We start from the raw sequence: 115,343 nt of genomic DNA, 5'->3' as shown, positions 1-115,343 counted from the left end.
GGAACACGGCAGCGAACAGCGGCTTGGCGAACAGCGTGCGCAGCGGGTGCTCCAGCACCAGGCCGAGGAGCCCCGCCGGGATGGTGCTGACCACGATCAGCCAGGCCAGCCGCTCGTGCGTGGTCTCGATGCGACGGTGCACCAGCGAGGTGAAGAACCCGCGGACGATGCCGACCCAGTCCCGCCAGAACAGGGCGACGAGCGCGAGGGCGGTCGCCACGTGCAGCGCCACGATGAACGCCAGGTAGGGCGACTCGGCCTTCGACTGGTCCGTCACCAGCGCCGTCCAGCTTCCCCCGATCCACGCCGGCACCAGGATCGAGTGACCCAGGCTCGAGATGGGGAACAGCTCGGTCACGCCCTGCAGCAGCCCGATGACGACGGCCTGGAAGTAGCTGATGTGGTCCACGCGCGGAGTCTAGGTGCCGGGTCTGAGGCTCCTGTCGGGGCGCGAGGAGCCGGCTGGGCACGTCCGGCGCAGGTGTTGCGCCGACCATGTGCAGGCGCACGACGGCCTCCACGTGCGGCGCCTGGCCCCGGGCCGTCCGTTCGGGGCAGTATCGGCACCGGTCGTCCGTGCTCCGTCAGGCCGCCGCACCGTCGCCGCGGGAGCCGGCCGGTCGACCGACGCGCTCGCCGGCACCGTCCGGTGACCTACCCGCACAGGAGCGGACATGAAGATGGGTTTCCGCTGGTACGGCGAGGGGAACGACACCGTCTCCCTCGACGACATCCGCCAGATCCCCGGCGTGCAGACCGTCGTCTGGTCGCTGCACCACAAGCAGGCCGGCGAGGTCTGGGAGGAGGCGGAGATCGCGGCGGAGATCGCGACGATCACCGGGCTGACCGACGAGCACCGTTCCCGCGGGGTCACCAAGACGCTCGACGCGGAGGTCGTCGAGTCGGTCAACGTGCACGAGTCGATCAAGCTCGGCACCACCGTCCTGGGCATGAGCCGCGACGAGGCGATCGCGAACTACGTCACGACGATCGAGCGCCTGGGCCGGGCCGGCGTGAAGGTCGTCTGCTACAACTTCATGCCCGTCTTCGACTGGCTGCGCACCGACCTGTTCCACCCGCTGCCGGACGGGTCCACCGCCCTGTTCTACGACCAGAAGGTCGTCGACGGGCTGACCCCGGAGAAGCTGATCGCCGACATGGCGGCCGGCACGGGCGCCCTGACGATGCCCGGCTGGGAGCCCGAGCGCCTCGCGCACTTCGCGGAGCTGAACGAGGCCTACCAGGGCGTGACCCACGGGGACATGTACGCGCACTACAAGTACTTCCTCGACGCGGTGATCCCCACCTGCGAGGAGTACGACGTCAAGCTCGGCGTCCACCCGGACGACCCGGCCTTCGACCTGTTCGGCTGGCCGCGCGTGGTCTCCACCAAGGACGACCTGGCAACCGTGCTCTCCCTGAACGACAGCGTCTACAACGGCCTGACGCTGTGCCTCGGCAGCTTCTCGTCGAATCCCGAGGCCGACGCCGTGGACGCGGTGCGCACGTTCATGGACCGGATCCACTTCACGCACGTCCGCAACATCAAGCACCTGCCCGGCGGCAGCTTCACCGAGGTCGGCCACCGCGCGTCCGAGGGCTCCGTCGACACGATCGGGATCATGAAGGCCTACGCCGAGGCGGGCTTCACCGGCTACGTGCGGCCCGACCACGGTCGGCACCTGTGGGACGAGAACACGACCCGTCGGCCGCGGCCGGGCTACGGCCTGTACGACAGGGCGCTGGGCACCCAGTACCTGCTCGGCCTCTGGGACGCCTTCCGCTCCTGACTGCCGGCGGCGCTACCGGGAGGCGACACCGGTCGGACCGGCCGGGCGGTTCTCCAGCTCCGCGGTGAAGGCCGTGGCGGCCCACGAGGCGAGCAGCCGCAGGCCGTCGTCGGACGCCGAGCCCGGCGCGGCGGTGTAGACGTTCAGCTGCAGACCCGGGTCGGCGGGTAGGACCAGCACCTCGTAGTCCAGCTCGAGGCGGCCGACGGCCGGGTGCTGGAACACCTTGCTGCCGGACCGGTTGTGCCGCACGTCGTGCGACGCCCACAGGCGCCGGAAGTCCTCGCTGCGGGTGGACAGCTCCCCGACCAGGTCGGTCAGTCGTCGGTCGTAGGGGTTGCGGCCGGCCTCGGCGCGCAGGCTGGCGACGGCGTCGTGCGCCAGCTGCTCGAGCCTGTCCCCGGAGAACGCCGCGGCGGCGGCCGGGTCGAGGAACTGGAAGCGGGCGACGTTCACCGGGTGTCCCGGACCGTGGGTCGGCGAGTCGTAGAGCGGCGCGTACAGCGCGCGGCCGAGCAGGTTGGCGCCCAGCACGTCGAGCACGCCGTTGCGGACGAACGCCGGTGAGTCGATCACCTCGAGGATGCGAGCCACCTCGGGGCGCACTGCGGGCGCCGGTGCCCGGCGGGCGCGGGAGCGAGCGGCACCGGAGGCGTTGGCCGCCCGCGCCAGGTCGAGCAGGTGGCCGCGCTCGGCGTCGTCGAGCTGCAGGGCCTGCGCGAGGGACTCCAGCACCTCGTCCGACACGCCGGCCAGGTATCCCCGGTCCATCCGCGTGTAGTAGTCGATGCTCACGCCGGCGAGCATCGCGACCTCCTCGCGCCGGAGCCCGGGCACGCGCCGGGTGCGCCCGTACGCCGGCAGGTTCGCCTGCTGCGGCGAGATCCGGGCCCGGCGGCTTCTGAGGAACTCCCGGGTCTCGGCTCTCAGGTCCATGGGCCGACGGTACGGTCCGCCCGGACCGGCTGGGAGGTACGGGCGTTACCCGGAACGGCCCGCCCTCCCCCGCCGTGCGGGGCCGTCGTTGCCTTGGCGCCATGACGACGACGCAGGACCAGCTCAGCTCGGCACCCCTGGCACCTCGGGTGGGGGACGCCCCACCGCACCCCCGTGCGGTGCTCGGGATCGTCCTCGTGGGCTACTTCATGGTGGTGCTCGACAACTCGATCGTGATCACCGGCCTGCCGCACATCGCCGCGGACCTCGCGATGACCCGCGGGTCGCTCGCGTGGGTGGTGAACGCGTACCTGCTGGCCTTCGGTGGGCTCCTGCTGCTCGGCGCGAGGGCCGGCGATCTGCTGGGCCGGCGCCGCACGTTCGTCGTCGGCCTGGTGGTGTTCACGCTCGCCTCCGCCGGCGTGGGCCTCGCCCCGACCGGAGCCCTGCTGGTCGCGGCACGAGCTGCGCAGGGGCTGGGCTCCGCCGTCCTGGCGCCCTCGACGCTCGCGCTGCTCACGGCCTCCTTCCCCGACGGGCCGCGGCGGACCAGGGCGACGACGGCGTACGGCGCGGTGGCCGGCATCGGGGCGAGTGTCGGCCTGGTCGCCGGCGGGCTGCTGGCCGACCTGGTGACGTGGCGGGCCGGCTTCCTGATCAACGTGCCGATCGGGATCGCGATGCTCGTCGCCGGCCTGCGCGTGCTGCCCGAGACGCCGCGGTCGCGCGGACGGCTGGATCTGCCCGGGGCTGTGCTCGCGACGGCCGGACCCGCGGCGGTCGTGTACGCGCTGGTGCGTGTCGGGGAGCGCGGCTGGACCGACCCCGCGGTGCTGCTCGCGATGCTGGTGGGCGTGCTGCTCGTCGCCGGCCTGGTGCTCGTCGAGCGGTCGGCCGCCCAGCCCGTGCTGGTGCTCGGGCTCTTCCGCGACCGCGAGCACGCCGGCGCCTACGTCGCCCGTGCGCTGTTCATGGGCTCGATGATGGGGTTCTTCGTGTTCACCAGCCAGTTCATGCAGGCCCGGTGGGGCTGGTCGGCGCTCGCCGCGGGGCTCGGCTTCTTCCCGATGACCACGGTGAACTTCGCCGTCGCGGTCTCCGTCACGCGGCTGCAGCGCCGGGTGCCCGCCGCGGTGCTCCTGGTCACCGGCCTGGCGCTGGCGGCCGTCGGCACCGCGGCACTCGGTCTGGTCGGCCCGAGCAGCACCTACCTGCCGGGTGTCGCCCTGCCCATGGTGCTGGTCGGCGCCGGCCAGGGGCTGGCGTTCGGACCGCTCACCTCCTCCGGCATCGCCCGCGTCGACCCGACGCAGGCCGGCGCCGCCTCCGGCGTGGTCAGCTCGGTCCACCAGCTCGGGGGCGCGCTCGGCATGAGCCTGGTCCTGGCCGTCTCCGGCACCTATGCCGCGGCGATGCGCGATGGTGCCGTCCTGGTCGCCCTGGCCGTGCTGACCGCCGCCGCGCTCGTCGTACCGGCTGCGGCCCGGCGCGGGAGGCCCTGACCGACGGCGGTGGCCCCGCCTACCGATCCGAGGTCGGGGCCGGGGGTCCGGCGGGCTGCGATCCCGAGACGACTGCCGCGGGCAGAGCGGCGTAGATGCTCCGGTCCGCGGCGCGCCGGTCCCGACCGCGGGGCCGCGAGACCCGGCCGGGCGCGCGCGAGCCCGTCGGCCGGTGCGGCGCCCCGGCGCCCACCCGGTCTCGTTGCCGCGACGTCCACCGGCGCAGCGCATGGCCCTTCGGCAGCACCTTGAGCACCGCGAGCGTGGCGTACATCAGCGTGTTGAGGGCCACGAACGTCGCCAGGATCTCGAAGCCGGACGAGTGCAGCAGGCGCTCGGGCAGCAGCACCCCCACGGGGAGCATCGCCGCGTGGACGGCCGTCACCACGCCGCCCCCACCGGGACGTCGGCCGCGGGCACCGGGGCCGGGGCGGTGTGCACCACGTGGTTCCAGCCGGCCCGCCGCCCCAGCAGGATGTCGACGACGCCACGCACGTACACCACGTCGAGGAAGGCGGCGAACACCAGCTCGGGCAGCAGCAGGGCCGCGAGCCCGCGAGCCCGCCAGCCACCGGCCCACACCGTCACCACCCGCTCCACGGCGAACAGCACGCCCATGCCCATCCAGAACGGGAACCACACCCACCTGTCGACGGACAGCACGGTCACCGCGCACAGCAGCCCGTACGCCGCGAGCGCCATCACCCCGTACCCGATGCCGAGCTGCTGGGACCAGTACCGGAGCGTGGTGGGGGTCAACCCGTAGGCCGCGAGGTTCTCCAGCGCGCCGCGCTGCCACCGCAGCCGCTGCCGCCACAGGGCCCGCCACGTCGGCATCACCTCGGTGACCACGGTGCACGCCGCCGGCGAGATCATCAGCGCGCCCAGGGACTTCAGCGCGATGGTCAGCTCGTTGTCCTCGGTCAGCGCGGCCGTGTCGTACACGTCCCCCGGCGTGCCGGGCAACGAGGTGCCGCGCTGCTCCGCCACCGTCCGCAGGGCCGCAGGCCGGAACATCGACGCGGTCCCCGTCAGCACGAACACCCGTCCGCGGCGCCGACGGATGTCCCGGCTGTACCGGCTGTACTCGTTGCGCTGGAACTGGCCCAGCACGCCGGCACCCTCCTCGCCGTAGAACAGGCCCCCGACGGCCATCAGCGCCCGGTCGGCCGTGAACTGCGCGACCGCCTCCTCGAGGAACCCCGGGTCCAGGCGGGTGTCTGCGTCCACCACCATGACCACGTCGTTGTCGCCCTGCCCGGGGAGCACCTCGCGCAGCACCTGGTTGAGCGCGCCGGCCTTCTTCTGGGTGTTCGCGACCGTCTCGACCACCTCGACCCCGGCACGGCGCGCGACCTGCACGGTGGCGTCGGTGCAGTTGTCCGCGATCACCACGATCCGCTCGGGCGGGCGAGGCTGGTCCACCAGCGAGGCGAGGGTCTGCGGCAGGGACGCCTCCTCGTCGTGCGCCGGGATGAGCACGGTGACGGTCACCGGCCCGGCGAAGACACCCGCGGTCCGGGCCATCACCGGCTTCGGGGCGAGCGGATGTCCCAGACCGTCGGCGGAGCGACGCGCTCGGTTGGCGATGCGCAGCTCGACGACCGCGACCCCCACCGCCAGCAGCACCGCGAGCGCCACGGCCGCGAGCGCCACCGGCACCGACGGCGCCTCGGTCGCGTAGAGCACCCGCCACAGGCCGAGCAGGTGACCCTCCATGGGCGCCATCTGCACCGGGTTGCCGATCGCGCTCGCCGTGATCAGGAGGAGCGTCCCCGCGACGGCCGCGAGGCCGAAGACCGTCAGCCCGGCCAGCCGCGCGAACGCCCCGGTCTCCGCCGGTCCACCGGCTCGCGCGGCGTCCGCCCGCTCGACGTCCTGCTGCGGACGTGGGGCCGGGACGACGGTGTCCGGCGGCTCGGGCGGCGACGTCTGCCCACGCCGGGCCAGCACCGCCCGTCCCCGCGACACGACGTCACGCGGAACACCTGTCCCGGGCGCTGGCCGATCCACGGCTTCCCCCCGTCCGAGGGCCGCCGGACGCAGACCCCTCGAACGTCCCGATCGGCCGACGCAGGACCGGAAGAAGAAGTTCTGGACAGGTGACCAAGAATCACCCGCCCACGCGGCGCGCCTAGCTGCGCGTCAGCTCCTGGGCCAGCATCACCAGGATGCCGCTGGGGCCGCGCAGGTAGGTGAGCTTGTAGACCTCGCCATACGTGGCGATGCCCCGCAGCGGGTGGTACCCGAGCGTCGCCGCGACCTCGACCGCGCGGTCCAGGTCCTCCACCGAGAACGCGACGCGATGCATCCCGATCTCGTTGGGAAGCGTCGGTTCGGTCTGGATGGCGTCGGGGTGGAGGTACTCGAACAGCTCGACGCACGGATTGCCGTCGGGCGTCTGGAGCACGGCGATCTTCACGTGGTTGCCGTCCAGCCCGACCGCGGTGTCGGCCCATTCCCCACTGATGGTGTCCCGGCCCACGACGCCCAGGCCGAGCGCGGTGAAGAAGGTGATGGCCTCGTCGAGGTCGCGCACCGCGATGCCGACGTTCTCGAACCTGACGCTCATGAGTACCCCGCTCCCCTGGGTGGTGCGGCCGCCGCACGCGACCTCTCGGTCCTGACGATGGACGCCGCCAAGCATCACGCGGCGCGGACGACCCGGTCCAGGTTGGCCAGCTCGTTGGTGCGCCCCTCGAGGAGGCGCTGCGTCCAGACCTCGTCGTGCAGCGCCTCGACCGTCATCACCACGTGCGTACCACCGTCGGTCGGTGTCAGCACCACCTCGGTGCCGAACTCGTACGGGTCGTGGCCAGGCACGAAGTCGACCAGGGACTGGTACGCCAGCCGCGTCGGCTCCTCCACCGCGGTGAACCGCTTGCGGGACACGGTGGACAACGGCATGCCGGCCGCCTGCATGAAGGCGACCGCCTCCGGCGCGGTGGCGGTCATCGTGTAGACGAGCTCGCCGGCCTCTCTCAGGTCGAGCGTGTCGACGCTCGTGGTGAACCCGTCGGGCGCCCACCAGCGGGCGATGCCGCTCGGGGTGGTCCACAGCCTCCAGATGGTGGCGGGGTCGGTCGGATAGGTGTCCTCGAGGCGATGGGTCGTCATGGTGGCGAACATATTCTTGTTCGAGAATGTAAGTCAGGGCACACTGAGCACGTGGACGTGACCGTGCTCGTGGCGCTCGGCGAACCCAACCGGCTGCGGATCGTCGAGCTGCTGGGCCGCCAGCCCCGCACGGTCGGCGAGATCGCCGCGTCCCTGGGCCTGCGTCAACCGCAGGTGACCAAGCACCTGCAGACGCTGGAGCGTGCCGGCCTGGTGCAGGTGCACCGCCTGGGTCGGCGCAAGGTGTGCGCGCTGGACCGGTCGGGCCTCGCCGACGTCGCGCGCTGGGCCGACGACCTCGCCGTCCCGGGTCCGGACGACGCCGCGCTCGCACGGTACGGCGCTGCGATCCGCGCAGCGTCGGTGCCGGCGCCCGTCACCGTCCGGCGCGCGGTGCCCGCCGGTCCGGCCACCGTGTGGCGTGCCTTCACCGACCCTGCCCTGGCGGCCCACTGGTGGCACCCACGGCACTTCACCGTCGAGCGGTTCCGCCTCGAGGCCCACGCCGGAGGGGTCGTCGAGCTGGTGCTGCAAGAGGGCGACGGCGCCCTGCACCGCGCCGCCGGTCACGTCGTGACCGCGGACGCACCACGGCAGCTCACCTTCACCCTCGACCCTGCCGGCCCGGACGGCGAACCGCTGTTCGTCGCCCGCCACGACGTCCGCCTGTCCGCGGCCGCCGGCGGCACCGACGTGCAGCTCACCGTCAGCCCGACCGACGTGCGCCCCGGCGCCGAGGCGGCGATCGGCGGCCTCGGCATCGGCTGGGAGCAGCTGCTCGACAACCTGGTCACCCTGGTTCGGCAGGACGAGTACCTCGACGGACCCGTGACGTGACGCGGGCAGACTCGCCGCTCACTCCGCCTCGTGCGCCTCGGCGCGCGCGAGGAGCTCTCGGACTGACGCCGCGATGACCTGCGGCCGTTCGGCCTGCATGAGGTGGGCCGAGTCCACCGCCTCGAACCTCGCGTCGGGCAACGACTGGACGTACAGCCGGTCGTGCTCCTGCGCGGACGCGACGAACGCGATCTCGTGCGGCTTGCGTCGCACGGGGCGAGCCGCCGCGAGCACGATGACCGGACACGCCGGCGGGGCCGGCGGCCGCCGGCGGACGTCGCGGATCCCGTCGGCCACCGCCTGCAGCTCCTTGCGGGTCTGCGCCGTCCCGGCCGGGGTGAAGTCCTCGTCGACGATCGCCTGGCAGGTGTCAGGCGAGTAGCCGGCGCGCAGGTTCCCGGTGAACAGTCGCCGCAGCGCCCGGACGTGGGTGAGCACCTGCATCACGGCCATCATGCGGTCGGCCTTCGCCACTCTCGCGTCCCAGTCGTCGTACATCGGCGAAGTCTCGGGTGTGGGATCGACCAGGAGCAGTCCGCGCAGCCGCGAGCCGAGGCGCTCGGCCGCGCGGCGCGCGACCAGGCCCCCCATGCTGTGCGCGACGAGCACGAAGGGGCGCGGGACGACCAGCTCGGTCATGGCGACGAGGTCGTCCGCCATCTGATCGATGCTCAGGGCCCCGGCGACCGGTTCCGTTCGTGGACGTCCCGCGCGGTCGTAGGCGACCAGGCGGGCGGTGTCCGGGAGCAGCGGCAGGACGGGATCCCAGCAGGTCCGCCCGGCGCCCGCTCCGGACTCGAAGACGACCCAGTCCTCGCCGTTCCCCGACTCCTCGACGTAGACGCTGCGGCCGTTCACCGCCTCCAGCCGACCCGGGACATCGCGCACGGCCGCCTCCTCGATCAGTTTCATCTTCGATACCGGTCGCAACTATGACACCATTGACAGGTGAACGCCACGGAGGTCCTGCTCCACCCGGTGCGACTGCGGATCGTCGCGGCCCTGTCGGGCGTGTCGGAGCTGACCACCAGGCAGCTGTGCGAGCGCATCAGCGACGTGTCCCGCGTGACCGTCTACCGGCAGCTCGCGCTGCTGCTGGACGCCGGCTACATCGAGGTTTCCGGCGAGGAGCGCGTCCGAGGCGCCGTCGAACGCCGCTACCGACTGCTCCCGGAGCGTCCACGCATCGGCGCCGACCTGGCAGCGGAGATGACGGTCGAGGACCACCGCCGCGGGTTCGCCGCTGCGATGGCGGTCCTGATCGCCGAGTTCAACGCCTACCTGGACGGTGCTGACGCCGATCCCGTCGCCGACCAGGTCGGCTACCGCCAGGCGGTGCTGTGGCTGAGTCCCACCGAGCTCGCCGAGCTGCTGGGCGAGATGGTCGACGTGCTGCGCGGCTCCATGGCCAACGAGCCCGCACCCGACCGACGGCCCTACGTGCTCAGCCCTGTCCTGTTCCCCCACGAACGGCAGACGCGGCCACCCGCCGACGCCTGATCCCGTCCCGGCAGGTGTCCGACGAGCCGCGGTGGCCCTCGCAGGCCTGCGCTGCCGCGCCGCAGACGTCGGCCGGGGCCCGACCGCCGCGCGCCGTCGTGCCCCCACGCCCCGTGCCGGTCCCGTCCGGTGGTCAGCTCACCGCGGCCTTCGCCGGGTCGAGCTGGGTCTGCAGGCGGTTGAGGTCGTCGATGAGGCCCTGGATCCGGACGCGCTCCGTAGCCGCTGCCGCTTCAGCGGCAGCGGTCGCGGTCGCCCGCTGGGACAGGGCAGCGTGGTCGCGCGTCAGCAGAGCTGCAGCGGCGGACAACGTCTGCTGCGCCGGCGCCAACGGCAGCCTGGTGCCGTCCCACCACGTCCACGACAGCTGGAGTCCGTTACGAGTCGTGGGGGCCATCGCGGCGACCTCGGCGACCTTCGCGTCGTACGCCCGTTGGTAGAACGCCACCGACGCGGCGTCGGCCGCCTGCTGGGCGCGGTCCTGCGCGTTCTTCGTCTCACTCACCGCGAGGGCCGTCGATGCTTGCTGGATCGCGGCGTTCATGCCGTCGAGCAGAGCCAGGTCGGCGGTGTTCACGGCGACGAGCGCGGTCCGGTCCGCGATGAACCGGGTGTAGACGGCCTCCAGCACGGGGTCGACCCCGCCGCCAGGCGCAACGAGGGTGCCGACGTAGGCGAACATCTCCGTCGGACGGTTCTGCGGGTGGGAGCCCACGGAGCCGGCGAGCTCCTTCTGCACGGTGCTGTCCGCCGGGAACGGCGCCACGGCCGCCTCGAGAAGAGGAACCAGCCGGTCCCGTTCCCCCGCCGTGAGCGTCTCCCACGCCGCGTGCAACGTCTCGTGGGCGACGGTCAGCACCGCGAACCCGTGCAGCCGCGGATCGGCGGGCTCGTAGACGACGATCTTGTTCAGACCCGTCAGGTAGCAGCCGACCGCCCCGTCAGCGAGCACGGCCATCGTGGGGGCGTTCACGCACTGGCCGGCAAAGCTCTTGGCGTCCAGCACGCGCGGGGCTGTGCCATAGAAGATCGCACGGCCCTGGGACGACAGGTGCGCCGCGTCAGCCAGCTGCACCGCGGTCGCCGAAGGCGCAGGAACCCGGCCTACCGCTCCGTGCGGGCGCGAGGCGGCGGCGGTCAGCACAGCCGCCGGGTGGTCGCCCGTCACCAGCCACCAGCCGCCACCTAGGACGGCGAACACCACGAGGACCGTGGCCGCTGCCCGCGCCCCGCGGCGTGCGGTCTTGCGGGACGGCACCACCGGGAGCGGTTCGGCCATCCGCCACCCGGTTGGCTGGGTGGCGTTCCCTGCGGCCTCGTCGATCACCCACTGCGGGAGACGACCGCTGGGTGAGCGGGGCAAGTCGTCCGGGATCGGCGCCACAGCGTCACCATCGGCTCGTGGCGACCAGCCGTTGAGCCCGCCGGCGTGGTCGCACCCGAGCCGGGCCGATCAGCGCTCCGGGGCTGGAGGTCGCCTGCCTGACGAACGCCTTGAACGCGCCGTTCAGCGTCGGACGCGCAGTGTCACCACCTGGAAGGGCTTCAGGGTCAGGGACACGCCCTGCTCGGACGTGGTCGCGCTGGTCAGACCCGCCACTTCGGCCGAGTGCCGCTCAAGGAGATCGACGACGGACACCTGACCGGGTCGGTCGAACGCCACGCGCACGGTCGTCCTGCCGCCGCACGACTCGTACAGCCGCACCACCAGGTCGCCCGACCGGTCGTCGGCGAGCTTGACCGCCTCGACGACCACCTGGGGCGTGTCCACGCTCACCACGGCCGGCACCGGGCCGGCGCCGCGCACCCGGCGTGGTGCCAGGTTGGCCCGGTAGCCCTCGCGCACGGCGTCCGGGATCCCGGCGCCGCACAACAGTCGGTAGCCGAAGCTGTGCCGACCGCGGTCCGTCTCCGGGTCGGGGTAGCGGGGGCCGCGCAGCAGCGACAACCGCACGGTGGTGGCCCCGGCGCCGTGCGCGTCACCGGGGGCGCGCCGCGTCACGTCGTGGCCGTACGTGCGCTCGTTGACCAGGGCGACGCCGTACCCCGGCTCCGCCACGTGCAGCCAGCGGTGCGCCGGGATCTCGAACCGCGCAGCGTCCCAGGACGTGTTCGTGTGCGTGGCCCGGTGCACGTGCCCGAACTGCACCTCCGAGGTGGACCGGTCGGCGTGCACGTCCACCGGGAACGCCACCTTGAGCAGCGACTCGCGCTCCTGCCAGTCGACGTCCGTCCGCAGCTCCACGGCGCGCTCCCCGGGTGCGAGCCGGGTGACCTGCTCGAACCGGGAAGCCCCGATGGTCCGCACCACGGTGACGCTCGCCGAGCCGTCGTCGTGCTGCCGGGTCTCGAGGCTGTCCACGGCGTCGAGGTCCCGGGACCTGTTCCGGTAGAACGCGTCGATGTCCCAGGCGTCGAAGCGGTTGGGCAGGTCGGGGTGCAGCTGCAGGACGTTGGCGCGGGATCCGGCCGGGAGCACCTGGCGCCCGGCGCGCAGGTCGGTGACGGTGTCCAACGTCCCGTCAGCGGCGACGTGCACGCGCAGCTCGCCGTTGTCCAGCCACGTCCCGCCGTCGTCGGCCGTCAGCGCGACCGGTGCGGCGTCCGCGGCGACGGCCTTGCCCGCGGCGAGCGCCGGGACGCCGTCACGCGCGTGGGGCGCCGCGTTGAAGACGAGCTCGGTGTCGCCGGTGCCGGCGAGCGCCAGCACGGCGGCGTCGACGAGCGCCTGGGTGCGCGACAGGAGGCCGGCGTACGTCTCGCGCGCCTGCTGGTGCACCCAGGCGATGGAGCTGCCCGGGAGGATGTCGTGGAACTGCAGCAGCAGCGCCTCACGCCAGATCCCGTCGAGCTCGTCGTACGGGTAGTCCAGCCGACCCCGGGACGCCGCCGTCGCCGACCACAGCTCCGCCTCGCGCAGCAGGTGCTCCAGGCGCCGGTTGCCCTCCTTCATCGCCGCCTGGCTGGTGTACGTGCCGCGGTGGAACTCCAGGTACATCTCGCCGGACCACACCGGCGCGTCCGGGAGCTCCTGCTCGGCTCCCTCGAAGAAGGCGCGGGGGCTCTCGACGACGACCCGCGGCGAGCCCTCCAGGTCGGCGACCCGGTGCGCCACCTCGAGCATCTCCCGGGTCGGGCCGCCGCCCCCGTCGCCATAACCGAACGGCAGCAGCGACCGGGTGGCCCTGTCGTGCTCGGCGAGCCTCGCCACGCCCCGGGCGAGCTCGCCGCCGGTCAGCTCCGCGCTGTACGTGTCCGCCGGGGGGAAGTGCGTGAAGACGCGGGTCCCGTCGATGCCCTCCCACCAGAAGGTGTGGTGCGGGAACACGTTGGTGTCGTTCCAGGACATCTTCTGGCTGAGGAACCAGCGGAAGCCGGCGAGCCGGGCGAGCTGCGGCAGCGCCCCGGTGTAGCCGAAGGAGTCAGGCAGCCAGACCTCCTGCGGCTCGACGCCGAACCGCTCCGCGAAGTAGCGCTTGCCGTAGGTGAACTGGCGGACCAGGGACTCCCCGCCGGGCAGGTTGGTGTCCGACTCGACCCACATGCCGCCCACCGGGACGAACTGACCGGCGGCCACCTTGGCCCGGATGCCCTCGAAGACGGCGGGGTGGTGCTGCTCCATCCAGGCGTACTGCTGCGCGGAGGAGCAGGCGAAGACCAGGTCGGGGTACTCGTCGGCGAGCGCGACCACGTTGGAGAAGGTCCGGCTGCACTTGCGGACCGTCTCCCGCGTGGGCCAGAGCCACGCCGAGTCGATGTGCGCGTGGCCGGTGGCGGAGACGCGGTGCGCGCTCGCGGTGGCCTTGGCAGCCAGCACGCCGCGGAGGCGGTCGCGGGCGGCCGGTGCCGTGGCGACGACGTCCCCGAGGGCGAGCTCGTCGAGAGCCGCCTCGAGGGCCGTGCGGATCTCCTGCCGGCGCGGGGACGACTCCGGCAGCGTCTCGGCGAGCTGGTGCAGCACCTGCAGGTCGAGCACCAGGTGCCAGACGTCCTCCTCGAGCACGGCGAGCTCGGCCTGGTCCAGCCGGTAGAGCGGCTCGCGGGGCGCCGTCCGCGGGTCGCCTAGCGCGGTGACCACGCCGGTGAACCGGGGGTTCGCGGCGGCCTCGACGTAGACGTCCACCGGCTCGCCGCCCTCGGCGTCACGCGCGACCGGCACGTAGGCGGTGCGGGGCTCGATGCCCTTCAGCGGCCGGCCGTCGGGCGTGTACGCCAGGCCCTCCGAGCGGAATCCCGGCCCGGACCGCTCGAAGCCGAGGTCGACGAGCAGCTCCACCCGCCGGCCGCGCATCCGGTCCGGGACCTGGCCGCGGAACCGGAACCACGTCGTCGACCAGGGCGGTCCCCAGCGGTCGCCGACGGCGAACGGCTCGTACTGCGCACCGAGGGCCTCCGCCGCCGGCACCGGCTCGCCCGGGAGGTGCAGGGCGGCCACCTCGACGGGCTCGCGGTCGCCGTAGACCGCGGGGACGAGGCGTTCGAGGAGGATGCGCTCGATCCGCATGGTGAGGGACTGCACGGCCCGGTGCATGGTGACGACTCCCGTGGGCGACGGACGTGGAGAACCCCGTCGTCATCGCTCGACTCTGGGATCGTAACCAGCACGAAATCATGGCGCTTTGCTGCGGTCAACCCGAGCGGCGCAATGCCCCACGCTGATCTCAACGCACTAACGTGGTGACGTTCTCACACCGACCGACCAGCGGAGTGCACGTCGTGCCCGAGAGATCCGAGCGACCCGTCGCCGACCGTCCCCACCAGGTGCTCGCGCTGGCCCACCGGGGCGTGGTCGAGGGGTTCTACGGTCCGCCGTGGTCCCACCAGGACCGGCTGGACCACCTGCGCTTCTCCGCCGAGCACGGGCTGAACTCCTACGTGTACGCACCGAAGGACGACCCCTACCACCGGGCGCTCTGGCGCGAGCCGTACCCGGACGACCGCCTGGCGCTGCTCGCGGAGCTCGCCGAGGAGGCGGAGCGGAACGGTGTGCGGTTCGTCTACGGGATCGCCCCCGGCCTGACGATGCGGCTCGACGACCCCGCCGACCAGGAGGTGCTGCACCGCAAGGCGGCCCAGCTGTGGGACGCCGGCGTGCGGCACTTCGCCCTGCTGTTCGACGACCTCCCGGCCGAGCTGACGGCCGACAGGCTGCCGCTGGAGCGGCCGACGGAGTGGCTCGGCGCGCGGCACGGCGCGGTGTGCCGCGCCTTCGCCGAGGGCTTCCTCGCCCCGCGCGGCGTCCACGAGCCGCTGCCGATGGTGCCCACCGACTACGCCGGTACCCAGGTGAGCGCGTACCGGACGGGCCTGGCGACCACGCTCCCCGAGACCTCGCCGGTGTGGTGGACGGGTTCCGACATCGTCGTCGGCTCCGTCTCGGAGCCCGAAGTGACCGCGGCAGCAGCCGCGTTCGACCGCCCCCTGCTGCTCTGGGACAACTTCCCGGTCAACGACTTCGACCCCTCCCGGGCGTTCCTGGGGCCGCTCGTCGGGCGGTCGAGCGGAGCCGCCCACGGCCTCGTCGGGCTGCACGCCAACCCGATGGCGTCGGCCGTCGCGTCACGGCTCGCGCTCGCCACGGTGGCCGAGTACGCGTGGAACCCGGACGGCTACGACCCGGACGCCGCGGCGGAGCGCGCGCTGGCGGCGGTGGCCGGCCCGGACGCGGACGCGCTGCGCCCTCTGGTCAGGGCGTGCAGCACCTGGCCGCCGGACGTCGCGGGCGACGAGGAGCTGACGGCGCTCGCCGAGCGCATGCTCGGCCCTGACCGGGCGGCGGCGCACGCGGCGACGCTCCGCTGGCGCGAGCGGATGGCGGCGCTGGCCCAGATGCCGCCGGGGCAGGGCCGGCTCGCGGAGGAGCTGAGGCCCTGGTCGCACGCGGGTGCCGCGATGGGCGCCGCCGGCTGCGCCGCCGCCGACCTGCTGCTCGCCACCCTGGGGCGCGTCCCCGGCGACGCCCGACGTCCGCTCGAGGCCCGGGCGCGCGACGCGCTGGACCGTGCCGAGCGCCACTACCCGAACGTGCTGCGCGGCCTGGTCCCCCCGCTGGTCCGCGCGCTGCTGCCCGCCGCCGGCGACGACCCGGTGACCGACGAGCCGTGGGCGCTCCTGGTGACCGGTAGGCGGCCGACCGCCGGAGAAGAGCAGATCGAGGCGCTGCTGCACCGCCACGGGCTGCGTGTGCGGCGCGCGCCGGACGGCTGCGGTGACCCGCGGCTCGTCGTCGTCCTGCCCGGCGCGGGCCCCGACGAGGTGGCGGCTGCGGCGGCCCTGCCCCACCCGCTGCTGGCGGCGGCCCACCCGGTCACCGCGGGCCTGGCGGTCCGGACCGGTGTGGTGCACCGGGAGACCGCGGTCACCATCGTCGCTCCCGACCACGCGCTGGCGGACGGTCGCAGCGGGCGGGTGGTGGTGCATGAGGGCCCCGCCATGGCGCGATGGACGGAGCCCGGACCCGATGCCGTGGTTGTCGCGGTGGCGGAGGAGGAGCACCGACCGGTGCTGGTGCACCACCCGCAGGGCGCCCGGCTGACGGACGGCGGCACGGCGCCGGCCGACCGCGTCACGACGTACCTCGGGCCGGACGGTCTCGCGCCGTGGTTGACGGCACCCGCGGGGCTGGCGCTGGTCGACGCGGCCGTCGCGTTCCTGCTCGGTGGTGCTGCGGTGCGCTGAGCCGGGGTCAGAAGGGCTGCTCCGCCAGGTCGGGGTCGAGCAGCGCCTGCTCGCAGGCGAGCAGCAGCACGCCGACGCTCCACGCGTGCGACAGCGTGAGCACCATGCCCTTCGGCTGGAAGCAGGCGGTCTGGTAGTAGCGCTCGGTCACCATCCCGCGGTACGCATTCACCTCGCCGTCGAACCGCGGCACCAGCTGACGGAAGCACGCGAGGGTCTCCCGGGCGCGCTCGACGTACAACGGGTCCCCGAGCGCGCGGGACAGCTCCGCGAGCTCGGCGCTGCAGACGAGGCCGTAGGAGTGCAGGTGCTGGTTGGACGGCGAGGCGTTGTCCGCACCGCGCGTGCCGAAGTCGTAGCGCTCGAGCAGCGTGCCCGGCGGGAACGTGACGTCGTAGGTGTACCGGAACGTCAGCGTCCAGTCCGCGGCGCGCCGGGCCAGCCGCAGCCACCGCGCATCACCCGTGCGCCGGTGCAGGGCCATGTACGCCATCACCGCGACGTAGCCGTCCTCCGAGCTCGGCGCGAGGTCCACGTCCTCCGGCGCGCCGTTGAGGAACTCCTCCTCGACGAACTGCGCGTAGTACTCGCCCGCCCGCTCGGAGGCCCGCAGGTAGGCACCGTCCGCGCCGTCGGCACCGTCCCACCGGCCCGCCTCCGCGAGCGCCCCGACCCACGCGAGCCCGGCCGCCCCCTCCCAGGACAGCACGGAGCCGTTCACGGCGTGGTGCGCGCTGCCGAGGTTCCCGTCGCCGCGCTGCCGCGCCACCACCGCGTCGAGGTTCGACCGCACGGCGCGCACCCAGGAGGAGCGCTCACGGAGGTCGTCGCCCAGCTCCAACGCCCGGACCAGGAACTGGGTGGCCTCCGCGAGCGTGCGCGAGTGCAGCGCGCCCTGGACCGGCGACCAGCTCTGCGACCAGCCGAGCCCGCGGTACCAGACGCCCCAGAACGTCCCCGACGGCGACAGCTCGGCGCAGATGTGGTCGATCACCCGCAGGGCCGCCGCGGTGTACGGCTGGTCGACCGCCCGCCGGCCGTGCACCAGCAGCGCGTAGGCCCACGGGATCCCGCTGACCCAGCCGACGTGCATCGCCGGCCGGTCGAGGCTCGCGCCGTCGGCCCCGCTGATCCCCCGGTCGAACGCCGCGGTCTCCAGGAGCACGCCCGGGTCGGGGTCGTAGTGCCAGCGCCAGAGCCCCTCGGCGGCGATCGCCGCGCTCTCCCCGATCCCCGACCAGGGCCGCAGGCGGGCCAGCCGACGGTTGTGCCGGTGCTGCTCGGCGAGCACGGCGGCGTAGCCGTGCCGGTCCGCGGACAGCCCGTACGCGGCGAACGTGACGGTGGTCCGGGCGCCCGGCTCCCACCGGAACGTGCTCAGCTCCGCGGTGCGCGGTGTGGCGGACCCGTCGTAGCTCAGCGGCTCCTCGCGGAACGGGAACGTCAGGTGCACACGGCCCGCGCCCGCGCGCGCGTCGTGCGCGAAGCCGACGCCCGTCATGCCGACGTCGCTCAGCTCCGCGGCGACCAGCGCCACGCCGCCGCCGCTGGTCCAGGCCAGGACCGCCGGCGTCGACGCCCGGTCGGCGCGGAACGCCCAGCGGTCGCTCACCATCTCCTGCAGGTCCAGCGACGCCGGCGCGAACCGGGGGAACAGCCGGGCGCAGCCCGCCGGCCGGTTCTCGCCGTAGAACACCCCGGGCACCAGCCACCAGGGCGGCTCCGGGTCGGTCGGCAGGTCGACGGCGATGCGCAGGCACGCGTCCACGGGCTGCGTCCCGGTGCACCGGACGTCGACCCGCACCTCCCGGCGGCCGGTCGACGAGGGCGCCGACCAGCGTGCGGACACCTCCAGGCCGAGCGCCGAGCCGGTGGCGTGCACCGCGGACCCGCCGTCGGACGTCACCCGCACGGGCGGCACGGGGACCGTCCGGCCGTCGGGCACCACCAGCTCGGCGACGGCGGCGACCTCGCCGACCACGCCGCCGTCCGGCGCCCGCAGGGTCAGCACCGGATCCTCGGAGGTCACGACCCGTCGCGTCCTTCCGCGTCCCGCGCCTCGAGCTCGGCCGGGTTCGGCGCGTCCGAGTCGTCCGGCGTCGGTCCGGTCGACTCGACGCCCTCGACGGCCGGCGCGAGCGGCAGGACGTCCGCCGGCGCAGCGGGGGTCTCCGCCAGCGGCCACTCGACGAGGTCGACCTCGACCATCGGACCGCCGTCGGCCGGCAGGCGGAAGGTGCGGATCTGGCTCGGGCCCAAGTCGGCCTCCACCACCCGGCCGACCAGGGGGAGCTCGATGCGGGCGCGGGTCGGGGAGCCGGTCGTCTCGACCGCGCGGACCACGAGGTCCGCCGCGGCACCGTCCGGGACGTCCTCGCTGCCCTTGACCGCGGTCACCATGACGGCACCGCCGCCGTCGGACGCGTAGCTCTGCCGGTCCGGCAGCGGGCCGGGGTGGAAGCTCTCCAGCATCGCCCGCACCGGCGAGCCCAGCTCGGCGGCACGGCGGCTCAGGCCCGCGGTGCGCCAGTCGCCGTCGTGCGGCACCAGGCGGTAGCGGAACCGCTGGATGCCCTGGTCCTGGAACGAGTAGATGCCGTCGGGGTCGAGGGCGCGGGGGTCGTGCCACGAGTACACGGGGCTGCGCAGCGCCGTGATGCCGATGCTGGCGGACGCCTCGGCGGAGGCGGGCGACACGTCGTACCCGTGCTTGGCGTCGTTCACCACCGCCAGGCCGGCACGGCGGCCCTGCACCTCCCCGGTGACGTCGACCCACGACTGACCCGGGTGCTCACCGGCGTCGACCGGTCGGGTGGTCGAGCCGAACGGGATCTCGTAGGTGGCCGTCGGGTCGGTGATGCCCACCGGGAACCGCGTCTTCAGCAGGTGCGCCTGCTCGCGCCAGTCGATCGTCACCTGGACCTCGAGGTAGTCGTCCGCGTGGCCGAGCACCAGCTCCTCGACCATCGTGGACCTGCCCCACTCGCGCTCCACCCGCAGCCTTGCGCGCAGGGGGCCGCTCTCCCGGAGCAGCACCCGGACGGTGCGCATCTCGTCGCCGGGCCAGGCGTAGGAGACGACGTGGTGGCCCCACGTGTCGGTCGGGTCCTGGCACACCTGGGTGTGCGGGCCGGCGGCGCCGGCCAGCAGGTCGACCCCCGAGCGCTTGTCGAGGAGCGAGGTGAGCCAGCCGGTGCCAGGGTCGACCTCGACCCGCAGCAGGTCGTTCTCCAGGACGGTCTCGCTCGCTCGCAGCACGCCGGGGGGACGGCCGGTGCGGACCGCGCCCCAGGGTGCGGCGCCGGGGCGCAGGCGGTAGAGCCGGAAGCCGAGCGGCGGCACGTCCGCCTCGAGGACGGTCGCGTGCCGGCCCTGGTCGTTGGTCGTCGCCACGGACTGCACGCGCTGCGAGAGCACCAGCCCGCCGTCGCCGTCAACCACGTGGATGCCCTGCGGCTGCGAGCCGTACTGGAGCTCCACCGCCGTGACCACCCGCCACGGGTGGGGGTTGAACACGAGCACCGGCTGCGTGCCGTCCTCGAGCGGGATCTCCACCTGCCGCGCGATGACGTTGTGCGTGCGGGTGATGATCCGCTTGGAGATCGCGACCGCCTCGCCCAGCTGGTCGCGCGCGTCCTCGTAGGCCGGCTCGATCGCCGATCCCGGCAGCACGTCGTGGAACTGGTTGAACAGGATCTGCTTCCACGCCCGGCCCAGGTCCTCGCGCGGGTAGTCCAGCCCGAACGCCAGCGCACCGACCGCCGCCCAGCGCTCGGCGTTGAGCACCGCCGCCTGCGCCCGCCGCTGCCACAGCTTGATGCCGGAGTGCGCCGAGTAGCAGCCGGCCGCGTGCAGCTGCAGGTCGGTCCGCCACACCGGCAGGTCCTCGAGGCCGTCGGCCCCGATCCGGGCGGCGAGCTCGTCGAAGTAGCGCCGCGGCGACGACATCGTCATGGCTCCGAACGTCCCCATCCGGTCGTACCGGTGGATCGAGTCGATGTTGGCGCGGGTGGGACCCCCGCCGTGGTTGCCCACGCCGTAGAACACCATCACGTCGCCCAGGTCGCGGTCGAGCGTGCCGAGCGCCTTGTCCGCCTGGCCGGCGACGTCGCCGGGGGCGCTGCAGTACTCGAAGGGGATCCGGTAGCCGAGCACCCGGGAGCCGTCGGGCGACTCCCACCAGAACGCGGTCGCGTCGAGCGAGTTCTCGTGCGGGCCGGGCCGCAGGAAGCAGTAGGAGTCCATCCCCTGCCCGCGCAGGATCTGCGGGAGCATCCCGTTGTGCCCGAAGGGGTCGGCGTTCATGCCGACCGTCGCGATCACCCCGAGCTTCTCCTTCAGGTACCGCTGGCCGTACAGCCCCTGCCGGACGAACGACTCCCCCATCGGCAGGTTGCAGTCCGGCTCCACCCACCAGCCGCCGACCATCTGCCAGCGCCCCTCGGCGACCCTGCGGCGGATCCGCTCGAAGAGTTCAGGGTCCGACTCCTCCACCCAGGACAGCAGCACCACCTGGTCGCAGGTGAAGACGAAGTCCGGGTACTCGTCCATCCGGTGGATCGCCGACCAGAACGTGGCCCGCGCCTCCTGGTAGCCCTCCTGCCACGGCCACAGCCACACCGGGTCGAGGTGCGCGTTGCCCACCATGTGCAGGGTGCGCGCCGGGGCGGCGAGGGGCCGCACCGGGCGGGGCGGCGCCGGCTGCCGGCCGAAGGCGGCGTTCGCGACGGGCGCCTCCGGGCTCCGCCGGTCGGCACGGGGAGCGCGGCTCATCGGGACGCCCCCGAGCCGGCGGCCCAGCTGTCCGCCACCTCGGAGATCACGTGCAGCATCACGGTGTGCATCTCCTGGATCCTGGGGGTCTCGTGCGACGGTGCCAGCAGCACGTGGTCGGCGAGGGCCGCGGCCGGGCCGCCGTCGCCGCCGGCGAACAGCAGCGTGGTCGCCCCGCGGTCGCGCCCGGTGGCGAGGGCCCGGACGACGTTCGGCGACCGCCCGCTGGTGGTGAAGCCGACGACCAGGTCGCCCGGCCGGGCGAGGGCCTCCACCTGGCGGGAGAACACCTCGTCGAACGCGTAGTCGTTGGCGATGCAGGTCATGCTGCTCGGGTCCGTGGACAGCGTGACGGCCGGGAGCGGACGGCGGTCCCGCTTGTAGTGGCCCACGAGCTCGCCGACCAGGTGCTGGGCGTCGGCGGCGCTGCCGCCGTTGCCGAACGCGTAGAGGAACCCCCCGCGGGCGAAGGTCGCGCACAGCAGATCGGCCACGACGTGCACCTGGTCGGCCAGGCCCACCAGGGCGGTGGCCGCGGCGACGTGGTCCTGGAGCTGGTCGGTCAGCAGGTCAGACATGGGACAGCTCCTCGAGCCCGTCGAAGGCGACCGCGGCCGCACCGACCACGCAGACGACGTCCCCGAGCGCGGCGAGCTCGACGCGGGCGGCCTGCGCCGCGGGCGGCATCGCCTCCCGGGCCACCACGTCGCGCACCGGCTCCAGCAGCAGGGCGCCGGACCGCGTCACGCCGCCGCCGAGCACCACGAGGTCCGGCTCGAACACGTTGACCAGGTCGGTGACGGCGCAGCCGAGCAGGTCCACCGTCTCGTCCCAGACCTCCGTGGCGAGCCGGTCCCGCGCGGCGGCCGCGGCCGCGACGTCCGCCGCGGTCACCGCCGGCAGGCTCCGCAGCGACGACGGGCCAGGCCGGGAGAGCCGCTCGGCAGCGCGCTCGGCGATCGAGGTCCCGGAGACGTAGGCCTCGACGCAGCCCCGACGTCCGCAGGAGCAGAGCCGGCCACCGCGCTGCAGGGTCAGGTGACCGAACTCGCCGCCGTTCCCGGCGGCTCCGTGGTGCAGCCGACCGTCGATGACCGCGCCGCCGCCGACGCCGGTCGAGACCGTCAGGTAGAGCATCGTCGTCGTGCCCCTCCCTGCGCCGTAGCGGAACTCGCCCAGCGCCGCGGCCGTCGCGTCGTTCTCCAGCATCGCCGGGACGCCGAACTCGGCGGTCGCCAGGTCACCCACCGGCACCCCCAGCCAGCCCGGCAGGTGCGGGGGGCTGAGCAGCACCCCGGAGGCGGGGTCGAGCGGACCGCCGCAGGAGATGCCGACGGCGCGGACGGGGCCGAGCCCTGCCTGCGCCATCGAGCGCCGGCCCATGTCGAACAGGTGCGCCAGCACGGCCGACGGACCGGTCTCGCGCCGCGTCGGCTCGATCAGCAGACCGTGCACCGACCCGTCGGGCGTCACGACTCCCACGGCGAGCTTGGTGCCGCCGATGTCGAGCGCCAGCACGGCCGGGCCCGCACCGTCCGAGTGGTCCGGAGAGGCCGGTCCCGCGCTGGTGAGGGGCACGTGGCCTCCGTCCCTGCTCCGCCGCTGCCGCGGCTCCGCGACCGGTGTGTGTGGTGTCGATGTGACAACGATCCCACAAGGCTAGGGACGGGTTCCCGGCGCGTCAAACGGGAGGACGTCGACGATCGCCTCCGCCTGCTGCCCGAGCATCAGGTCGCCGACCCGCACGTCGGCAGCCACCCGGGCCCGGGTCTGCGGCGCACCGACGCGCACCTGCCAGGTCACCGCCCCGGAGGCGGAGGGGTCCAGGCTGACGTGGCGCTCGTCGGGCTGCGACACGGACCACCCGTCGGGCACCACCAGCCGGACCGCTGCCTCGGCCGCCTGCGGGAGCGGGTTGCGCACCGTCGCGGTCAGCTCGCAGGTGGCACCGGCTGCGACCGCCGAGAGGTACGGCGTCAGGTGGACCAGCACGCTGTCGGCGCCCAGGTCGAGCTCGTCGAGCGGCAGCAGCTCGTGGTGCAGGCGGACCAGCTCCTCGCCCTCCTCCGTGAGCATGTCGAGGTACGCCTGGTCGACCCAGCGCGGCTCCCAGTGCCCGCTCACCATCACGCCGGGAGCAACCCGGCGGTAGAGCGCGGCGCTGGCGCGGTAGTCCTCGATCCGGAACAGGTTGCGGTACTGGTAGTTGAGGACCTCGCGGCGATGCCCCGGGATGCCGAGACCCTCCTGCTGGTCGCCGGTGACCAGCACCTTCACCCCGTCGACCACCAGCTCGAACGCCGCGGCGTAGAGGGTGTGGCCCGGGAGCTCGTGCACCGTGATCTCGTACTCGCGCCACGTGAACGTGCCACCGACCGGCAGCACGCGGTCCACCCGGATCGGGTCCCACCACTGGCACGGCAGGTCGTGCACCATCGGGGCCTCGAGCACCGGGGCTACGTTCGACGGCGCCCACACCTGCGTGCCCTCGACCTCGCGCAGCAGGTTCAGGCCGGCGACGTGGTCGTCGTGGTAGTGGGTGGGCAGGGCCACCTCGATCGCCGTCACGCCGTACTGCTCGCGCAGGGCCGGCAGGGACGCGAGCCACGGGCGCCGCGCCGCGCGGTCGCCACCGGGCGGCAGGCCCGTGGTCATGTCGTAGCCGTAGTCGATCAGCAGCGCCGCCCCGCTGGCCGACAGCAGCACGTAGCTGCAGGCGTTGCTGGTGCGGTTGAGCAGCAGGTGCTCGGTCACCAGCACGTAGGGCTCGGACATGCGGGTCTGCAGGTCCCACGGGTACGGCCGCCGCGAGTCGACGTAGGCGCGCATCCGGGTGGCCAGCAGGCCGAGGGCCTCCTGGGGGTCCGCCATCGCCTCGCCGTGGGACGGCAGGAGCTCGTCCAGCTGCAGGCGCATGAGCGCGTAGCAGCTCAGCACCGTCATCGCCGGACCCTCGTTCTCGGTGTACGACCACTGGGTCGCGGCCAGCGACCACACCTTGCCCGGCGCGTAGACCAGGTCACCGGTGAAGGCGAGCCGACGGCCGTCGCGGTCCACGACGTACGTGACGGACCCGGTGGTGTGGCCGGGCGTCGGGTACGTCTCGACGCGCACCCCGCCGTAGTCGGCGGAGCGGTACTCCGGCACCACGCCGGCCACGGGGACGGGCTCGAGCAGGGAGAACCGGTCCTGGCGGAGGTTGTAGTCGTTGTAGAGCTGCCGGGTGCGCCACATCTCGTCGACCCGGTCGAACAGGTCCCGCTCGACCGGCGGCACGTGGATCCGCACGCCGGCGGCGACCGCCCGCGGCAGACCCTGGCCCTGGTCGCGGTGGTGGTGCGTCATCAGCACGTCCGTCAGCCGGTCCACGCCCATCTCGGCGAGATGGTCGAGGACGGCGCCGGAACCGAAGTCGACGGCGACCGCGGTCCGCTCCCCGCCGGGTCGGGGCTCCGCCGACAGGACGACGTAGACGTTGCAGGTGTCGCGAAGACGGAACACGCCGGGGTGGACCTCGACGACCGGGCTGATCACCCGCGTCATGGTAACGATCCCAGAGAAGCAGGACAACGGACGCGGCGCCTGGTGGCACGGACCTCACCCGGTCGGCCGCACCGCGGCCACCGGCCCGCGCTCACAGGCTGAGCACCTGCCCCTCGTCGCACAGCCGCGCCTGCAGGGCGACGACGTCGACCGCCTGGACGGACCGGCCGGAGGCGGCGGCCGTCGCGGCCGCGAGGCCCGCCGCGTGGCCGAGCATCTGGTACTGCACCTCCATGCGGATCGAGCTGAACGCGACCTGCGACGCGGAGACGCACACGGGGACCAGCAGGTTGGCGCAGTCCTCGAAGCGCGGGACGATCGCGCGGTACGGGATCGGGTAGGGCGGCACGGGCACCGAGAAGTAGCCCTCGTTGACCACCGTGGCGACGGGCCGGGGATGCTCCGGCTCCCACTGCCACGTCCGCTGCACCTCCCGCACGTCGAGGTGGTACGAGCCCATGGCCACGACGTCGCACCAGCGCCGGGTGCCCAGCAGGTCGTGCTCGGTGAGCACGACCTCGCCGGTCATCCGGCGGCCCTCCCGCACGTACAGCTGGTGGGGCAGATGGCCGGAGTCCGTGAACTCGTCGGGCGGCAGTCCCCAGCGCGCCAGCTCCGTGCGGACGCCCGCGGGCACCGCCGGGTCGTTGGCCAGGAACCAGAGCAGGTCCTCGGCATGATGCAGGTGGTGCAGGCGCAGCTCCTCGCGGCGGTCGGGCCCGGCGTCCGGGTACTCCCATGCGGAGCCGTCCAGCACGTTGAGCGAGAAGGGGCCCAGCGAGTTGGCGTCGCACTTGCCGCCCGGGAGGTTCGGCTCCAGGCCGAGCAGGTCGCCGGCCCGCGGCTCGACGTGGCACCGCGCCCACCGGTCGAAGAGCCGGCGACCCAGCTCCCAGTGGGCGTCCTGGTACCCGGCCCGGCGGCGGAACGGGATGCGGTCCGGCGCGGTGGTCAGGCAGACGCGGTAGCCGTAGGCCATCACGCCGCCGTCGCCCGACCCCACCGGCGCGAGCGGTCCGGGCCGGAGCTGGTCCAGCAGCGGCCCGTCGTCCAGGCCGGACGGGTCGTCCCGGAACGGTGACACCCAGTCCGGCATCGAGTGCCGGCCGGGACGGATCTCCTGGCGTCCCGCCCAGCGCTCGCCGTGCAGCGCCCGGCTCTCGCGTCCGACGGCGTACGGCACCCCCGCACCGGCCAGCACGTCCCCCTCGTACCCGGCGTCGACGAACACGGGCGCGGACACCGTGGTGCCGTCGGCCAGCCGCAGCGCGCAGATGCGACCGTCCGCCGCGTCGACGCCGCCGAGGGCCGCGCCCGTCACCAGCTCGACGCCGGCGCTCTCCAGCCAGTCGAGGAAGATCGCCTCCGCCACCCGTGGCTCGGGGCCGGCCCAGGTGCCGACGCCGACGCCGTAGCGGTCGGCGACCGCCCGGCGGAAGCGTCCCGCGAGACCTCCGACCACCCGCGGGTCGCCCACGTCCGTGTAGCCCAGGCCGCCGGACGTCATCCCGCCGAGGTGCATACCCGGCTCGGGCAGCAGCACCTGCGCACCGGCCTCCGCGGCGGCGACGGCCGCGCACACCCCCGCCGAGGTGGCCCCCCAGACGACGACGTCGGCCGAGCGGACCGTCACGGCACGCCTGCAGGCTGCGACCCCACGAGCGCGGTCCGCTGCGCGCGATAGGTGCGCCAGGTCGCCGCGACCAGCGCCAGGTCGTCGTCGCGCAGCGGCTCCTGCGTCCTGTCGATGCGCTCCGCGTAGTACAGCGCCGGCACGCCGAAGGCCGCCTGCGCCGCGACGTAGCTGCGCCACTGGGCCCGGTCCGGCATCGGCCACTGGTCGGTGTCCACCAGGTGGTGCGGCAGGGACGCCGTCGCCACGGCGTGCCGGAAGCGCAGCTGGTCGGCGACGGGAACCGGCCTGCCGGCCACGTCCCGCTCCAGCACGTCGTTGAGCCGCACCATGTCGCACACGTCCCCGAACGAGGGGTGCGGCGTGTGCGTCACGACGAGCGCGTCCGGCTTCACCTCCTTGGCGGCCCGGTACAGCGCCTCGAGCAGCGCGTGCAGCCCGGCGACGCCCCACGTGGTCGCCCCGCCGTCGGGCTCACGGTGGGGCACCAGACCGGTGCCGGCGGGGCTGCGCTGGGTGAAGTCCACCTTGAACCCGTCCGCGTCCAGGCCGTCGGGGCCGAGCAGCCGCCCGACGATGCGGCGCACGCCCTCCAGGTAGGCCGGGTTGCCCGGGTCCGCCGCCACCGCGTGGCCGGTCACGTCCCGCACGCACCAGTCGGCCGGCAGGCCGTCCGCGTCCCACGCCTTCCACCACAGCAGCACCCGCTGGTGCCGCTCGTGCCGGGCGCGGATCCAGCCGCGCAGGTCCGGCCACCGCTGCGGGTCCGGCTCCGCGCTGCCGTACGCCGCCTGCCAGCGGTCGTCGACCACCACCGTGCCCGGCACCACGTCGTGGGCGGCGAGGTGGTCCAGGAGCTCGTCGTACACGTCCTGCCGGGCGAGGTCCGCTGCGACCGGCAGCCCATCGGGCACCACCGCCGACGGCAGGTCGGCGAGGAAGAGCGGATGGGTCAGGGGGTCGCCCGGCAGCGGCGCACGGGCGCACTGCGCACCCCAGCCGCAGAAGATCGGCTCGGCCCACCAGTCCGCCGGTGCCGGGCCGGCCGCCGGGGCGAAGTCGCGGGAGACGAGGTCGTCGCGGTAGCGGGCCAGAGCCGACCACGGGTCGGGCACGGGCCGCAGGACCAGGGTGGGGGTGGTGAGCTCCTGCTGGACGACGGTGTGCCCGTCGTAGTCCAGCTCGAGGTGGAAGCCGCCGTCCGACGGCTGGTAGCGCAGCTCGGTGAACCGGAGAGCGGAGACCGGCGCCAGCACGGCGAGCGACAGCCACGGGCCCGCCGGCACGTCGGTCGCACCGTCGGCGAGGCTCCGCCCGAGCGCCAGGCACAGGGGCGGCGGCGAGAACACGCCGTGCAGCCGCCCCGGGAGGGCGTCGCCGAGCACCCCGAGCGTCGCCGGCGCGTGCGCCGGCCGGACGACGTCGACCGGTTCGGTGGGAGTGGGCACGTAGACCGAGGCGAACTCGATGCCGGAGCGGAAGGAGCCGCAGGCACCGGACCTCAGTGCGGCGCGCCCGCCGAGCAGCCGCACGGTGGACACCCGGCCCTGGCCCTCGACATGCACCGTGACCTCGACCCGGTCCTCGAAGCAGCGCAGCACGGTGGTGCGGTGGTCCCACGCGGTGCTGTCGGTGGTGAGCCGCACCTCGACCACGAACCCGTCGTGCGTCGGCGTCGCGCCGTCGTCCGCGAGGGTCCGGACGACGGGCGCGCCGACGTCCACCGACTCGTCCGGCACGTCGACCCGGTCCACCGACGCGAGCAGGCTGAGCCGCGCCCAGATGCGGCCGTCGGGCTCGGCGAGGATCGCCTCGGGCGGGGCGGATCGGACCTGCAGCACGTAGTCGCGCGCCGCGACGGTGTGCGTACCCGGTCCGTTGATCAGCTGCATGGGACGTCTCCGTGGTGGGTCGAGGTCAGCCGAAGGGGGTGATCGCCGGGAGCCGGTCCGGCAGCGTGCCGGTCCTCGCTATCTCGGCGTAGAGCAGGCCGGAGTCCTTCACCGTCCGCCGGCCGGTCGGGTAGTCGACGTGCACCAGGCCGAACCGCGGCCGGTAGCCCAGCGCCCACTCGAAGTTGTCCAGCAGGGACCAGTGCAGGTACCCGAGCACCCGCGCCCCGGCCCCGATCGCGTGGTGCACCGCCCGCAGGTGCCCGAGGAGCAGCTCGGTGCGACGCACGTCGTGCACGCGGCCGTCGTGGGTGGGGCCGTCGCCGAACACGCCCCCGTTCTCCGTCACCATCGACGGCACCCCGTACTCGCGCTCGATGCGCACCAGCAGGTCGCGCAGGGCGTCGGGCACGATCTCCCAGCCCTCGTCGCTGCGCGGGTTGTCGTCGGTCGCAGTGACCACGCGCCAGGGGAACGCCCGGTCGGGACCGACCGGGGCGGCCGCGACGACGCGCCGCGTGTAGTAGTTGACGCCGACGAAGTCGCTCCGGCCGGCGATCGCGGGCTCGTCGCCCTCCCGCACCACGTCGTCCACGCCGTGGCCCAGCGCCCGCTCCCAGTGCGCGCGCATGTCGGCGGGGTACCCCTGGCCGAGCAGGGCGTCGAGGTACCACCGGTTGACGTACCCGTCGGAGCCCCACGCCGCCGCCCGGTCCTCGGGGGCGTCCGTCGCCGGGTCGCACGGGAACAGGCTCAGCGCGGCGCCCACCTGTGCCCGCCCCGAGGCGGCGTGCAGCACGTCCGCCGCCCGACCGTGGCCGAGCAGCACGTGGTGGGCCGCCCGGAACGCGGCGTCCAGGTCGGCGACCCCCGGCGCGTGCAGGCCGAGCTGGTAGCCGAGCAGCGAGACGATCCACGGCTCGTTCTGGGTGATCCACCACGTGACACGGTCCGCGAGGCGGTCCGCGACCGCGGACGCGTACTCGCCGAACGCGTCGACGGTGGACCGGCCCGCCCAACCGCCGTCGCGCATCAGCTCGGACGGCATGTCCCAGTGGTTGAGCGTGACCACCGGGGTCGCGCCGCGCTCGAGGAGCGCGTCGACCAGCCGCTCGTAGTGGTCCAGGCCGCGCTGCTCCACCGGACCGCGGCCGGTCGGCAGCACGCGCGACCAGCCCACGGAGAACCGGTACGCGCCCAGGTGCAGGTCGGCGACCAGCTGCACGTCGTCGGCCCACCTGCGGTAGGAGTCGCACGCGATCGAGCCGTCGCCGCCGCCCTCGACGGCACCGGGCCGGGCGGTGAAGTCGTCCCACACCGACCGGCCGCGGCCGTCGGCGGTCAGGCTGCCCTCCGTCTGGTAGGCGGAGGTGGCGGCGCCCCACAGGAAGCCGTCGGGGAACGTCGTGCTCATGTGCGCGGGGTCCTCTCCAGGTCGATGCGTACGGGCGGTGCGTTCCAGGACTCGAGCCGCAGCGCGCGCCCCTCGGGCGGGGCGTCGACCCAGTCGACGCGGTAGGTCCGTGCGGTCCCCGGCAGCAGCGGCCGCGGGTCGCCGGACGGCACCGCCCAGCCGGGCGCCTCGAACGGACGGTCGTCCGCCAGGGTCAGACCGACCACGGCCGGGCCGCTCCGGTGGACCACGTGCACCAGCACCTGGTCGTCGTGCGGGACCGCCGTCACCTCGACGGCGGAGGGCGCGAGGTCCAGGAGGGGCGCCCAGGTCGACGCCGTCGAGGTGAGCACCAGCTCGTGGTCGACGAGGTCCCCGTCAGGCCCCTCCCACAGCGCCTCCCACAGGAGCATGGCGTCGGGCGGCAGCCCGTCCGCCGGGACCTGGAGCGCCCCGACCGGCACGGGGTCGCCCACGGCGTGCCCGACGGTCCACCGTCGCTCGCCCAGCACGTCGCCCGCCAGGGTCCGCAGGCGGGCGGTGACCACCGAGCCGGCCGGGCGTCCGACGCCGGACCACAGCCACAGCTCGGCGTCCAGCGCGGGGTCCCCGCCCAGCACGGACGTGGGGGCCTGCACGGTCACCCGCTCCGCGGCGAAGGCCCTGGTCACGGCATGGAAGGCCGGCTTCGGGTCGCCGCGGTGGTCCACGCTGCTGGTGCACCAGGCGTTCGGGTAGGACTCGGCCAGCTGCCACGGCAGCACCAGGGAGCAGCGCGGCCAGCGGCGGCGGTCCGCCTCGACGGCGTACGCCAGCCCGGTCGCCTGCAGCAGCTGGCTGGCCCGCCGCAGCTGATCGAGGTCCGTGAGCCGGTCGCCGAAGCTGCGCGCGACCAGCGGGGCGTTGTCCCACCAGTCACCCAGGTGCCGGTACACCGGGTTGCTGCGGTCGGCCGGCCAGCGGTCCGACGGCGGCACCAGGTGCTCGAGCAGGCGCCGGTTCGCCATGCCCTCCACGCCGAACTCGGTGTGCGCCAGCGCGGTCGCGGAGTCGTAGAGCCGGTGCTGCTCGCGCAGGCCCTGGTGCTCCCAGGGGCCGTGCACGTCGTGATGGTCCTCGGGTCGCGCGCCGCCCTGGCCCGGTCGGTAGTGGAACACGGGGCCGGACGGCGAGGTCGGCAGCCAGCTCCGGCCGGGGTCGAGGCGGGCGACCACCTCGTGCAGCGTCGCCAGCGCCGGTGAGCGGTCGTCCGTCAGCGGGCCGCCGTCGTCGTCCAGCTCGTTCCCGCCGGCCCACACCAGCAGGCTCGGGTGGTGCGTGCGCCGCGGCACCAGCTCCTCGGCGTCCCGCCGCAGCAGCTCGAGGTACTCGGCGTCGGTGCTCGGCGCGCTCTGCAGCCCCGAGCTCGACAGGGAGAACTCCTGCCAGACGAGCAGCCCGGCCTCGTCGCACGCCTCGTAGAACGCCTCGGTCTCCACCAGGCCGCCGCCCCAGACGCGCAGCACGGCCGCGCCCGACCGCGCCGCCAGGTCCACCAGGTGCCGCACTCGGGCGGGCGGCACGGCACCGTGCTGCGCGTCGACCGGCGCCCAGTTCCAGCCGACGCCCGGAACCGGCCGGCCGTCCACCTCCAGCCGGTACGGCAGCGACCCCGCGGGCGCGCCCGGCGCCTGGACCAGGCGCGCGTCCCGGAACCCGGTCAGCCCCTCCCAGCGTGGCTCGACGTCGTCGTCCACCCGCAGCCGCACGCGGTACGTGGTCGGGGTGCCCAGCCGCTGCGGGAGCCAGTGCCGGGGCTGCGGAACGGTGACGGCGACCGTCGCCGTGTCGTCGCCGTCACCCACGTCGGCGGCCGCCGACGCCACCACCCCACCGTCCGTCGCGACCACCTCGAGCCCGACGCGGGTGCCCCGGTGGCCGGGGTCCAGCCGCAGCACGGCCGTGACCAGGCCGTCCGGCCCGTCGGGCGCCAGCCGCGCCTGCACCTGCACCTGGGCGAGGTGGGTGCGGGCGGTGACCACGCGCACCGACTTCCAGGCGCCCTGGTGCGGGAACCGTGGGGAGAAGTCCCAGCCCTCGTTCAGCCGGGGAGCGTGCCGGCCCACCAGCTCGGTTCGACCCACCTGCGGCTGCCCGGGGGGCACCGGGGCGATCACCAGGGCGAGCCGGTGGGGGCCGGCCCCCGCGGCCGCACCGGTCAGCGCGAACCGGGCCTGCCGGTACAGGGTCTGCGTGCGGCCCAGCACCTCGCCGTCCCACAGCACCTCGGCCTGCGGGTCCACCCCGTCCACCTCGAGCACCCGCGTGCAGCCGCTCGGCAGGTCGGCGAGGTCGACCTGCCGACGCAGCACCCACGAGCGGGTACCGGTCCACTCGCAGTCGCGGGACTGCCGGGCCCGGTAGGGGTCGGACAGCTCGCCGCACCGCCACAGGTCGGTGACCACCGTGCCGGGGACGGTCGCCGGCCACCAGCCGGGCGCGGCGCCCGGGCCGACCGAGACACCGGCCGCCGGGTCGGGGACGCTGTTGCGGACCGGCCCGAGCGGCGCGTCCACGTACCAGCGCCACGTCTCCCCCAGCGCCTCGCGCAGCCACCACCCAGGACCGCCGAGGTCGAGCACGGCACCGGTGAGCACCTCGCCGAGCCTGCTCGCCGCCGGGTCGTTCAGCGCCACGCCGCCACCGCGTCCCACGCGGCCAGCTCCGCGACGGAGGTGGCCTCCACCGTTCCCTCGGGCGTGGTCGCCGCCACCCGCAGCTGCCGCCGGCCGGGCGTGAAGTCCGCGATGAGCCGGACCCGGTGCTCGCCCGCCGTCCAGTGCAGCACGATCCGGTGCTCGTCGAGCACCTCGACCGAGTGCTCGCCGGCGAAGGCCGGGTGCTCGGTGCGCAGAGCGACGAGCGCGAGCTGGGCGCGGGCGACCTCCGTGGTCAGGGCGTCACGCAGCTCCTCGGCCGTGTAGCGATGCCGGTTGGCCTCGCGGCCCTGCCCGGTCCGCTCGTACTGCGGCACGTCGTTGAGACCCCCGAGCAGCCCCACGTAGTACACCTGCGGGAGGCCCGGCAGGAACAGCTGGACCGCCCGCGCCAGCACCAGGGCGGTCGCGTCGCCGCCGAGGACGCTGAGGAACGTCGACGCGATCTGGTGCGGCACCCGCGTCCAGGCGACGCGCTGGGACATCCGGTCGGACGCGCCGCCCGTGAGCTCGGCGGCGCCGGCGAACAGGGCCGCCATCTCCTCCTCGTCGAGCAGACCCGGCCGGCCCGCCCCCGGCCCGGCGTCGACCACGCCGATCCCGTCGTGCGTGTCCAGCACCGTGATGGTGTTCCGGGGCCGCACCTCGAGCCACTCGACCAGCGGACCGATCCGGCCCGTGCCCATCGCGTGCAGCAGCAGCGGCGGCAGCGCGAAGTCGTACACCAGGTCGACCAGCTCGGCGACCGCCTGCTGCTGGGACACGTGCGCGTGCACCTCGACGAGCACCACGAGGCCCTCCTCGTGCGCCATCGCGACGGCCTCGCGGACGAACCGCAGCGTCTCGGGCGTGACGAAGCTGTCGGTACCGGGGGTCTTGACGGCGTAGCCGACGGCGTCGAGCCGCACGATGCGCACGCCCGCAGCGGCCAGGGTCCGCATGATGCGGCGCAGGTACTCGCGGGCGACCGGGTGGTCGACGTCGAGGTCCACCTGGCTGGGCAGGAAGGTGGTCCACACGAGCCGGCGGGTGCCGTCCGCCTGCTGGTACGGCGTGAACGGCAGGCCGCCCCGCGGTCGGTAGATCCGGGTGATGTCCGCCTCTGTCCCGCCGTGCGGGAACACCCGGTCGTAGGTGAGGAACATGCCGTCCCACGGCGAGGCGGTGCCGTGCGCCAGCCAGTCGGTGAACTCCCGGGAACGGGCCGACACGTGGTTGACGATCAGGTCGGCGGTGAGCACCAGCCCGTCGTCCGCGAGCGCGCGGACGTCGGCCCACGTGCCAAGGCGCGGGTCGACGGTGCCGTGGTCCACGGGGTCGAAGCCGGCGTCGTCGCCGTCGAACGGCGTGAAGAACGGCAGGAGGTGGACGCCGGAGAAGCGGTCGAGCGGACCCGTGGTCAGCAGCCGGCGCATGCCGGCCAGGTCACCGCCGAGCCGGTCGGTGTAGGCCAGCAGGTGCACGCCCGCCAGCACCCGCCCGGCTTCCCCGGCTGTCCCGGTCCCCCCGGCGGTCGGCTCGGCTGCCCCGGCCGTCTCGGGCTCCCCGGCCATCAGGGCAGCCTCCCGTCGACGACCTCGAGGAACCGCCGGACACCGCTGGTCGGCGAGCTCAGCACGGGGACGCCGGGCGCCGCGCCTGCCGCCGCCCCGGCCATCGACGCCTGCGCCAGCACCACGACGTCCGCCCGGGCGGCCGCCGCGCGCGCGGCCTGCGCCACCAGCTCGTCGTGCCGTCCCAGGTCGCGGGCGCTCCGCGCGTCGAACGCGCCCTCCACGACGGTCGCCTCGACCGCGAGCTGGCGACCCGCCGCCCGGGCGCTGCGCTCCACGAGCCGCGCCGTCGGTCCGAGCGTCGAGGCGAGGGTCGCCAGCACCGTGACGCTGCCGCTGCCGCCGGCCGCACGGGCCACCGCCTCGTCGGCCATCGCGGCGTCGACCCGGACCACCGGCACGTCGACCAGGCCGTCCACCTCGTCCGCCACCTCACCGATCGACGAGCACGTCACCAGCACCGCCCCGGCCCCGACGTCCACCAGGTGCCGGACGTGCGCGAGGACGGCGCGTCGCACCTCGTCGGTGGCGCCGACGGCCACGGCCGTGCTCAGCAGCCAGGCGTCGGCGACGTGCACCCGGCGCAGCCCGGGGCGCGCGTCGTCCAGCAGCCCGTCGAACGTCGGCACCAGCCCGGGCACGGTGTGCAGCAGCCCGACGAGGCCCGCGGTCATGCCTGCCGCCACGGGCGCGCCTCGGCGTCGACGACCTCCACCAGCCGTTCCAGGCGGGGCACCGACACGGCGGCCAGCGCGGCCGGCACGTCCGGTCGCCCGACGACGTCGCTCCACAGCGCGCGGCCGGCCAGGAACCCGCTCGCACCCCCGCGGCACGCGGCGGTGACCGCCGCCAGGAAGCTGTCCCGGTCGACGCCCTGGGAGAGCACCACCCACGGCCCCTGGATCCGGGCGCCGAGCAGCTCCGAGAGGTGCTGCAGCTCCTCCGGCGAGCCCACGCCCGCACTGGGCACCTGCGCCTTGTAGAGGCTGGGTCCCAGCGGCGACAGCTCCGAGGCCGCCTCCCGGATCGCCGCGTCGAGGTCCCAGCTGCCGTCCCGCTGCTCGGCGGGCGTCGCCCGGACCACGGGCTCGAGCACGGACAGCAGCCCGCGCTCGCGTGCGGCCGCCACGAACCGCTCCGCGAGCGCCACCCGCTGCTCCCGGTGCGCGTCGCGGCGCCAGATCACCAGGAGCTTGAGCGCCGCCACGCCGCCGAGGTCGGTCTCGTCGAGCACCACCCGGTCGAGCGAGGTCTCCTCGACCGGTCCGCCCTCCTCCTGCTCCAGGGCGTCCGCCGCGAGGATCAGCCCGCAGCCGGGCGGCAGCAGGCCTCCGGCGCGCATGTCCTCGAAGCCGTAGTGCCGGTCGATGAGGAACCCGGACGCCAGCGGCGCGAGCGCGCGGGCGACGTCGAGCTTGAACCGGACGATCGCGTCGCGGTCCGGCCGCCCGGCACCCGCCTGGTCGAACATCGTGCTGAGGCTCTCGCGCTGGTCCATGGCCACCATGGCCAGGCCGCCGGACGGCCGGGCGATCGCGTCGAGGGTGGGTGCGGAGGCGGCTGCGGTCATGCTGGGTCCTTCCGAGGACGGGTGAGCGCACCCTGCGGGGCGCCCACGGGGGCAGGTGTGGCGGCGGTCGCCGCGGCGAGCACGCCGGGGGCCCCGGTGGCGGCGGCGACGAAGCGTGCGGCGACCGCGTCGTAGCGCGGGTCGGGCCGGCCGGGCGCGGCGACGGCGGACAGCTGGGCCGAGCCGAGCCCGACGCGCTCGGCGGCGAGCAGCGCGGCCCCGACGGCCACCGGTTCGGGGCAGTCGGTGAGCTGCAGGGGCACCTCCGCGACCTCGGCGGCGACCCGCGCCCACGCCGGGTTGCGCACCAGCGGCGCGCCGAGCGCCGTGATCGCGCCGGGCCTCCACGCCGGTCCGCCCGCTCGTGCGGCGAGGCGCTCCTGCTCGGCGGTCATCCAGCGGGCGTGCAGGCAGACGCCCTCGAGGACGGCCTTGGCGAACCTCGCCGCCGGACGGCGCTCGCCGAGCACCTCCAGGCGGGCGGACGGGTCGGGCTCCGGCGTCTGACGGCCCGAGACGTACGGCAGGACCAGGACCCCCGTCGGCCCGGGACCCGCGGCGTCGACGAGGCCGGGCAGCTCGTCCAGCGGCAGCCCGGTGGTCTCGCTCCACCACCGCAGGGCGGCCCCCGCGCTCGACGACCCCGCGAGCAGCGCCTGGTCCCGGCCGGACGGTGTGACCACCACGCTCATCCCCGCCCGGGACGCCGCCCGTCGCAGGCCGGGCTCCAGCGGCCCCCCGAGCACGGTGATCACCGCCTCGGAGGTCCCGACGGAGTCGACGCGCTGACCGGGACGCCGCACGCCGGCGCCGTAGGCACCGACCGCGTGGTCGTGCCCCGCGACCACCACCGGGGTGCCTGGCCGCAGCCCGGCCGCGACCAGGGCCGCGGACCGGACGTGGCCGGCCACCGCGCCCGGGGCCACGACGTGCGGCAGCCGGTCCGGGCGCAGCCCCACCTCGGCGAGCAGCTCCGGGTCGAAGCCGACCGGCAGCGGCCCGCTGCCCTCGGGGAGCCGGTACGCCTGGGTGCGTCCCGCCAGCGTGTGGTCCGTCGCCAGGGTCCCGGTCAGCACCAGGCACGCCAGGTCCGCGACCCCGGCCCACCGCACCATCGCCGACCAGCGGTCCGGCTCGTGCTCGCGCAGCCACGCCCACGTCGCCAGGGGCACCTTCGCCGACGGCCGCACGCCGGTGGCGGCCGCCAGCTCCTGCGCGCCGAGCCGCTCGGCGAGGCGGCGCGCCTGGACCTCGGCACGGTGGCCGTCCCAGCGCAGCCAGTCGCCGAGCGGTCGGTCGTCGCCGTCGAGCGGCACGCCGGTCTCCGCCATGGAGGAGATGCCGACCGCATCCGGCGCCGCACCGTCACGCAGCACCTCGCGCACCAGCGCGGCGAGCACCGGCTCCAACGCGGCGGGGGCCGGTGTGGCAGCCCACGCCGTGGCCACCACGCGCACGGCGCCGTCGCGCACAACCACCAGGGCCGCCTTCGTGTTGGTGGTGCCGAGGTCCAGCCCGAGGGCGCGCACGGACGCCCCCTCGTTGGCCCCTGCACCGGCGCTCACGACCCCCAGTATGTTCATGCACGAACAGATTGGTCAACGAATGTGCGCCCGTTGACATCCCGCCCGGGCCGCCGTTCAATGGCGCCGTGCGCTACACCGCCGCGCCCCGGCGACGCGAGGAGCTGCTGCGGCGCATCACCGACACCGGCTACGTCTCCAGCGCCGCCGCCGCGAGCGAGTTCGGCGTGTCCGAGATGACGATCCGCCGCGACCTGCACGCCCTGGCAGCGGACGGTCTCGCGCGCCGGGTGCTCGGCGGCGCGAGCGCGGCCGCCCTCCCCTACAGCGAGCGCCGCGGTCTCGCGGAGCGCGAGAAGGAGGCCGTCGCGCGCGCCGCGGTGCCGCTGCTGGCCGGAGCGGCGGTCGTCGCGCTCGACGCCGGCACCACGGTCGCCGCGCTCGCCCGCGTGCTGCCCGGCGGCCTCACGGTGGTCAGCCACTCCGTGCCGGTGCTCACCGCGTGCAGCGAGCGCGAGGACCTCGAGGTCCTCGGCCTGGGCGGCGTCTTCCACCGCGAGACGCGGTCGTTCACCGGCGAGCACACACGCGCCGCGCTGGCGGACCTCGCGGTCGACGTCGCCGTGCTGTCCGCCACGGGGGTGGGGCCGGACGGCGTCTACTCGGCCAAGGCGGCCGACGCGGAGGTGAAGCGGGCGATGCGCGCCTCGGCCGCCGCGGTCGTCCTCCTGGTGGACCACCGCAAGCTCGACGTGCGCGCGCCGATCCGGTTCTGCCGGCTCGAGGACGTCCGGACGGTCGTCGTCGACGACGGCGCCTCCGCCGAGCAGCTCGCCATGCTGCGGGACCGGTGCCCGGAGGTCGTCGTGGCCCGCACCGGGTCGGCCGGGGACGGCGCGCGGGCCCGATGAGCGGCCCGTTCCTCGGCGTCGTCGCCGACGACCTGACCGGCGCGTGCGACCTGGCGGACGCGGTGGCGGACGCCGGTGCGACGGCGTCCGTCGTGGTCGGCGTCCCTGCGGCGGACCAGGCCGCGCCGGCCACCGACTGCCTCGCGGTGGCGCTCAAGACGAGGACCGCGCCGGTGGACCAGGCGGTGGCGGAGTCGGTCGACGCCGCTCGCTGGCTGCTCGACGCGGGTGCCGAGCGGCTCTACCAGAAGTACTGCTCGACCTTCGACTCCACGCCGGAGGGCACCATCGGGCCCGTCGCCGACGCGTTGCTCGACCTCCTGGCCTCCCGGACCGGCAGCGCGACGGCTGCCGGCGTCGGCACGCCCGCGACCCCGCGCTCCGGCCGCACGCAGTACCTCGGCCACCTCTTCGTCGGCGACCGGCTGCTGTCGGAGTCGCCGCTCAGGGACCACCCGCTCACCCCGATGCGTGACGCGGACCTGGTGCGGGTGCTCACGCCGCAGACCACCTCGGCCGTGCGGCTGCTGCCCTGGCAGAGGCTGGTCGACGGCCCGGCTGCCGCGGTGCGCGCACTGACCGAGCTGGCCGCGGGCCGCCGCACGCTGGTTCTCGCCGACGCGCTGCGCGACCAGGACCTCGACGTGCTGGCCGGCGCCCTCCGGTCGGTGCCGGGCGAACGCCCGTTGCTGCTGTCCGGGGCGGCCGGTCTGGCCGCCGCGCTCGCCCGCAGCCACGCCGGCGCACCCGGGGACCGGGCTCGTCGCGGGGTGACCCGTCGCACCCGCACGGTGCCCGCCGGCAGCCGGCTCATCCTCTCCGGCAGCTGCTCGGCCGCGACGCTGGCCCAGGTCGAGGACTTCGCTGGCGTGCACGTGGAGCTGGACCCCGTCGCCTTGGCGCAGGACGGGCCCGCGGCGGTGGACCGGGTGCTCGCCCGGATCGCCGACGCGCTCGCCCGCGAGCCTGCGGGCCCCGTCCTGGTGACCTCGTCGGCCGCGCCGGACCGGGTGCGCGACGTCCAGCGCCGGCTCGGTGCGGCGGCCAGCGACCTGCTCGAGTCGTGGACGGGGCACGTCGCCCGACGGGCCGTCGACTCGCTCGGCGTGCGGCGCCTGCTCGTCGCGGGCGGCGAGACGTCAGGAGCCGTCGTCCGCGCGTTGGGCGTCCGCACCCTGCAGGTCGGCGCTGCCGCCGCCCCCGGGGTGCCGTGGACCGTGAGCGAGGACGGCCCCCCGCTGGCGCTGCTCCTCAAGTCCGGCAACTTCGGGGACGCCGACCTGTTCAGCACCGCGTGGAGCACCTGCCCATGAGCACCTCGGACCACGACCTGACGCGGGCGCTCGACGCGCTCGTCGCCGCCTGCCGGCACCTCGCCACCCAGGGCCTCTCGCCGGGCGGCTCCGGGAACGTCAGCCTGCGCGTCGGCACGCGGCTGCTCGTCACGCCCACCGGGTCCAGCCTCAGCCGCCTCACCCCCGAGGCGGTCACGGTGCTCGAGGACGGCGAGGTGCGCAGCGGCGGCCGGCCGTCGAAGGAGCTGCCGCTGCACCGCGCCTTCCTGGCCGCCCGGCCGGAGCTGACGGCGGTGGTGCACCTGCACTCCCCCTACGCCGTCGCGGCCAGCTGCCTCGACGCCACGGCGCCGCCCCCGGCCACCGGACCGCTGCCCGCGCTCACGCCGTACCAGGTGATGCGCCTCGGTGCGCTGCCCGTCGCGCCGTACGCGCCGCCCGGCAGCGCCGAGCTCGCGCAGGGCGTGGCGGCGCTGGCCGGGGAGCACACCGTCGTGCTGCTGGCCAACCACGGGTCCGTGGTGGCGGGGCCCACGTTGGACGCCGCGACGGACCTGGCGGAGGAGCTCGAGGCGGCCGCGAGGCTGCACTTCGTGCTCGCCGACCGTCCCCACCGGCTGCTCACGCCGGAGCAGGTGGACGCGCTGCGGCGCTGAGGCGGGTGCCGCCTACGGGGCCGGTGCCCCCTCGCCGGCCTCTGCCTGCGCCTCCTCCACCGCCCCGCGGAGAGCGCCACCGAACTCCCGGAACTGGCGCTCGAGGTGCCGCAGGGCCGCCCGGGCGGGGTCGTCGGCCAGCCGGAGCTCGGTCACGTCGACCAGGGCCTGCGGGCCGGCACTGTCCAGCAGCGACTGCAGCGTCTCCCGGAACTCGGTCACCGTGGTCACGTCGAGCACGCCCCGCACCACGATCAGCGCACCCGGCGCGTCCAGACCGAACTCGATGCTCACCTCCATGACGCACCTCCCGCGAGGTCGCTCAGGGTCGTCCGCCCACTTCTCTGCACCATAAGCGGGAGCCGCCGGAGCGGCGACCGGCCACGGCGGCGGCACTGACCGCTGCCGTGGCGGTCCCGGGGGAGCGACGGTGACGGCAGGTGTTCCACGCCTCGCCCGGACCGCACCCGCGGCACGAACGACGACGCGGGGCGGGCCCCGGAAGGACCCGCCCCGCGTCGCACAGCCTGATCGGCCGCTGCCCGCTACTTGCCGCCGAGGTTGTTGTAGGCCTGCATCACCGTCTGCTGCGCATCGGCGAGTGCGTTCTTCGACGTCTTGTTGCCGAGCAGAGCCGCAGTCACGGCGTTGGACAGCTCCGTGGCGATCTGCTGCCCCACCGGGGAAGCGCCGAACGACTTCCCGTGGGCGAGGACGTCGTAGTAGGTCTGGATGACCTGGTCGAAGTCCTTGTTGCCGGACGGCTTCACGTACTGCGAGCGGATCTGCTGGTCCGCCTCGGGAGAGCCGGTGAACAGACCGGTGTTGATGCCGCCCTTGGCCGCCAGCGTCTTCACGCGCGCCTCCTCGGCGGCGATCCACGCCTTCGTGGTGGTCAGCTGCAGCGCCCACTTGCACGCGGCGTCGGGGTTCTTGGCACCGGTGGGGATCACGAAGCTGGTGCCGCCCGCGACGGTGAACGGCTGGCCGTCAGCGCCCTTGAAGGGCACCGCCTGCAGCGTCACCTGGTTCAGGTACGGCGACAGCACATTCGGGTACCACTGCGCGTCGACCTGGGCGCCGACCTGCTTGGACACGAACTGGTTCTTGGCGCCGAAGAAGTCGAAGGCGTCGGCGAAGCTCTTGTACTTCGCGTAGCCGCCCTGCGCGTCGAGGATCTTCTTCAGATCGTCCAGTGCCTTCACGTTCGCCGCGTCGTCCAGCGTCGGCTTGCCGTCGGCGTCGGTGAGCTTGCCGCCCATGCCGAGCACCCAGAGCGGGGCCTGGCCTGTGGGCTGCGGGTCGAAGCCGAGGGTGGCCGGGACGTCGCCGTTGGTCTTGTACATCTTCTGGATCGCCGGGATCAGGGTGTCCAGCTTGGACGTGTCGATCTGGTCGTTGCTGACCCCCGCGGCGTCCATCACGGTCTTGTTCAGGATGATCGCCGGCGGCTGGTAGAACTGCGGCACCGCCCAGACGTGGCCCTTGAGCCGGACGTCGTCGACCACGTAGGGGTACCAAGCCTTGTCGGGGTTCACCTGGTACGCCGCGAAGCACTGGTCGAGCGGCATGATCAGGCCCTGCGCGGCATAGGTGCCGACGTACCGGCGGTCCATCTGCACCACGTCGGGGACGTCACCGCTGGCCAGCCGGGTGGTGAACTTCTGCGCGTCGAACGCCGTGGCGTCGAGCTTGATCGTCACGCCGGACAGCTGGCTGGCCGCGTAGTCGATGCGCGCCTTGCCGACGTCGTCCGCGTTGTCGAACGCCCATGCGTTGAGCGTCCCGGAGGGGCTCGTGCCGAACGAGGGTGCCGCGCTGGAGGATGCCTTGCCGCTGGCGCCGCCGGTCGAGCAGGCGGCCAGGAGCACGAGGAGCGGCACGGTGCCCATCGCGACCATGGACTTGCGGATCTTCTTCATGCTGTTCCCTTCGGGCGGGATGGCCGGCCCCGTCGCCGGACATCGGGAAGCTCCCCAGATCTGGAAACCTTTCCACATGGGAAGGTAACCAGCAGAGGCAGGCTCGCACAAGAGCCTCGTGCGCACCTGTCGAGCAGGCGTTCCGCAACCGAAATGTGACCCGGGACCCCTGCGGCGACACTCTACGATCGTGTGGCGACGATCCCACACAGTGAGGTGTCATGAGCCGGATTCGCCAGGTTCTGCTACTCGGTCACACGCACCACGACGTGGGCTACACCAACAGCCCACGCATCGTGGACCGAGCCCACAAGGACATGGTCCGTCGGGTGCTCGACCTCTGCGACCGGGACGGGACGCCCGGGCCCGACCAGCTGCGGTGGACCTTCGAGGTCGCCCGCCCGGTGCTGCGCTTCCTGCAGGAGGCGCCCGAGCCGGACGTCGCACGGCTGCGCGCCCGCGTCGCCGAGGGCCGCATCTCCGTCACCGGCGGCTACCTCAACATGACGCAGCTCCCCTCCACCGCCGAGCTGGAGGCGGGCTACGAGGCGGTCGACGCGTTCCGGGCCGTCGGCCTCCCGGTGCGGACCGAGCAGCACGGCGACATCAACGGCATCGCCTGGGGCACCGTCGAGGCGATGCGACGTGCCGGCCTGGACCGGCTCGTCATGGCGCTGAACCCCGACCACGGCCGCCCTCCCCTGGTGCAGCCGTCCGGCTTCTGGTGGGAGGGCGTGTCCGGCCAGCGGGTGTTCGTCTGGCTCTCGACGCACTACGGCGTCGGGGAGGAGTGGGGGATCGTCGACGGCGACACCGAGGCCGCCGAGCGCCACATCTCGCAGTTCGTCGCCGCGCTCGAGGCCCGCCCGTCGTACCCGTTCGACGTGGCCGTCGTCCACGCCGGCAACGACAACCGGTGGCCCACGGCGCGCTTCCTCGACGTCGTCCGGGACTGGAACCGTCGGCACCCCGAGCGGCCCATGCGGACCGCCACGATCGACGACGCCCTGGACCGGCTCCTGGCGGGCGCGACCGGCGAGCTGCCCGTGATCCGCGGGGAGTGGTCGGACTGGTGGAGCCACGGCCACGGCTCGACGGCGCGCGAGGTCGCCGTCTACCGGGAGGCGCGCTCCTTCGCGCGCGCGGCGGGGACGACGCTGGGGCTGACGCGGCTCCGCGGCGACGGCAGCCCCGCCCTGGCCGAGGTGGTCGGCTACCGACGGGGTCCGTACCGGCTGCGCGGGGACGACGAGGTGCTCCGCGACCTGGCGGCCGTCGAGGAGCAGCTCCTGCTGTTCACCGAGCACACGTGGGGCTCGTGGGAGTCCTACTCCAAGCCGTTCTCGACCTTCAGCCACTCCGCGTGGAACGCCAAGGCGGGCTTCGCGTACACGGCCTTCGACGAGGCCCGGGACCTGGCCGTCGAGGGCTTCTTCCGGCTGCTGGCCAGCGGCCCGGGCGACGCGCGCGCCGCCGAGCGGGCGCTGGCCGTGGTGAACCCGACGGCGTCGCCGCGGCACGAGCCCGTCGAGGTCGAGGTGGACGGCCGCAGGCGCACCCGCACGGTGGTCGCCGTGCCCGCGTTCGGCACGACCCTCGTCCCCCTCCCGCCCCAGCCAGTGCCCGGCGGGCACGCGGACGCGATCACCTACGGCTCGTTCACCGTGCGGTTCGACGCGGCCGCGGGTGGCGTCGTGTCGATCGTCGACCGGCGGGACGGGCGCGAGCTGGTCGACCCGGCCGCCGTGCACGGGCTCGGCGCGGTGGTGGTCGAGGAGGTGGTCCCCGGGAGCGTCCACCCGATGACGGACGACCCCAAGGCGTTCCACCCCGAGGATCCCGGGCCGCCCTTCCGGCAGTCCACCGCGCCCGCGACCGGGGTGCCGGAGGTTCTCGAGGCGCCGGGCCTGCGGCAGCTGCGCTGGCGCAGCGAACCCGCCGGCCTGCCGCCGGCGACCACGACCCTGACGCTGTACGAGGACGTCGACGCGATCGACCTCGAGGTGGACCTCGCAAAGCCGGAGCGGTTCGGGCCGGAGAGCATCTTCGTCGCGTTCCCGTTCCTCGCGCAGCATCCTGAGGTGCTGCTCGAGACGGCGGGGGCGGTGTTCGCCGCGGACACGGAGCAGCTGCCGGACACCAGCAAGGACTGGTACTCCATCCAGCACGCCGTGGGGGTCAACGGGGAGCACGGCGGGTTCCTGTGGGTGAGCCTCGACGCTCCGCTGGTGCAGCTGGGCGGCTTCCGGACCGGGCTGTGGGCGACGACGCTGGATGCGACCGCGGGTCATCTGAACAGCTGGTTGATGAACAACCTGCACTTCACCAACTTCCAGGCGCGGCAGGAGGGCACCCGCCGGTACCGCTACCGCCTGGTGCCGACCGCGACGCGGGTGACCCGGGAGCAGGTCGCCCGGTTCGGGCACGAAGCGCTCGAGCCGCTGCAGGCGCGCGCGTACGACGGCCCCGTGGTCCTGGACGGGCCCTCCGGGCTGCAGGTGGAGCCCGCCGACCGGCTGCTCGCCGAGGTCAGGCCCGTGGCCGGGGACGCGGTCCGCGTGCGGCTGCGCGCGCTCGGCCCGGACCCGGTGGAGGCAACCGTCCGGTGGACGGGTGCCGGCGTGGCCGGCGGTGGGACCGTGCGGGTGGACGGTCACGGGGTCGCCGACGTCGTCCTCCGGCGCCGCCCGTGACCGTCCGGCCCGGCTTCAGCCCTTCCGCCCCTGCGTGGCGACTCCCTCGATGAAGTACCGCTGACCAAAGGCGAAGAGCGCGAGCATCGGCAGCGTCACCAGCAGCGCCGCCACCATGACGAACTGGTAGTCGCCCTGGCCGCCGTTGGTCGGGCTGTAGCGGGTCATCGCGTAGGCGATGCCCAGCGGGGCGGTGAACTGCGACACCTGCCCGGCGTTGAGGTAGATCAGCGCCGCCTGCAGGTTGTTCCAGCTCGCCTGGAACTCGAACAGGAAGATGATGATGAACGACGGGATCGACAACGGCATCGCGATCCGCCAGAACAGGCCCCAGTAGCTGGCGCCGTCGATCCGCGCCGCCTCGAACAGCTCGCGCGGCAGGCCGAGGAAGAACTGGCGCTGCAGGAAGATGTAGAAGGCCGAGCCGAAAAGGTTCATCCCGAACAGCGGCACCCACGTGCCCAGAAATCCTGTGTACTTCCAGATCAGGTACGTCGGCACCATGGTGACCGCGCCCGGAAGCATCATCGTGGCGAGCACCAGCCCGAACAGGAAGCCGCGACCGGGGAACCGGAAGTAGGCGAAGCCGAACGCCACGACAGAGCTGGAGATCGCGACCGTCGTCGCTGCCAGCAGGGCGATCGACAGGCTGTTGAAGAGCCAGTGCACCAGCGGAAGCTGGGTCCACACCTCGACGTAGTTCGACCAGTGCGCCGGGGACGGCCACAGCGAGTTGTCGAACACCTGCCCCCGGCCCTTGAGGCTCGCGGCCAGCAGCCAGGCGAACGGGTACATGAACAGCACCCCGAACCCGATCGAGACGATGAACGCCACCGTCCTGCCCAGGGTCCACCGCCGGGGGCGCCGGGCCTCCAGCGCGGTCGGAGGGCTCGTCGGATCGCTGCTGCGACCCCGTGCGGCCGTGACGGTCGTCGGTGCTGCGTGGCCCGCCATCACTTGTTCCCCTCGTAGTAGACGAAGCGGTTGCCGAACCGCACCTGGATCGACGTGATGATCATGATGATGACGAACAGGAGCCACGCCATCGCGGCCGCGAAGCCGAAGTTGAACTGGCGGAAGGCCTGCTGGAACAGGTACACGGCGTAGAACAGCGAGGCCTCCGGGGAGGCGTTGTTCTGATCCCGCCAGAACAGCAGGTAAGCCTGGTCGAACACCTGGAACGCCGCGATCGACAGCACGATCACGTTGAAGAAGATCGCGCTGGAGATCATCGGCAGCGTGATGTTGTAGAACTGCCGCACGGGACCGGCACCGTCCAGGGACGCCACCTCGTAGAGCTCGCGCGGCACGTTCTTGAGCGCCGCCAGGAAGATCACCATCGTGCCGCTGACCGCCCAGAGGGTCATCAGGACGATGGACGGTTTGACCCAGTTCGGGTCGACCAGCCACTGCGGCCCGTGGATCCCGATCAGCCGCAGCCCCTGGTTCACCGCACCCGTGTTGCCGTTGAGGAGCAGGAAGAACACCGCGGCGGTCGCCACGGCGGGGGTCATCTTGGGCAGGTAGTAGACCGTGCGGAACACCCCGGCACCGCGGACGATCCGGTTCAGCAGGCTGGCCAGCAGCAGCGCGAAGCAGATCTCCAGGGGAACGGCCAGGACGGCGTAGAACAGCGTGTTGCTCAGCGACAGCCGCACCCGGCGGTCGGCGAAGAGTTCGGTGTAGTTGCTGAGACCCGCCGGCGTCGCGACGTTGGTCGCCAGGTTGTAGTGGCTGAACGAGATGATCAGGCTGTAGATCATCGTGCCGGCCGTGAAGATCAGGAACCCGATGATCCACGGGGAGATGAACAGGTAGCCCGCCAACGCCTCGCGGCGGTTGTACGTCACCTTGCGTCCACGGGGCGGCCGCGGAGCGCGCTCCTTCTTCGGGGCCGAACGGGTGCTCACCTGCGCCATGTCGAGGCCTCCGTCGCTCGGGACGACGCCGGTGTCCGCTCCACGTCGTGCAGCAGGACTGGGACCGACGGTGTGGCATCGTTGCCACACCGTCGCACTATAAGTGAGGGAATGGGCCGCGGCAATCGGAACCGGGATGGTTCGGGCGCCGGGTTCCCCACGCTCGTGGCCCGCGTCCCTCACGCCGGCCACCCCGATCGACGCGGTGGCCTCGGCGGTAGGGTGTCGTTGCCATACGGAGGAGAGGAGCCCGATGAGCGACCTCGCGGGCCGGAACGGCAACCGCAACCGCCGCGCCACCCTCAAGGACGTCGCGCTCGCCTCCGGGCTCTCCCAGTCGACCACGTCCCGCGCGCTGAGCGGTGAGGGCTACGTCGCCGAGGCTGCCCGCCAACGGGTCCTCGCCGCGGCCGAGCAGCTCGGCTACGTCCCGCACGCCATGGCCCGCAGCCTGCGTAAGCAGGTCAGCCGGTCGGTCGGCGTGCTCGTCTCCGACCTCCGCAACCCCTTCTACGCGGACCTCGCGGCCGGCATCGGTGCGCAGGCGCGGGCGCGGGGCTACACGATGATGCTGGTGGCGGACCAGGGGCTCGAGGAGGAGCAGCTCAGCGCCGCCCAGGCGTTCGTCGGCACCCGCGCCGCGGGGGTCATCGTCACCCCGCTGTCCGCCGCGGTGCCGCAGTACCTGCTCAGCCAGCAGATCCCCGTGGTGGAGGTCGACCGCCACTTCCTGCCGCAGGCCTGCGACTCCGTCACCATCGACAACGAGACCGTCGCCCGGCGCATCACGGAGCACCTGCTGTCGCTCGGCCACCGCAGCATCGGCCTGCTCATCGACGAGACGGCGTGGACCACCGGCGAGGCCCGCATGGCCGGGTACACCCACGCGTTGGAGGACGCCGGGCTCGAGGTGGACCGCGGCCTGATCATCGCCGCCGGGTCGGACGTGACGGCCGCCCGCGCGGCGGTGGTCGACATGCTGGCCCGGCGGGTGCGGCCCACCGCGATGTTCGCCGCGAACAACCTCCTGGCGGAGGGCCTGTGGCGCGCGGCCCACGCCCTCGGCCTGCGCATCCCCGAGGACCTGAGCATCGTCTCGTTCGACGACGCCGAGTGGATGAGCATGGTCGAGCCCGGCATCACGGCGATCGCGCAGGACGCCGTCGCGCTGGGCGAGGCGGCGATGGACCAGCTGCTCGACCGCATCGCCGACCCGGACGCCCCGCCGGCGGACATCGTGCTCGAGGCGCGGATCGTGCCGCGCGGCTCCACGGCGGCGCCGGGCGGGTCGCACTAGCGGGCGCACCGCAGTCCGACGGCCGGGACCGTCGATCTGGGATCGTTGCCACAGGCTTGAGAACCGCGCGGGCGGTTCGGTGGCGCTCCTGCGCCGGCACGGCTCCGTCCTGCCGGGCGTGCCGCTGGACATCCCCGTGGCGGCGCGCCGGATGGCAAGGTGAGGACCGACGACGAGGTCCGAGCCGGACGGCGGGACGGGGCGGAGACGGGTCTCGAGCAGGACGCGGGCGAGCTCGGTGCGCAGGTCGAGACGGCCATGGGTGGTGCGCTGCGGTCGGACGTGGTGTGGCAGCTGTTCAACGCGGTCGCGCACCAGCGAGTGCTGCATGCCACGCTCGTCACGGCGGACGGTCCGGGCAGGGACGTCGTCTCCGGCACGCTCCTGCTGCTCCTGCGGTCGACCGTCGCCGTCGTCGAGCTCACGGATGCGCCTTGGTCGCGCTCGCCCGGCGCCACGCAGTGGTCCGCCACGGTCGAGCTCCGGCCCCGGACCACGCTCGCGGCGGTGCGGGTCCGTGGTTTCGAGCTGCTCGGAGGACGGGACAACAGCGTGGCACCGCACCGGCTGTCGGCGACGTCGGTCATCGAGCTGACCTACCGCGGCTGCCCGCCGTTGACCCTGGAACGGGACCCGGTGTCCGGAGCTCTGGACGGCCTCCTGGCCACGCTGCTGACCGACCTGGCGGCATCAGCGCCGCCCACGCGGGACGCGGCGAGCTCCTGACCCCGGGTCGTCGGCCATCGGCTGTGGCGCCGCGGGCCGGCCGATCCGAAGCACGGTCAGTGGTCCAGACCCGCGACCGCGACCGTGCCGTCGGGCCGCCACGTCAGGGGCGCCCGATGCAGCGCCCGGTACGTGAACAGCTCGTCCCAGGCGTGGAAGAAGAGGACGTCACCGTTCGGCGTCGCGACGACGTCCTGCCCGCCTGGACCGTGCAGGCGACCACCCGAGAGGTCCGTCGAGAGCACGGGCTCCGGCTGCTTGGTGTAGGGGCCGAGGAGCGAGGTGGCGCGCGCCACCCCGACGGCATACGCGTCGCCCCCGTAGGCGTTGGCCGAGTAGAACAGCGCGTACTCCGCGTCGTGGCGGACCAGGACGGGTGCCTCCACCACGGACCCCTCCCACGGCAGGCTCTCCTTGATCAGCCTGGTCGCCGGGCCCACCAGCGAGAGGCCGTCCTGGGACAGCCTGGAGATCTCGATCCACGTGTCCTGGCCGCAGCAGTTGCCGTCCGTCTTCCAGAGCAGGTACCGCGTCCCGTCGGTGTCCTGGAACGTGCTGGGGTCGATGGCGCCACCCTCGGCGACCGGGCACACGATCGGCCGGTCACCGGCGGGAGTGAAGTCGCCGTCGATCGTCGGGCCGGTGGCCACACCGATGCACTGCCGGCCGGACGCGGCATCCTGGGCCGCGACGTACATGATCCAGGTCCCGTCCGCGCGTCGGGACACGTCGGGCGCCCAGGTGCGGCCGGGCGTGGCCCAGGCCGGAAGCGTCGGCAGGGCGTCGCGCCGCTGCACCGTCCAGGTGCTCAGGTCGGTGCTCGACGCGATGCGGACGTTCAGGCCGGACATCCCGGTGGCGAAGGCGCGCCAGCCGTCAGGAGCCGCGACGACGTCCGGGTCGGGGAAGTCCTCGTCGATCACCGGCGCGAACCTGTCCGCGGACGGCGTCGGAGAGGCGGTGCGGGAACCGTTCCCGGCGCCCGCGGCACAGCCGGTGACCGCCAGCAGCAGCAGCACACCGAGCGCGACCAACCGATGAGGCGGCTTCATCCCTTGACCGCTGCGCCCGTGACGGAGTCCACGATCTGCCGCTGCGCGATGGCGAAGAGCAGCAGGACGGGCACCGACGCGATCACCGCGCCCGCCATCACGATCGCGAAGTGGGTGCGGTACGCGCCCTGCAGCATGGAGAGGCCCGGCTGCAAGGTCATCCGCTCCGGGGACAGCAGGACGTAGACCGGCCACAGGAAGTCGTTCCAGTTGTTGAGGAACGACAGCACGGCGAGCGTGGCCAGGGCGGGGCGCGCCAGCGGCAGCACCACCTGCAGGAAGATGCGCAGGTCGCCGGCCCCGTCGATCCGTGCCGCCTCCTCGATCTCGACGGGAAGCCCGACGAAGAACTGGCGGAGGAAGAAGATGCCGAAGGCCCCGGCTGCACCCGGCACGGTGATCGCGAAGATGGTGTCGAGCCATCCCAGGTTCTGCACGATCAGGTAGTTCGGGATCAGGAATACGACGGGCGGCACCAGCAGGGTCGAGACGATGAGCCCGAAGACGACCTTCTTGCCGGCGAACTCCATCCGCGCCAGGGCATAGGCCCCGAGCGACGCGGTGGCGACGATGAGAACCGTCTGGATCGTCGCCGCGGCGAGCGAGTTCCACAGCCACAGCAGGATCGGCTGCTGCCCGCCGGACAGCGTCCGGTACGCGTCCACGGACAAGGGGCTCGGCAGCGAGTACGGGTTGCGGATCGCGTCGGCGTCCGTCTTGAACGACGTCACCAGCATCCACACGAGCGGAAGAACGATCAGCGCCGCCAGCAGGACGAGCACGACGTACAGAGCCGTGCGGGCGGTGAACCGCCCCCGGCCCCGCCGAGCCCCGCGTCCGGGTGCGCCGGTACGGCCGCTCGACACGCTCACGGCAGTGGCACTCATCGGACACGCCCCTTCTCGAGCCGCTCACGCTGGAGCCGGAAGTTGATGAGGCTCACCACGGCCAGGAACGCGAAGAGCACGTAGCTCATGGCGGCAGCGGGGGCCATGTTGTTCTGCGAGAGGCCCTGGTCGGCGATGTACATGATCGCGGTGCGCGTCGCGTTGCCCGGGCCACCCTTGGTCAGCAGGTACGACTGGCCGAACATGTTCGCCGAGGCGAGCACCGTCGTGGTGGTGATGAACAGCATCACCGGGCGCAGACCCGGCAACGTCACCGCGAAGAAGGAGCGCACGGCGCCTGCTCCGTCCAGCGCGGCCGCCTCGTACAGCTCGGTGTTGATGCCCTTCAGGCCGGCCAGGAAGATCACGGTGTTCAGGCCGGACGTCCACCACAACGTGACACCGACGAGCGCGACCCACACCCACGGCGTGTCCACCGTCCACGGGATGTCGGCTCTGATGCCCACGGCGTGGGCGAGGTGGTTGAGGATGCCGGACTGGGTGTCGAGCACGTAGCCCCAGACCACGCCCACCACGGCGACGCCGAGCACGTAGGGCGCGAAGAAGATGGTGCGGAACACGGTGCCGCCACGGATGCGCTGGTTCAGCAGCACGGCCACGAGCAGCGGCACCACGACCAGGAACGGCACGCTGGCGAGCACGAAGACGCCCGTGGCGCCCATGGACTGCCAGAAGTCGTCGTGGAAGGGCGAGCCCGCGGTGAACAGGTCCGCGTAGTTGCGCAGGCCGACGAAGTGCTGCACGTCCCGGAACGGGCTCCAGTCCGTCACGCTGATCCACAGCCCGTAGGCAGCAGGTGCAAGCACGAACGTGGCGAACAGGGCGAGGAACGGCGCCAGGAACAGGTACGCCACCAGCGTGCGGCGGCGGCGCGCGCGAGCAGTCGCGGTCCGCGGGGCACCGCGCCCCCCAGCGGTCGTCCGCTGGGGGGCGGCGGTCGCCGCGAGGAGTCGGTCAGGCACCGTACTTGGACCGGTTCTGCTGCAGGATCTGGTCGGCCTTCTGCTTGGCCTCGTCCAGCGCCGCCTGAGGCGTCGCCTTGCCGGTCAGCGCCTCGTTGATCGCGGTCGTGATCAGCGCGTTCGCCTCGTTGATGCCCGGCGAGACCGTCTCGTAGTGCGCGTAGTCCAACTCGGCGATGAACGCCTTCAGGTTCGGGTACGTCGCAACCAGCGACGGGTCGTTGCGGACCGTGTTGGCCGCGGGCAGCTCACCGGTCTGCGCCCAGCCGGCCGAGTTGTCGTTCATCCACTTGACGAAGGTCGCGGCCGCTGCAGTCTTGTTGGGGTCCTGGCCCTTGTTGGCGGGGAACACCCAGTGCGTGGAGCTCGACCAGACCGCCTTCTGCGTGCCGATCTGCGGCACAGCAGCCGCCGTCCAGTCCAGCCCCTTGAACGCGGAGTTGGTGGTCTGCCACACGCCGTTCCAGTTGAACGCGGTCTGGCCGGCAAGGAGCGCCTTGATGTTGCCGTCCTGGGCGACGTTCGCCGGGCTGTAGCCGTTGTCGATCAAGCTCTTCATCCACGTCAGCGCCTGCACGCCGGCCGGGGAGTTGAACGTGGCCTGGCTGACGTCCTTGTTGTACAGGTCACCACCGAACTGCCAGAGCAGGCTCTCGAACTCGAAGGTCCCGGTGAACACGTACCCGTCGACCCACTCGCCCTGGACCCCCGCGGACTTGAGCGACTTCAGCGCCGCCTCGTAGGACGCCTTGTCCGTCGGCACGTCGTTGACCCCGCCCTTGGCGGCCACCGTCTTGTTCACGTAGAGCCCGAGCGGAGTCACGCTCCACGGCACCGCGTACTGCGCACCCTTGTAGTTGCCCTTGTCGAACACCCCGGGCGGGAAGGAACTGGCCGAGTACCCCAGGGTGTGGACGATGTCGTCCGCCTTCAGCAGCAGTCCCTGCGCCGCGTACGTCGCCAGGTCGTCACCGTGCAGCACCGCCACGTCCGGACCCTTGCCTGCCTTGATCGCCAGCGGCAGCTTCGAGGCGATGTCGCCCCACTCCTGGGGCACGGCCTTCACCACGATGTTGGGGTGCGCCGCGTTGAACTTGTCGATCATCTGCGGGACCAGGGTCGGCGCGGCGCCGCCCGTCCACCCGTGCCAGAACGTGATCTCGACCTTGGGGCCGTTGTACCCGCCGTTGCCGGTCACCGCCCCGCCGCCCGGCGCCTTGGCCGAACCGGAGCCGGAACAGGCCGCCAGCGCGAGGCCGACCACGACCGCGAGCCCAGCTCCCATTCCTCTGGTCACTGACTTCCTCATGCGCGCTCTCCTTTGAGTGTGAGTGGCGAGCGACGACGGGCATCTGGTCCGTCGACGCACACGGCCCTTCGGCCCGGCCGAACTTACAGCGCTGGAAAGTTCGGGTCAACACCCCAGGCGGCCGCCTGGCGCGTCCCGTTACGCTGGGCCCGCGCGCTGGTGGCGTGCACCAGCAACGAGGGGGTGCCATGGGTCGCGTGCGGCTGCAGGACGTGGCGGAGCACGCCGGCGTGTCGATGAAGACCGTCTCGAACGTCGTGCGCAACGCCCCGCACGTGTCCGACCGGATGCGCGCGCGGGTACAGAAGGCGATCGACGAGCTCGACTACCGACCGAACATGATGGGCCGCCGCCTGGCCACGGGCCGCACCGGGCTGATCGCCCTGGCCTTCGCCGACATCGGGATCCCCTACTTCGCCGAGCTGTCCCGCGTCGTCTCCCGCGTCGCGTTGCGACACGGGTACCGCGTCCTGGTCGAGGAGACGGATGCCACGCTCGAGGGCGAGCGAGCGCTGCTCGCCAGCGGTGAGTCCGGCCTCGTGGACGGGATGATCTTCCAGCCCAGCATCATGGGTTCGAGCGAGATCGCTCGGCACCGGAGCGAGCTGCCCATCGTGCTCCTGGGTGAGACGGCGGCTCCGCTCACCACCGACCGCGTCATGATCGACAACGTCGCCGCTGCTCAGGATGTCACTCGCGGCGTGCTCGGCAACGGCCGCCGACGCGTCGGCTTCGTCGGGCACGAGCGGTCGGGGCTGTCCGAGACGTCGCGTCAACGCATCGCCGGGTACCAGCAGGCCCTCGAGGCAGCGGGCCTGACGCCGGACCCGGGGCTCCTCATCCCGACCGACGAGATCTCGGCCCTCGGTGCCGTGCGAGCGGTCGGTGCGGCACTCGATGCGGGGATCAAGGTGGACGCGCTGGTGTGTCGAGACGACCTCGCCGCGCTCGGCGCGCTGCGCGCGCTGCAGGAGCGCGGGATACGCGTCCCTGACGACGTCGCGGTCACGGGCTGGGACGACATCCGGCTCAGCGCCGTCACGTTCCCCAGCCTCACCACCGTCTCCCCCGACCTGGAAGCCCTCGCCGAGCGGGCCATCACGCTCCTGCTGGAGCGGGTGGACGGCTACGACGGCATGGGGCGCCACGAGACCGTCCCGTACCAGGTCGTGGTACGCGAGAGCGCACCGGCCTAGTTGGGCACGAGTTTACAGCGCTAGAACTTTGGGTCATGCTGTCGGGCGTGATCGACGACGACCCCACACTGCCCCAGGCCTCCGCGCAGGACGGGACCCACCCGCGGCCCCAGTTGCTCCGGGCGCACTGGGTCGACCTGTCCGGCCCGTGGCGCTTCGCGTTCGACGACGACGACCGGGGTCTGACGGAGCGCTGGTGGGACAGCTGGCCGGCCGTCGACGCCGCGATCGTGGTGCCGTTCCCGCCGGAGTCGCCGGCCTCGGGCATCGGGGACACCGGTTTCCACCGGGTGGCCTGGTACCGACGCACCCTGACCGCCGACGACCTCGCGGCGACCGGGCGCAGGTCCGGGGAGAGGCTCAGGCTGCGTTTCGGCGCGGTCGATTTCCGGTGCCGCGTCTGGGTCGACGGCCACCTGGTCGGGACTCACGAGGGCGGGCACACGCCGTTCTCGTTCGACGTGACGGACTCGCTCGACGACGTCGACGAGCACGTCCTGGTCGTTCGCACCGATGACGACCCAGACGACGTGGCTCAGCCCCGCGGCAAGCAGGACTGGCGCGAGCACGCCCACGTCATCTGGTACAACCGCACGAGCGGGATCTGGCAGCCGGTCTGGCTCGAAGCGGTGCCGGCTGTCGCGGTCGAGTCCGTGCACTGGTCCACCGACCCCCGCACCGCCAGCATCACCGCCGAACTGCAACTGTCCGCGGCACCGACGTCACCCACCGACGTCCGGATCGTGCTCAGCCACGCCGGTACAACCTTGGTGGAGGCATCAACGACGACCACCCGGGCTGAGGTACGGCTGGTGCTCACGGTCCCGGCCCTGACCAACGGCCAGGCCTACGAGGACCTCCTCTGGTCCCCCCGCCATCCCCGCCTGGTCGACGCGCGGATCGACGTCGGGACCGACCACGTCTCCTCGTACCTCGGGATCCGCACCGCCGAGGTCGCCCGCGGCCACTTCATGCTCAACGACAGGCCCTGCTTCGTGCGGTCCGTCCTCAGCCAGGGCTACTGGCCGGAGAGCCACCTCGCCGCACCCTCGGCCTCCGCCCTCCGCGCCGAGGTGCAGCTCATCAAGGACCTCGGCTTCAACGCGACCCGAGTGCACCAGAAGTTCGAGGACCCGCGCTTCCTGTACTGGGCCGACCGCCTGGGACTCCTCGTCTGGGGAGAAGCGCCCGCGAGCTTCGCCTACTCCTCCGTCGCGGTCGAGCGGACGGTCCGAGAGTGGATGGACATCATCCGGCGGGACTACTCCCATCCCTCGATCGTCACCTGGGTGCCTCTGAACGAGAGCTGGGGCGTGCAGCACATCGCCCACGACCAGCAGATGCAGCAGTTCGCCCGCTCCCTCGTCGCCCTGACCAAGGCGCTCGACCCGACGCGCCCCGTCGTGTCCAACGACGGCTGGGAGCAGGTGGACACCGACATCGTGGCGATCCACGACTACGCTGCCGACGCCGGTGTCCTCGCGGGGCGATACCGGGACCGCGCGGCTGTCGACACGATGATCGGCACGCTGGGCCCCGCGGGGCGTCCGCTGGTGCTGTCCGGGAACGTCGACGATGCGCCGATCATGCTCACCGAGTTCGGTGGCATCTCCTTCAATCCCGACCACGTCGACGAGGCCTGGGGTTACTCCGCCGCCACGACGCCGGACGACTTCGCCAAGCACCTCCGGAACGTCGTGGACGCCGTTCGCTCCAGCTCCGTCCTGGCCGGATTCTGCTACACCCAGCTGAGCGACACCCTCCAGGAGACCAACGGGCTCGTCGATGCGGAGCGCAACCCCAAACTCCCGCTGAACGAGCTGCGTGCGGCCATCACCGGCGAGGTCTAGGTCTAGGTGTAGGGACCCTGACCCGCTTCCCCGGACACCAGCCGTGAGGTGACGATGTCGCCTTCGAGAGGAGTCCGGGGATTCGAGTCTCGCGGGCTCCTGACCTGCTGATACGTCAACTCGAGCCCCATGCACCGACCGGCGCATACCCAGGCGGAGATGCCTCTGACCTGCACAGACGTCGCGAGATCGTCCGGATTTCTGTCCACCTTCTGGCCGCGGACAAGCAAGAAGGTCGCCTCTCCGCCCGGAGAAACGGCCTCTGACCTGCGGTGATGGTGGAGCTGAGGGGATTCGAACCCCTGACCCCCTGTTGCGCGACGACCGGATCGCCCGTCTCGTCGTGCATCGAGTCGACGGGCGTCGTCTCGGACCGTCTGCGTTCTGGCCTGGGCCACGGCCGAGATCCGCTCGGCGTGACTACACCACGGTATCGGGCTGTGCCGGGTTGTCTCGACCTGCCTGGGTGCAACTCGCGCCGCCTTTGTGGCCACTTCTTGTCCAGTGCGCAGACAAGGCCAGGGTTCGGGCGCTGACGCCGCCGTCCGAGTATCGCCCCGATGTCGCGCTAGAGGACGCCCTTAGCGATGAGGAAGCAGGCGTACGGACGCGCGTCGCTCGTGTGCACCACGAGTACTGCGCCTGCCGCAGCGTCGTAGAACGCGAAGCGGTCGAGCCCCTCCATGCCAACGTCCCGGCCCTCCGCGTCGACCAACGCCGCGCGAACGTCATCCACGGCGGGCCCGCGGGCCCCATCACCGGTGAGCATGTGCTTGACCGGTGCGGCCTGAAATGCGATGTCCACGGGGAGCAGTGCACAGATCGCCCGCACGGCAGCGGTGACGTCGGCGCCGGGCAGCTCGACCACCGGCGCGCCGGTGGAGGACGCTGGGAAGTTCCTGTCGACGATCGCCACGACGTCGCCGTGGCCGGCCCGGGCAATGCCGGCGAGCAGGTCCGGCGTGACGAGCGGATCGATACCCTTGAGCACCCTCAGCCCGCCGTCCGGTGCGTGGCCAGCTCATCGCCGCAGATTTGAGCGAACGTCGTGGGCTGCATGTCTGCGCCATAGCGGACCACGGCCCGCGCCGCCGCCAGCACTCCACGCGCCGCGCCCTCGCGCAGGTGCGGCGGCAGCGTCTCGACATCCGTCACCTTGGCGTACCCGACGATCCGCCGGGACATCTTCGCGGCCGCGAACAGCCAGGCCTGCGCCTGCCATGTCGCCAGACGCTCCTCGAGGAACCCGTCCCGCCACACGCGCGGGTCGCGACGTCCCGGCCACAGCCGCCGGAACTCGGTCTCGAAACCGGTCCACGTCTCCGTCACCAGGCCGAGCGCCCACTGCGCACGGGCGTCGTCGCCGAGCGCATAGGCACGGGAGGCGGCCAGCACGTAGTTGGCCCACGTCGCACCGATGTCGAACGCGACCGGCCCGAAGAAGGCGAACTCGGAGTCGAAGACCTTGACGCTGTCGGCCCGCGACCCGTCGCCCGCGCCGCGCACCATGACCGACCCGGTGTGCAGGTCGCCGTGGATCAGCGCCTCGCCGCACGTCATGAACCAGTACTTCGCGCGTCCCATGGCGTCGACGAACGTCGTGTCGGCGCTCAGCGCCGCCGCGTCCGGCTCGTTCGCCGGGAGGACGGAGTTCCGGCCGGCGTCGACCGACGGTTCGGTGAACACGAGGTCCTCGGTGATGCTGCACAGCTCCGGGTTGATCGCCGCGGCCTGGGCGTCGGCCAGCTGCTGACGCTCGAGGGCGAACAGCGACGTGCCGAACGCGACGGCGCCGATGTAGGTGCCGACACGTCCGGCCACCCCCGTGTGGACCTTGCCTGCGTTGAGCGCGGGCCGCCAGACGGTGTGGTCGGACAGGTCCTCCATGGCGAAGATGTGCCGCTTCTCGTCGTCGTGCAGGACCTCGACGACGAGGTCAGGGACCAGCCGGCGGTGCGCGGTCAGTGACTCGACCTCGTGCCGCTCACGGTCGGGGGTCATGGTCCAGCTGCCGCCGGACATCCGGACGTAGGGCAGCGCCTGCTTCAGCACGATGCCCCGGCCGGTCTGGTCCTTGACCAGGAAGACGAGGTTGAGGTTGCCGTCACCGATCTCGTCCACCGACGCGATCTGCTCGACGTCGATGCGCCCGGCCAGGCTCGGGTACGTGGCGATGTAGCCGGGGATCTCCTCAGCGGTGAGGAACTCGTAGTCGGCCATGGGGGTGCGTCTCCTCGAAGCTCAGGTGGCAGGGGTGTAGCGGACCTTGCGCCGCGAGATGGTGAACGAGAACAGGAGGGCGACCAGCAGCACGACACCCTTGGCCGTGTCCTGGTGGTAGTACTGCAGGCCCTTCATCGTCAGGCCCGTCAGGACGATGGAGACGAGCAGGGCGCCGAGCAGCGTGCCCCAGGCGTTCGGCTTGCCCATCCCCAGCACCGAGGTGCCGACCAGCGCGACAGCCACGGCCTCGAGCAGGCTCGAGGAGCCGGCGTTGACGTCGCCCTGCCCGATCCGCGACACGAGGATGAGCCCTCCGACCGACGCCAGGAGGCCCGAGACGACGTAGGCCAGGCCGCGGTAGAACCCGACGCGCACGCCGGCGAGCCGCGCCGCCTCCGGGTTGGCCCCGATCGCGTACATGACACGTCCCCACGTGGTCCGCGAGAGCACGAACCAGGCCAGCACCACCAGCACCAGCATGATCAGCACGGGGACGGGCACCCGGCCGACGAAGCCGCGGTCGATCTTGAGGAAGTCGGCCGTGAACTTGCCCGGCGCCGTCGACCCGTCCCGCAGCGTCATGCCGCTGGAGATCGACTGGCCGCGGACGGGGATGAGCTTGGCGCCCTGGATGACGAACATCACCCCGAGGGTCGCCAGCAGGTCCGGGATCTTGCACACCACGATCAGGAACGCGTTCAGCAGGCCGACGACGAGGCCTCCGAGGATCACCACAACCACAGCCGTGGGTCCGGTGAGGTTGTAGAAGACCATCGTCATCGCGGCGAGCTGCACGGACAGCCCCGCGGTCGAGCCGATCGAGAGGTCCAGGCCGCCCACCACCATCGTGAACATGACGGCCAGGCCGAGGATCGCTGTGACGGCGGCCCCCTTGAGCATCTGGAACATCGACAGCTGCGTCGCGAAGGCCGGCTCCGACGCCGCGAAGTAGACGAAGAGGATCACCGTCACGGCGATGAAGCCGTACTTGACCACCGAGTCCTGGACCCGCTGACTGGTGGTGAGGCCGTTCCCCGCGAGGGGCGCCTTGGACAGCGCGGACGCACGATCCCGTGCGACCTGCGTCGTGTTGCCTGACACCTACGCCACCTCCGACATGCTCGTGACGATCGCCTCGTCGTCGATCTCGCTCGTGTACCTGTCCAGCCGGACCTCGCCCTCGACGAGGACGACGATCCGGTCGGCGACGCCGCGGATCTCCTCCACGTCGCTGGAGAGGACGACCACGCAGGCGCCCGAGGCGGCCTGCTCATGGGCCTGGCTGGAGATGTCGCGGCGCGCCCCGATGTCCACGCCGCGGAACGGTTCGTCCAGCAGCAGCACGCGCGGGGCGGCGCGCATCCAGCGCCCCACGACGACCTTCTGCTGGTTCCCGCCGGACAGGGCGTCGACCGCCTGCGCCGCACTGGTGGCCACGACCCCGAAGTGCTCCAGGACCTCGCGGCCGATCCGGTTCTCCTTCGCGGCGCTGATCACCCTGCCTCGGCTGATCTGGCCCAGGAACGGCAGGGTCGCCGTCCACGCCAGGGACCAGCCCGGGAGCATCGCCTCGGCGGCCCGGTCCTCGGGGACCAGGTAGATGCCCTTGCGGACCGCGTCCTTCGAGTGCCGCGGGCGGTACGGCCGTCCGTCGAACGTCATGGACCCCGTGCGGAGCCGGTCCGCGCCGAACACGCCGCGGGCGAGCTCGGACTTGCCGGCGCCGATCAGCCCGACCACCCCGGTGACCTCGCCGTACCGCAGCTCGAGGTCGATCGGTGCGCACCGGCTCAGCAGCTGGACGCCCTGCAGCCGCACGGCGACGTCGTGGCCCCGTTGCTCCACGAGCTCGTGGCTCTGCACCAGCACGGACTCGGTGAGCATCGCCCGCACGACGGCGGCCATGTCGAAGGGCGCCACCTGGGAGCTGGAGATGCGTCCGTCGCGCAGCACGACGACCTCGTCGGCCAGCTCGCGCACCTCGCTCAGCCGATGGGTGACATAGAGGACCGCGACGCCCTCCGAGCGCAGCCGGCGGATCAGGGCGAACAGCCGATCGACCTCCGCGGCGGACAACGTCGACGTGGGCTCGTCCAGCACCAGCACCCGGGGCCGCTGGCTCAGCGCCCGCGCGAGGAGCAGCAGCTGGCTGTCGGCGATGCCCAGCTCGAAGACGTCCTTGGTGAGGACCGAGTCGGGCCAGCCCAGGTCGAGCGTGTCCGCGATCTCGCGGGCACGCGGCAGGAGTCGACGCAGGGAGCGGACCGGCGGCAGCTCGCCCCGGATGATCTCTTCGAAGACGAGGTTCTCCGCGACGGTGAGGCCGGGGACGATGTTCTCGTCGATCCGCTGGTGGACCGTCTGGATGCCGTGGCGGGCGGCCGCCAGGGGGGACGTCATCTGGACGGGCTCTCCGCCGACGCGCACGGTGCCGCCGTGGTCGGGGTACACCCCCGCCAGCACCTTGATGAGCGTCGACTTGCCCGCACCGTTGGCACCGAGGAGCGCGGTCACGCGCCCCGCCGTCAGCGCGACGGTCACCCCTTTGAGCACCTGGTTGCCACCGAACGCCATCGTGATGTCGTCCAGGTTGAGCACCTCGGCCGCGGGCGCGGGAGCTGCGGCCGGGTCCGTGACGACCTCGTCGTCCATGCGTGACACTCCTCCGACGTCGTCGTCGTGGGGCCGTGGGCGGGCGGCTCGTGCCGCCCGCCCACGGTAGGACCTGCGGGGGTCAGAACGTGACGGACGGGATCCAGTCCGCGCCCGAGACGTCGGCGATGTTGAGCGACGGCTCGGCGGCCCGGAGGTCGTCCATGTTCTTGATGTTCTTGGACTTGAGCATGTCCTGGGTGATCAGGATCGGCGGGAACTGCACGTTCTTGCCCTTGAGCTGGCCGGCCATGTCGAGGAACAGCGTCCGCAGCACCGCGGCGCCGATGGCGTTCGGGTCCGTCGCGCCGGTGGCCGCCCACGGGCTGCCCGCCGCCGTCATCAGCTCGATGTCGGCGTTCGAGATGTCGGCGCCGTAGACCTTGACGTTCTTAATGCCGAGCTGCTGCAGGGCGGAGAGCGTGCCCTTGCTCAGCTCGTCGTACGGGGCGTAGATCGCCTTCACGCCCGGGTTCGCCTGCAGGGCCGCGACCACCATGGGTGCCGTGTCGGTCGCGCTGGAGTCGGTGTAGGTGCCGGTCTTGAACAGCTGCTTCCAGCCGTTGTCCTTGACGGCCTTCTGCCACACGACGTCGCGACGGTCGAGCGGGGCGATGCCGGCGACGTTGACGTAGCCGACCTCGGCGCCGCTGCCGATGTCCGACGCCATCTGCTTGAGCACCAGGCCCGCCATGTCGGCGTCGGACTGCTGCGTCTGCACGGCGTCAGGAGCGCACTTCTGGATCTCGACGTCGTAGATCACGATCGGGATCTTCTTCTGGATGGCCTCGTTCACGCCCGGGCACAGCGTGTCCGCGAAGCCGTGGCGGACCACGATGCCCTTGACCCCGGAGGCGATCGCCTGCTCGAGCTGCTGGGCCTGCGTCGCGTTGTCACCCTTGGCGTCGTAGACGTCCAGGTCGACGCCCATGGCCTGGGCCTGCTTCTTGGTGCCGTTGAGGTACTGCTGGAAGTAGTCGCCCTGGCCGCTGTTCTGCACGATCGCGACCTTCACGCCGGACGTGTCGAACGGCGCGGGCGCCTTCGCCTTCGCGGTGCCGACCGTGCCCTGGTTGCTGGCGCCCGTGGTGGGTGCCGCCGCGCCGGTCGTGCCGCCCTGGCTGCACGCGGCGAGCGCGAGCATCGTGGCCCCGGCGACGGCCGCCATCAGGACCTTGGTGTTCCTCATGGTGCTCCTCTCGATGGCGCAGCGTCGCTGCTGCGCTGTTCGTCAGCCCGCGATCTGCGCGAGCAGTTGGGATGCAGGTGCTGTGGCCGGCTCGACCACGCCTCGTTCCGTGACGACCGCACTGATCAGGTCGTGCGGCGTCACGTCGAACGCCGGGTTGAAGCCCACCGCACGGGGCGGTGCGCTCGGGTGCCCGTTGAAATCGACCACCTCGGCCGGATCGCGCTCCTCGATCACGATCTCGGAGCCGGTGGCGGTGGAGAGGTCCACCGTCGAGGACGGAGCGGCCACGACGAACGGGATCCCGGCCCGCTGGCAGGCGAGGGCGAGGGCGACCGATCCGACCTTGTTCGCCGTGTCCCCGTTGGCCGTGATGCGGTCCGCGCCGATGATCGCCACGTCCACCAGTCCCCGCAGGATGGTGCTCGACGCGGCTCCGTCGACCTCGACGACGTGGTCGATGCCGTCCTGCGCGAGCTCCCAGCTGGTGAGCCGGGCGCCCTGCAGGAGCGGGCGGGTCTCGTCGGCGTAGACGAGGCCGAGGCGACCACGACGGTGGAGCTCGTGGATGATCCCGTACGCCGTCCCCCACGCCGTCGTCGCGAGGGCGCCGGTGTTGCAGTGCGTGACCACCCGGACCTTGTCCTTGCCCGTGCGCTCGAGGATCCAGTCCGCACCGAGCCGCGACAGCTCCCGGTTCGCCTGCCCGTCCTCCTCGACGATGCGGCGGGCCTCCGCGAGGACCGCGTCCACGCCCTCCGGGACGAACGGCCGGACCCGGTCCGCGCCCCAGGCCAGGTTCACCGCGGTCGGACGCGCGTCGCGGATCCGTCGGATCTGCGACGCGAGGGTCTCGTCGTCCCAGCCCTCGTCCTTCGCCTGCAGCATCGCGACGACGACCCCGAAGGCGCCGACGGCCCCGAGTGCGGGGGCGCCGCGGACCGCCAGCGTCGAGATCGCCTCGACCAGCCCGTCGACCGTGGTGACCTCGAGGTACACCTCGTCGCGCGGGAGCTGGGTCTGGTCGATCAGCCGCACCATCGGCTGCGGCTCGTCCCGCCACTCCACTGCCAAGACCATGACGGCACCTTCCGAACCACGTTGTCCGACAACCTCGATCGCACGCTAGGCGGCACGTTCCGAAGTTGTCAATCAACCGAGACCAAGTTGTGACAACGACGGCGGTCAAAGCTGTACCCTGCTGCCTGTTCAGCCAGGGGTCGAGCGCGGGAGCCAGGCATGGGGAGCAACGGGACTCTCGTCTCACGGGTCTCCGACGACCTGCGCAGCCGGCTCGCGGCCGGCGACCTCCCCCCGGGCTCCCGGCTGCCCACCGAGAGCGAGCTGTCGGCGGAGTTCCAGGTGTCCCGGCCCACGGTGCGCGCGGCGCTGCGCGAGCTCGAGGCGCTCGGGCTCGTGCGCACCCAGCACGGGGTCGGCACGTTCGTGACGGAGCCGCCCGCGGTCCGGGCGGGCCTCGAACGACTGGACTCGATCACGGAGTCGATCCGAGCCACCGGTCACCAGCCGGGGATGAGCTACGCGAGCCGCGTGGTGCGACCGGTGCTGCCGGAGGAGGCCGCCACCATGGGCGTCCCGGGCGACACGGTCGCGCTCGAGGTCAGGCGCGCGATCATGGCCGACGGCGAGATCGTCGCGTACTCCTACGACCTCATGCCGATGGACATCTTCCCCGCCGACTTCGACCCGGCGGACCTGGACGGTTCTATCTTCGGCTTCTTCCGGACACGGCTGGGGATCGTGCCGGACCACGCCCTCGGCGAGGTGCACGCGGTGACGTCGAACCACGTGGGCTGGGGCACCGAGGCTGCGACGCACAACCTCTTCGTCCTGCTGGTGCAGCGGCACTACGACAAGGCCGACAAGCTCGTCCTGTACTCGCGCACCTACTTCATCGAGGGTCGCTACTCCTTCAGCATCGTCCGCCACGGCTGACCGGTCGGTCGGGCCCCTGCCGGGGTGACCGCAACCGACCGCCCCGGAGGGGTCCGAAGCCCGTCCGAGGCCCGTCCGAGGCCCGTCCGAGGCCGTCCGAGGCCGGCAGAGGCCGGCAGAGGGCCGTCCGAGGCCCGTAGGAGGCCGTACGACGCCGCCTCCGTCGCTCACGCAGCGCTCTTGGTTGTCCGATCGACACCTGCTAGGTTGTCCGACAACCGCGGAACGTTGTCAGAGAGGTCAACGATGTCCAGCAGTGGCGTGGAGTCTCCCGACAGCCTCGTCGAGGACCTGGTCGAGGTCTCCCGGAGCCTGGGCGCAGACCCTCGGCTCGTGCTCGCGGGTGGCGGGAACACGTCCCTGAAGCTGGACCGTGCCGACGTCACGGGCCAGCCGCTGCGGATCCTCCTGGTGAAGGGCAGCGGCCAGGACCTGGCCGGGGTGGACCGGCACGGCTTCGCGCCGCTGAGGCTGGACAGGCTCCGCGCGCTCCTGCCCGTCGCGGACCGGCTCGACGACGCCGCCCTCGCCAACGAGCTGCGCTGCGCGTCGGTCGACGCCGGTGCGCCGGACGCCTCCGTGGAGTCGCTGGTCCACGCGGTCCTGCCCCACGCCTGCGTGCTGCACTCCCACGCCGACGCCGTACTGACGCTCACGCACGCGCCCGATGGCGCCGACCGCATCCGGCGCGCGCTGGGCCCCCGCACGCTGGTCGTCGACTACGCCCAGCCCGGACCCGCGCTGGCCGCGGCGTGCGCCTCCGCCTGGACGCAGCACGGGGACGACGAGACCGAAGCCGTGGTCGTGCTCGACCACGGCATCTTCGCCCTAGGCGCGACCCCCCGCGAGGCGTTCGAGCGCCACACGCGCCTGGTCGCCGCCGCCGAGACCGCCGTCGCGGCGGCGCCTTCCCGGCACCAGGTGACGCCCGTCGAGGTCCCGCCGGTCGCGCCGGAGGTCGTCGCCGATCTGCGCCGGCGGCTGAGCGCGGCCGCCGGGCGGCCGCTCGTCCTGCGTCGGAGCGCGGACGACGAGGTGCGCGCGTTCCTGGCCGACCCGCAGCTCCTCGCAGCAGCGGCCAACGGCGTGCTGACGCCCGACCACGTGATCTGGACGAAGCCCGCACCCCTGGTCGGCTCCGACCTGGAGGCCTACGCAGAGGGCTACCGGGCGTACGTCGAGAGGAATGCGGCCCGCACCGGCCGGGACGTCGAGCCGCTCGACGCCGCGCCCCGCGTCGTGCTCGACCCGGCGCTCGGTCTGGTGACCGCCGGTCGCACCGCCGCGGAGGCCGTCGTCACCGAGGCCATCGCCCGCCACACCCTGCGCGCCGTCACGGACGCGACCCGCCTCGGCGGGTACCGCGCCCTGCCGGACGAGCACGTCTTCGACCTGGAGTACTGGCCCCTGCAGCAGGCGAAGCTGCGCCGATCGGTGCCGGCCGGACCGCTGGCAGGGCAGGTCGCCGTGGTGAGCGGCGCCGCGTCCGGCATCGGCCGGGCGTGCGCCGCAGAGCTGCTGGCACAGGGCGCCGCCGTGGTCGGCTGGGACCTATCCGCCTCCGTCGCGACGACGTTCGACGGCCCTGGGTGGCTGGGGCTGCAGGTCGACGTCACCGACGCCGAGGCGGTCCGCGCGGCCCTCGCGGCGGGCGTCGACGCGTTCGGGGGTCTGGACGTCCTCGTCGTCGCCGCCGGCATCTTCCCGAGCGCCGCGCCGATCGGGGTGATGACCCAGGAGACGTGGCGCAAGGTCATGGCGGTCAACGTCGATTCCGTCGCCCTGCTCTACGGGCTGGCCCATCCCCTGCTGGCCGCAGCACCGCGCGGCGGCAGCGTCGTGGTGATCGCGTCGAAGAACGTCCCGGCACCCGGTCCCGGGGCGGCGGCGTACTCGGCCTCGAAGGCGGCGCTGACCCAGCTCTCCCGCGTCGCGGCGCTGGAATGGGCGAACGACGGCATCCGGGTGAACCTGGTGCACCCCGACGCGGTGTTCGACACCGGTCTGTGGACCCCCGAGCTGCTCGCCGCACGTGCGGAGCACTACGGCCTGAGCGTCGAGGACTACAAGCGCCGCAACCTCCTGCACGCGGAGGTGACCAGCGCGGACGTCGGCCGGCTCGTCGCCGCGATGGCCGGCGACGTCTTCGCCCGGACGACCGGTGCACAGGTCCCGGTCGACGGCGGCAACGAACGCGTCATCTGACCGTCATCTGACCAAGGAAGGGGCAGCCATGCAGCACGCGACGACGACGGACCCGGCCTACCGGAACGGCGACTGGGGGCCGGCCTACCTCGTCCAGGGGCCCTCCAGCGACCTCGGGGTGCTCCGCCTCGGCGCCGGTCAGGCCATGACCAACCACTACCACGCGCACTGCGACGAGACGTTCGTCGTCCTGGAGGGCCGTGCGTCGCTGTGGGTCGACGGGTCCACGCGCGTGGACCTGCGCCCCGAGGTGGTCGTCCGGTGCGAGCCGGGCGAGCTGCACTACCTGGTCAACGACTCGGACGCCGACTTCCGGTGCGTCTTCATCAAGTCACCGGCGAGCCCCGGCGACACCGTGAACGTCCCGTGGGTGCCCGGCGACCCGCTGCCCGTACGACCGACCGACCCGACGAAGTAGCTGGACCACACCCCAAGGAGCAGTGATGGCAGACCTCGACAGCACGGTCGACGCGAAGGACTTCGGGATCGGCACCCCGCAGTCGGTACCGGCCTCGCCGATCAAGGGCTCGGACCAGCTCGACTTCGGCATGCGGCACCGGCTCGGCCGGATCTTCCAGGGCGACGGGCGGACCGTCATGCTCGCCTTCGACCACGGCTACTTCCAGGGCCCGACACGAGGCCTGGAGCGCGTGGACCTGAACGTCGTGCCGCTCGCCCCGTGGGCCGACGCCCTGATGGCGACGCGCGGCATCATGCGCACCGTCGTCCCGGCGGCCAGCCCCAACGCGCTCGTGCTGCGGGCGTCCGGCGGACCGTCGATCCTCAAGGAGCTCTCCGACGAGCGCGTGGCCATGGACATCGGCGACGCGGTGCGCATCGACGCGGCGGCGGTGGCGGTGCAGGTGTTCATCGGCGGCGAGCACGAGACGCAGTCGGTGCACAACATGACACAGCTGGTCGACGCCGGCCTGTCCGTCGGGATCCCGGTGGTCGGGGTCACCGCCGTCGGCCGCGAGCTGACCCGCGACGCCCGGTACCTCGGCCTGGCCACCCGGATCATCGCCGAGCTGGGCGCGCAGGTGGTCAAGACGTACTACTGCGACACCGACTTCGAGCACGTGACGGCCGGCTGCCCGGTCCCGGTGATCATGGCCGGCGGCAAGAAGCTGCCGGTGCTCGACGCGCTCACCATGGCCTACAGCGCGGTGGACCAGGGCGCGTCGGGGGTGGACATGGGCCGGAACATCTTCCAGCGCAAGGACCCGGTGGCGATGATCCAGGCCGTCCGCTCCGTGGTGCATGGCCGCTCCAAGCCGCAGGAGGCCGCCGACCTGTACGCCGAGCTCTCCGGCGGAGCCCGGGACTGATGGGGGGGACAGCCCAGGAGGACGCGCTCCGGGCCGCGACGTGCGACGTGGGCCGGGCGTTGTGGCAGCGCGGGATGGTGGCCGCGAACGACGGCAACCTCTCGGTCCGGCTGCCCGATGGCTCGGTGCTCTGCACGCCGACGGGGGTGAGCAAGGGGTTCCTCACGCCGGAGATGCTCGTCGTCGTCGACGGGGACGGGCTGGTGGTGCGCGGCGACCGGCGACCCTCCACGGAGGTGCTCATGCACCTGCGCGTCTACGCGGAGGACCCGTCCGTCGGCGCCGTCGTGCACGCCCACCCCGTCTACGCGACGGCGTTCGCCATCAAGGGCGAGCCGCTCGTGGGCCTCATGATGCCGGAGAGCGTCGTCGCCCTGCCGGAGGTGCCGCTGGCGGCCTACGCGGCACCGTCGACCCGTCAGGTGCCGGACTCGGTGGCCCCGTTCGTCAGGAGCCACCGGGCGTGCCTGCTCGAGCACCACGGCGCGCTGACCTGGGGCACGGACCTCATGACGGCCTACCTGGTGATGGAACGGCTGGAGTACACCGCCCAGCTGACGACGATCACCCGGGCGCTCGGCGGCGAGCGGATGCTGTCCGCCGAGCGCGTCGACGAGGTCCGGCGCATCTTCGGCGTCCCGCGACCGGCGGTCCTCTAGCGGTCCGGCCCGCTGCCGGCGGCTCTCGCCAACGGTGCCTGCGGCCGCCCGGCGAGGACCAGCGGCTCGTCGTCCGCCCACAGCTCGCCGTCGGGGGCCCGCAGGTCCTTGACGATGTCCCAGTGCAGCGCCGACCGGTTGACGCCGCCGCACTCGGGGTACGCACGGCCGAGGGCGATGTGCACCGTGCCGAGGATCTTCTCGTCGAGCAGCAGGTCGCCCGTGACGGTCCGCATCGCCGCGTTCGTGCCGATGCCGAGCTCGCCGACGCGCCGGGCGCCCTCGTCCGAGGCGACGAGGGCACGAGCGACGTCGGCGCCGGCCGCTGCGCCGACGTCGACCACCTGGCCGCGGTCGAGGACCAGCCGCAGGTCGTCGATGCGCGCGCCGCCGAACCAGAGCGGTCCGGCGAACACGATGTGCCCGTCCGCGCCGTCGTCGAGCGGTGCCGTGGCCACCTCTCCGTCGGGGAAGTTCGCCTCGCCGGCGAAGGGCATCCAGCGGCGTCCGGCGAACGGGACACGCAGGTCGGTGTCGGCGCTGCGGATCACCAGCGCCTCGTGCTGCTCGAGGGCGTCGCACAGCTGTCGGAGCCGGACCCGCACCGTGGCCCAGTCCTGCAGGCAGCCGGCCGCCCACTCCGCGAGGAGGGCATCCGGGTCGGCACGGATCATCCGCGCCCACGCCGCGGTCGGCACCCGGACCAGTGCCCAGCCTCGCTGGTCCCACCGCCGGGACGAGACGAGACCCTTGCCGTGACGCTGCAGCGCCAACCGGTCCGCGTCCGGCTGCTCGGCCGGAGGGACGACCATCCCGCGGAAGGAGACGTGCTTCTGCGACCAGTCCAGCGCCGCGACCTCGAGCGGGGCAGCCGTGCTCAGGACGCCACCGTCCGCGTACGCCAGCGCGGCTCGCTCGTACCGTTCGTCCGCAGCCACCACCTGCGCCACCGCCCCGCGGCGGAACACCTCGGCGACGAACGCCTCGACCGCAGGCGCGGTGTCGGTGTCCGTCATGAACACCGACACCCGGTCGCCCTCGACCACCTGCACGCCGTCGGCGACCGTGGTGGCCACGTCGGCCCACAGACTCATGCGCCCCTCCTCCTGTGCTGCCAGGGCGCCATCGCCTCGTAGAGGCGGACGTAGTCGCGGTGGTCGGCTGTCAGGCGGTCGTCGGCCACGGCCGTGACCGGTTCCCGATAGGTCACCCACGCACGTGCGGCGTCCCGGTCCGGGAGCGCTCCGACGGCCAGGGCACCGAGCATCGCGTCCCCGAAGGAGGCCCCGCTGGTCGCTGCGACCCGCTGGTCCAGGCCCGTCATGGCGGACACGGCACGCATCACGACCGGGTTGCGCGTGAGGCCACCCACGGCGGTGATCGTGCTCAGGTCTGCGCCGGCCGCGTCGTACGCGGAGAGCGCGTGCACCACCGAGTGGGCGATCCCCTCCAGGACGGCGCGTGCAACGTGGCGCCGCCCGTGGGCGAGGCCGAGGCCGGCGAGCACCCCACGGCTGTCCGGGTCCTGGACCGGCGTGCGCTCCCCGGCGAGGTGCGGAAGGAACATCACACCGTCCGACCCGCTCGGGGCGTCCTGGGCGAGGGCGAGCAGTGCCGTGAACACGGTCTCGTCGTCGCCCGCGAGCCCGAGCAGGTCGGCCGCCCACCGGGTCGCCGTGCCGGCGGTCGACGTGCCCGCGGCGAGGACGGACGTGCCGGGGAAGACGAAGGGTGCCGCCCATAGCGCGGGGTCGACGATCGGGTCGGTGCCCACGCGGATGTGGTAGCTGCTCGACCCGTACATCGCCATGAGCTCGCCGCTGCCGAGCACCCCCGAGCCCACCGCCTCGGCCGGTGAGTCGGTCGTGCCGACGATCACGGGCGTGCCGCCGGGCAACCCTGTCGCGGCGGACGCGTCGGCGGTCAGCGGTCCCGCGAGCTCGCCCGACCAGGCCAGCTCGGGCAGGCGTCCGACGTCGACGAGGTCGTCGCAGCCGGAGACGTCCCACCGGTGCTCGGCCAGCCGGTAGAACGGGTGGAAGTAGCCCGCGGTGGCATGGTCGATCACCGATCGACCGGTCAGACGGGCGACGATCCAGCTCTGCGACGTGTGGAACCAGCGCGCCGACCGCCAGACGTCCGGATCCTCGTCGTGCAACCACGCGATCTTCGGCCCCGCGGACTGGCTCGTCAGCCTGTTCCCGGTGCGCCGCACGACCTCCTCGGTGCCGAGCCGACGCTCGAGCGCGGTGACCTGGGCCTGGGCCCGGGTGTCGACGCCGTACAGGATCGCCGGCCGCAGGGGGCGCAGGTCGCGGTCGACGGGGAGCACGCACGGCCCGATGGCGGAGACGCCCACGGCGTCGACGCGACCCAGGTCCCTCCCGACCAGCTCGCGGCACACGGCCACGACGTCCGCCCACCACACCGCCTCGGCATCGTGCTCGACGTGGCCCGCGCGCGGCGTCGCCAGGCCGTGCCGCCGGGAGGCCGCCGCGCGCACGGCACCCGAGGTGTCGACGAGCACGCCCTTGGTCTCGAACGTGCCGACGTCGACACCGAGGAACATCGCGGGCTCCTCAGCCGCGCACCAGGGACGCCGCCGCCATCAGCGCGGCGACGCGCGCACGGTCCACGACGTTCTCGAAGACCCCGTCGACCTTGAACGCCGTCCCGACGATGGCCGCATCGGCGATCGACAGCTGCTCCTCGATGTTGTCCACCCGGACACCGGTGTTCGCCACGACCGGCGTGTCCCTGGCGTTGGCCTTGACCACCTTCAGCTGCGCCGCGTCGGTCTCCGAACCGGCGGTCAGGCCCGAGACGCACAGACCGTCGGGACGGCAGTTGAAGACCGTCGAGCGGGTCAGCGCGGCCAGGTCCCGCTCCCCGAGGTACTGGGCCGCCTCCGGCACGATGTTGAACAGGAGGCGCACGTCCTGGCCTCCGACCGCGGCGCGGTGGCGGGCCGTCGCACCGACGTTGGTGTCCCAGACCCCGAAGTCGCTGGCGTACGCGCCGGTGAACACCTCGCGGACGAAGCGGGCGCCGGTGGCGACGGCGACGTCGATCGAGGCCTGGGCATCCCAGAGCACGTTGACCCCGAAGGGCACCTCGATCTGGTCGCGCACCTCGCCGATGACCCGTGCCATGGCGGCCGCGGTCACCGTCTCGGTCTTCGTCAGGTACGGCAGGCTGAACTCGTTGGAGATGAGGATCCCGTCGACGCCGCCGGCCTGCAGCTCACCGATCTCACGGCGTGCGTGGGCCACGACCGCCTCCATCCCCCCGGCCGAGTCGTACCCCGGGTCCCCGGGCAGGGCCGGCAGGTGGCACATCGCGATGACGGGCTTGCGCACCTCGAAGACGTCGTCCAGCCAGGTCATGTCAGTCCTCCAGGTGGGTGTCAGCGCGGTCGGCGATGACCTTGATCAGGGCAGATGCGTTCTCGCGTCCGTAGCCGGACCGCTGGGCGGCCTCGAGGTTGTCCAGCACCGGGGCGAGGCCCGGCAGCGGGCAGCCCACCTGGGCCGCGAACGCGTCGATGAGATGGGCGTCCTTGACCATGAGGTCGAGGGCGAACGACGGGCTGTAGTCCCCCGCGAGCACGGCCGGACCGACGCCGTCGAAGATCGGCGACCGGAAGTCGGTCACGTGCAGCACGTCCAGGACGGCGTGCAGGTCGAGCCCGGCACGCTTGGCGAGGGCCAGCGCCTCGCCAAGCACGTTGAGCTGCGCTGCGACGACGAGGTTGCCGACGAGCTTCATCCGCGCCCCCGCACCGTGCCCACCCATGTGATGGACCGTCTCGGCCACAGCGTCCAGCACGGGGCGCACCGTCTCCACCGTCTCGGTGTCACCCCCGACCACCACCCAGAGCCCGCCGGCGGCCGCCTCACCCTTGGACCCGAAGACGGGCGCGTCGAGGAAGCGGATGCCGCGCTCCTCGGCGGCCCGGGCCTCCTCGTCGCTGAGCGTCGGGCTGATGGTCGACATGTCTGCCACCACGGTGGTCGCAGCGACGTGCGCCAGCACCCCGTCAGGACCGAGAACCGCCTCGCGGACCGCGGTGTCGTCCGACAGGCAGACGAGAACGACGTCGCGGCCCGCGACCGCCTCGGCGATCGAGCCGGCCGCAGTGGCGCCGGGCGCGTCCGTGGCGATCCTCTCGGCCGTCCGGTTCCACACCGTGACGTCGTGACCGGCACGCAGCAGGTTCGCCACCATGCCGCGGCCCATGGTCCCGAGGCCGATGTACCCGATGGATGCCATGGCTCAGCTCCTCGCCGTCACGGTGTCGGCGGGGGCGGACGCGTCGTTGGCTGCGCGCCAGGACTCCAGGAACCTCAAGAAGGCCGTGGCCCCGGGGTCCTGCAGACCGATGCTGCGTTCCTGGAGCCAGGACGCACGTCCCCGCCGGGACTGCAGCGGCGTGGTGTCTTCCACCGCGCGACGGGCGGCGCCGATGGCTTCGTCCAGGCCGCTGCTCGCGTCAGCGGCTGCCTCCAGCGCTTCGGCCGCGGGCATGATCGCGTCGAGGATCGTCTTGTCCCCGAGCTGGGTCTTGCCTCGGTTGGCGATGTTCTCCCCGGCCAGGCGCGCGAACGCGCCGGCGTCTGCGACGCTGACATCGTCCAACGTTGCCCAGCCACGCGATCCCGCCAGCAGGCCGCCGGCGACGAGCGCTGCCATCGTGGACGGGTTCGCGTTGGCGAACGCCTTCGCACACGTCCGGGCGATCTCGGTGGGGGACGCGTCGTCGGACAACGCCTCAAGCGCCTCGATGACAGCCTTCGCGCCGAGGGACACGGTGATTCCGAGGTCGCCGTCGCCGAGCGCCTGGTCCAGGTCGCGGAGCTCGTCGGCATAGCCGACCAGCTCGCCGAGGGCGCGGCTGATCGACTCCTGAAGCTGGACGGAACGCATCGTTCTACTCCTCGAAGAAGGGCGACTTGGCGGGGGCCTCGAGCAGCGCGAGCCGCTCGTCGTTGAGCTCGAGGAGAGAGATGGAGGCGCCGGCCATCTCCAGGCTCGTCGCGTACTCGCCGACGTAGGACTTGGCGATCGTGATCCCACGCTCGGCGAGCAAGGTGTGCACCCGGCGGAACAGGACGTACAGCTCCTCCAGCGGTGTGGCACCCAGACCGTTGACCAGGACCGCGACGCGCGAGCCCGAGGTCAGGTCGAGGTCCGCGACCAGCGCGGTGATGATCCGATCGGCGATCTGGTCGGCCGACTCCAGCGGGCCCCGGTGGATCCCGGGCTCGCCGTGGATGCCGATCCCGATCTCCATCTCCCCGTCGGGCAGCTCGAAGCTCGGGTGGCCCGTGGTGGGCAGGATGGTCGGCGACAGGCCGATGCCCATCGTCGCGGTGTGCTCGATCACGTCCTCGGCGACGGCGGCGACCTGGTCCAGGTCGTCGCCGCGCTCGGCCGCGGCGCCGGCCGCCTTGTACGCGAAGATGATCCCGGCGACGCCTCGCCGATCCGCCTTGCGGTCCTTCGGCTGGCTCGCGACGTCGTCGCGGCCGAGCACGGTGCGAGTCTCGATGCCTTCCAGCTCGGCCAGGTCGGTCGCGAGGTCGAAGTTGAAGACGTCGCCGCCGTAGTTGCCGTACAGGAACAGCACTCCGGCGCCGCCGTCGACAGCCTTGGCGGCCTCGAAGCACTGCTGTGAGGACGGGGAGCTGAAGACGTTGCCGATCGCGACGCCCGAGCACAGACCTGTACCGACGTAGCCCTTGAACAGCGGCAGGTGCCCCGAGCCGCCACCGGTGACGATGCCGACATGGCCGGCGACCGGCGCATCGGCGCGCACCAGGATCCTCAGGTCGTCGGCCGGCGTCTTCACCAACGTCGGGTGCGCCTTGAGGATGCCCTCGATCATCTCGTCGACGAATCGATCGGGATCGTTGATGATCTTCTTCACGTCATTCCTTCCTTCGGTGCACGACGGTGCGCGCCGGGCGGGTACGGCTTCGTGTGTCGGTGCAGGTCACACCGGTGTCGGCGGCGTCGCGGGCCCGACTGGTAGCGCGGGTGGAGTCCCTCGTCGCCGGCGGCGCAGGTGCACCTGATCGGAGACCATGACGACGATGAGGATCAGGCCCTGGGCGACGGCGTACTGGTAGGGCGACCAGCGCATGGCGTTGAACCCGCTGGACACGATCTGCAACGTCAGGGCGGCGAGCACGACCCCGGTGACGGTGGCGAACCCGCCGTTCGGATTGGTGCCGCCGAGGACCGCGATGACGATGACGAGCAGGGTGTAGGAGGCGCCGTAGTCCGCACTGGCCGTCGGGTTGCGTGCGATGAACAGCATGCCGGCGATACCGCCGAGCAGTCCGGTCATCACGTACGTGCCCAACAGGGTCCGTCGGCTGCTGATCCCGGAGTACGCAGCCGCGGTCGGGTTGGCGCCCTGCAGCTGGATCTTGTGCCCGAGTGCGGTCCGGTTGATCAGAATCCCGATCCCCGCGGCCACGAGCAGCAGGGCGATGAACAGGACCGGGATGCCGCCCACCGTGGCGTTCCCGACACCGGTCAGGACCCGCGGGGCTCCGTAGAGCGTCCGGCCGCCCGTCCACACCACCGCCAGACCGTTGAAGATCTGCATCGTGGCGAGCGTCGCCAGGATCGGGGTGATGCCGACTCGGCTGACCAGGAGGCCGTTGACCAAACCGCCAACCAGCGCCACCACCAGACCGATGAGGATGAACACCGGTCCGAGCGCGTCGCCGCGGCTGCCGGCGGCCGTGTAGAGCGTCGAGATGGTGATGGCGGTCAGGTTGGCAACGGCCACGATCGACAGGTCGATCCCGCCCGTGAGCATCGCGAGCATCTGGGCGATGGCGAGCACGCCGATCTCCGGTGCAGCCACGGCGATGTTCTGCAGGTTGAGGGTGGACAGGTACACCCCGGGACGCAGCGCTGCGAACAGGGCGAAAGCCACCACGACGAGGACCAGCATGCGCCGCACGCCACGGTTCGTCTGGAAGCGGCCGACCAGCGATCGGGCTACCTCGTCGACACTGGCATTGACTCGCCGCAGCGAGCCCTGCTCCTTCTGGGCGGTCACCGGGCCACCTCCAGGTCCTCGTGGGCGAACACTCTCTTGCGCGAGCGCTTCGCGGCGGCCGCCTGGACGCCGACACCTATGACGAGCAGGAGACCCACCGCAGCGCGCTGCCAGGCGGTAGGCACACCCACGAGCAGCAGGCTGTTGTTGATCAGCTGCACGAGCAGCACCCCGAGGAGCGTGCCTCCGACAGAGCCGCGGCCACCGAAGATCGACGCCCCACCGAGAACGACGGCGGCGATGATGTCGAGCTCGCTGCCGACCAGGTCCTGCGGGTTGGCGTTCCGCCCGAGGATCACGTAGACCACACCGCCGGCGGCGGCGAGCATCCCGACCAGGACGTAGACGAGCAGCTGGGACCGGATCACGCGGAAGCCAGCGCGTCTCGCTGCCTCGGTGTCCCCACCGATCGCGTAGACCCCGCGCCCGAACATCGTGTTGCGAAGCAGCCACCACACGAACACCGTCAGCAGGACCGGGACCAGGACCATCAGGCTCACCGAGACCGGTGAGCCTCCGGAGTGGGCCGTGACCAGGTCGTGCTTGCCGGCGCGGTCCATGCTGGGCGGCAGCGCGGCGATGTACCGCGAACCGATGTAGGCCAGCAACGCGCCCTTGAACACGCTCTGCGTACCCAGGGTGACGATCAGTGTCGGCAGCCGGAACCGGGCGATCAGCCCGCCGTTGACCAGCCCGAGCACCGCACCGATCCCCAGCGCGAGCAAGGTGAGGACGACCAGCGAGGCGGTCGATCCACCGGCTCCGGAGAGCTTCACGGTGGTGTACGCGGCGAAGATGGCGATTGCCGCGAAGGAGACGTCGATCCCGCCGGAGATGATGACGATCAGGACGGCCAGGGCGAAGATCACCGGCACGATCGAGCTGCGAATCACCGCGAAGAGGGTTCCCACGGTAAAGAATGACGGGCTCACCAGCGACATCGCGACGATGAGGACCACCAGGACGGCCGCGAGAACGCCCTCGTTGTTGGAACCACGAAGGGCCATGAGCCGGGCGCTCATGCGGCCATCGTCCGCTGGATCGTCTCGAGGTCGACGCCGTCGCCCTCGAGCTCTTGAACCACCTGGCCCTGGCGGATGACCAGGACGCGGTGGCACACGGCGACCAGCTCGGGCACGTCGTCGGACACGATGAGCACGCCGCGACCGTCTGCCGCCTCCTGGCGCAGGATCTGCAGGATCTCTGACTTCGACCCCACGTCAACTCCCACGGTCGGTCCGTTCAGGATGAGCACCTTCGGCTTGGTCGCCAGCCACTTGGCCAGCACGACCCGTTGCGCGTTGCCGCCCGACAGGCTCCGCACAGGCGAGGAGACGTTCGGCGCCTTGATGCGCAGCCGCCCGAACAGCGACGTGATCGTCTCGGCGATGCGCCGGCGATCGAGAAGACGTGAGGGGCGGCGCCGGTAGGCGTCGAGTGAGGACGCGATGATGTTGTCCGCGATCGACGCATCCATGAACAGGCCCTGAGTAAGGCGATCCTCCGGCACGTACCCGATGCCTGCCGCGACGGCGTCGTCGATGGAGCGGATCGTGCAGTCCTGCCCGTCGACGGTGATGGTGCCCGAGCGGGCAGGCAGCACGCCGAACAGGGATTCGGCGATCTCGCTGCGACCGGAGCCCAGCAGGCCCGTCAGCCCGAGGACCTCACCGCGGTGCAGCGTGAAGGACACGTCGCGGTACGCCCCGGGAAGGGTCAGGTCCCGCACCTCCAGCACGGCGGAGGCGTCAGCTGGCAGGCGTACGACCTGCCGGCTCTCGTCGATGTCGTGCCCGGTCATGTAGCGCCCGATGCTGGCTCCGTCGAGCTCGGCGGCCGGCGCTGTGAGCACGTGGGACCCGTTGCGCAGGATCGTGACGGTCTGAGCGACCTGGAGGACCTCGTCGAGCTTGTGGCTGACGAAGAGGAGCGCGACGCCGCGCTCCGTCAGCTGCCGCACGACCGCGAACAGCCGCTGCACCTCGGTGCGGGTCAGCGCCGTGGTCGGCTCGTCCATGATCAGGATGCGCGCGTCGTGGACCAGGGCGCGGCAGATGGCGGTGAGCTGCTTGTCGGCGACGGAGAGGCGTTCGACGTCCTCGTCGAGGTCCAGCTTGATGCCCAGCTCGCGCACGATCCGCTCGGCGGCGGGACGTGCGCGCCTTCTGGAGTAGAGCGCCCGGTGGGCGGCGACCTCGCCCGTGAGCACGATGTTCTCGGCCGCGGTGAGGTTCCCGAACAGCGAGAAGTCCTGGTAGATGACCTGGATTCCCGCATCCATGGCGCCGCTCGGCGTCATGCGGTCGTGCTCGGTGCCCGCGACGACGATCCTGCCGGAGTCGGGTCGCTCGACGCCGCTGATGATCTTGATCAGCGTGGACTTTCCGCAGCCGTTCTCACCGGCCAAGCAGTGCACGGTGCCCGCCTTCAGGCTCAGGGAGACGCCTGCGAGGGCGCGCACGCCGCCGAACGTCTTGACGATGTCGCTGACCTCGAGCACCGGAGCTTCGCTCTCGCTCATCGCTCACCTCCAGGGGGACGGTGCGGCCCCGTCGTCTCGACGGGGCCGCACCTGCGTTCAGCGGATCAGAAGGGGTACTTCGCCATGTTCGACTTGTCGACGATCACGGCCGCGTCACCGACGTAGACGTTGTCCGTTCCGGTCAGCTTCTTCAGGGAGTGGTACCCCTCCAGGCCCAGATCGGTACCGTCCTGGACCTTCTGCCCCTGGGCGAGCATGAGCGCGATCTTCAGCTGCGCCTGGCCGGCCAGGGCGGGGTCCCAGAAGAAGATCTTCTGGATCGAGCCGTCCGTGAGGTACTTCGACGCGACCGACGGGATGCTCGTGCCCATCACGCAGACCTGACCGGCCTTGCCGGCCTCGGACACGGCGCGGGCAATACCGGCGACGTCGGTGCCGGCCGAGCCCTCGAAGCCCTTGATGTCGGGATACTTGCCGAGGATCTCCTTGGCCTTCTGGTACGCGACGTTCTCGTCCTCCTTGGACTCGATCGGGTCCTCGACCCGGGTCACGTTCGGGTACTTGGCCTTGGCCTCGTCGAGCGCCCCCTGGACCCAGTCCATGTGCGTCTTGGCGGTCAGGTGGCCGACGAACGCCACGTACTTCCCGGAGGTGCCCATGCACTGGGCCAGGTTGTCCATCATCTTGGCGCCGTAGGCCGCGTTGTCGAACGCCTCGATGTCGATGTCGACGTTCTTCATGCCGGCGGCTTCGTGCGAGACGACGACGATGCCCTGCGACCGGGCCTGGCCAAGCACCTGCTCGAGCGACGCCGGCGAGTTGGGCACCACGGTGATGGCCGTCGGCTTCTGCGGGATCAGGTTCTGGATGATCTGGACCTGCTTCTCCGGGGTGGCGTCGTCGCCGCCGTCCTGGCGAGCGTCCACACCGGTGTCCTTCTTGAACTGCGCCACACCCTCGGCCATGCGGTCGAACCAGCCCACACCCTGGATCTTCACGACCGTGACCATCGTCATGGACTTCGGGTCCTTCGTGGCACCGCCAGCGGCGCCACCGCCCGCAGCACCCGACGACGAGGACGTCGTCGAACCGCCGACCGAACCGCATGCGGTCAGCAGACCAGTCACCACGGTCGCGGCCACTGCGAGCTTCATGGACTTCGTGCGCCTCATGTCTCACTCCCTCGTGATCTCGAGCCTCTGCACGGCTTCGTGCACTCCCAGCGGCCACTACGCCGACTTTGGCGACAGTAGACCCCGATTTCGCACAGGTCGAGCACCTGTTATGCGCGATATCGCGCATATGACGATCGTTACCTGCTCGTTACCGCGCAGACCCCTGTGTAGGCTGCGTGCAACGCGACGATGCGAGGAGGGGGCAGTGGGCAGACGGCAGGACATCGTGGCGATCGTCCGGTCGACGGGTTTCGCCAGCGTGGTCTCACTGGCCCAGCACTTCAGGGTCGACACCTCGACGATCCGCCGCGACCTGGACCGCCTCGAGCAGCAGCGGCTGATCGAGCGCACGCACGGCGGGGCCGTCCCCGTGAAGTCTGCTGACGGACGGGCCTCCTCCGAGACGCGTCATCGCGCTGAGAAGGCCGCCATCGGGGCCGCCATGGCCGAACGCATCCACGAAGGCCAGACGGTCCTTCTCGACAGCGGGACAACGACCCTCGAGGTCGCCCGGCACCTGAAGCACCAGCGACTGACCGTCGTCACGCACGACCTGCGCATCGGCCTGGAGATCGCCAAACGGCGCAGCATGCACCTGGTGTTCATCGGAGGTGAGCTGCTGCCCCAGGAGTTCGCCATGTGGGGTCCCACATCCGTGCAGCAGATCGACAACATGCGGGTCAACGTCGCGATCTTCGGCGCGGACACCGTCCTCGACGAGGGCCTCTACATCCGAGCCAGCTACGAGCTCGAGGTGAAGCGGCACATGCGAGCCATTGCGGCCGAGGCCTTCTTCGTGGCCGACAGCTCCAAGTTCGGCCGTGAGGCGCTCTTCAAGGTGTTCGGCTTCGAGGAGTTCACCGCCGGGATCACCGACGACACACTCGACCCGATCCGCGCAGCGTCCTTCCCGGTCCCCTTGATTCGTGTGCCCGCGCGACGAACGCCGGAAAGCGAGACCGCCATAGATGACGCGGCCCCTGAGCGCCGAGCCAGACCGGAGCGTCGAGCCACAGTCGATAGTGAGGCAGGCCCAGCCATCTGACACCGCTCGATGCCAGATGCGGGATCCTGGATGAGGATCAGTGCGAGAAGGAACTGGTTCCACGACCAATAGGAAGTAGAGCAGGCCGGCTCGGTCCTCGTCCACCGGGCGCCTCGCCAAGATGGTGAAGTCTGGCCGGCACCGCCCTCACGTCGTCGACCGCGACTCGTGACCTCGGCGGTACGGCGTGCGCCGCAGGGCTCAACGGCGTCCGCGGATTCGAGTCTCGCAGCCTGTTGACCTGCGACTACGCTAACTCGACGCCCGTGCACCCACCGGTTCAATCCCAGCGGGGACGCGTCTGACCTGCACGGATGTCGCGATATCGTCCGGATTTCTGTCCACTTTCTGGCCCTCGACCAGCAAGAAGGCCGCCTCTCCACCCGGAGAAACGGCCTCTGACCTGCATCGATGGTGGAGCTGAGGGGATTCGAACCCCTGACCCCCTGCATGCCATGCAGGTGCGCTACCAGCTGCGCCACAGCCCCTCGACCCGCAACCGCGAGCCGCGCCCCGGAGGGCGCCTGGAGAGTCTAGGACGATCCCCGGCCCGAACGCTAATCCGGGTTCCGGGTCTGCGACTCCGCCTCGGCGGGTGCGTCGGGCCCCGCGTCCCAGTCCCGCGAAGCGTCCGTCGGGCCGAGGTTGAAGCCGTGCAGCCGCCAGTCCGGTGCCACCGGCCCGTGCGAGGGGCTGAGGTCGGCCCAGTGCGCGTTCTGCAGGCCGATCACCCCGCGCCATGCCGGGTCCTGCCCCAGCAGCTCACCCACCGCGAGTGCGATGGCCGCCCCGTGCGACACCACCACGAGCGTGTCGGCCTGTCCGAGCGCCGCTGCGTGGGCCCGGACCGCCGCACCGAGGCGTGCCGCGACGTCGGCCCGCGACTCGGCACCGACACCGACGGGGTCGCCACCGGCGCGCCAGACGGCGAACTCGTCCGGCCAGCGCTGGTCGATCTGCTCGCCGGTCAGCCCCTCCCACTCCCCGAAGCTGCGCTCGCGCACCTGCGGGTCCACGGAGAGCGGCAGGCCGGCACCGCGGGCCAGGTACTCGGCGGTGGCCTGCGCCCGCGAGAGGTCCGACGACACGATCACCGTCGGCTCGTACCGGGCGAGGATCGTCGCGGCAGCGGTGCGAGCCTGCCAGCGGCCGACGGCGTCGAGAGGGATGTCGATCTGACCCTGCAGCCGTCCGCTCGCGTTCGCCGCCGTGCGTCCGTGCCGCCACAGCAGCACGCGTCCGGCGGTCACTCCCCGAGGTCCTCGTGCTCCTGGCCCGCGCGCTCCTGCTGCTCGACACCCCGTGAGTCAGCCGGCAGCTCGATCACCGGGCAGTCCTTCCACAGCCGCTCGAGGGCGTAGTAGACCCGGTCCTCGGCGTGCTGCACGTGCACGACGATGTCGCCGAAGTCGATCAGCACCCACCGGCCCTGACCTTTGCCCTCTCGCCGCAGCGGCTTCGCGCCGAGCTTGAACAGGGCCTCCTCGACGGCGTCGACGATCGCGCCGACCTGCCGCTCGTTGGTGCCGGACGCGATGAGGAACACGTCGGTGAGCACCAGCTGGGCGCTCACGTCCAGGGCGATGATCTCCTGCGCCTTGCGGTCGGCAGCGGCGTGCGCCGCGGCATAGGTCAGCTGCAGGGCACGGTCGGATGCGGGCACGGGGCTCCTCGGTGGCGCGTCAGAGCGCGGTGGTGGGGTCTGCGACGGCGGTGGCCAGCACAGAGACGACGGAGTGCGACGAGGTTCCCTCGGCGCCGGACGAGCCGGACGGGCGCCCGTGGTTCCACAGTGCGACGACGAGGAAGCCGAGCACGAACGCCACGATGACCAGGACGATCAGGTGCAACCACGTGTAGGGATGACGGCGCGCGACCGGCTCGTCGTCCTCGTCGTCCAGGTCCACGGGCGGGGCCGTCCGCGGGGACGGGAAGGGTGCGCTGGGGACCTCGGGCGACGCCGCGGCGGGACCGGCCGGCCGGGCTGCCGGGGTCGGGGTCGGGGCGGGAGCCCCATCGGGTTCCACGACCGCCCAGGAGCCGCGACGTGGCTCCGCCGGGGGCGTGAGGACTGCGGGCGACGGCGCGGGCGCCTGGATGGTCGGTGCCGCCTCCGCACGAGCCGGCGTCCAGGCCGCGGGCCGCTGTCCGGCGACCGGCTCCGCTGCAGCCGGGGTCGAGCCGTAGGACGGCCACGACTGGGCCGGGGCCTGCGGGGCATCCGCCGGCCGTCCCGAGGTAGCGGCACGGCCCTCGGGAGCCCACGACGGCGCGCTCTGCGCGCGTGGTCCGCGCGTGGCGGAGTCAGCGGCTGCACCCGGCGCCCACGTGGGCGCGGCCCCGCGACCCGGCTGGCTCGCGTCGCTCGGCCTGCCCTGAGGCGTGCTGCCGTTCGACGGAGCGGGTGCGAAGGCGGCGCGGGAGGGAGGCGCCGGTGGTGCCGAGGCCTCCCGCGGCACCGGGTTGCGGGCCGGCGGCGCCGCAGACGGACCTGGGGACGGATTGGCCGACGATGGGGAGCTCGTCGCCGGTCCCCAGCCGGTGGCCGCGGCGGGGCGTCCGGCGAGGCCCGACGTCGGTGCGGCACCCCCCGCGGGCGCCCCACCCTGCGGGGCACCTGCCGACGCGCCCGACGTCGCCATCGACGAGCGAGGACCCGCCGTCGGGTCGAGCGTGTCGCGCGTCGCGCGGCGAGAGCGGTAGGCCGCGTCGGAGATGACCGGCGGACGGACGCCGCCCTGCGTCGGACCGGCGGGCGGTGCGACCGACCCCTGCGCGGGTACGGGGGGTGGCACACGGCCGGGCGTCGCGGCGCTCCGGGGCGTCGGGCCCAGCGTCGAACGGCCCGGGACGGCGGCGGGCGCAGCGGGGGCGGGCCGTGAGCCCGACGTCGGACCGGACGTCGGCCGTGGTGCCGCCCACACGGGCGTCCCCCCGGAGGTCGGCTGACCGGGCGTCGACTGCTCGCGCAGCGCGCGGCGGGACGCCGTCGGAGGGCGCGCATCAGGCCGAGCCGGCTGCTCCGTCCCGGACGGTCCTTGGGGACGGGTCGGCTCCGGCCAGGACGACGCCGACGGCGCCCACTGGGGTGCGCGTGCGGCTCCCGTGGCGGTCTCCTCCGCAGGGACGGCGGCCTCGGAGGCAGCACGCTCCCTCTCGCGGCGCCGCCGGCGCTCTCCGGGTTCACTCATCAGGACCTCGATACAACCTGTGCTTGCCGATGTACTGGACCACGCCGTCCGGCACGAGGTACCAGACCGGCATGCCGGTCCTCGCCCGTGCCCGGATGTCTGACGAGGAGATGGCCAGCGCGGGGATCTCGAGCACGCTGACGCGATCCCCCGGCAGCCCGTCCACCGACAGCGTGTGCCCCGGCCTGGTGACCGCGACGAAGTGCGCCATGGTGAACAGCTCGTCGGCATCCTTCCACGTGAGGATCTGCGCGACGGCGTCCGCTCCCGTGATGAAGTACAGATCGGCACCCGGACGCTGAGACTTCAGGTCCCGCAGCGTGTCGACCGTGTACGTGAGGCCGGGCCGGTCGACGTCCACCCGGCTGACCCAGAACCGCGGGTTCGAGGCGGTCGCGATCACCGTCATCAGGTAGCGGTGCTCCGCCTCCGACACCGGCTGGTTCTGCTTGAACGACGGCTTGCCGGTGGGGACGAAGATCACCTCGTCCAGGTCGAACCGCGCGGCCGCCTCGCTCGCCGCCACCAGGTGACCGTGGTGCACGGGGTCGAACGTCCCGCCCATGACGCCAACGCGTGGTCGAGTCATGGGCGGCGCGACGACGCCGGAGGTCAGTGCTTCGAGCCCGCGTGACGGAACGCGGACGTGATCAGCAGCAGGGCGGCGAGCCCCACGAACGCGCCGATGCCGAACACGGGTGCGGGGAACGGCAACGTGGCGCCTGCGGCCTCCTGGGCGGCGATCAGCGCAGCCTGCACGGGAACCTCCAGCGGTCGGGACGGGACGGCCAGTCTCTCACGGGTGCGGGACGGGTCACGGGCGGACGTGCCCGTCGCCGTGCACCACCCACTTGGTGGTGGTGAGCTCCGCGAGGCCCATGGGCCCCCTGGCGTGCAGCTTCTGGGTGGAGATGCCGATCTCGGCCCCCAGCCCCAGCTGACCGCCGTCCGTGAACCGCGACGACGCGTTCACCATCACGGCCGCCGAGTCGACCTCCGCGACGAACCGCTCGGACGCCGCCAGGTCGCGGGTGCAGATCACCTCGGTGTGGCCCGTGCTCCACGTGCGGATGTGCTCGAGCGCCTCGTCGAGCGAGTCGACCACGCGCACGGCGATGTCCAGCGAGAGGTACTCGGTGGCCCAGTCGACGTCGGTGGCCGGGACCGCGGTGACACCGTCCGGCACCAGCTCGAGGGTCCGTTCGTCACCGTGCACCGTCACCCCGGCGTGCCCGAGCGCGGCCAGTGCGGACGGCAGGAAGGCCGCTGCGGCGTCGGCGTGCACCAGCAGGGTCTCGAGCGCGTTGCAGACGCCGACGCGCTGCGTCTTGCCGTTCAGCAGGATGGCGGTCGCCGCCTGCGGGTCCGCCGTCGCGTCGACGTACAGGTGGCAGTTGCCCACGCCGGTCTCGATCACCGGGACGCTCGCCTCGCGCACCACCGTGGCGATCAGGTCCGCACCGCCACGCGGTACCAGGACGTCGACCAGGCCGCGCGCATGCATCAGCGCCACCGCGCCCTCGCGTCCGTACCGGTCGATCGACTGGACCAGGTCGGCCGGCAGCCCCTGCGCCTCCAGCGCCTCGCCGAGCACCCGGACGATCACCTGGTTGCTGTGCGCCGCGGCGCCACCGCCGCGGAGGACGACGGCGTTCCCGCTCTTCAGCGCCAGACCGGCGGCGTCCACCGTGACGTTCGGCCGCGCCTCGTAGATCATGCCGACCACGCCCATCGGCACGCGCACCTGCCGCAGCCGCAGCCCGTTGGGCAGCGTGGAGCCGCGGACCACCTCACCGACCGGGTCGGGCAGGCCGGCGAGCTCGCGCAGCGCGTCCGCGATGCCCGACAGCCGCGGCGCCGTCAGCGTGAGCCGGTCCAGCAGACCGGCGCTGAGGCCGGCGGCGCGACCGGCGGCCAGGTCCAGCTCGTTGGCCGCGATGATCTCGTCCGTCGCGGCCAGCACGGCGTCCGCCATCGCGTGCAGGGCCGCGTCCTTGGTCGACCTGGTCGCGGTGGCCAGCGCCCGGGAGGCCGTCTTGGCACGCCGCGCGATCTCACGGACGTGGGCGTCCACGTCGCCGGTGCGCCCGGCCGGCGCCACGGCAGCGGCGTCGAGGGAGAGGGTCATCGGTCCAGGGTAGCCCGGCCCCGCCGGCGCATCAGGATCAGGTCGTCCCGATGGACGAGCTCGCGGTCGTACCCCGGTCCGAGCTCGGCGCGCAGGTCCTTCGTGCTGCGTCCCAGCAGGTCAGGGACCTCTTCTGCGGAGTAGGCGACGAGCCCCCGCCCGACGAGCGTGCCGTCCGGTGCGACGAGCTCGACCGGGTCGCCGGCCTCGAACTCGCCGTCGAAACCGGTGACCCCGGCCGGGAGCAGCGACTTGTGCCGCTCCACCAGCGCCCGCACGGCACCGTCGTCCAGCACGAGCCGGCCCCGGGTCCGCGCGGCGTGCGCCAGCCACAGCAGCCGTACGGACGAGCGCCGCCCGGTGGCGGCGAACCACGTGCCGACGTCCTCGCCGGCCAGTGCCGCGGCCGCCTGCGCGGCGGAGGTCAGCAGCACGGGGACGCCCGACTGGGTCGCGATCGTCACCGACTCGAGCTTGGTCACCATGCCACCGGTGCCCACCGCGCTCCCCCGGCTGGTCACGTCGACGCCCTCGATGTCAGCCGGACCGGCGACCAGGGGGATGCGGACGCTGCCCTCCCGGTCGGGCGGGCCCGTGTAGAGCCCGTCCACGTCGGTGAGCAGCACCAGCGCGTCGGCGTGCACCAGGTGCGACACCAGGGCGGCCAGGCGGTCGTTGTCGCCGAACCGGATCTCGTCGGTCGCGACGGCGTCGTTCTCGTTGATCACCGGCACCACGCCGAGGTCCAGCAGCCGGGCCAGGGCGCGGTAGGCGTTGCGGTAGTGGCCGCGGCGCACCGTGTCGTCGGCCGTCAGCAGCACCTGGGCGACGCGGTGCTGGTGGGCCGCGAACGCCCGCGTGTAGTGGGCGATCAGCAGGCCCTGGCCGACGGAGGCGGCCGCCTGCTGGGTGGCCAGGTCGCGCGGGCGCGCGACGAGCCCCAACGGCCCCATGCCGGCGGCGATGGCGCCCGACGACACCAGCACCACCTGCCCCCCGGCACCGAGCCGGGCGGCCAGCACGTCGACGAGGGCGCGCAGCCGTTCCGGCTCGAGGTGGCCGGTGCCGTCCGTCAGGGACGACGACCCGACCTTCACCACGATCCGGTGGGCGGCGGGCAGCTGGGCCCTGGTCTGCAGCGAGGCGGCGCTCACGGCGGGCATTCTCCCGCGCACCGGCGTGCCGCCGCGCCGACGGTCACCGGTCGGGATCGGTCCAGACGCCGGCCTCGCGCTCGGACCACAGCTCGTCGCGCGCGGCGGTCTTGGCGTCCATCCGCTCCTTGAACTCCGCCCGCTTCTGGCCACGGGTCGGCCGCGAGCGGTCGTCCAGCCGCATGTCGGTGCCGCGGGGGCCACCGAGCAGCTCCGTGCCGGTCAGCAGCGTCGGCTCCCAGTCGAACACGACGGCGTTCGTCTCCGGTCCGATCCGCACCTCGTCACCCGCCACCGCACCGGCCTCGTACAGCGCCTCCTCGACGCCGAGCCGGGCGAGCCGGTCCGCCAGGTAGCCGACCGCCTCGTCGTTGCTGAAGTCCGTCTGCCGCACCCAGCGCTCGGGCTTGCCGCCACGAACCGCGAACCACACCTGACCGGCCGCCTCGCGACGTGTCACGGTGAAGCCGGCCTCGTCCACGGCGCGCGGGCGCAGCACCACTCGCGTCGGCTCCGGCTCGGGGGCCGCGGCACGAGCCGCCTCGACCCGCTCCGCCAGGGCGAACTCCAGGGCACGCAGACCCTCGTGGCTCGCGGTCGACACCTCGAACACCGGCAGGCCGCGGTCCACCAGGATGGGTCGCACCAGCTCGGCGAGGTCACGCGCCTCCGGCACGTCGATCTTGTTCAGCACGACGACCCGGGTCCGCTGCATCAGCGGCACGCGGCCACCCTCGATGCCGAGGTCGCCGGCGTAGGCGCCGAGCTCGGCCTCGATCACGTCGAGGTCGCTGACCGGGTCCCGCCCGGGCTCGAGCGTGGCGCAGTCGAGCACGTGCACCACCACGGCGCACCGCTCGATGTGCCGCAGGAACTCCAGGCCGAGGCCCTTGCCCGCCGACGCACCGGGGATCAGTCCCGGCACGTCCGCGACGGTGTACCGGGAGGCACCGGCCTGCACGACCCCCAGGTTGGGCACCAGCGTCGTGAAGGGGTAGTCGGCGATCTTGGGGCGCGCTGCGGACATGGCCGCGACCAGGGAGGACTTGCCCGCGCTCGGGAAGCCGACCAGCGCGACGTCCGCGATCGACTTGAGCTCGAGCACGACGTCGGCGGTCTCGCCCGGCTCGCCCAGCAGCGCGAACCCCGGCGCCTTCCGGCGGGCCGAGGCCAGCTTCTCGTTGCCCAGACCACCACGGCCCCCGGCAGCGACGACGTAGCGCGAGCCCACGCCGACCAGGTCCGAGAGGACCTGCCCGTCGGTCGACTTCACCACGGTGCCGTCCGGCACGCCGATCACCAGGTCCGGCGCGGTGCTGCCGTCGCGGTAGTCCCCCATGCCCTGCGACCCGGGCTGCGCGCGTCGGTGCGGCTGGCGGTGCAGGTCGAGCAGCGTGGTCACCTGGGGGTCGACGACGAGGACGACGGAGCCACCGCTGCCGCCGTCACCTCCGTCGGGTCCCGCCAACGGCTTGAACTTCTCCCGGCGGATGGAGGCGCAGCCGTTCCCACCGTCTCCCCCCGTCGCGTGCAGTACGACGCGGTCCACGAACGTGGTCATCGCTCACTCCTCCCTGATCCGTCGGTGCACCGGAACCCCGGTGCGGGGTCGAGCTCGATGGTCACACGACGAAGGGGCGCACCGAAGCGGTGCGCCCCTTCGTCGACGACGGTTGTGCTGGACGTCAGACCTCGGCCGTGACGACGTCGATCACCTTGCGGCCGCGCCGCGTGCCGAACGCCACAGCGCCCTCGGCCAGCGCGAACAGGGTGTCGTCCCCGCCGCGGCCGACGTTGACGCCGGGGTGGAAGTGGGTGCCGTGCTGGCGGACGATGATCTCGCCGGCCTTGACGACCTGACCACCGAAACGCTTGACGCCGAGGCGCTGGGCGTTGGAGTCGCGACCGTTGCGCGAGGAGCTCGCGCCCTTCTTGTGTGCCATGACGAACCTGCTCTCGTACGACGAATGGTGACCGAGCGCGAGGCTCAGCCGATGGCGGTGACCTTCAGGCGGGTGAGGTCCTGACGGTGGCCCTGACGGCGGCGGTAGCCGGTCTTGTTCTTGTACCGCAGGATGTCGATCTTCGGCCCGCGCTCGTCGCGCACGACCTCGGCGGTGACCGTGACACCGGCCAGCGTCTTGGCGTCGGCGGTCACCTTCTCACCGTCGACCAGCAGCAGCGCCGGCAGCTCGACGGTCGCACCCGCCTTGGCGGCGAGACGGTCCACGACGACGATGTCGCCGACGGCGACCTTCTCCTGGCGGCCGCCAGCCTTCACGATCGCGTACACCACGTTGCTGCTCATCTCTGCTCGTCGTCCTGCGTCCTGTACCTGCATGCCCCCGGCGCCCGCGCACACCCGTGGCCGCAGGCCTGGGGGTTCGCGTCGGCGTCCGTCGCTTGGATCCGCGCGTCGCGGATACCCGCAACACGGAACGAGCGAAGGCACGCACGGTCGGCACGCTGAGCGCGCCGACACACCAGGGTACGGACCGCGAGAGCGGTGGTCAAACCTGCTCGGGGCCGGTGTCGGCGCCCGTCTCGGCGCCCGTCTCGGCGCCCGTCTCGGCGCCCGTGTCAGCGTCCGTCTCTCCGTCGGCCGCGAACACCTCCGGTGCCACCGGGGTCAGCGCGAGCGCCTCGGCGTCGCCCTGCTCGGCGTCGCCCTGCTCGGCGTCGCCCTGCTCGGCGTCGCCCTGCTCGGCACCGGCCGTCGGCTCGGCCACGACCGACGTCCCCGACGGCGGCTGCGGATCGGCGGTGACACCACGCGCCGCCAGCTCGGCGAACACGTCGAGCACGGGTGCCGCGGCTACCGCGGCCGGCTCGGCGTCCTCCGCCTCGACCACGAGCACCTCGACGGGCGCCGACGACACCTCGTCCCGCGCGGGCAGCTCGGGCACGGCTGGGACGTCCTCCGGTCCCGCGTGCCCCTCCTGGGGCGCGTGCTCGTGGGCGTGCGCCGCGGCCGCGGCGATCGTCGCCAGCGTCGCCTTGACCGCCTCGCGCGCCTCGGGCAGGACGGGCACCACCGGCACCGCCGGCGTGGCCACGGGCTCCCCGGCACCGCGCTTGCGACGCGAACGCTTCGCGGTCCCCTCGCTCGGCGTCGCCTGCTGCTGACCGGCGTCCGGACGCACGTTCCGCTCGATCGGGTCGGTGTGCACGATGAACCCGCGCCCGTGGCAGTGCTCGCAGGTCTCGCTGAACGCCTCGACCAGGCCCTGGCCCACGCGCTTGCGGGTCATCTGGACCAGACCGAGCGACGTGACCTCGGCCACCTGGTGCTTGGTGCGGTCGCGCCCCAGGCACTCGACCAGCCGACGCAGCACCAGGTCGCGGTTCGACTCGAGCACCATGTCGATGAAGTCGACGACGATGATGCCGCCGATGTCGCGCAGCCTCAGCTGGCGCACGATCTCCTCGGCCGCCTCGAGGTTGTTCCGGGTCACCGTCTCCTCGAGGGTGCCGCCGGCACCGGTGAACTTGCCCGTGTTGACGTCGATCACGGTCATCGCCTCGGTGCGGTCGATCACCAGGGAGCCGCCGGACGGCAGCCACACCTTGCGGTCCATGCCCTTGGCCAGCTGCTCGTCGACCCGGTGCGCCGCGAACACGTCGCCCGTGCCGGTCCACCGGCTGACCTTCGCGGCGAGGTCGGGCGCGAGCTCACCGATGTAGCCGGAGATCGTCGACCACGCGTCGTCGCCCTGGACCACCAGGGACGAGAAGTCGTCGTTGAAGATGTCGCGCACCACGCGGATCGCCATGTCGGGCTCGCCCTGCAGCAGCGCAGGGGCGGACGCGCTGGCCGACTTCTTCTCGATCGCCTCCCACTGGCCCCGGAGCCGGGCGATGTCCGCGCGGAGCTCCTCCTCGCTGGCACCCTCGGCGGCCGTCCGGACGATGACGCCGGCGGAGTCCGGGACGATGTCCCGCAGGATCTTCTTCAGCCGGGCACGCTCGTTGTCCGGCAGCTTGCGGCTGATGCCGGTCATCCCCCCGCCCGGCACGTACACGAGGTACCGCCCCGCCAGCGTGACCTGGCTGGTCAGGCGCGCGCCCTTGTGCCCGATCGGGTCCTTGGTCACCTGCACCAGCACCGCGTCGCCGGACTTCAGCGCCTGCTCGATGCGCCGGGGCTGACCCTCGAGCCCGGCCGCGTCCCAGTTCACCTCGCCGGCGTAGAGCACCGCGTTGCGACCCTTGCCGACGTCGACGAACGCCGCCTCCATGCTGGGCAGCACGTTCTGCACCCGGCCGAGGTACACGTTGCCGACCATCGACGCCTGCGCCTGGTTGGACACGTAGTGCTCGACGAGCACCCCGTCCTCGAGCACGGCGATCTGCGTCCGGCCGTTCGCCTCGCGCACCACCATCGCGCGGTCCACCGACTCGCGGCGGGCGAGGAACTCGGCCTCGCTGATGATCTGGCGGCGACGTCCGGCGTCGCGGCCCTCACGCCTGCGCTGACGCTTCGCCTCCAGGCGCGTGGAGCCGCGGAGCGCCGTCACCTCGTCGCTGCGGGTGCGCGAACGGGGCTCGCTCTCGGCGGAGTCCGTACGGGCCCCCCGACGACGACGGCGACGGCGACGGCTCGACGCGCCCTGCTCGTCCTCGGCGCCGTCCTCCTCGCCGACCTCGGTGGCCGGCTCCTCCTCGTCCTCGGACGGCTCGTCGGTCGCGCCGACGAGCGGCTCACCAGCCTCCGAGCGCGAACGCCGGCCACGGCCGCCACGGCGCCGACGACGACGGGGTGCGCCCTGCTCGTCCTCCGAGACCTCGGTGTCGACCTCGGTGTCCAGGTCGTCCTCCGAGACGTCGAGGGCCTCGTCGCCGGCGCCCTCCAGCTCGGCGCCACCGACGACCTCGTCGACGACGGCCACCTCGGGGGTCTGCTCGCCTCGCCCACGACCACGGCGACGACGGGAGCGGCCGCCCTGCTGGCTCTCCTCGGCCACCGGCGCCTCGACGGGGGTCTCGATCTCGGCCACGGCTGCATCGGCGCGCTCGGCGCGGCGCGCGGCCTCGGAGATCTCCTCGGGCGAGCCGGCACCGACCTGGGCCCGGCGGCGGCGCTGCCGCGTCGCGGCGAGATCGGGCGCCTGGAACAGGAGCGCGGTCGTCGCCAGCCGGGGCGGCTGAGGGGCTTCGTAGGACGCTGCGGTCTGCGCCGCCGGCGCGGTCGCCTCCGGCTCGCCCGACGTCGGTGCCGCCTGCGGCTCCTCCTCGACCTCCTCCGCCCCGGCCTCGGGCTCGGCGGTCTGGGTCGGCTCGACCTCCACCGTCTCGTCCCGCACTGCCGAACGCGCGCGGCCGCCCGCCGGACGACGGCTCGAACGGCGACGACCGGCGGGAGCCTCCTCCGCCTCGGGCGCCACCGGCGCCTCGACAGCGGGTGCGGACGGCTCGACAGCCGCGTCCGGGGCGTCGCCGGCCGCCGCGGTCCGGCGGACCGCTCGGCGGCGACGCGGTGCCGCGGACGGCTCCGCAGGGAGGTCGGATGCGGGAGAACCCGCCGTCCCGGTCTCGACCGACGCCGCCTCGGCGGTCGGGGCGTCGCCGGACGGCGTGGCGGTGGCCGCGACGGGCACCTCCTGCTCGGGTCCCGCGGCTGCCTGGGGCGTCACCGGCGTCGGCGCCGCGACGGAGCGAGTGGCCCGGCGCCGACGCGGACGGACCGTCTCACCCCCGCCAGCCTGGCCGTCGACGGGTTCGGGGGTGGTCTGCTCGGTCACGCGATGTGCTCCTGGGTACCCACCAGCCCCGTGCCCACACGTCACGGTGCTGGTCGGGCGGTCGGTCGTCCTTCGGCACGGTGGCCGGGACGGAAGTCGGCGGTCGGGTCGCGGCCTCGCACGTCGGCGCCATCGCCTGCTGGCCCGGCTGGGCGGCCCCGGTCTGGAGCGTCCTGCCTGGCCGAGCGGCGGCTGGCACGCGGGACGCGCCGGACTGCGAGCTCGGTGGACGGGAGGGCGGTGTGGGCGCCCGATGTCCGCCGCAAGTATCGCACAGCACCCCTCCGGAGGCGGGAGCGACGAGCCTGGTCCGCGTCGCCCGGGCGCGCCGGGCCGCCTGCGGGCCGTCCTCCGGCGGTCTGTCGTCGCCTGCCGAGAAGCGCGTCGCGACACGCCGACGCCACGCCGACAGGAAGACGACACCGCGTCGGCATACGTGACCTAGGTCCTAGGACCTCGGCCCTACGAGCCCTAGCGTTCCGAACGGGCCTAGACCCGCCTCGCCATCAGGTGCGACGGGCGCAGGGCCTGCCCCGCCGCCCGATCCTGGACCCCCGGAGACCTGCGTGGACGCGCTGACCCTGGCCCGCTGGCAGTTCGGTATCACCACCGTCTACCACTTCATCTTCGTGCCCCTGACGATCGGTCTCTCGACCCTCGTCGCGATCATGCAGACGCTGTGGGTCCGCTCCGGGAAGACGGAGTGGCTACGCCTGACCAAGTACTTCGGCAAGCTGCTGCTGATCAACTTCGCGATCGGCGTGGCCACCGGCATCGTCCAGGAGTTCCAGTTCGGCATGAACTGGAGCGAGTACTCGCGGTTCGTCGGCGACATCTTCGGTGCGCCGCTGGCGATGGAGGCCCTGGCGGCCTTCTTCATCGAGTCGACGTTCCTCGGCCTGTGGATCTTCGGCTGGGACAAGCTGCCGAAGCGGGTGCACCTCGCGACGATCTGGCTCGTGGCCGGGTCCACCACGCTGTCGGCCTTCTTCATCCTCTCGGCCAACTCCTGGATGCAGCACCCGGTGGGCGCGACCTTCAACCCCGCGACGGGCCGTGCGGAGATGCACGACCTCGGCGCCGTGGTGACCAACCCGACGGTGCTGGCGGCCTTCCCGCACACGATCGCGGCGGCCTTCCTGACCGCCGGCACCTTCGTCGCGGCGGTCTGCACGTTGTGGATGGTCCGGCTGGTGCGCCGGGGCGACACCGACCGGGCACGGGCGGTCTACAGGCCGGGGCTGCGCCTCGGCCTGGTGGCCATCGTCATCTCGGGCATCGTCGTGGCCGGCTCCGGGCACTGGCAGGCGCAGCTGATGTTCCGCCAGCAGCCGATGAAGATGGCCGCGGCGGAGGGCCTGGTCAACACGGAGACCCGCGTCCCGCTGTCCCTGCTGACGGTCGGCAGCCTGAACAACGACCCGGCCAGCGTCCAGCACCTGGTGCAGATCCCCTGCTTGACGTCGATCCTCGCCGACAACACCTGCAACTCCACGCTGAAGGGCGTCGCGGACCTGCAGAAGCAGTACGAGCAGAAGTACGGCACCGGCGTCGACTACATCCCCAACCTCGCGGTGACCTACTGGTCCTTCCGGCTGATGATGGCGTTCGCCGCCTTCGCGGCGCTGCTGGCCCTGATGACGCTGTGGCTCACCCGCAAGGGCCGGGTCAGCGACAACGTCTGGTTGCGTCCCGTGGCCATCGCGGCGCTGCCGACGATCTTCCTGGCGTCGAGCGCCGGCTGGATCTTCACGGAGATGGGCCGCCAGCCCTGGGTCGTCGCGCCGAACCCCAACCCCGAGGGTGCGGACATGGTGTGGCAGCTGACGATGCGGGGCGTCTCGACGCAGGTGAGCGCCGGCTCCGTGGTGACTTCCCTGGTGCTGTTCACCCTGCTGTACGGAGTGCTCGCCGTCGCGTGGTACCGGCTGATGCGCCGGTACGTCGCCGGCGGCGTCGACGACGCCGGCCTCGGCGCCGACACCCCCGCGGACGGTGGCGAGGGAACGACCACCGACGTCGACCGCCCGTTGTCCTTCGCGTACTGAGACCGCCGGAGCCTTCAGACCATGAGCCACGAGACCCTGCAGATCCTTTGGTTCGTCCTCATCGCCGTCCTCTGGACCGGGTACCTGGTCCTCGAGGGGTTCGACTTCGGCGTCGGGATGCTCCTGCCCTTCCTGCCGCGCGACGAGCGTGAGCGCCGCGTGATGATCAACACCGTCGGCCCCGTCTGGGACGGCAACGAGGTGTGGCTGCTCACCGCAGGCGGCGCGACGTTCGCCGCCTTCCCGGAGTGGTACGCCACCCTCTTCTCGGGCGCGTACCTGCCCCTGCTGCTGATCCTGCTCGCCCTGATCGCGCGCGTCGTGTCCTTCGAGTGGCGCGGCAAGATCAGCACCCCGAGATGGCAGCGCAGCTTCTACTGGGGCCTGGTGCTCGGCTCGTGGGTCCCGGCGGTGCTGTGGGGCGTCGCGTTCGGCAACCTGGTCGCCGGTCTGAAGATCTCGCCGGTCACCAGCACGGTGAGCAACCCGGGCGCCGCCCAGGACATCACCCGGACCACGCTGCAGTACACGGGCGGGTTCTTCGACCTGCTGAGCGCCGGGCACGGGTTCGCCCTGCTGACCGGCGTGCTGACGGCCACCGTCTTCCTGGCCCACGGCGCGATCTTCCTGTCGCTGAAGACTGCGGGAGACCTCCAGTCGCGGGCCGCCGTGCTGGCGAAGCGGCTGTCCCTCGGCGCGCTCGGTGTCGGGGCGGTGTGGGCGATCTGGCTGCAGCTCGCCTTCTCGCGCAACGCCTGGACGTGGGCTGCGCTCGTGCTCGCAGCCCTCGCCCTCGCTGCCGCGGCCTGGTTCGCGTGGGTCGGCGCCCACGGGCGGGCGTTCGCCGCCTCGGCGGTGGCGATCGTGGCGGCCGTGGTGCTGATCTTCGGCGCGATGTTCCCCGACGTGATGCCGTCCACCATCGACCCGGCGTACTCGCTGACCATCCACAACGCCTCGTCCAGCGCCTACACGCTCACCATGATGTCGTGGGTGGCACTGATCCTGACGCCGCTGGTGCTGGCGTACCAGGCGTGGACGTACTGGGTGTTCCGCAAGCGCATCGGCGTGCACCACATCCCCGAGCAGGTGGACGTGACCTTCGAGAACGCCCCGTCGCTGCGGTGACGGCCGCGTGAGGCCGCTCGACCCGCGGCTGCTGCGCTACGCCCGCTCCGCGCGAGGCTACGTCGCCCTGACCGTCGGCCTCGGCCTCGTGATGGGCGCCCTGGTGGTGGCGCAGGCGCTGCTGCTGGCGCACGCGCTCGGTGGTGCGGTGGAGCACGGCGCCACACTCGCATCGCTCTCCGGCACCGTCGTGGGCCTGGTCGGCGTCGTGGTCGGTCGCGGCCTGGTCACCGCGGTGCAGGAGCGGTTCGCGCACCGTGCGGCCACGCGTGCCGTGGCCGAGCTGCGCAGCGGCGTGGTGGGGCGGGCCGCAGACCTCGGGCCACGGTGGCTCGCATCGGGTCAGGGCCCTGCGGTGGTCACCCTCGCGACGCGTGGTCTGGACGGGCTGGAGCCGTACTTCGTCCGGTACCTGCCCCAGCTGGTGCTCGCCGCGACGCTGACGCCGGGCACGCTGCTGGTGGTGCTCGGCCTGGACTGGGTGTCGGCGGCGATCCTGGTCGGCACGCTGCCGCTGATCCCGCTGTTCATGGTGCTGATCGGTCAGCTGACGCAGGGCCGCTCCGCCAGGGGGCTGGAAGCGATGCAGCGCCTCGGCGCCCAGGTGCTCGACCTGCTCGCGGGCCTGCCGACGCTGCGCGCGTTCGGGCGGCAGCGCGGCCCGGCCGCACGCGTGCGGGCACTGGGCGACGCGCACCGGCGGTCGACCATGGCGACGCTGCAGATCGCCTTCCTGTCCGGGATGGTGCTCGAGCTGCTGACCACCCTGTCCGTCGCGCTCGTCGCGGTGGCGATCGGGCTGCGCCTGGTCAGCGGCCGGCTGGACCTGGTGACGGGCCTGGCGGTGCTGATGCTCGCCCCTGAGGTGTTCTGGCCGCTGCGGCAGGTCGGGGCGCAGTTCCACGCAGCCGCGGACGGCGTGGCCGCGGCCGAGGCGGCGTTCGGCGTCCTCGACACACCGGTACCCGCTCGGGGCACCCAGGCCTGCCCGGACCTGTCCCGCTCGACGCTGCGGCTCTCGGGTGTGGGGGTGCGGTCCGCCGGGGGTCTGACACCGGCCGGCCTCGATCTCGAGCTGGTCCCCGGCACCGTGGCGGCCCTCGTCGGGCCCTCAGGCGTGGGCAAGACGAGCACCGTCGAGGTGCTGCTGGGCCTGCTGGCTCCCGACCACGGCACCGCGCGCGTGCAGACCTCCGACGGCGGCTGGCTGGACCTGTCCGACGTCGACCGGCGCAGCTACTGGGACCAGGTGAGCTGGCTGCCGCAACGGCCGGTCCTCGAACCCGGCACCGTGCGGCAGCTCGTCGGCGGTCGCGACGACGCCGCCCGTGCGCACGCCGCGGCGCTGACCGGCCTCGACGGCGTCGTGGCGGGCCTCCCCCACGGCTGGGACCAACCGCTCGGGACGGGCGGTGCCGGCCTGTCGGTCGGCCAGCGGCAGCGCGTCGCTCTGACCGCCGCGCTGCTCGCGGACGCGCCGCTGGTGGTGCTCGACGAGCCGACGGCGCACCTCGACGCGGCCGGCGAGCAGGTGGTCCTGGCGACAGTCGCCGCGCTGCGCGCGGCTGGCCGCACGGTGCTGCTCGTCGCCCACCGGCCCTCGCTGGTGGCCGGCGCCGACCACGTCGTCACGGTGCACGCCGAGCGCGCCGCCGAGGTGGTGGCGTGAGCACGGACCAGACGCTCCCGGCGGGACCGGCACCCGTTGACGACGCCGGGGCCGACACCCCGCCCCGCGGCACCCTCCGTCGCGCCCTCCGGCTGCTGGAGGTGCCGCGTGGCCGCGCGCTGCTCGCGGTGCTGGTCGGCACGCTGGCCCTGGGCTGCGCCGTCGCGCTGGCGGCGGTCTCGGCCTGGCTGATCGCGCGTGCGTCGCAGATGCCGCCGGTGCTGCTGCTGTCCGTCGCGACGGTCGCGGTGCGGACCTTCGGCATCGGCCGCGGGGTGCTGCGGTACTGCGACCGGCTCGTCTCGCACGACGTGGCGCTGCGCGGCATGACGACGCTACGCACCACGCTGTACGGCCGCCTCGCGGCGGGTCGCGCGGACGCCACGCTCGGCCTGCGTCGGGGCGACCTGCTCGCCCGGGTCGGTGCCGACGTGGACGCCGTCGGCGACGTGGTGGTGCGCGGTCTGCTGCCCGCCGGTGTGGCGCTGATGCTCGGTGTCGGCACCGTCACCGCCATGGCGTTCTTCTGGCCGCCGGCCGCCCTGGCGCTGGCCCTGTGCCTGCTGCTGGCCGGTGTGGTCGCCCCGGCGCTGACGGTCCGTGGCGTACGCGCCACCGAGCGGCGGGCGGCACAGGCCAGGGCCGACTCGTCCGCCGCGGCGCTGTCGGTCCTGGACGACGCCGGTCCCCTGCTGGTCTCCGGCCGCCTCGACAGCCGCCTCAGCGCGGTGCGCGAGGCGGACGCCCGCGTGGCCGCGGCCGTCGACAGCGGGGCCCGACCGACCGCCCTGGCGGCCGGGATCGGCACCGCCGCGACGGTCCTGGCGGCGGTGGCGGCGCTGGTGACCGGCGTGCCCGCGCTACGCGCGGGTCTGCTCGCGCCCGTGGAGCTGGCGGTGATCGCGCTGACTCCGCTCGCGGCCTTCGAGGCGACCGCGCTGTTGCCCGCTGCGGCCGTGCAGCTGCAGCGGTCCCGGGTCGCAGCAGCCCGCATCCTCGCACTGCTGGACGCCGCGGACGCCCCGGCGGTCGACGCCGGCGACGCGGCGCCGGAGCAGCCGGGTGGCGGAGCGCACGTGCTGCACGCGCGCGACCTTGCCGTCGGCTGGCCCTCCCGGTCGCCCGCGCTCACCGGTGTCGACCTCGACCTCCGGCCGGGCCGCACCGTCGCCGTCGTCGGACCGAGCGGCATCGGCAAGACGACCCTGCTGCTGACGCTCGCCGGTCTCCTCGATCCCCGCCACGGGTCGGTCACGCTCGACGGGACGCCGCTGCGGATGCTCGACGACCCGGACCGCGCGGCCCGCGTCGTCGTCACCACGGAGGACGCGCACGTGTTCGGCACCACCGTCCTGGAGAACCTCCGCGTCGCCCGTGGCGACGTGACGCACGACCAGGCCCAGGAGGCGTTGCAGCGTGTCGGTCTGGGCACGTGGCTCGCCGGCCTGCCGGACGGGCTCGACACGCTGCTCGGCCCCGATGCGCGCACCGTCTCCGGCGGCGAGCGTCGTCGGCTGCTCCTCGCCCGTGCGCTGCTCGCCCCTGCCCCCCTGCTGCTGGTCGACGAGCCGGCCGAGCACCTCGACCCCACGACGGCTGACGCCCTGGTCCACGAGCTGCTCGACCGGCCGACCGGCTGGGACGGCAGCCCGCGCGGGGTGGTCGTCGTCACCCATCGTCTGGCGCCGCTCGCCGCCGCCGACGAGGTGCTGTGGCTCGCCGACGGCACCGTGGCGGCGCGTGGCACCCACCAGCAGCTCCTCGACGGGACCCCGGGCTACCGTGAGGCGGTGGACCGCGAGCGGGTCGCGGTCGAGCCACAGGAGCGTGCATGACCGCAGTCCCTGCGCCCGGTCGCCAGGTGGGCGCCCCGTTCGAGCACGGTGTGCTCACGGAGGCCGGCACGCATCCCGCGACCCTGACCGGCGACGGCCTGACCGACCTGATGCAGGCGATCCTCTCGGTGGCCGGCGAGCTCGAGCTCTCGGCCGTCCTCGAGCGGTTCGTCCAGGTCAGCGCCGAGCTGACCGGTGCGCGGTTCGGTGCGATCAACGTGCTCGACAACCGCGGGGCCTCGACCACGTTCGTCTACACCGGCGTCCCCACGGCGATCGCCCGGATGCTCGCGCGGCCGCCGCACGCCCAGGGCGTCCTCGGCCAGATCCCCGACGAGGGGGCGCTGCGGCTGACGGACCTCACCAAGCACCCGGCGTTCCGCGGCTGGCCGGCCAACCACCCGCCGATGGGCTCGTTCCTCGGCGCCTCCGTGCGGGTGCGGGACCGCGTGTTCGGCCAGCTCTACCTGTCCGAGAAGCTGGACGGCAGCGCCTTCACCCAGCAGGACGAGGACACCGTGGTCGCCCTCGCCGCCGCCGCCGGTGTCGCCGTCTCCAACGCCCAGCTGTACGCCGAGTCCGGCCGCCGGGAGCACTGGCTGCGTGCCGGTCAGGAGATCACGACGATGCTGCTCGAGGGCATCGACGAGGAGGAGGCACTCGAGCACATCACCCGCACCGCACGCGACGTGGCCGGTGCCGACACGGCGGCGCTGGCGCTGCCCGGGCTCGCCGGTGAGCTGCTGATCGAGCTGGCCGACGGGCACGACGCCGACAAGCTGCTCGGCCAGGTGATGCCGGAGGGCGGCCGTGCGTGGACGGTGATGAAGGAGGGCAAGGGACTGATGACGCCGTCCCTGTCCGCCTCCCGCACGGTGACCCTCGCCGCGATGCGCGCCTTCGGGCCGGCGATGTTCGCCCCGCTGCAGACCTCCGGACGCGGCGTCGGCGTCCTGATCCTGCTGCGCCGCGTGGCCTCCCTGCCGTTCGACGAGGGCGACCTGGTGACCGCCGAGTCGTTCGCGTCGCAGGCCGCGCTGGCTTACGTGCTGGCGGAGGCCCGTCACGCCCAGGACGTCGCGGCGCTGCTCGATGAGCGCGAGCGGATCGCCCGGGACCTGCACGACCTGGCCATCCAGCAGCTGTTCGCCACCGGCATGCAGCTGGAGACGGTGCGTCGGCGCTCGGCCCGCGGTGTGGACGCGCACGAGCTGACCGCCATCGTCGAGGAGGCCCTGGACAACGTCGACGAGTCGGTGCGGCAGATCCGCCACATCGTGCACGAGCTGCGCGACCCGGACGCCGCCACGGGCCTGGTGGAGCGGCTGCGCCGCGAGGCGTCGCTCGCCCGCACCGGCCTGGGCTTCGCCCCGTCCCTGGTCATCTCCCTCGAGGGCGCCATGCTCGGCGCGGACGACGTCGAGGCGGAGGACCTGCTGGACGAGCGGCTCGACGCGCAGCTGACCGACGACGTGGTCGCCGTCGTCCGGGAGGGGCTGGCCAACGCCGCCCGGCACGCGCACGCCTCGTCGGTGACCGTGTCGGTGTCCGTGCGTGGCAGCGGACCGCAGGGCACGGTGCTGGTGGAGGTGCAGGACGACGGCATCGGCATGCCGATGCGTCGCGACCGCACCTCCGGCACCGGCAACCTCGCGGCCCGTGCCCGTCAGCACGGCGGGACGTTCTCCCTCAGCACGCCGCCGGACGGGCGCGGGACGCTGCTGACGTGGCAGGCGCCCCTCCCCTGAGCGCCGCCGGGCACGCCGGCGTGCCGGCCCCACGGATCGGGCGGCCGCCGGCCGCCGGTCAGTGACCGGGCTCGGCCCGCCAGCCGGAGTGCTTGCGCGCGGCCACCCAGGCAGCGACCTGCGTGCGCCGCTGCAGGCCCATCTTGGCCAGCAGCGAGGTGATGTGGTTCTTGATCGTCTTCTCCGCGACACCGAGCCGGTCGGCGATCTCGCGGTTGGACAGCCCGTCACCGATCAGGTCCAGCACCCGCAGCTCGCTCGGCGTCAGGTTCTCCGTCGGGTCCTCGTGACCGGCCCGCCGGCGGGTGACGGTCCGCTCGTCCAGCAGCGTCCGACCGGCCGCGACGGCGCGGATCACGTCGGTGATCTCCGCCCCACGCACGCTCTTCAGCAGGTAGGCCGCGGCGCCGGCGTCGAGCGCCTGCGCCACCGCGTCGTCGTCGTCGAACGACGTCAGCACGATGGCCTTGCTGTCCGGCAGCGTCTCGCGCACGGCGCGCATCAGGTCGATGCCCGTCCCGTCCGGCAGCTGCAGGTCCACGAGCAGCACCTGCGGGCGCACCAGCGCCGCCCGGCGGGCGCCGTCGGCGACGGAGCCGGCCTCGGCGACGACGGTCATGCCGTCCGTGCGCTCGACGACCTCGGCTATGCCGCGGCGGACGACCTCGTGGTCGTCGACGATCATGACGCTGATGGGGCGTTGGCGGTCGATGCCCGCAGTCCCGGGGGAACTCACCGTGGCATCGTAGCGACCTGTGACGATCGTCCTGCTCCCGGACACACTCGACGGCGAACCCGTCCTTCCGGCACACGTCCAAGCAGTCCGCTACGCAGCCGACCGACCGCTGCCCGCCGAGGCCGACGAGGCGGAGGCGCTCGTGGTCTGGGGCAGCTCCCGTGGATGGTTGGCCGAGGCCGCCGCGCGCCTGCCCAAGGTGCGCTGGGTGCAGTCGCTGGCCGCCGGGCCGGAGAACGTGCTGGCCGCCGGGTTCGGTCCCGAGGTGGTCATCACGTCCGGCCGCGGCCTGCACGACCTGCCGGTCGCGGAGCACACCCTGGCCCTGACGCTGGCCCTGGTCCGCGGCGTGCCGGAGCTGGTGCGCGCCCAGCAGCAGCACCGCTGGGCGGCCGAGCTCGGTGGGTTGCAGCCGCTGCACCCCGAGGGCTCGGTGCGCACGCTCCTGGACGCCCACGTGACGGTCTGGGGCTTCGGGTCGATCGCCGCCCGCCTCGCACCCGCCCTCGCGGCGCTCGGGGCCCACGTGACCGGGATCGCGACCGCGGCCGGCGTCCGGCACGGGTTCCCGGTGGTCACCCGTGCCGCGGTGAGCGAGGTGCTGCCGGGTACCGACGTGCTCATCGGGCTGCTGCCCGCGACGGACGCGACCCGGCACGCCATCGGCGCCGGCGCACTGGCCCTCCTGCCGTCGCGGGCGCTGCTGGTCAACGTCGGCCGTGGAGCGACCCTCGACGAGGAGGCGCTCGTCGCGGCCCTGCGCGCAGGCCGCCTGGCGGGCGCGGCGCTGGACGTGTTCGAGAGCGAGCCGCTGCCGTCCGACTCACCCCTCTGGGACGAGCCGTCGGTGCTGATCAGCCCGCACGCCGCGGGTGGGCGGCCCGTCGGCGCCGCCGAGCTGGTCGCGGACAACCTGGTGCGGTTCGTGTCCGGCAGCCCGTTGCGCAACGTGGTGCAGCGGTAGCGGCTGGCGCGGCTCCCGTCAGAGGTGCGGCTGCCTCCGTCGCGGCTGGCAGCGGGGGCACAGGTACGACGAGCGGTTCATGAACTCCTCCCGGCGCACCGGTGTGCCGCACCGGGGGCACGGGCGACCCGCCTGGCCGTAGACCGCCAACGACCGGTCGAAGTACCCCGAGGCGCCGTTCACCGCGACGTACAGCGCGTCGAAGCTGGTCCCGCCCGCTGCCAGCGCCTCGCGCATCACCTCGGCCTCTGCCTCCAGCAGCCGCAGCCCGTCGGCCCGGCGCAGACCTGCCGTCGGCCGGGCGTAGTGCAGCCGCGCACGCCAGAGGCCCTCGTCCGCGTAGATGTTCCCGATGCCGGAGACCAGCGTCTGGTCCAGGAGCGCCCGCTTCAGGCCCGTGCGGCGGGAGCGGATCGCGTGCACCACGGCGGCCGGGTCCAGCGCGGGGTCCAGCACGTCACGGGCGATGTGCGCCGCAGGGGCGGGTATCGCCGGTAGTGCGGAGCCGAGGCCCCCGGCACCACCGTCGGACGTGGGGACGAGGTCGGGCACGGACAGGTGGCCGAAGGTGCGCTGGTCGACGAAGTCGAGCCGCGACCCGTCGTCGAGCTGCAGCCGCACGCGCAGGTGCGGGTGCTGAACGGCCTCGTCGTCCCCGGGCGGGTGCACCCGCAGCTGTCCGCTCATCCCGAGGTGCGCCATCAGGGCGTCGTCGTCCGAACCCAGCAGCAGCCACAAGAACTTGCCCCGCCGGACCGCTGCCGTCAGCGGCCGCCCGGCCAGCCGCGCGGCGAAGTCGAGCGGACCGCCGTCGTGCCGCCGGACGCTGTAGTCGCGGTGCACCTGCACCCCGGCGACCGTGCGTCCGACGACGTGCCGCGCCAGACCGTCGCGGACCGTCTCGACCTCGGGCAGCTCCGGCAAGCGGTCTCAGCCGCCGAGCGTGCGGCCGTCAGCCACGGCCTGCGCCTCTGCCTCGTCCTGGGCGTCCCGGAGCGCGCCCAGGGCGAGATAAGCCGCCTCGGCCGCCTCCTGCTCGGCGATCTTCTTCGCCGAGCCCACACCCGTGCCGCGCACCTCGCCGCCCACCACCACCTGGGCGGTGAACACGCGCGCGTGGTCGGGGCCCTCGCCCGTGACCAGGTACTCCGGTGCGCCCATGCCGAGCGCGGCAGCGAGCTCCTGGAGGGAGGTCTTCCAGTCCAGCCCGGCTCCGAGGTCCGCCGCCCGCGTGAGGGTCGGTCCCACCAGCCGGTCCACCAGCACCCGCGCCGTCTCCAGGCCGTGGGTGAGGTAGACGGCGCCGAAGATCGCCTCGAGGGTGTCCGAGAGGATCGAGTCCTTGTCCGCACCACCCGTGGCGAGCTCACCCTTGCCGAGCAGCACGAACCGGCCGAGGTCCAGCTCCCGGGCGACTCCCGCGAGGGCGCGCTGCGACACCGTCGCCGCACGCATCTTGGCGAGGTCGCCCTCGGGGTGGTCGGGGTGCTCCCGGTAGAGCCGCTCCGTGACGACCACGCCGAGCACCGAGTCGCCGAGGAACTCGAGGCGCTCGTTGGTCGGCAGACCCCCCGCCTCGTGGGCGAAGGACCGGTGGGTCAGGGCAAGCACGAGAAGCTCGGGGTCCAGGTGGACCCCGAGCTTCGTCAGCAGCTGATCGGCCGCGGTGCTCATCACGAGATCACCGCGCGAGGTCAGACGCCCTCGAACTCGCTGCGCACGGCCTGGGCGTACTGCCGGCCGTTGTAGGTGCCGCAGGACGGGCACGCGACGTGCGGCTGCTTGTCAGCCTTGCACTGCGGGCAGGTGGTGAGCGGCGTGGCAGTGGTCTTCCACTGCGAGCGGCGCGCCCGGGTGTTGCTGCGCGACATCTTGCGCTTCGGAACAGCCACGGCTAGCTCTCTTTCGTCTCGTCATCCTGGCCGACCAGGCTGCCCAGGGCAGCCCATCGGGGGTCAAGCGTCTCATGCGTGTGGTCCGGGTCGTCCGCCAGGTGCGCACCGCACTGCGGGCACAGGCCCGGGCAGTCCGGCCGGCACACCGGCTGGAACGGCAGCGCAGGCACCACCGCGTCCCGCAGCGCGGGTTCGAGGTCGATCAGATCGCCCTCGAGCTCCCGCACGTCCTCGTCGTCGTCACCGTCCTGGATCGCGACCGCCGCACGTTCGGGGTACACGTACAGCTCGGACAGGTGCACCTCGACGTCCTCGAGCACCTGGTCCAGGCAGCGCACGCACTCCCCGACCGCCTGGCCGCGAACCGTTCCGGAGACCAGGACCCCCTCAGTCACCGCCTCGAGCCGGAGGTCCAGCTCGAGCTCGGATCCGTCAGGGATGCCGATGACCGCCGTGCCGAGGTCGGCGGGGGCCGCCACCGTCCGGCGCTCGGGTCGCATCGACCCCGGTGCCCGGCCCAGCTCGTGCGTGTCCAGCACCAGGGGCGAGCGGGGATCGAGCTGGCCAGGGCGCTGCACGGCAGGTGTCCCCTCGTCGATCTCGGTCCGGACCACCACCGGCAGGACCAGCCGGCAACTCTACGGCACCCGGTAGGGCGCGCCAAAACGCAGCGACTACAGGCCCGCGGCGCCCAGCCGCCCCGCGAGCTTCGCGCGACCGGCCTGCACCTGGCTCAGCACCTTGCCCAGGTCGATCTCGAAGTCCGCCAGGCGCCGGTCGCAGTAGTCGTCGGCATCGCGCCGCAGGGCGTCGGCCTGCTCCTGCGCGTCCGCGAGCAGCTGTGCCGCACGGTCGCGGGCCTCGACCGTGATCGCCTCGGCCTCGACGAGCCGGTCGGCCTGCTCCCGGGCGCGAGCGAGGATCGCCTCGGCCTCGGACCGGGCGTCGGCACGCGCCGCGTCGGCGTCGGCCAGGAGGGCGTCGGCCCTGGTCAGCTGCGCCGGCAGCGCCGCACGGGCCTGGTCGACGAGGTCGAGCAGCTCCGCGCGGTTCACCAGCACGGACGACGACATGGGCATCGCGCGCGCCTGCTCCACCGCGGCCGCCAACGCCTCCAGCACGCCCTGCACACCGCCCGTGCGGTCGTCGATCTCGCTCACCACGTCACCTCCGTCGCTGCCGACACGCTCGGGCCGTCGGAGCCCGTCACGACCCCCGCACCGCCCCCGGCACCGGCTCCCTCCGCCGCCACCGCCCGCAGGACCGCCTCGGCGACACCCGGCGGGACGAGGTCGTCGATCCGCCCGCCGTGCCGGGCCACGTCCTTCACCAGGGACGAAGCGATGTGAGCGAGCGCCGTGTCGCCGGGGACGAACACCGTCTCGACGCCGGACAGGTGCCGGTTCATCAACGCCATGGCGAGCTCGGCGTCGACGTCCGCACCACCGCGCAGGCCCTTCACCACGGCGTCGGCACCCGTCTCACGCAGGAAGTCGGCGAGCAGCCCCTCGGTGGCGGCCACGCGCACCCCCGGCAGGTCCGCCACGGCCTCGCGCACCAGCCGCACGCGCTCGTCCACGCCGAGCAGAGGGCGCTTGGCGGAGTTGTGCGCGACCGCGACGACCACCTCGTCGAACATCGACCGCGCGCGCCGCACCACGTCCAGGTGGCCGAGGGTCACGGGGTCGAACGACCCGGGGCAGACGGCGAGGCTCACGGTGCCAACCTACGCCGGGCCGGTGCGCGAACGCCGTCAGGACGTCGTGGCGAACCAGACGTGGGTCTCGCCGTAGCCGCGCTCGCCGTCCGCCACGAGACCGTCCGGCCACGTGGGCCCGGCCCCCCGGGCAGAGCGCTCCACGACGACGACGGCGCCCGGCGCCAGCGCCGGCACGAGGGCGGCGAGGACGTCGTCGAGCGCGGCGGCGGGGACGTCGTAGGGCGGGTCCAGCAGCACGAGGTCCCACGGCGCTGCGGCGGGCCGCGCGACGAACCGTTCGACGCGCTCTGCCACCACCTGCACCCGCGCCGCGAGGCCCAGCGTGGTCGCGTTGCGGCGGCACACGTCCGCCGCGGCACGGGCCGCCTCGACGAGCGTCACGGTGGATGCGCCCCTGCTCGCCGCCTCGAGGCCCAGCGCTCCGGACCCGGCGTACAGGTCGAGCACGCGGGCACCGGCCACCGCGTCGCGGTGCTCCAGCCGGGAGAACAGCGCCTCCCGGACGCGTTCGCTGGTGGGACGGGTTCCGCGCGGAGGGACCTGGAGGGTGCGCCCGCCGGCCGAGCCCGCGACGATCCGGGTCACGGACGTCCCGTGCGAGCGCCGGTCTTCTTCTTCTCCTCCTCGAGGAGCTCCTGCTGGCGGGCCATCCAGTCCATGACGCCGCCCGTCGCCAGGGAGGACGAGATCAGCACGGCGACGACCGCCAGCGCGGCCTGCACCAGGAGCAGCGTGGGGCTCACGGTGCGCAGCAGGACGGCGATCCACGTCGGGAGCAGACCGAGGACCAGCACGTCCGGCCCACGGGCGATCACGGAGGCGACCCCGGTCGGCAGGGCGCCCATCGGCGTGGACACCAGCGGCTTGTTCCAGTCTGGCGCCGGTCGGTACGCCGCCCGCACCGCACCGGCGGCCCAGACGGGTGTCCCGGCCACCGCGAGCGCCAGCCAACCGGGCACGTCCGCCGCCCAACGCCCGAGCCCGGCGAACACGACCAGGTTCCAGACGAGCATCACCCCGCCCGGCACCACCATCCGCAGCCGACGCACCGTCTTGGCCGCGAGCGGCAGCGCCCGGTCGAGCACCGGCGCCATCTCGCCGCGACGAGCCCCTTCGGCCGTCGCGCTCTGCGCCACCATCCCGGACAGCAGCAGCGCGAGCAGGACGGCCGCCGGGGCCGCGAGCTGCGGCACGACGGTGGCGAGCAGCGGCACCAACGCGGCGACGGCCAGCTGGACCACGTGTCGCGACGAGCGTCGCAGCAGCACGAGATCGGCGGTGATCAGGGCGCTGGTGGCACCGCGGACGGTGCGCAGGCGCGAGATGCGCCGCCGGGCTGGCGACTCACTGCCTGCGGACAGCGCGCGGCCCAGCTCCCGGGAGTCCATCGAGACGACGGCCCCGATCGCCTGCGTCACCACGGAGCCGCTCTCGCGCAGCGTCCGTGCGGGGATGCGGTCCAGCCGGCGGTCCACCACGGCGGCGAGCCCGACGACCACGACCGCCGCGACCACGAGCAGGGGCCACGACGGGACGGGCAGCGCCCCGACGCGCGTGCCCGCGAGCGTCAGGCCGATCGCCACCAGCGGCGCGGCGGCCAGCACGAGGTCGCCGACCAGGGCGGTGTGCCGACGGGCGACGCCCAGCGACTGGCCGACGGCCGCGAGCAGGACCAGCAGCACCGAACCGAGGGCGCCCGCCGCGGCGGCGCGCAGCACGCGGTCACCGCCGTCGGCCAGCAGACCGGCGTCGAGCAGGGCCACGACGACCGCACCCGCAGCGGCGGCGACGAGCGGCAGCCGCCGAGCCGCCGGCCGCAGGAGGCCGCGACGCGGGACCGGGAGGCTCAGCCACCAGGAGGCCTCGGCACCGCCCGCAGCGACCGGGCCGAGGCGGCCCGCCAACGACACCAGCACGCCGACGAGTCCCGCGACCAGGACGGTCACCAGCGTCGGCAGGTTCAGCCCGTGCGGTGCCGCCACCGCCGGCGCCGGCGGCAGCGCCACGCGCAGCTGCTGCGCCACACCGAGCGCCACGCCCACGGCGATCGCCAGCATGATGACCGCGTAGTACACGTCCGACAGCAGCGAACCGACGCCGGCGCCGGCCCTGGTACGGCCCGCCGCCGCGGTGAAACGTCGGACTGCCTGCGCGGACGGCAGCTCGCCGCGCTCCCCCGGCAGGACCGCGGGCGTGCCGTCGACCGTCTCCGACGACGTCACGCCGGCACCTGGGCGATCAGCGCAGCCCCGTCCTCGGCCGACAGCAGCTCGCACCGTTCCTCGTCGACGTGCAGCGCCCGGTCCGCCACGCCGCGCACCAGTGCGGGGTCGTGGGTCGCGACCAGGACCGCGCCCCCGGCGGCCTTCTCGGCTCGCAGACGCTCCATCAGGCGCGCGTGCATCCGCCGGTCGAGCCGCTGCTCCGGCTCGTCCAGCACCAGGAGGGACCGCGGACGGGCGAAGCCCGCCGCGAGCAGCAGCCGACGCCGCTGACCGGACGAGAGGGCCACCGGCAGGGCCCGCGCGTGCTCGGTGAGGCCGAACTCCTCCAGCAGCTCGTCGACCCGGTCCCACGCGTCCCGCACGCCGTGACCGCGGGCGACCAGGTACAGGTGCTCCGCGACGGACAGGGACGGGAAGTAGGCGTCGTCGTCGAGCACGCTCGAGACCTGCGTGCGGAAGCCGATCTCGCGCTCGTCGACCTCGGAGCCGAAGACCTCCAGCCGTCCCTTCACCGGCTCCAGAAGCCCGATCACGGCACGCAGCACGGTGGACTTGCCTGCGCCGTTCGCGCCGACGAGCGCAAGGGCGCGCCCGGGCTGCAGGGTGAAGGTGACGGGTGCGCACACCGGGGCGCCGCCGTAGCCGACGAGCAGGTCCTGGGCGCGGACGGCGGGCACGGGTTTCGGCACGACGGTCAGGGTAGACCGAGCGGGCGACCGTCCCGTGGGCCGGTCGGGGTGCCTGGGTGCGGGGGCCGCGGTGCCATCCCGGTGGGCGGCCTCAGACCCGCTCGAGGAACTCCTCGCGGTCACCGGTCAGCCGGTCGGCGATCGCGGCGTCGAGCGGTGGCCAGCTCCGCAGCTCCGGGTCGTCCGCCACGAACCGCGTCGCATCCGCGCGGGCGCGTTCGATCACGTCCACGTCGCGGGCGACGCGGAGCAGCCGCAAGGAGCTCGTCCCGCCGGACTGCGCCGCTCCGAGGACGTCTCCCTCGCGGCGCAGCTCGAGGTCGGCGGCCGCGAGGGCGAACCCGTCGGACGTGGTGGTCAGCGTCGTCAGCCGGTCCCAGGCCGGTGTCCCCTCCGTCGCGTGCGAGACGAGCAGGCAGGTGCCAGGTGCGGTGCCGCGACCCACCCGACCACGCAGCTGGTGCAGCTGGGACAGGCCGAACCGGTCGGCGTCGAGGACCACCATGACGGTGGCGGCCGGGACGTCGACGCCGACCTCGATGACCGTCGTGGTGACCAGCACGGGCACCGTCCCGGCGGCGAAGTCGGCCAGCACCTCGTCCCGGGCCTCCGCCGGCAACCGCCCGTGCAGCAGGCCGATACGCACACCGGCCAGCTCCGGGCGGCTGCCGAGGTCCTCCACCACCTCGAGCACGGCGCGCAGCGGTCGGCGCGGACCGGTCGTGCCCTCGTCGTCGAGCAGGTCGGCGCCGTCCAGCTCCGCCTCCGGCGAGGCGGCCGACGCGTCGTCGGGATCGATCCGTGGGCAGACGACGAACACCCTGCCCCCGGCATCCACCTGCTCGCGCACCAGGGCCCACGTCCGGGCCACGTAGGCGGGTCGGTCCGCCGCCGCCATGAAGGTGCGCACGCCGCTGCGTCCGGCCGGCACCTCGGACAGGACCGACGTCTCGAGGTCCCCGAACACCGTCATGGCGACGGTCCTGGGGATCGGCGTCGCGGTCATCACCAGCAGGTGCGGGGTCGCCTGCGCCTTGGCGCGCAGCAGGTCACGCTGCTCGACGCCGAAGCGGTGCTGCTCGTCCACCACCACCAGCCCGAGGTCGGCGAACTGCACGGTGGAGGACAGCAGCGCGTGCGTCCCGACGACGATCCCGGCCCGGCCTCCCGCCGCATCGGCGAGGGCCTCCCGTCGGACCGCCGCCGGCTGGGAGCCCGTCACCAGCGTGACCCGGGTCGCCACGTCGGCCCCGCCGAGGAACCCTCCCTCCGCCAGGTCGCCGAGGAGGGCCCGGAGGGTCCGGGCGTGCTGGACCGCCAGCACCTCGGTGGGGGCCAGCAGGGCAGCCTGCCCGCCGGAGTCGACCACCTGGAGCATCGCGCGGAGCGCCACCACCGTCTTGCCCGATCCGACCTCGCCCTGCAGCAGCCGCTGCATCGGGTGGTCGCCGGCCAGCTCATGCGACAGCACCTGCCCGACCTCACGCTGGCCCGCGGTCAGGGTGAACGGCAGCCGGGCGTCGAAGGCGTCCAGCAGACCCTCCGGGCGGCCTGGACGTCGCACAGCAGCCTGCTGCGCCGCCTGCACCCGCCGGCGGGCCAGCTCGGCCTGGAGGACGAACGCCTCCTCGTACCGGAGCCGGTCCTGCCCGCGGCGCCAGTCGGCGTCCACGTGCGGCTCGTGCACGTCCGTCAGCGCCGAGCGCAGGGTCCCGAGGCCCTGGTCGGCCCGCACCCGCGGCGGCAGCGGATCGAGCACGTCGTCCTCGTCCAGACCGGCGAGCACCCCACGGATCGCCTCCCGGATCTTCCACGACTCGATGCTCTTCGACGCCGGGTAGATCGGGATCGGCCACGCCGCCTCCTCGCGGTGCCGCTCCTCGTCCAGGTCGTCGCCGAGGAGCGTGAACGCCGGGTGCAGCAGCTGCAGCTTGGGGCCGTACCGGCTCACCGTTCCGGTGAACATCGCCCGGCGACCCGGCAGCAGCACGCCCTCGTGGTACTTCAGGACGCCCGGCCGGGCGGCGAAGAACCCGAGGTCGAGGCGACCGCGCCCGTCGGTGACCACCGCCTCCAGCAGCCCCCGGCCCTGTCGGGTGGTTCGCAGGGTCACCTGGACCACCTGGGCGACGACCGTGACGTGCTCGCCCTCCCGGAGGCCCGCCAGGTCCGTCAGCTGCCCGGGTTCGGCGTAACGGCGCGGATAGTGCCGCAGCAGGTCCCCCACCGTGTGCAGGCCAAGTCCCCCCAGCGCCTTGGCGGCCCCCTTCGACACCAGGGTGGTCAGCGGGCGGTCCAGGGGGCGGTCGGAGCGCACGGCCGACGTGCTGGCGCGCGATCCCGCACTCGAACGGTCGGCCACCTCAGTCCACCCCGATCCGCCACGCCGGTCCGGACCCGACCGGACCGACCGGCACCGCGTCGAGGTCCGGGAAGCGGTCCGCGAGCGCGCCGAGCACGGCGGCCCCGGCCCGCAACGGGTGCGCGTGCTGGAGCGTGACGGCCTGCGCGGACGGCAGCTCCGCGACCAGCCGCTCCACGGCGCGCACCACGTCGCCGACGCCGTCCGCCGCCTCGACGTCACAGCTGCGCAGCCGGAGCAGGGCGGCGCGCGCCTGCTCGGCCCGCCCCGCCGCGGCGCCACCGTGCGTGCCGAGCAGCGCGAGGGACGCGACGGCCGTCCGCAGCACGCCCACCGCCGTGTCCACGGCCTCCACCCGCACCCCGGGCAGCTCACCGCCGCCACCGTCCGGGTCGACCAGGAGCCGGACGGCGGCGGCGGCCTCCTCGGTCCCGGGGAGCACCACCACGTGGTCGGAACCGGTGTCGGCAGCCGCACGGACCAGGTGTGCCGCGTCCACGGGCGCCTCCGGGCACTGCACGACCACGACCGCGCCACCGGTGGCGAACCAGCCGGCCGTCGCGGGCGACGCCGTCCCGATCACCACCCCCAGGTCGTCGCCCGCGGCCACCTGGGCGGCCGCCCCCTCGACGAGCCGCACCACCACCTGCTCGCGCGGCCCGGCGGCCCCGCCCGCCTCGATAGCGGCCGCCGGCAGGTCGGTGTGCACGTGCAGGTGCCACAGGTCGTCCGCACCGACCACGGCGACCGAGTCGCCGACCTCGGCGAGCGCCGTCCGCAACCGGTCCCCCACCGCGGCGTCCGGCTCCGAGGGCCGGACCAGCATCATCACCTCGAAGGTGCCGCCGAACCCGGGTGCGTTCCGACCACCCGTCCGTGGGCCGCCCACCGGGAGCCAGTCCGGGGCGCCGGTCAGCGGAGCCGGTTGCTGGCCGGTGGGCGCCAGGAGCGCGCGCTCGAGCGCCTCGAGCAGCACCAGCAGGGCGCAGGCGCCCGCGTCGACCACGCCGGCCTGCCGCAGGACCGGGTTCCCCGCGCTGACGTGGCGCAGCTCCGCTCGCGCCTCGCGAAGGGCCACGCCGAGCACCTGGTCCGCCGGCCCGCCGTCCGCGGCCGAACGGCTCGCACGCTCGCCGACCAGCCGCGCGACGGTGAGCACCGTGCCCTCCTGCGGCAGCGCGACCGCGCGGGCGCTCTCGGCTGCTGCCCGCACCAGCGCCCGCGCAAGCAGCTTCCCGTCCGTGCCCGGCGCGCGGCCGGGGACGTCGTGGGAGGCGTCGCCGAGCCCTGCGGCGAACCCCTCGAGGTACTGGCTGAGGATGACGCCGGAGTTGCCGCGCGCCGACCGCAGGCATCCCAGGGCGAACGCGCGCGCGACCTCCTCGGCGTCCGCGGACTGCGGCGCCCGCCCTGCCGCGGCCGCGCCCCCGGCCAACGTCAGCCGGACGTTGGTGCCCGTGTCCGCGTCCCGCACGGGGAACACGTTCACCGCGTCGATCCGGGCGGCCGACCACGCCATCGCGTCGGCGGCGGCCACGGCCCAGGCCCGCACGACGGCGCCGTCCAGCTCCTCCATCGACCTCCCTCTCGTCGGGGCCTAGCCTGCCCGGGACCGCCGACAGCGCGACCGCCCGCGCCATTTTGGACCCCACCGGACCGTGGGCTAGTCTTGTCCGGTTGTCCGGCCGGTCCGGACCACTGGTGGTGCCCGGCTCGGCTCCCATCGTCTCGCGACGGTGCCGGCGGCCGTGCGGAGCGCCCCACCTGGCGGACGGAGCTCGATCTCCGGCCCGTCCGGCCCTCGAACCATGCACCACTGAAGACCAGGAGAAGATCGTGGCTGCCAACTGCGACGTCTGCGCCAAGGGCCCGAGCTTCGGGCACTCCGTCTCGCACTCGCACATCCGCTCGAAGCGGCGCTGGAACCCGAACATCCAGCGCGTGCGCGTGGTCGTGGCCGGGACGCCGAAGCGGCTGAACGTGTGCACCTCGTGCCTCAAGGCCGGGAAGGTGCAGCGCGCGGTCTGACCGACCCGTCGAGCGTCACCGAAGGCCCGTGGGCTCAGCCCGCGGGCCTTCGTGCTGCCCGGCGGCGTCGACCAGCCGTCCCCGTGCCGGTGGACCTTCGCACCGCCGACGCTGCCACCGCCACAGGACGCTGTGGCATCGTGAGCCCATGGAGCAGCCCGACGAGGTGGTCGTCCGCCTGGCCGACGTCCACGACGCGTCCGGAATCGCCGAGGTGCACGTCAGGTCGTGGCAGGAGGCCTACGCCGGCATCGTCCCCGACTCGTACCTGGCGGACCTCGACCCGCACGAGCGCACCCCGGTCTGGGCGGACCTGCTGAGCAGGGGCCCCGCCGACGAGGTGCGGACCTGGGTCGCCGTTGTCGGCGACCGCATCGTGGGCTTCGCATCGCTCGGTCCCGGCCGCGACGAGGACAGCCTCCGGGCGGACCGCGAGATCTACTCCATGTACCTGTCCCCCGAGCAGTGGGGCCGCGGGGTCGCGCGGGAGCTGATGCGCACGGTGATCGCGGAGGCCGGCGCCGGCCGGCGCCTCGTCCTGTGGGTCATGGCGGACAACGAGCGAGCACAGCACTTCTGGCGCCGCCACGGGTTCCAGCCGGACGGCATCGAGAAGTACGAGGACGTCGGCGGTGCCGAGCTGCTCGAGGTGCGCTACCGCCGAGGCTGACGGGTCAGCCGCCGAAGTGGTCCCACCCGGGCGCGACGTCGGGCACGGCCCCGGCGACGAGCACCCCGGGCCGGCCGCCGTGCGGCACCGGCCGCACGTGACCGACCACCCGGAACGGCTCCGGGAGCACGGCGTCGGGCGGGAACGTCGCGAGCAGACCGTGGTCCTCGCCGCCGCCCAGCACCCAGCTGCGGGCGAGCTTCCCGAGCGCGCCGGCGGCATCGGCCAGGCGGTCCAGGTCGTCTCCGAAGGCGTCCTCCGCGCGGTCGAGGTCGATCACCACGCCGCTCGCGCGTCCCACCCGACCGGCATCGCGCAGCAGGCCGTCCGACACGTCGATCATGGCGGTGGCGCCGGCACGAGCCGCCGCCGGCCCGGCGTCCAGCGGGGACGTCGGGCGCAGGTAGGCCGCCACCAGCTCGTCGTCCAGGTGTCCCCGGCCGGCGAGCAGCAGGTCGAGGCCCGCCGCCGACCAACCGCGGACGCCGGCGTGCGCCACCACGTCGCCCGCCCGGGCACCGGACCGGCGCACCGGCGCCGCACCCTCGAGGTCACCGTGCGCCGTCACGCTCACCACGACGAGCGGACCACCGGACAGGTCGCCGCCCACGACGCCGACCCCGAGCGGACCGCACGCCGCGGCGAGCCCCTCGGCGATGCCGACCGCCCAGTCGACCGGCAGGTCGCCCGGCATCACGAGCGCGACGACCAGGGCCGTCGGCCGGGCGCCCATCGCGGCGATGTCGGCGAGGTTCTGGACGGCAGCCCGCCGGCCGACGTCCATGCCCGACGACCAGTCCCGACGGAAGTGCTGGTTCTCCACGAGCACGTCGGTGGTGACCACCACCCGGCCGTCCGGGGCGTTCACCACGGCGGCGTCGTCGCCGGCGGCGATCAGCGTCAGCCGGCCCCTCGGGAGCACCGGGACGATGCGACGGAGCAGCGCCTCCTCGGAGAGGTCACGGACGAGCAGCTCAGCCACGGCGGCCCACGCTAGCGCTACGGTGGCGTGTGCCCCTCCCGATGCCCGCCTGGCGGCGCCGTGCCGTCCTGCGGACCTCCGCTCTGCTGGGCGCCGCCGTCACCGTCGGTCCTCTCGCAGGCTGCGCGAGCACCGTGCCCGTCGCCGTGGCGACGCACGCGACGGACCCCGTGTGCGCCGACGTCGTGCTCAGCACGCCGGACGTGCTCGGTCCGGGGCTGCACCGGCTCGCGACCTCCGCGCAGGCCACCACGGCCTGGGGGACCAAGCGGGCGCCCGTCGTCCTGCGGTGCGGTGTCCAGCCACCGGGGCCGACCACCGAGCGGTGCGAGACGATCCAGACGCCGAACGGCCCCAGCATCGACTGGCTGGTGATCCCGGCCGACGCTGCCGCCTCGAGCACGGGCGCGCCGACCGACTGGACGTTCGTCACCTACGGACGCGTCCCGGCGGTCGAGGTGCACGTGCCGGCCGAGGTGGCCGCACAGCGCTCGACGTCGTTCCTCGACGCGCTGGGACCCGCGATCGCGCGGACGGCGAAGGAGCGTTCCTGCGTCTGACCGGTGCGGCGGGCGACCGCCCCGGGCGCGGCGGTGCTCAGCGCAGGCCGGTGGGCCGTTCGAGCGCGAGCCGCAGGAGCTCGTCGACCAGCGTCGGGTAGTCGGTACCCGTCGCGGCCCACATCCGCGGGTACATCGAGAACGGCGTGAACCCCGGCATCGTGTTGATCTCGTTGACCACCACGTCGCCGTCGGGCGTGACGAACACGTCGACGCGGGCCAGACCCTCGCAGCCGACGGCGTCGA

General features: G+C 73.2%; 99 protein-coding genes and 1 tRNA gene (2 of these 100 running past the window's edge). 28 read left to right on the top strand and 72 right to left on the bottom strand.

Features of this window, described 5'->3' with window-relative positions:
• Positions 1 to 409, bottom strand: the 5' portion of a protein-coding gene (locus ACFQTY_RS06835) for an undecaprenyl-diphosphate phosphatase (protein WP_291758876.1). It extends 500 nt beyond the left edge of the window; 409 of the gene's 909 nt are visible here — the first part of the coding sequence; it begins with the start codon at positions 407 to 409; its stop codon lies off the left edge, out of view.
• Positions 410 to 674: 265 nt separating this feature from the next.
• Here ACFQTY_RS06835 and ACFQTY_RS06830 point away from each other — a divergent pair, with 265 nt between their 5' ends.
• On the top strand, positions 675 to 1,790 hold the full coding sequence (locus ACFQTY_RS06830) for a mannonate dehydratase (protein ID WP_378098716.1): 1,116 nt from the start codon (positions 675 to 677) through the stop codon (positions 1,788 to 1,790).
• Positions 1,791 to 1,802: 12 nt separating this feature from the next.
• On the opposite strand, the gene ACFQTY_RS06825 is transcribed toward ACFQTY_RS06830, so the two are convergent.
• Positions 1,803 to 2,726: a helix-turn-helix transcriptional regulator gene (locus ACFQTY_RS06825; protein ID WP_291758882.1), complete on the bottom strand. Its 924-nt coding sequence runs from the start codon at positions 2,724 to 2,726 to the stop codon at positions 1,803 to 1,805.
• 101 nt (positions 2,727 to 2,827) lie between these two features.
• On the opposite strand from ACFQTY_RS06825, the gene ACFQTY_RS06820 reads away from it, so the two are divergent.
• Positions 2,828 to 4,228 (top strand): MFS transporter, encoded by a 1,401-nt coding sequence (locus ACFQTY_RS06820; RefSeq protein WP_378098713.1) that lies wholly within the window; start codon positions 2,828 to 2,830, stop codon positions 4,226 to 4,228.
• 19 nt (positions 4,229 to 4,247) lie between these two features.
• Here the strand turns inward: ACFQTY_RS06820 and ACFQTY_RS06815 are convergent, their stop codons facing one another.
• The 4 genes from ACFQTY_RS06815 to ACFQTY_RS06800 form a co-directional block, all read right to left on the bottom strand.
• Positions 4,248 to 4,613, bottom strand: a complete 366-nt coding sequence (locus tag ACFQTY_RS06815) for a hypothetical protein (RefSeq protein ID WP_378098711.1) — start codon at positions 4,611 to 4,613, stop codon at positions 4,248 to 4,250.
• Complete coding sequence (locus ACFQTY_RS06810) at positions 4,610 to 6,181, bottom strand: glycosyltransferase (protein WP_378098709.1); 1,572 nt, start codon at positions 6,179 to 6,181, stop codon at positions 4,610 to 4,612. The genes ACFQTY_RS06815 and ACFQTY_RS06810 overlap by 4 nt, the downstream gene beginning before the upstream one ends.
• A 181-nt stretch (positions 6,182 to 6,362) precedes the next feature.
• Positions 6,363 to 6,800: a VOC family protein gene (locus ACFQTY_RS06805; protein WP_378098707.1), complete on the bottom strand. Its 438-nt coding sequence runs from the start codon at positions 6,798 to 6,800 to the stop codon at positions 6,363 to 6,365.
• A 74-nt stretch (positions 6,801 to 6,874) separates the two neighbouring features.
• On the bottom strand, positions 6,875 to 7,345 hold the full coding sequence (locus ACFQTY_RS06800) for an SRPBCC domain-containing protein (protein ID WP_291758898.1): 471 nt from the start codon (positions 7,343 to 7,345) through the stop codon (positions 6,875 to 6,877).
• Positions 7,346 to 7,396: 51 nt separating this feature from the next.
• On the opposite strand from ACFQTY_RS06800, the gene ACFQTY_RS06795 reads away from it, so the two are divergent.
• Positions 7,397 to 8,182 carry a metalloregulator ArsR/SmtB family transcription factor gene (locus tag ACFQTY_RS06795; RefSeq protein WP_378098704.1) on the top strand — a complete coding sequence of 262 codons (786 nt, stop codon included), beginning with the start codon at positions 7,397 to 7,399 and terminating at the stop codon, positions 8,180 to 8,182.
• An 18-nt stretch (positions 8,183 to 8,200) separates the two neighbouring features.
• On the opposite strand, the gene ACFQTY_RS06790 is transcribed toward ACFQTY_RS06795, so the two are convergent.
• Complete coding sequence (locus tag ACFQTY_RS06790; RefSeq protein WP_378098702.1) at positions 8,201 to 9,070, bottom strand: alpha/beta fold hydrolase; 870 nt, start codon at positions 9,068 to 9,070, stop codon at positions 8,201 to 8,203.
• Between the two features lie 60 nt (positions 9,071 to 9,130).
• Between ACFQTY_RS06790 and ACFQTY_RS06785 the strand changes: the two genes are divergently transcribed.
• The gene (locus ACFQTY_RS06785; RefSeq protein WP_378098700.1) at positions 9,131 to 9,682 is read left to right on the top strand and encodes a helix-turn-helix domain-containing protein; all 552 of its coding nucleotides are present in this window, start codon (positions 9,131 to 9,133) and stop codon (positions 9,680 to 9,682) included.
• Positions 9,683 to 9,815: 133 nt separating this feature from the next.
• Here the strand turns inward: ACFQTY_RS06785 and ACFQTY_RS06780 are convergent, their stop codons facing one another.
• Together ACFQTY_RS06780 and ACFQTY_RS06775 are read right to left on the bottom strand one after the other, a co-directional pair.
• Complete coding sequence (locus tag ACFQTY_RS06780) at positions 9,816 to 10,961, bottom strand: hypothetical protein (RefSeq protein WP_291758910.1); 1,146 nt, start codon at positions 10,959 to 10,961, stop codon at positions 9,816 to 9,818.
• A 228-nt stretch (positions 10,962 to 11,189) separates the two neighbouring features.
• Positions 11,190 to 14,201: an alpha-mannosidase gene (locus ACFQTY_RS06775; RefSeq protein WP_378098698.1), complete on the bottom strand. Its 3,012-nt coding sequence runs from the start codon at positions 14,199 to 14,201 to the stop codon at positions 11,190 to 11,192.
• A gap of 197 nt (positions 14,202 to 14,398) precedes the next feature.
• On the opposite strand from ACFQTY_RS06775, the gene ACFQTY_RS06770 reads away from it, so the two are divergent.
• Complete coding sequence (locus ACFQTY_RS06770) at positions 14,399 to 16,360, top strand: protein O-GlcNAcase (protein ID WP_378098696.1); 1,962 nt, start codon at positions 14,399 to 14,401, stop codon at positions 16,358 to 16,360.
• Positions 16,361 to 16,367: 7 nt separating this feature from the next.
• On the opposite strand, the gene ACFQTY_RS06765 is transcribed toward ACFQTY_RS06770, so the two are convergent.
• The 13 genes from ACFQTY_RS06765 to ACFQTY_RS06705 form a co-directional block, all read right to left on the bottom strand.
• On the bottom strand, positions 16,368 to 18,389 hold the full coding sequence (locus ACFQTY_RS06765; protein ID WP_378098694.1) for a hypothetical protein: 2,022 nt from the start codon (positions 18,387 to 18,389) through the stop codon (positions 16,368 to 16,370).
• Positions 18,386 to 21,133 carry an alpha-mannosidase gene (locus tag ACFQTY_RS06760; RefSeq protein ID WP_378098692.1) on the bottom strand — a complete coding sequence of 916 codons (2,748 nt, stop codon included), beginning with the start codon at positions 21,131 to 21,133 and terminating at the stop codon, positions 18,386 to 18,388. Before ACFQTY_RS06760 ends, ACFQTY_RS06765 begins: the two co-directional genes overlap by 4 nt.
• Positions 21,130 to 21,711, bottom strand: coding sequence for an SIS domain-containing protein (locus ACFQTY_RS06755; protein ID WP_291758923.1), 582 nt, complete (start codon positions 21,709 to 21,711; stop codon positions 21,130 to 21,132). Before ACFQTY_RS06755 ends, ACFQTY_RS06760 begins: the two co-directional genes overlap by 4 nt.
• Positions 21,704 to 22,711 carry an ROK family protein gene (locus tag ACFQTY_RS06750; RefSeq protein ID WP_291758926.1) on the bottom strand — a complete coding sequence of 336 codons (1,008 nt, stop codon included), beginning with the start codon at positions 22,709 to 22,711 and terminating at the stop codon, positions 21,704 to 21,706. The genes ACFQTY_RS06755 and ACFQTY_RS06750 overlap by 8 nt, the downstream gene beginning before the upstream one ends.
• Before the next feature lie 81 nt (positions 22,712 to 22,792).
• The gene (locus tag ACFQTY_RS06745; protein WP_378098689.1) at positions 22,793 to 24,667 is read right to left on the bottom strand and encodes an MBL fold metallo-hydrolase; all 1,875 of its coding nucleotides are present in this window, start codon (positions 24,665 to 24,667) and stop codon (positions 22,793 to 22,795) included.
• 100 nt (positions 24,668 to 24,767) lie between these two features.
• Positions 24,768 to 26,309: an FAD-dependent oxidoreductase gene (locus ACFQTY_RS06740; protein ID WP_378098686.1), complete on the bottom strand. Its 1,542-nt coding sequence runs from the start codon at positions 26,307 to 26,309 to the stop codon at positions 24,768 to 24,770.
• Positions 26,306 to 28,201 carry a hypothetical protein gene (locus tag ACFQTY_RS06735; RefSeq protein WP_378098684.1) on the bottom strand — a complete coding sequence of 632 codons (1,896 nt, stop codon included), beginning with the start codon at positions 28,199 to 28,201 and terminating at the stop codon, positions 26,306 to 26,308. Before ACFQTY_RS06735 ends, ACFQTY_RS06740 begins: the two co-directional genes overlap by 4 nt.
• Before the next feature lie 25 nt (positions 28,202 to 28,226).
• The gene (locus tag ACFQTY_RS06730) at positions 28,227 to 29,615 is read right to left on the bottom strand and encodes a GH1 family beta-glucosidase (RefSeq protein WP_378098682.1); all 1,389 of its coding nucleotides are present in this window, start codon (positions 29,613 to 29,615) and stop codon (positions 28,227 to 28,229) included.
• On the bottom strand, positions 29,612 to 32,269 hold the full coding sequence (locus ACFQTY_RS06725; protein WP_378098680.1) for a glycoside hydrolase family 2 TIM barrel-domain containing protein: 2,658 nt from the start codon (positions 32,267 to 32,269) through the stop codon (positions 29,612 to 29,614). The genes ACFQTY_RS06730 and ACFQTY_RS06725 overlap by 4 nt, the downstream gene beginning before the upstream one ends.
• Positions 32,260 to 33,843 carry a sucrose phosphorylase gene (gtfA, locus tag ACFQTY_RS06720; RefSeq protein ID WP_378098678.1) on the bottom strand — a complete coding sequence of 528 codons (1,584 nt, stop codon included), beginning with the start codon at positions 33,841 to 33,843 and terminating at the stop codon, positions 32,260 to 32,262. Before gtfA ends, ACFQTY_RS06725 begins: the two co-directional genes overlap by 10 nt.
• On the bottom strand, positions 33,843 to 34,529 hold the full coding sequence (locus ACFQTY_RS06715; RefSeq protein WP_378098676.1) for an aspartate/glutamate racemase family protein: 687 nt from the start codon (positions 34,527 to 34,529) through the stop codon (positions 33,843 to 33,845). Before ACFQTY_RS06715 ends, gtfA begins: the two co-directional genes overlap by 1 nt.
• Complete coding sequence (locus ACFQTY_RS06710; protein ID WP_378098674.1) at positions 34,514 to 35,413, bottom strand: hypothetical protein; 900 nt, start codon at positions 35,411 to 35,413, stop codon at positions 34,514 to 34,516. Before ACFQTY_RS06710 ends, ACFQTY_RS06715 begins: the two co-directional genes overlap by 16 nt.
• Positions 35,410 to 36,978, bottom strand: a complete 1,569-nt coding sequence (locus tag ACFQTY_RS06705; protein WP_291758951.1) for an L-fuculokinase — start codon at positions 36,976 to 36,978, stop codon at positions 35,410 to 35,412. The genes ACFQTY_RS06710 and ACFQTY_RS06705 overlap by 4 nt, the downstream gene beginning before the upstream one ends.
• An 86-nt stretch (positions 36,979 to 37,064) precedes the next feature.
• Between ACFQTY_RS06705 and ACFQTY_RS06700 the strand changes: the two genes are divergently transcribed.
• The 3 genes from ACFQTY_RS06700 to ACFQTY_RS06690 are packed head-to-tail and all read left to right on the top strand — an operon-like array spanning position 37,065 to position 39,798.
• Positions 37,065 to 37,847, top strand: coding sequence for a DeoR/GlpR family DNA-binding transcription regulator (locus ACFQTY_RS06700; protein WP_291758952.1), 783 nt, complete (start codon positions 37,065 to 37,067; stop codon positions 37,845 to 37,847).
• Positions 37,844 to 39,160, top strand: coding sequence for a 3-oxo-tetronate kinase (gene otnK / locus ACFQTY_RS06695; protein WP_291758955.1), 1,317 nt, complete (start codon positions 37,844 to 37,846; stop codon positions 39,158 to 39,160). Before ACFQTY_RS06700 ends, otnK begins: the two co-directional genes overlap by 4 nt.
• Positions 39,157 to 39,798, top strand: a complete 642-nt coding sequence (locus tag ACFQTY_RS06690) for a class II aldolase/adducin family protein (protein ID WP_291758957.1) — start codon at positions 39,157 to 39,159, stop codon at positions 39,796 to 39,798. Before otnK ends, ACFQTY_RS06690 begins: the two co-directional genes overlap by 4 nt.
• Before the next feature lie 12 nt (positions 39,799 to 39,810).
• Here the strand turns inward: ACFQTY_RS06690 and ACFQTY_RS06685 are convergent, their stop codons facing one another.
• Both ACFQTY_RS06685 and ACFQTY_RS06680 read right to left on the bottom strand, forming a co-directional pair.
• On the bottom strand, positions 39,811 to 40,098 hold the full coding sequence (locus ACFQTY_RS06685) for an STAS domain-containing protein (RefSeq protein WP_291758959.1): 288 nt from the start codon (positions 40,096 to 40,098) through the stop codon (positions 39,811 to 39,813).
• 245 nt (positions 40,099 to 40,343) lie between these two features.
• Positions 40,344 to 41,720 carry an ABC transporter substrate-binding protein gene (locus tag ACFQTY_RS06680; RefSeq protein ID WP_378098670.1) on the bottom strand — a complete coding sequence of 459 codons (1,377 nt, stop codon included), beginning with the start codon at positions 41,718 to 41,720 and terminating at the stop codon, positions 40,344 to 40,346.
• A 221-nt stretch (positions 41,721 to 41,941) separates the two neighbouring features.
• Between ACFQTY_RS06680 and ACFQTY_RS06675 the strand changes: the two genes are divergently transcribed.
• Positions 41,942 to 44,413 carry a hypothetical protein gene (locus tag ACFQTY_RS06675; protein ID WP_378098668.1) on the top strand — a complete coding sequence of 824 codons (2,472 nt, stop codon included), beginning with the start codon at positions 41,942 to 41,944 and terminating at the stop codon, positions 44,411 to 44,413.
• A 15-nt stretch (positions 44,414 to 44,428) separates the two neighbouring features.
• Here the strand turns inward: ACFQTY_RS06675 and ACFQTY_RS06670 are convergent, their stop codons facing one another.
• Both ACFQTY_RS06670 and ACFQTY_RS06665 read right to left on the bottom strand, forming a co-directional pair.
• Positions 44,429 to 45,367: a carbohydrate ABC transporter permease gene (locus tag ACFQTY_RS06670; protein WP_378098666.1), complete on the bottom strand. Its 939-nt coding sequence runs from the start codon at positions 45,365 to 45,367 to the stop codon at positions 44,429 to 44,431.
• Positions 45,367 to 46,332, bottom strand: a complete 966-nt coding sequence (locus tag ACFQTY_RS06665) for a carbohydrate ABC transporter permease (protein ID WP_378098664.1) — start codon at positions 46,330 to 46,332, stop codon at positions 45,367 to 45,369. Before ACFQTY_RS06665 ends, ACFQTY_RS06670 begins: the two co-directional genes overlap by 1 nt.
• 253 nt (positions 46,333 to 46,585) lie before the next feature.
• Here ACFQTY_RS06665 and ACFQTY_RS06660 point away from each other — a divergent pair, with 253 nt between their 5' ends.
• Entirely contained in the window at positions 46,586 to 47,629 is a 1,044-nt protein-coding gene (locus tag ACFQTY_RS06660; RefSeq protein ID WP_378098662.1) for a LacI family DNA-binding transcriptional regulator, read from the top strand.
• Positions 47,630 to 47,788: 159 nt separating this feature from the next.
• A complete protein-coding gene (locus tag ACFQTY_RS06655; RefSeq protein WP_378098660.1) occupies positions 47,789 to 48,355 on the top strand; it encodes a hypothetical protein in 567 nt (188 codons plus the stop codon).
• Positions 48,356 to 48,411: 56 nt separating this feature from the next.
• Here ACFQTY_RS06655 and ACFQTY_RS06650 read toward each other — a convergent pair whose 3' ends face one another.
• From ACFQTY_RS06650 to ACFQTY_RS06635, 4 genes are read right to left on the bottom strand one after another with little or no spacing between them, the layout of a single operon-like run.
• The gene (locus ACFQTY_RS06650; protein ID WP_378098658.1) at positions 48,412 to 49,407 is read right to left on the bottom strand and encodes a glycoside hydrolase family 43 protein; all 996 of its coding nucleotides are present in this window, start codon (positions 49,405 to 49,407) and stop codon (positions 48,412 to 48,414) included.
• Entirely contained in the window at positions 49,404 to 50,294 is an 891-nt protein-coding gene (locus ACFQTY_RS06645; RefSeq protein ID WP_378098656.1) for a carbohydrate ABC transporter permease, read from the bottom strand. Before ACFQTY_RS06645 ends, ACFQTY_RS06650 begins: the two co-directional genes overlap by 4 nt.
• On the bottom strand, positions 50,291 to 51,277 hold the full coding sequence (locus tag ACFQTY_RS06640) for a carbohydrate ABC transporter permease (protein ID WP_291758979.1): 987 nt from the start codon (positions 51,275 to 51,277) through the stop codon (positions 50,291 to 50,293). Before ACFQTY_RS06640 ends, ACFQTY_RS06645 begins: the two co-directional genes overlap by 4 nt.
• Positions 51,270 to 52,586, bottom strand: a complete 1,317-nt coding sequence (locus tag ACFQTY_RS06635) for an ABC transporter substrate-binding protein (RefSeq protein WP_291758982.1) — start codon at positions 52,584 to 52,586, stop codon at positions 51,270 to 51,272. The genes ACFQTY_RS06640 and ACFQTY_RS06635 overlap by 8 nt, the downstream gene beginning before the upstream one ends.
• A 188-nt stretch (positions 52,587 to 52,774) precedes the next feature.
• Here ACFQTY_RS06635 and ACFQTY_RS06630 point away from each other — a divergent pair, with 188 nt between their 5' ends.
• Both ACFQTY_RS06630 and ACFQTY_RS06625 read left to right on the top strand, forming a co-directional pair.
• Positions 52,775 to 53,782 (top strand): LacI family DNA-binding transcriptional regulator, encoded by a 1,008-nt coding sequence (locus ACFQTY_RS06630; protein WP_291758984.1) that lies wholly within the window; start codon positions 52,775 to 52,777, stop codon positions 53,780 to 53,782.
• A gap of 47 nt (positions 53,783 to 53,829) precedes the next feature.
• Positions 53,830 to 55,632 carry a glycoside hydrolase family 2 protein gene (locus tag ACFQTY_RS06625; RefSeq protein WP_366246773.1) on the top strand — a complete coding sequence of 601 codons (1,803 nt, stop codon included), beginning with the start codon at positions 53,830 to 53,832 and terminating at the stop codon, positions 55,630 to 55,632.
• A gap of 568 nt (positions 55,633 to 56,200) precedes the next feature.
• Here the strand turns inward: ACFQTY_RS06625 and ACFQTY_RS06620 are convergent.
• From ACFQTY_RS06620 to mtnA, 6 genes are all read right to left on the bottom strand, one after another.
• On the bottom strand, positions 56,201 to 56,623 hold the full coding sequence (locus tag ACFQTY_RS06620; RefSeq protein ID WP_291758990.1) for an RbsD/FucU family protein: 423 nt from the start codon (positions 56,621 to 56,623) through the stop codon (positions 56,201 to 56,203).
• Positions 56,624 to 56,625: 2 nt separating this feature from the next.
• Entirely contained in the window at positions 56,626 to 57,852 is a 1,227-nt protein-coding gene (gene mtnK, locus ACFQTY_RS06615) for an S-methyl-5-thioribose kinase (protein WP_378098652.1), read from the bottom strand.
• 21 nt (positions 57,853 to 57,873) lie between these two features.
• Positions 57,874 to 58,956: an ABC transporter permease gene (locus tag ACFQTY_RS06610; RefSeq protein WP_378098650.1), complete on the bottom strand. Its 1,083-nt coding sequence runs from the start codon at positions 58,954 to 58,956 to the stop codon at positions 57,874 to 57,876.
• Positions 58,957 to 60,507 carry a sugar ABC transporter ATP-binding protein gene (locus ACFQTY_RS06605; RefSeq protein ID WP_291758998.1) on the bottom strand — a complete coding sequence of 517 codons (1,551 nt, stop codon included), beginning with the start codon at positions 60,505 to 60,507 and terminating at the stop codon, positions 58,957 to 58,959.
• Between the two features lie 82 nt (positions 60,508 to 60,589).
• Entirely contained in the window at positions 60,590 to 61,696 is a 1,107-nt protein-coding gene (locus ACFQTY_RS06600; RefSeq protein ID WP_291759001.1) for a substrate-binding domain-containing protein, read from the bottom strand.
• A gap of 42 nt (positions 61,697 to 61,738) precedes the next feature.
• Positions 61,739 to 62,776, bottom strand: coding sequence for an S-methyl-5-thioribose-1-phosphate isomerase (gene mtnA / locus ACFQTY_RS06595; protein WP_291759005.1), 1,038 nt, complete (start codon positions 62,774 to 62,776; stop codon positions 61,739 to 61,741).
• 159 nt (positions 62,777 to 62,935) lie between these two features.
• On the opposite strand from mtnA, the gene ACFQTY_RS06590 reads away from it, so the two are divergent.
• The 5 genes from ACFQTY_RS06590 to ACFQTY_RS06570 all read left to right on the top strand — a co-directional run bounded on the left by ACFQTY_RS06590 (position 62,936) and on the right by ACFQTY_RS06570 (position 67,844).
• Positions 62,936 to 63,652 (top strand): GntR family transcriptional regulator, encoded by a 717-nt coding sequence (locus ACFQTY_RS06590; RefSeq protein ID WP_291759009.1) that lies wholly within the window; start codon positions 62,936 to 62,938, stop codon positions 63,650 to 63,652.
• Positions 63,653 to 63,898: 246 nt separating this feature from the next.
• Positions 63,899 to 65,857 carry a bifunctional aldolase/short-chain dehydrogenase gene (locus ACFQTY_RS06585; RefSeq protein WP_291759012.1) on the top strand — a complete coding sequence of 653 codons (1,959 nt, stop codon included), beginning with the start codon at positions 63,899 to 63,901 and terminating at the stop codon, positions 65,855 to 65,857.
• A gap of 28 nt (positions 65,858 to 65,885) precedes the next feature.
• Entirely contained in the window at positions 65,886 to 66,275 is a 390-nt protein-coding gene (locus ACFQTY_RS06580) for a cupin domain-containing protein (protein WP_291759015.1), read from the top strand.
• A 25-nt stretch (positions 66,276 to 66,300) separates the two neighbouring features.
• A complete protein-coding gene (gene lsrF / locus ACFQTY_RS06575) occupies positions 66,301 to 67,185 on the top strand; it encodes a 3-hydroxy-5-phosphonooxypentane-2,4-dione thiolase (RefSeq protein WP_291759016.1) in 885 nt (294 codons plus the stop codon).
• Positions 67,185 to 67,844: a class II aldolase/adducin family protein gene (locus tag ACFQTY_RS06570; protein ID WP_291759018.1), complete on the top strand. Its 660-nt coding sequence runs from the start codon at positions 67,185 to 67,187 to the stop codon at positions 67,842 to 67,844. The genes lsrF and ACFQTY_RS06570 overlap by 1 nt, the downstream gene beginning before the upstream one ends.
• Here the strand turns inward: ACFQTY_RS06570 and ACFQTY_RS06565 are convergent.
• From ACFQTY_RS06565 to ACFQTY_RS06520, 10 genes are all read right to left on the bottom strand, one after another.
• Positions 67,841 to 68,938: an aminopeptidase gene (locus ACFQTY_RS06565; protein ID WP_291759021.1), complete on the bottom strand. Its 1,098-nt coding sequence runs from the start codon at positions 68,936 to 68,938 to the stop codon at positions 67,841 to 67,843. The two genes, ACFQTY_RS06570 and ACFQTY_RS06565, sit on opposite strands and share 4 nt — an antisense overlap.
• Positions 68,935 to 70,413, bottom strand: a complete 1,479-nt coding sequence (locus tag ACFQTY_RS06560) for an FGGY-family carbohydrate kinase (protein ID WP_291759024.1) — start codon at positions 70,411 to 70,413, stop codon at positions 68,935 to 68,937. Before ACFQTY_RS06560 ends, ACFQTY_RS06565 begins: the two co-directional genes overlap by 4 nt.
• Before the next feature lie 10 nt (positions 70,414 to 70,423).
• Positions 70,424 to 71,230, bottom strand: a complete 807-nt coding sequence (locus tag ACFQTY_RS06555; RefSeq protein WP_291759027.1) for a BtpA/SgcQ family protein — start codon at positions 71,228 to 71,230, stop codon at positions 70,424 to 70,426.
• Between the two features lies 1 nt (position 71,231).
• On the bottom strand, positions 71,232 to 72,116 hold the full coding sequence (locus tag ACFQTY_RS06550) for an NAD(P)-dependent oxidoreductase (protein WP_378098645.1): 885 nt from the start codon (positions 72,114 to 72,116) through the stop codon (positions 71,232 to 71,234).
• Between the two features lie 3 nt (positions 72,117 to 72,119).
• Positions 72,120 to 72,770 carry a dihydroxyacetone kinase subunit L gene (locus ACFQTY_RS06545; protein ID WP_291759031.1) on the bottom strand — a complete coding sequence of 217 codons (651 nt, stop codon included), beginning with the start codon at positions 72,768 to 72,770 and terminating at the stop codon, positions 72,120 to 72,122.
• A 4-nt stretch (positions 72,771 to 72,774) separates the two neighbouring features.
• Positions 72,775 to 73,773: a dihydroxyacetone kinase subunit DhaK gene (locus ACFQTY_RS06540; RefSeq protein ID WP_291759034.1), complete on the bottom strand. Its 999-nt coding sequence runs from the start codon at positions 73,771 to 73,773 to the stop codon at positions 72,775 to 72,777.
• A gap of 66 nt (positions 73,774 to 73,839) precedes the next feature.
• Positions 73,840 to 74,922 (bottom strand): ABC transporter permease, encoded by a 1,083-nt coding sequence (locus tag ACFQTY_RS06535; protein WP_291759037.1) that lies wholly within the window; start codon positions 74,920 to 74,922, stop codon positions 73,840 to 73,842.
• On the bottom strand, positions 74,919 to 75,944 hold the full coding sequence (locus ACFQTY_RS06530; RefSeq protein WP_291759039.1) for an ABC transporter permease: 1,026 nt from the start codon (positions 75,942 to 75,944) through the stop codon (positions 74,919 to 74,921). The genes ACFQTY_RS06535 and ACFQTY_RS06530 overlap by 4 nt, the downstream gene beginning before the upstream one ends.
• The gene (locus ACFQTY_RS06525) at positions 75,941 to 77,443 is read right to left on the bottom strand and encodes a sugar ABC transporter ATP-binding protein (RefSeq protein WP_378098641.1); all 1,503 of its coding nucleotides are present in this window, start codon (positions 77,441 to 77,443) and stop codon (positions 75,941 to 75,943) included. The genes ACFQTY_RS06530 and ACFQTY_RS06525 overlap by 4 nt, the downstream gene beginning before the upstream one ends.
• 65 nt (positions 77,444 to 77,508) lie before the next feature.
• Complete coding sequence (locus tag ACFQTY_RS06520) at positions 77,509 to 78,576, bottom strand: autoinducer 2 ABC transporter substrate-binding protein (RefSeq protein WP_291759043.1); 1,068 nt, start codon at positions 78,574 to 78,576, stop codon at positions 77,509 to 77,511.
• A gap of 208 nt (positions 78,577 to 78,784) precedes the next feature.
• Between ACFQTY_RS06520 and ACFQTY_RS06515 the strand changes: the two genes are divergently transcribed.
• Entirely contained in the window at positions 78,785 to 79,624 is an 840-nt protein-coding gene (locus ACFQTY_RS06515; protein ID WP_291759046.1) for a DeoR/GlpR family DNA-binding transcription regulator, read from the top strand.
• A gap of 412 nt (positions 79,625 to 80,036) precedes the next feature.
• Here ACFQTY_RS06515 and ACFQTY_RS06510 read toward each other — a convergent pair.
• The 12 genes from ACFQTY_RS06510 to ACFQTY_RS06455 form a co-directional block, all read right to left on the bottom strand.
• A tRNA-Ala gene (locus ACFQTY_RS06510) sits at positions 80,037 to 80,112 on the bottom strand.
• 69 nt (positions 80,113 to 80,181) lie between these two features.
• Positions 80,182 to 80,874 carry a histidine phosphatase family protein gene (locus tag ACFQTY_RS06505; RefSeq protein ID WP_378098639.1) on the bottom strand — a complete coding sequence of 231 codons (693 nt, stop codon included), beginning with the start codon at positions 80,872 to 80,874 and terminating at the stop codon, positions 80,182 to 80,184.
• Positions 80,871 to 81,287, bottom strand: coding sequence for a ribosome silencing factor (rsfS, locus tag ACFQTY_RS06500; protein WP_291759055.1), 417 nt, complete (start codon positions 81,285 to 81,287; stop codon positions 80,871 to 80,873). The genes ACFQTY_RS06505 and rsfS overlap by 4 nt, the downstream gene beginning before the upstream one ends.
• 19 nt (positions 81,288 to 81,306) lie before the next feature.
• On the bottom strand, positions 81,307 to 81,531 hold the full coding sequence (locus tag ACFQTY_RS06495; RefSeq protein ID WP_291759059.1) for a hypothetical protein: 225 nt from the start codon (positions 81,529 to 81,531) through the stop codon (positions 81,307 to 81,309).
• A 1,276-nt stretch (positions 81,532 to 82,807) separates the two neighbouring features.
• On the bottom strand, positions 82,808 to 83,404 hold the full coding sequence (gene nadD, locus ACFQTY_RS06490; protein WP_291759062.1) for a nicotinate-nucleotide adenylyltransferase: 597 nt from the start codon (positions 83,402 to 83,404) through the stop codon (positions 82,808 to 82,810).
• Between the two features lie 23 nt (positions 83,405 to 83,427).
• Positions 83,428 to 83,574: a hypothetical protein gene (locus tag ACFQTY_RS06485; RefSeq protein WP_291759065.1), complete on the bottom strand. Its 147-nt coding sequence runs from the start codon at positions 83,572 to 83,574 to the stop codon at positions 83,428 to 83,430.
• 55 nt (positions 83,575 to 83,629) lie between these two features.
• Positions 83,630 to 84,943: a glutamate-5-semialdehyde dehydrogenase gene (locus ACFQTY_RS06480; protein ID WP_291759068.1), complete on the bottom strand. Its 1,314-nt coding sequence runs from the start codon at positions 84,941 to 84,943 to the stop codon at positions 83,630 to 83,632.
• Positions 84,940 to 86,106 carry a glutamate 5-kinase gene (proB, locus tag ACFQTY_RS06475; protein WP_291759075.1) on the bottom strand — a complete coding sequence of 389 codons (1,167 nt, stop codon included), beginning with the start codon at positions 86,104 to 86,106 and terminating at the stop codon, positions 84,940 to 84,942. The genes ACFQTY_RS06480 and proB overlap by 4 nt, the downstream gene beginning before the upstream one ends.
• 34 nt (positions 86,107 to 86,140) lie before the next feature.
• Positions 86,141 to 87,658, bottom strand: coding sequence for a GTPase ObgE (gene obgE, locus ACFQTY_RS06470; protein ID WP_291759079.1), 1,518 nt, complete (start codon positions 87,656 to 87,658; stop codon positions 86,141 to 86,143).
• A 124-nt stretch (positions 87,659 to 87,782) separates the two neighbouring features.
• The gene (rpmA, locus tag ACFQTY_RS06465; RefSeq protein WP_263729203.1) at positions 87,783 to 88,040 is read right to left on the bottom strand and encodes a 50S ribosomal protein L27; all 258 of its coding nucleotides are present in this window, start codon (positions 88,038 to 88,040) and stop codon (positions 87,783 to 87,785) included.
• Between the two features lie 44 nt (positions 88,041 to 88,084).
• Complete coding sequence (rplU, locus tag ACFQTY_RS06460) at positions 88,085 to 88,393, bottom strand: 50S ribosomal protein L21 (protein WP_291759644.1); 309 nt, start codon at positions 88,391 to 88,393, stop codon at positions 88,085 to 88,087.
• Positions 88,394 to 88,607: 214 nt separating this feature from the next.
• A complete protein-coding gene (locus ACFQTY_RS06455) occupies positions 88,608 to 91,838 on the bottom strand; it encodes an Rne/Rng family ribonuclease (RefSeq protein WP_378098634.1) in 3,231 nt (1,076 codons plus the stop codon).
• 566 nt (positions 91,839 to 92,404) lie between these two features.
• Here ACFQTY_RS06455 and ACFQTY_RS06450 point away from each other — a divergent pair.
• The 5 genes from ACFQTY_RS06450 to ACFQTY_RS06430 are packed head-to-tail and all read left to right on the top strand — an operon-like array spanning position 92,405 to position 100,266.
• Complete coding sequence (locus tag ACFQTY_RS06450) at positions 92,405 to 93,886, top strand: cytochrome ubiquinol oxidase subunit I (RefSeq protein ID WP_291759088.1); 1,482 nt, start codon at positions 92,405 to 92,407, stop codon at positions 93,884 to 93,886.
• Positions 93,887 to 93,907: 21 nt separating this feature from the next.
• Positions 93,908 to 95,014: a cytochrome d ubiquinol oxidase subunit II gene (cydB, locus tag ACFQTY_RS06445; protein ID WP_291759091.1), complete on the top strand. Its 1,107-nt coding sequence runs from the start codon at positions 93,908 to 93,910 to the stop codon at positions 95,012 to 95,014.
• Between the two features lie 7 nt (positions 95,015 to 95,021).
• Complete coding sequence (gene cydD, locus ACFQTY_RS06440; protein WP_378098631.1) at positions 95,022 to 96,683, top strand: thiol reductant ABC exporter subunit CydD; 1,662 nt, start codon at positions 95,022 to 95,024, stop codon at positions 96,681 to 96,683.
• Positions 96,680 to 98,518 carry a thiol reductant ABC exporter subunit CydC gene (cydC, locus tag ACFQTY_RS06435; RefSeq protein ID WP_378098629.1) on the top strand — a complete coding sequence of 613 codons (1,839 nt, stop codon included), beginning with the start codon at positions 96,680 to 96,682 and terminating at the stop codon, positions 98,516 to 98,518. The genes cydD and cydC overlap by 4 nt, the downstream gene beginning before the upstream one ends.
• Entirely contained in the window at positions 98,515 to 100,266 is a 1,752-nt protein-coding gene (locus ACFQTY_RS06430; RefSeq protein WP_291759099.1) for a GAF domain-containing protein, read from the top strand. The genes cydC and ACFQTY_RS06430 overlap by 4 nt, the downstream gene beginning before the upstream one ends.
• Positions 100,267 to 100,324: 58 nt before the next feature.
• On the opposite strand, the gene ACFQTY_RS06425 is transcribed toward ACFQTY_RS06430, so the two are convergent.
• On the bottom strand, positions 100,325 to 100,951 hold the full coding sequence (locus tag ACFQTY_RS06425) for a response regulator transcription factor (protein WP_263729860.1): 627 nt from the start codon (positions 100,949 to 100,951) through the stop codon (positions 100,325 to 100,327).
• 70 nt (positions 100,952 to 101,021) lie between these two features.
• On the opposite strand from ACFQTY_RS06425, the gene ACFQTY_RS06420 reads away from it, so the two are divergent.
• Positions 101,022 to 101,966, top strand: a complete 945-nt coding sequence (locus ACFQTY_RS06420; protein WP_378098626.1) for an NAD(P)-dependent oxidoreductase — start codon at positions 101,022 to 101,024, stop codon at positions 101,964 to 101,966.
• An 18-nt stretch (positions 101,967 to 101,984) separates the two neighbouring features.
• Here ACFQTY_RS06420 and mutM read toward each other — a convergent pair whose 3' ends face one another.
• The 11 genes from mutM to ACFQTY_RS06365 form a co-directional block, all read right to left on the bottom strand.
• Entirely contained in the window at positions 101,985 to 102,890 is a 906-nt protein-coding gene (gene mutM / locus ACFQTY_RS06415) for a bifunctional DNA-formamidopyrimidine glycosylase/DNA-(apurinic or apyrimidinic site) lyase (protein WP_378098624.1), read from the bottom strand.
• A 6-nt stretch (positions 102,891 to 102,896) separates the two neighbouring features.
• On the bottom strand, positions 102,897 to 103,640 hold the full coding sequence (gene rnc / locus ACFQTY_RS06410; protein ID WP_378098622.1) for a ribonuclease III: 744 nt from the start codon (positions 103,638 to 103,640) through the stop codon (positions 102,897 to 102,899).
• A gap of 20 nt (positions 103,641 to 103,660) precedes the next feature.
• Positions 103,661 to 103,858 carry a 50S ribosomal protein L32 gene (gene rpmF / locus ACFQTY_RS06405; protein ID WP_263729217.1) on the bottom strand — a complete coding sequence of 66 codons (198 nt, stop codon included), beginning with the start codon at positions 103,856 to 103,858 and terminating at the stop codon, positions 103,661 to 103,663.
• A gap of 2 nt (positions 103,859 to 103,860) precedes the next feature.
• Positions 103,861 to 104,439, bottom strand: coding sequence for a DUF177 domain-containing protein (locus ACFQTY_RS06400; RefSeq protein WP_291759646.1), 579 nt, complete (start codon positions 104,437 to 104,439; stop codon positions 103,861 to 103,863).
• A gap of 96 nt (positions 104,440 to 104,535) precedes the next feature.
• Positions 104,536 to 105,021: a hypothetical protein gene (locus ACFQTY_RS06395; protein ID WP_291759106.1), complete on the bottom strand. Its 486-nt coding sequence runs from the start codon at positions 105,019 to 105,021 to the stop codon at positions 104,536 to 104,538.
• Positions 105,018 to 105,578 (bottom strand): pantetheine-phosphate adenylyltransferase, encoded by a 561-nt coding sequence (gene coaD / locus ACFQTY_RS06390; RefSeq protein ID WP_291759107.1) that lies wholly within the window; start codon positions 105,576 to 105,578, stop codon positions 105,018 to 105,020. The genes ACFQTY_RS06395 and coaD overlap by 4 nt, the downstream gene beginning before the upstream one ends.
• Before the next feature lie 36 nt (positions 105,579 to 105,614).
• Complete coding sequence (gene rsmD, locus ACFQTY_RS06385; protein WP_291759109.1) at positions 105,615 to 106,166, bottom strand: 16S rRNA (guanine(966)-N(2))-methyltransferase RsmD; 552 nt, start codon at positions 106,164 to 106,166, stop codon at positions 105,615 to 105,617.
• Positions 106,163 to 107,803 (bottom strand): DUF6297 family protein, encoded by a 1,641-nt coding sequence (locus ACFQTY_RS06380; RefSeq protein ID WP_291759112.1) that lies wholly within the window; start codon positions 107,801 to 107,803, stop codon positions 106,163 to 106,165. Before ACFQTY_RS06380 ends, rsmD begins: the two co-directional genes overlap by 4 nt.
• Positions 107,800 to 108,495 carry an ABC transporter ATP-binding protein gene (locus tag ACFQTY_RS06375; protein WP_263729223.1) on the bottom strand — a complete coding sequence of 232 codons (696 nt, stop codon included), beginning with the start codon at positions 108,493 to 108,495 and terminating at the stop codon, positions 107,800 to 107,802. Before ACFQTY_RS06375 ends, ACFQTY_RS06380 begins: the two co-directional genes overlap by 4 nt.
• A 91-nt stretch (positions 108,496 to 108,586) precedes the next feature.
• A complete protein-coding gene (locus ACFQTY_RS06370) occupies positions 108,587 to 110,812 on the bottom strand; it encodes an ATP-dependent DNA helicase RecG (RefSeq protein ID WP_291759115.1) in 2,226 nt (741 codons plus the stop codon).
• A gap of 46 nt (positions 110,813 to 110,858) precedes the next feature.
• Entirely contained in the window at positions 110,859 to 112,433 is a 1,575-nt protein-coding gene (locus tag ACFQTY_RS06365) for a DAK2 domain-containing protein (RefSeq protein ID WP_378098617.1), read from the bottom strand.
• Positions 112,434 to 112,693: 260 nt separating this feature from the next.
• Here ACFQTY_RS06365 and rpmB point away from each other — a divergent pair, with 260 nt between their 5' ends.
• Positions 112,694 to 112,885: a 50S ribosomal protein L28 gene (rpmB, locus tag ACFQTY_RS06360; protein ID WP_263729226.1), complete on the top strand. Its 192-nt coding sequence runs from the start codon at positions 112,694 to 112,696 to the stop codon at positions 112,883 to 112,885.
• Positions 112,886 to 113,033: 148 nt separating this feature from the next.
• The gene (locus tag ACFQTY_RS06355) at positions 113,034 to 113,555 is read left to right on the top strand and encodes a GNAT family N-acetyltransferase (RefSeq protein WP_291759119.1); all 522 of its coding nucleotides are present in this window, start codon (positions 113,034 to 113,036) and stop codon (positions 113,553 to 113,555) included.
• A 4-nt stretch (positions 113,556 to 113,559) separates the two neighbouring features.
• Here the strand turns inward: ACFQTY_RS06355 and ACFQTY_RS06350 are convergent, their stop codons facing one another.
• Complete coding sequence (locus ACFQTY_RS06350; RefSeq protein WP_378099125.1) at positions 113,560 to 114,528, bottom strand: thiamine-phosphate kinase; 969 nt, start codon at positions 114,526 to 114,528, stop codon at positions 113,560 to 113,562.
• 38 nt (positions 114,529 to 114,566) lie between these two features.
• Here ACFQTY_RS06350 and ACFQTY_RS06345 point away from each other — a divergent pair, with 38 nt between their 5' ends.
• Entirely contained in the window at positions 114,567 to 115,097 is a 531-nt protein-coding gene (locus tag ACFQTY_RS06345; protein ID WP_378098614.1) for a DUF3515 family protein, read from the top strand.
• Positions 115,098 to 115,134: 37 nt separating this feature from the next.
• On the opposite strand, the gene ACFQTY_RS06340 is transcribed toward ACFQTY_RS06345, so the two are convergent.
• Positions 115,135 to 115,343, bottom strand: the 3' end of a protein-coding gene (locus ACFQTY_RS06340; RefSeq protein WP_378098612.1) for a D-alanine--D-alanine ligase family protein. The gene runs 916 nt beyond the window's last position; only the last 209 of its 1,125 coding nucleotides appear in the window; its start codon lies beyond the right edge, outside the window — the gene reads right to left on this strand; it ends in the stop codon at positions 115,135 to 115,137.

The organism is Cellulomonas sp. T2.31MG-18 (assembly GCF_964266755.1).
Classification (GTDB): domain Bacteria; phylum Actinomycetota; class Actinomycetes; order Actinomycetales; family Cellulomonadaceae; genus Cellulomonas.
Note: the sequence above shows the minus strand (reverse complement) of the source record. Positions and strands in the feature narration are given on the sequence as shown.

Excerpts from the sequence above, each read along its gene's own strand:
- ACFQTY_RS06830 (WP_378098716.1), top strand. The coding sequence starts at position 675 with ATGAAGATGGGTTTCCGCTGGTACGGCGAGGGGAACGACACCGTCTCC.
- ACFQTY_RS06825 (WP_291758882.1), bottom strand. The coding sequence starts at position 2,726 with ATGGACCTGAGAGCCGAGACCCGGGAGTTCCTCAGAAGCCGCCGGGCC.
- ACFQTY_RS06820 (WP_378098713.1), top strand. The coding sequence starts at position 2,828 with ATGACGACGACGCAGGACCAGCTCAGCTCGGCACCCCTGGCACCTCGG.
- ACFQTY_RS06805 (WP_378098707.1), bottom strand. The coding sequence starts at position 6,800 with ATGAGCGTCAGGTTCGAGAACGTCGGCATCGCGGTGCGCGACCTCGAC.
- ACFQTY_RS06800 (WP_291758898.1), bottom strand. The coding sequence starts at position 7,345 with ATGACGACCCATCGCCTCGAGGACACCTATCCGACCGACCCCGCCACC.
- ACFQTY_RS06780 (WP_291758910.1), bottom strand. The coding sequence starts at position 10,961 with ATGGCCGAACCGCTCCCGGTGGTGCCGTCCCGCAAGACCGCACGCCGC.
- ACFQTY_RS06760 (WP_378098692.1), bottom strand. The coding sequence starts at position 21,133 with ATGAGCCGCGCTCCCCGTGCCGACCGGCGGAGCCCGGAGGCGCCCGTC.
- ACFQTY_RS06755 (WP_291758923.1), bottom strand. The coding sequence starts at position 21,711 with ATGTCTGACCTGCTGACCGACCAGCTCCAGGACCACGTCGCCGCGGCC.
- ACFQTY_RS06735 (WP_378098684.1), bottom strand. The coding sequence starts at position 28,201 with ATGCAGCTGATCAACGGACCGGGTACGCACACCGTCGCGGCGCGCGAC.
- ACFQTY_RS06730 (WP_378098682.1), bottom strand. The coding sequence starts at position 29,615 with ATGAGCACGACGTTCCCCGACGGCTTCCTGTGGGGCGCCGCCACCTCC.
- gtfA (WP_378098678.1), bottom strand. The coding sequence starts at position 33,843 with ATGGCCGGGGAGCCCGAGACGGCCGGGGCAGCCGAGCCGACCGCCGGG.
- ACFQTY_RS06710 (WP_378098674.1), bottom strand. The coding sequence starts at position 35,413 with ATGACCGCAGCCGCCTCCGCACCCACCCTCGACGCGATCGCCCGGCCG.
- otnK (WP_291758955.1), top strand. The coding sequence starts at position 37,844 with ATGAGCGGCCCGTTCCTCGGCGTCGTCGCCGACGACCTGACCGGCGCG.
- ACFQTY_RS06690 (WP_291758957.1), top strand. The coding sequence starts at position 39,157 with ATGAGCACCTCGGACCACGACCTGACGCGGGCGCTCGACGCGCTCGTC.
- ACFQTY_RS06685 (WP_291758959.1), bottom strand. The coding sequence starts at position 40,098 with ATGGAGGTGAGCATCGAGTTCGGTCTGGACGCGCCGGGTGCGCTGATC.
- ACFQTY_RS06680 (WP_378098670.1), bottom strand. The coding sequence starts at position 41,720 with ATGAAGAAGATCCGCAAGTCCATGGTCGCGATGGGCACCGTGCCGCTC.
- ACFQTY_RS06675 (WP_378098668.1), top strand. The coding sequence starts at position 41,942 with ATGAGCCGGATTCGCCAGGTTCTGCTACTCGGTCACACGCACCACGAC.
- ACFQTY_RS06670 (WP_378098666.1), bottom strand. The coding sequence starts at position 45,367 with ATGGCGGGCCACGCAGCACCGACGACCGTCACGGCCGCACGGGGTCGC.
- ACFQTY_RS06665 (WP_378098664.1), bottom strand. The coding sequence starts at position 46,332 with ATGGCGCAGGTGAGCACCCGTTCGGCCCCGAAGAAGGAGCGCGCTCCG.
- ACFQTY_RS06660 (WP_378098662.1), top strand. The coding sequence starts at position 46,586 with ATGAGCGACCTCGCGGGCCGGAACGGCAACCGCAACCGCCGCGCCACC.
- ACFQTY_RS06650 (WP_378098658.1), bottom strand. The coding sequence starts at position 49,407 with ATGAAGCCGCCTCATCGGTTGGTCGCGCTCGGTGTGCTGCTGCTGCTG.
- ACFQTY_RS06645 (WP_378098656.1), bottom strand. The coding sequence starts at position 50,294 with ATGAGTGCCACTGCCGTGAGCGTGTCGAGCGGCCGTACCGGCGCACCC.
- ACFQTY_RS06635 (WP_291758982.1), bottom strand. The coding sequence starts at position 52,586 with ATGAGGAAGTCAGTGACCAGAGGAATGGGAGCTGGGCTCGCGGTCGTG.
- ACFQTY_RS06630 (WP_291758984.1), top strand. The coding sequence starts at position 52,775 with ATGGGTCGCGTGCGGCTGCAGGACGTGGCGGAGCACGCCGGCGTGTCG.
- mtnK (WP_378098652.1), bottom strand. The coding sequence starts at position 57,852 with ATGGCCGACTACGAGTTCCTCACCGCTGAGGAGATCCCCGGCTACATC.
- ACFQTY_RS06605 (WP_291758998.1), bottom strand. The coding sequence starts at position 60,507 with ATGGACGACGAGGTCGTCACGGACCCGGCCGCAGCTCCCGCGCCCGCG.
- ACFQTY_RS06600 (WP_291759001.1), bottom strand. The coding sequence starts at position 61,696 with ATGAGGAACACCAAGGTCCTGATGGCGGCCGTCGCCGGGGCCACGATG.
- mtnA (WP_291759005.1), bottom strand. The coding sequence starts at position 62,776 with ATGGTCTTGGCAGTGGAGTGGCGGGACGAGCCGCAGCCGATGGTGCGG.
- ACFQTY_RS06590 (WP_291759009.1), top strand. The coding sequence starts at position 62,936 with ATGGGGAGCAACGGGACTCTCGTCTCACGGGTCTCCGACGACCTGCGC.
- ACFQTY_RS06585 (WP_291759012.1), top strand. The coding sequence starts at position 63,899 with ATGTCCAGCAGTGGCGTGGAGTCTCCCGACAGCCTCGTCGAGGACCTG.
- ACFQTY_RS06580 (WP_291759015.1), top strand. The coding sequence starts at position 65,886 with ATGCAGCACGCGACGACGACGGACCCGGCCTACCGGAACGGCGACTGG.
- lsrF (WP_291759016.1), top strand. The coding sequence starts at position 66,301 with ATGGCAGACCTCGACAGCACGGTCGACGCGAAGGACTTCGGGATCGGC.
- ACFQTY_RS06570 (WP_291759018.1), top strand. The coding sequence starts at position 67,185 with ATGGGGGGGACAGCCCAGGAGGACGCGCTCCGGGCCGCGACGTGCGAC.
- ACFQTY_RS06565 (WP_291759021.1), bottom strand. The coding sequence starts at position 68,938 with ATGAGTCTGTGGGCCGACGTGGCCACCACGGTCGCCGACGGCGTGCAG.
- ACFQTY_RS06560 (WP_291759024.1), bottom strand. The coding sequence starts at position 70,413 with ATGTTCCTCGGTGTCGACGTCGGCACGTTCGAGACCAAGGGCGTGCTC.
- ACFQTY_RS06555 (WP_291759027.1), bottom strand. The coding sequence starts at position 71,230 with ATGACCTGGCTGGACGACGTCTTCGAGGTGCGCAAGCCCGTCATCGCG.
- ACFQTY_RS06550 (WP_378098645.1), bottom strand. The coding sequence starts at position 72,116 with ATGGCATCCATCGGGTACATCGGCCTCGGGACCATGGGCCGCGGCATG.
- ACFQTY_RS06545 (WP_291759031.1), bottom strand. The coding sequence starts at position 72,770 with ATGCGTTCCGTCCAGCTTCAGGAGTCGATCAGCCGCGCCCTCGGCGAG.
- ACFQTY_RS06530 (WP_291759039.1), bottom strand. The coding sequence starts at position 75,944 with ATGAGCGCCCGGCTCATGGCCCTTCGTGGTTCCAACAACGAGGGCGTT.
- ACFQTY_RS06525 (WP_378098641.1), bottom strand. The coding sequence starts at position 77,443 with ATGAGCGAGAGCGAAGCTCCGGTGCTCGAGGTCAGCGACATCGTCAAG.
- ACFQTY_RS06520 (WP_291759043.1), bottom strand. The coding sequence starts at position 78,576 with ATGAGGCGCACGAAGTCCATGAAGCTCGCAGTGGCCGCGACCGTGGTG.
- nadD (WP_291759062.1), bottom strand. The coding sequence starts at position 83,404 with ATGACTCGACCACGCGTTGGCGTCATGGGCGGGACGTTCGACCCCGTG.
- ACFQTY_RS06480 (WP_291759068.1), bottom strand. The coding sequence starts at position 84,943 with ATGACCCTCTCCCTCGACGCCGCTGCCGTGGCGCCGGCCGGGCGCACC.
- proB (WP_291759075.1), bottom strand. The coding sequence starts at position 86,106 with ATGCCCGCCGTGAGCGCCGCCTCGCTGCAGACCAGGGCCCAGCTGCCC.
- obgE (WP_291759079.1), bottom strand. The coding sequence starts at position 87,658 with ATGACCACGTTCGTGGACCGCGTCGTACTGCACGCGACGGGGGGAGAC.
- rpmA (WP_263729203.1), bottom strand. The coding sequence starts at position 88,040 with ATGGCACACAAGAAGGGCGCGAGCTCCTCGCGCAACGGTCGCGACTCC.
- cydB (WP_291759091.1), top strand. The coding sequence starts at position 93,908 with ATGAGCCACGAGACCCTGCAGATCCTTTGGTTCGTCCTCATCGCCGTC.
- ACFQTY_RS06430 (WP_291759099.1), top strand. The coding sequence starts at position 98,515 with ATGACCGCAGTCCCTGCGCCCGGTCGCCAGGTGGGCGCCCCGTTCGAG.
- ACFQTY_RS06425 (WP_263729860.1), bottom strand. The coding sequence starts at position 100,951 with ATGATCGTCGACGACCACGAGGTCGTCCGCCGCGGCATAGCCGAGGTC.
- rnc (WP_378098622.1), bottom strand. The coding sequence starts at position 103,640 with ATGAGCACCGCGGCCGATCAGCTGCTGACGAAGCTCGGGGTCCACCTG.
- ACFQTY_RS06365 (WP_378098617.1), bottom strand. The coding sequence starts at position 112,433 with ATGGAGGAGCTGGACGGCGCCGTCGTGCGGGCCTGGGCCGTGGCCGCC.
- ACFQTY_RS06355 (WP_291759119.1), top strand. The coding sequence starts at position 113,034 with ATGGAGCAGCCCGACGAGGTGGTCGTCCGCCTGGCCGACGTCCACGAC.